This is a genomic window from Streptomyces sp. BBFR2 (genome assembly GCF_044497305.1).
Classification (GTDB): Bacteria; Actinomycetota; Actinomycetes; order Streptomycetales; family Streptomycetaceae; genus Streptomyces.
On record NZ_CP172415.1, the window covers coordinates 6,672,525 to 6,784,412 of the forward strand.

The following is a 111,888-nucleotide window of genomic DNA, read 5'->3' on the forward strand; positions in this document are numbered from 1 at the left end:
GCAGGCGAAGGTGCCCGGCCGTGTACGGCTTCACCCCAAGGGGCCGCCGCCCCGGGGCGCGCCCGCGAAGTCCCGTCGTCCGCCCGGAGGACGGGACTTCGCGGACGCGCCCCGGCGGCCCGGCCCCGTCGTGCTCGGGTCCTCCGCTCCTGCCGGTGCGTCCGCGTCGACCTGACGTCCGAGGCGGCGGCAGGATTCGGCGTCCGCCCGGACCGCCCCGCCGCTGCGGCGGGGGCTTGTCGTCGAGGGGATCGTCACGCATCGGACGCCCGGATTCCGCGCTGAAATGACGAAGTGTGACATTGGTCACAAGTGTGCCAAATGGTGCTTTCGGGGCATCGGGTATGCGGCGCCCGGACCGCTCGCGCGCCCCGGACCAGCGGGAAGAGGTCCGCTCGCGGCACGGTCCGCCCCGGCGCCCCGCAACGTGACACCCCCGCGAGGGCCGGGAACGGGGTGGGCCGTACGGGTGAGCCCGTACGGGGGAGCGCCGTCGCGGCCGGCCGGACCGTCCGCCCGCGACGGTGTGGCATGGCGCGCCGCGGCCCGGCCGTCAGGGGAGAGCGGCCGGGCCGGGAGCCGGCCGCGCGGGCCGGAGGTGCGTGGGGGCCTCCGTACGCGTCCGCCCGGAGGCGTACGGGCCGTGCCCCTCAGGCGCGCGAGGTCAGGAGCTCAGCTCCCACAGCGCGTGGGCGATGGCGTCGGTGTGGTTGTCCAGCGCGGTGTCGTCGATGTTCTTCGCCGTGTCGCAGGACTCGTGGTAGCAGGCGTCGAACGCCTTGCCCGCCTCGCCGCCCCACGCCTTGGCCTGCGCGTCGGTCTTGATGTAGTCGGCGCCGGAGAACAGACCGCCGACGGGGACCCCGGCGTCCTGGAACGGCGCGTGGTCGGAGCGGCCGTCGCCCTCGGTCTCCTTCTCGGTGGCGATGTTCTTGCTCGCGAACCAGTCCTTGAAGACCTTCTCCAGCCGCGCGTCGTCGTCGTAGACGAAGTAGCCCGGGTTGGGCGAGCCGATCATGTCGAAGTTGAGGTACGAGTCGAGCTTGGCGGTGTCGGCGCCGAGCGAGTCGACGTAGTGGGAGGAGCCGATCATGCCGTCCTCCTCATCGCCCCACCAGCCGAACCGCAGGTGCTTGGTGGGCTTGAGGTCGGCCTTGGCGACCGCGAGCGCGACCTCCAGGATGCCCGCCGAGCCGGAGCCGTTGTCGTTGATGCCGGGGCCCGCGGGGACGGAGTCGAGGTGGGCGCCGGACATCACGGTCTTGCTCTCGTCGCCGCCGGGCCAGTCGGCGATGAGGTTGTACCCCTTCGCGCCGCCGCTGGTGAACTCCTGGACCTTCGTGGTGAACCCGGCGGCGTCCAGCTTGCCCTTCACATAGTCGACCGACTGCTGGTACCCGGCGGTGCCGTGGGCGCGGGTGCCGTTGTTGGCGTCGGCTATGGACTGGAACTTGGCGAGGTCGGCCTTGATGTCCGCCACCGGGATGTCGGGTGCGGCGGCCGGTGCGGTCGCCTGGGCGCCGGCCGCGACGCCGAGCAGGGCGACGACGGCGGCACAGGCGCCGGTGGCGAGGGTGAGACGGCGGGTACGGGCGGTGCGAGTCACGGTGTGGCTCCGATACTGGTGTGGGGGGTGGTGCGGAGCGTTTGACGCGCACATGAGGATCGTGAGCGATCACCGCCCCGTCAAGAGCGGATACCGGACAGTGGTGTTCGTCCAGCGGAGGTGGCCCGGATTGCCCGGTGCATCCAATTCGCGGCACCCGGGATGCCCTGTCCGATCGGTCCGGCGACCGTTCCGGGATGTGGAATTCGCCACCGTATTCAAGGCGCCGGAAATTCCCGGACGGGAAATCCGGAAGGGAAATTCGGTCGCCGGCCGGTAACTCCCGGTAAGGGAGGTGTCGCCTCTTCGGCCCTGAGAAGGGTTCCGCAGGTGACCAGGCGTGTAACGCCACGGAAATGCGTCCGAACTAACCTCTGCGCGAGGGGGTGTTGATGACCTCCTGCGGGGAGGCGGTTTGCTCTCCCTTTAGTCGCTGTGTGATACATCTACCTATACGGGCGTGTCCACGCCTGTGACCTGGGCGAACGCGTACCCGGGCAGGAAGTCTGTGAGGTGGAACGTATGCAACTGACTCCGCATGAGCAGGAACGTCTGATGATTCATGTGGCGGCAGACGTGGCTGAAAAACGCCGGGCCCGGGGGCTGAAGCTCAACCATCCGGAATCCATTGCGCTGCTCACCGCCCACATCCTCGAAGGGGCCCGGGACGGCCGGACCGTCGCCGAGCTGATGTCCTCCGGACGCCAGGTGCTCAGCCGCGACGACGTCATGGACGGCGTCCCGGAAATGATTCATGACGTGCAGGTCGAGGCCACCTTCCCCGACGGCACCAAGCTCGTCACCGTTCACGAACCCATCAACTGACCGCGGGAGAACAGAAGATGATCCCGGGACAGATCCTCTACGCCGACGAGCCGGTACGCCTCAACGAAGGCCGCCCCCTCACGCGCATGACCGTCCTCAACTCCGCCGACCGCCCCGTGCAGGTCGGCTCCCACTACCACTTCGCCGAGGCCAACCCGGGCCTGGCGTTCGACCGCGCGGCCGCGCACGGCCTGCGGCTCAACGTCGCGGCGGGCTCCGCCGTACGTTTCGAGCCCGGCATCCCCACCGAGGTCGAGCTGGTCCCCCTCGCGGGCAAGCGGATCGTCGCCGGGCTGCGCGGTGAGACCGGAGGCACTCTCGATGGCTGAGCTTTCCCGCCAGGACTACGCCGACCTCTTCGGCCCGACGGCCGGCGACCGTATCCGCCTCGCCGACACCGACCTGGTCATCGAGATCGAGGAGGACCGCAGCGGCGGTCCCGGGCGCGCCGGTGACGAGGCCGTTTTCGGCGGCGGCAAGGTCATCCGCGAGTCGATGGGGCAGTCCCGCGTCACCCGCGCCGAGGGCGCCCCCGACACCGTCATCACCGGCGTCGTCGTCCTCGACCACTGGGGCATCGTCAAGGCGGACGTCGGCATCCGCGACGGCCGGATCACCGGGCTCGGCAAGGCGGGCAACCCCGAGACGATGGACGGTGTCCACCCCGACCTCGTCATCGGCCCGGAGACCGAGATCATCGCCGGCAACGGCAAGATCCTCACCGCCGGTGCCATCGACACCCACGTCCACTTCATCTGCCCCCAGCAGGTGGACGAGGCCCTCGCCTCCGGCGTCACCACCCTCGTCGGCGGCGGCACCGGCCCCGCCGAGGGCAGCAAGGCCACCACCATCACCCCCGGCGCCTGGCACATCTCCCGGCTCCTGGAGTCGATGGACCACCTCCCCGTCAACATCGGTCTGCTGGGCAAGGGCAACACCATGTCCGCCGACTCGATGCGCGACCAGCTCCGCGCCGGAGTCCTCGGCTTCAAGATCCACGAGGACTGGGGCGCCACCCCCGCCGTCCTCGACGCCTGCCTGAACATCTGCGAGGAGAGCGGCGCCCAGCTCGCGATCCACACGGACACCCTGAACGAGGCCGGTTTCCTCGGCGACACCATCGCGGCCATCGCCGGGCGCTCCATCCACGCCTTCCACGTCGAGGGTGCGGGCGGCGGTCACGCCCCCGACATGATCGCCATGGTCTCCGAGCCGAACGTGCTGCCCGCGTCGACCAACCCGACCCGGCCGCACACCGTCAACACCGTCGAGGAACACCTCGACATGCTGATGGTCTGTCACCACCTGAACCCGGCGGTCCCCGAGGACCTCGCGTTCGCCGAGTCCCGCATCCGGCCCTCGACCATCGCCGCCGAGGACATCCTGCACGACCTCGGCGCCATCTCGATCATGTCCTCGGACGCCCAGGCCATGGGCCGCATCGGCGAGGTCGTCATGCGCACCTGGCAGACCGCGCACGTGATGAAGAAGCGCCGCGGCCTCCTCACCGGCGACAGCGCCGCGGACAACACCCGCGCCCGCCGGTACGTCGCGAAATACACCATCAACCCGGCCGCCGCCCAGGGCATCGATCACGTCATCGGCTCCGTCGAGGACGGCAAGCTCGCCGACCTCGTGCTGTGGGACCCGGCGTTCTTCGGCGTCAAGCCGCTGCTCGTCATCAAGGGCGGCCAGATCGCGTACGCGCAGGTCGGCGACGCCAACGCCTCCATCCCCACCCCGCAGCCGATCCTGCCGCGCCCCATGTTCGGCGCCATCGGCAAGGCCCCGGGCAGCAACTCCGTCAACTTCGTCTCCGCGCAGGCGGTCGAGGACGGCATCGCCGAACGGCTCCCGCTGGGCAAGGCGTACGAGCCGATCCGCAGCACCCGGTCCGTCACCAAGGCGTCGATGCGCAACAACGACGCGCTGCCGCGGGTCCATGTGGAGCCGGACACCTTCACGGTGACCATCGACGACGAGGTGGTCGAGCCCGCCCCCGCCGCCGAACTGCCCATGGCCCAGCGGTACTTCCTCTTCTGATGCGGCGCAGGTGATGTTTCCTATGAACGGTAGGCGTCTTGGGGGCCGGGGATGAGCCGGGCCGCTCTCATGGTGCTGGCTGATGGCCGGTTTCCTGCTGGGGGGCATGCGCATTCCGGTGGGGCGGAGGCGGCGGTCGCGGCCGGGCGTGTCACGGATGCCGCTTCTTTGGAGGTGTTCTGCCGGGGGCGGTTGCATACCGCGGGTCTGGTTGCGGCGGGGCTCGCGGCGGCTGCCGCGGCCGGTGGTGATCCGTTGGCGCTCGACGACGCGGCGGATGCGCGTACTCCGGTTCCGGCGTTGCGGAGTGCGGCGCGTCGGTTGGGGCGGCAGATGATGCGGGCGGCGCGGGCGGCGTGGCCGTCGGTGGAGCTGGCCGCGTTGGCGGCGGCGCGTCCGCGTGGTGCGCATCAGCCGGTGGTGCTGGGCGTCGCCGCCCGTTCGGCGGGGCTGGCGTCGCTGGATGCCGCGTATGCCGCTGTGTACGAGAGTGTCAGCGGTCCGGCGACGGCGGTGGTCCGGTTGCTGAGCCTGGATCCGTTCGACGCGACCGCCGTCCTCGCCCGTCTGGCTCCCGAGGTGGACCGGGTGGCCGCCACTGCTGTCGCCGCTGCCCGGCGCGTTCCGGGGGAAGGTGTCGATGTCCTGCCGGCCGCGTCCGCGCCGTTGCTGGATCTCACCGCCGAGCAGCACGCGGCCTGGCCGGTCCGTCTCTTCGCTTCCTGACCCGCCGCCGGGAGCCCGTGTTCCCGGCGGCCCCGGGCGCCTCGCGCGCCCGCACGACTTACGGAGTTTGTATGCATCTCGATCACGAGCTCGATGAGATCTTCCCGCACCGTCACAGCTACAGCGCCGCGGCGCCGGTCCGCCCCGATGGTTCCCGCCGTGCGTTGCGGATCGGTCTGGGTGGCCCGGTCGGCACCGGCAAGACCGCCACCGTCGCCGCCCTGTGCCGCGCGTTGCGCGACGAACTCTCCCTCGCTGTCGTCACCAATGACATCTATACGCGTGAGGACGCGGAGTTCCTGCTGCGTGAGGCGGTCCTGCCCGCCGAGCGGATCAAGGCGGTGGAGACGGGTGCGTGCCCGCACACCGCGATCCGCGACGACATCTCCGCCAACCTCGAAGCCGTCGAGGATCTGGAGGACGAGGTCGGGCCGCTGGATTTGATCCTGGTCGAGTCCGGTGGCGACAACCTCACCGCGACGTTCTCCAAGGGTCTGGTCGATGCGCAGATCTTCGTGATCGATGTGGCGGGTGGTGATGACATTCCCCGCAAGGGCGGTCCCGGTGTCACCACCGCTGACCTGCTGATCGTCAATAAGACCGACCTCGCTCCGTATGTCGGGGTGGATCTGGAGGGTATGGCCCGCGATGCCAAGGCGCAGCGTGGGGAGCTGCCGGTGGTGTTCACCAACGTCAAGTCCGACGGTGGTGTCACCCCCGTCGCCGCCTGGGTCCGCGACCGCCTCACCGCCTGGACCACGAGCGCCGCCGCATGACCACCGCGCCCACCACGATCACCCGGCCGTCCGGCGACCTCACCACGGCCGCCGGACTGCGGGCCACCGCCCGCATCGTCGCCCGCGCCGACGCGCACGGCACCACCCGGCTGCCCGTCCTGGACGGTTCCGGGCCGTTCGCGCTGCGCCGGCTCGGCCTCCCGGGGCCGCGGGCCCGCGTCTGCATGGTGGGCGCGATGAGCGCCCCGCTCGGCGGGGACCGGCTGGCCGTCGAGGCCACCGCCGAGGACGGGGCGTCACTCCATCTGACCGCGGCCGCCGCCACCGTCGCGCTGCCCGGCCGCACCGGCGACGCCGCCACCTACGACGTCCGGCTGACCGTCGGCGACGGCGCCCGCCTCGACTGGCTGCCCGAACCGCTGATCTGCGCCGAGGGCAGCGACCTGTGGATGACCACCACCATCGACCTCGCCCCCACCGCCCGCCTCGTCCTGCGCGAGGAACAGGTCCTGGGCCGCGCCGGGGAACGCACCGGCCGCCTCCACAGCCGTCTGACACTCCGCCGCGCCGGCCACACCCTGCTCGACCAGGAGACCGCCTACGGCCCCGGCGTACCCGGCTGGGACACCTCCGCCGTCCTCGGCGGCCACCGCGCGATCGGTCAACTCCTGTTCGTGACACCGGAGTTGGCGGAGGAAGGGCAACAGGTCCGCCTGCTGGGCGGCGCCGCGCCGGAGCGCCTGGACCCGGCCGCCGGGCAGGGCGTGCTGACACCGCTGACCGGCCCCGCCCTCCTCGCCACCGCCGTCGCCCCCGACGCCCTGCGGCTGCGCGCCGTCCTCGACGAGGCGGCCGGGAACCTGCCGGGCTGAGAGCGCGTCAGCCCCGCCCGCCCCGCGGCGCCCGGACGGCGGACGCGGGGCGTGCGGGGCCGGACGGCGGGCCCGCCGCTCACACCTCCAGGACCTCCTCGACCCGGGCGAGCCGGTGCCGGGCCAGCGCGAGATTGGCGCGCTTGCGGTCGAGCACCAGATACAGGAAGAGCCCGGCGCCGTGGCGCCCGGTCACCGGCCGGAGCAGGTGGTACTGCGAGGTGAGCGTGATCAGCATGTCCTCGATGGAGCCCTGGAGGTCGAGCATCTCCATCGTGCGCAGCTTCGCGCGGACGAGGTCGGTGTTCCCCGCCGCCGCGACCTCCATATCGAGTGTGTTGCCGCCGCCGAGCGCCGCCAGCGTCATCCCGCTGGTGTGATCGACGAGGGCGATGCCGATGACGCCTTCGATGGTCGACATCGCATCGGCGAGCGCGGTTTCCATGGATGCCATAACGGTGCACACCTTTCTGGGTACGGATTGCGGCGAGCGCGGAACGCGGGATACGGGGCGCGGCGCCGGCGGAGCGACGACCGGTGGGCGCGCGGCGGCAGGGGGCTCAGGACGGGTCCGGGGCGGGCGCCTCGTCCACCAGCGCGCCGATGCGCTCCGCGGCCTGCCGGGCCTGGAGGTGCAGCCGCCCGACGTTGATCTCCGGGCCGCCCACGGTGGTCAGCACCGCCCGCGCCCCCGCCGCGTACGCCGCGACGTAGCCGTGGGTGCCGCGGGTGAGGGTCTCCTCGAAGGCGCCCTGACCGGTCGCCTCGGTGAGACGCTTGGCGACGCCGATGGCCGCCGCGGTGAGCGCGGCGAGGGCGTCCGGTTCGATGTTCCGCAGATCGTGGGCGATGACCATGCCGTCCGCGCTGGCCACCATGCCGCCGCGGAGATGGCGCACCTGGTCCCGCAGCGCGTGCAGTTCGTCCCGCACTCTGGGCTGGATCGTCATCAGTCTCCTCTTCTCGGCGCGCCGTGCGAGGGCGCGTCTCATGGGTCGTCACCACGGATCACAAGTTCTCCTCCAGTGCCGTACGCAGGCGGGTGAGGAGCGTGACGTCGGGATCGGCGGTCTCCGGGAGCCCGGGCGGCAGCGCCGGTGCCCCGGCGGGCTGCGGATCCCGCTCCCGCGCCTCCTCCAGACACACCCCCGGACGCCGCCGGGGCAGCCCGCCCGGCGCCCCGCCGTCGTCCGCGGCGGAGTGCGCCGGACGCTCCGCGTCCCGCTCCCGCCCCGCCGCACGCGACGACGGCCCGCCGCTCCGCCCGCCCGCGGGGGTACGGGTCGGCAGCCCGCCCTCCCGGCCCCCGGCCGCCGGACGCGACGGCGGCGAGGGCGCGGCACCCGGTCGCTTCTCCGTCCCGCTCCGCTCCCGCCCGGCCGTGCCGGAACGCTTCTCCCCGCCGCGGGGACGCCCGGCCCCGCCCGGCCGCGTCCCGCCGCCGCGGCTTGCGGACCGTCCGCCGGACGCCTCCGGTCCCGTGTCGCGGGCCGCTCCCGCACCTTCCGTCCCACCGGCCGCCGCGCCACCGGCCGCCGCGCCACCGGCCGTCTTCCTGCCGCCGGACGCCGCCGTGCCCCGGCCTGCCTTCCGGCCGCCCGCCGCTCCGGTCGTCCCCGTCCCGCCGCCCGTCTTCCGGCCACTCGCCGCCGCCGCGCTCGTGGACGCCGCCGGGCCGGCCGTCTCCGTCCCGTCGTCCGCCGCCGGGCCGGTGACGCCCGCGCCGCCGCCGGTCCGGGTGCCGCCCGTCTCCGCCGCGCCTTCCGGCAGCGCGACCAGCCCGCCCGCGGCCAGCCGCCGTACCTCCAGCAGTGTCCAGAACACCGAATGCCCCAGCGTCCGGGCGAGATCGGCGGGGGTGCGCCGGCCGTCGGCCGCGCCCAGCAGCAGCCGCGCCCGCCAGCCGGGGCCGTCCTCACGCCGGGCGTCCGGGGCGAGGACGACCGGTGCGCCGTCCACCGCCGCCCACGTCCGCCAGGCGTCCAACTGCGCCCGGCGGACGGCGACCGCCCGCAGCAGCGCGGCGACGCCCACCTGCCGTACGGCCGCGGGGCAGTGCTCCGCGCCGGGCGTGAACGACGTGCCCTCCGCCGGGAGCGGCAGCACCAGGAACGCCGCGTCCAGCAGCAGCGTCAGATGACGGATCTGCCGGAGCGCCAGACTCTCCGGGGTGGTGTCCCCGGCATCCGGCCCCGGCGCGCGACCGTCCCCGGAGGCTCCGCGGGCCGCCCGGCCCTGCCGCGTACGGCGTGGTCGGCCGCCCTCGCGGGCCGGGCCGCCGGGTGCGGCGGTCCCGGGCAGGTCGTCGCACTCCACCCAGGAGACCGCACCGTCTCGGAGACGGATGCGGCCACCGGGAAAGCGGAGTGCTCCGGTGGCCCGTTCGGCGGCGAGTCGCGCGAGCGGGCCGTCCGGTCCGGTCGGGGGAGTGGCGGCGGAGTGGCCCATGGCGTTCCCCTAGCGTGTCCGGTCGAGCGGTACCGGGGCCGAGCACGGCCCCGCGCACCGGTGGTGCCGGGGCCGCGGACGTGTCGCGGCGGCGCGGGCGGGCCCGCGGTCAGCCCGGCACGAGCCCGGCCGCCAGATCGTGCAGCCGCCTGCGTGCGACGGCCAGATTGGCCCGCTCCCGGTCCAGGTACAGGTACAGGTACGTCTGACTGTCGAAGGCGGTGTGGACGAAGCGGATGAGGTGATAGCCCCCGGCGGCGGTGAGGATCAGGTCTTCCAGACCCGGTCGCGCCCCGTCGGCGCCGGAGTCGAAGGTGGCGCTGCGCTGGACCGCCTGGACGACCTCGGCGGTGTCCGCGGCGGCGGCGTCGTGGTCGTTCCGGGGCGCCCGGCCCGCCGTGCCGAGGGACAGCCCGCTGGTCCAGTCGATCAGCCCGGCGCCGAGAACGCCGGGGATACCCATCGCCTCGGACAACACCTGATCGATACCCGGCACGCGGAACTCCTTCTCGGTCACGGGACGGAGGCGAAACGCCGACAGCTCTCCCCGCGCGGCTGGCACGGAGGAGAGCCCGCTTGAAGGCTACTCACCGTGCGTGTCCCGGCACAGAGCCGGAACGTACATGACGGACGATTGACGCGTTCTGGTCCATGTGCAGCGCCCCGGACGCCCACCGGTTCGCCACGTGCCCTGCCAACCGGGAGCTGAACAGCCCTTTCTCCCCGGCGGGTTGGTGCTCCGCCGCTCCGGAAATGCGTCCGGAGCGCCGCGAAACGCGGTGGCCACGGCGACTTCCGGCCGTGCTGACACCGTCTCGGCCACCACTGTCCGTAACGGCAGGGAAAGGAGGGCGACGGGGCGGCGGATGTGACGTGAGGGATCTCGGTCGCGACTCCTCCACCCTCCCCACCATTCCTACGGATTGATAAAGAAATGATGTTCGAATCTTTTCAAGAGGGGGCGAAGGGCGACAGGATCCCCTCGTACACCGCTGTGATCAGCCGCTACGCGCGGCACGCCCTCAGGGGGAACCACCACGTGAGAAGAACAGCAGCACTCGGCGCCGCCGGCACCCTGGTGACCGGCGCGCTCCTCGCCGGAGCGATCTCCGCCACGCCCGCCACCGCCGGTGAGCGCCGCCCCGCCGCCTCGGCCGAGGACCGCGGTGTGCGGGCCGCCGCCGCCCGCGCCGCGGCCCAGGGCATCGACTGGCAGGACTGCCCCGCCGACTGGGGTCTGAAGGCCCCGGTCCAGTGCGGATACGTCACCGTCCCCGTGGACTACGCCCGTCCCGGCGGCCGCACCATCAAGATCGCCGTCGACCGGGTCCGCAACACCGGCGGCAAGGAGGCGCGGCAGGGCGCCCTCGTCTACAACCCGGGCGGCCCCGGCGGCTCCGGTATGCGCTTCCCCACCCGCGTCACCGGCGGCAACCCGCTGTGGAAGAAGACCTCCGCGGCCTACGACTTCGTCGGCTTCGACCCGCGCGGTGTCGGCCACTCCGCCGCCATCTCCTGCGTCGACCCGCAGGAGTTCGTCAGCGCCCCCAAGGCCGACCCGGTGCCCCGGAACGAGGCCGACAAGCGCGCCCAGCGCAAGCTCGCCAAGGCGTACGCGGACGGCTGCGCCGCCCGCAGCGGCGACCTCCTGCCGTACCTGACGACGCCCAACACCGCCCGCGACCTGGACGTCATCCGCGCCGCGCTCGGCGAGAAGAAGCTCAACTACCTCGGCGTCTCCTACGGCACCTACCTCGGCGCCGTCTACGGCACGCTCTTCCCGGGCCACGTCCGCCGCATGATCGTCGACAGCGTCGTCAACCCCGCGCGCGAGAAGGTCTGGTACCAGGCCAACCTCGACCAGGACGTCGCCTTCGAGACCCGCTGGGGCGACTGGAAGAAGTGGGTCGCGAAGCACGACGCGACGTACCACATCGGCGACACCCCCGAGAAGGTCCAGGCGGAGTGGGAGAAGCTGCGCGCGAGCGCGGCGAAGAAGCCCGTCGGCGGCCTCGTCGGCCCCGCCGAGCTGACCGGCTTCTTCCAGCAGGCGCCCTACTACGACTCGATGTGGGCGCCCGCCGCCGAGGTGTGGAGCGCCTACCGCGCCGGTGACGCGAAGCCGCTGATCGAGAACGCCGGTCCGAACCTGGACGACAAGGCCGGCAACATCGCGTCCGAGAACAGCAACGCGGTCTACACCGCCGTCGAGTGCGCCGACGCCAAGTGGCCCACCAACTGGCGCACCTGGGACCGTGACAACACCCGCGTCCACGCCAAGGCCCCCTTCATGACCTGGGCGAACGCCTGGATGAACCTGCCGTGCGCGACCTGGTCCGCCAAGCAGCAGCGCCCCGTCGAGGTCAAGAGCGGCAAGGGCCTGCCGCCGGTGCTGATCGTCCAGAGCGCCCGCGACGCCGCCACTCCGTACGACGGCGCGGTCGAGCTGCACAAGCGGTTCGCCGGTTCACGGCTGATCACCGAGCGGGACGCCGGTTCGCACGGCGTCACCGGTCTGACCAACCCCTGCATCAACGACCGGGTGGACGCCTACCTGCTGCACGGCACGACCGACGCCCGGGACGTGACGTGCGCGCCGCACGCCACCCCGGAGCCGGCGAAGAAGAGCGTCAAGGCCGCCGCCATGGGCGCGAGCGACCTGCCCGGCGCTCCCTGACCTGCGCGGTCCCGCGGCGCGGGCGTCCCGGATCTCTCCGGGGCGCCCGCGCCCGTGTGTTGAGGCTCCGCCCCGTCCCTCCGCAAGCCCGGGGAACCGGTTTCAGAGAGCGGTTGCACTAGCATCGGACGCCGGACCGCGCGCCCGCGCGGCGGACGGCCGACGCGCGGCCGGAAGGAGGCAGCGGATGGTGACACTCGCGGATGTGGCGCGGGTGGCCGGGGTCTCCAAGGCCACCGCCTCGCGCGCGCTGACCCGCCCGGAGATGGTCACGGACGCCACCCGCGAGAGGGTCCGGGACGCCGCGGCGAGCCTCGGCTTCCAGCCCAACCGCAGCGCCCGCGCGCTGACCACCGGCCGCACCGGTCTGATCGGCCTGATCGTGCCGACGCTGGCCAACCCCTTCTTCTCCCCGCTGGTCCTGGGCGCGCAGCGGGCCGCCGAGGAGGCCGACGCCCACCTCCTCATCAGCGTCTCCGAGGCCGACGCCGACCGGGAGGCGGCGCTCGCCGCGCGCCTGGGCGAACAGGCCGACGGCGTCGTCATGGTGGCGCCCGTCGGCACCGACGCCGCGCTGCGCGAGCACGCCAGGCACCGGCCGCTGATCCTCGTCGACCGCCGGGCGGGCCGGCTGCCCGCCGTCGTCCTCGACGCCGAGGAGGGCGCCACCCGCCTCGCCGACCACCTGCTGGAGCTGGGCCACCGCGACCTCGCGTACGTCTCCGGGCCGCCCGGCTCCTGGTCGGACACCCACCGCCGGGCGGCACTGGCCGAACGGACCGCGGCCGCCGGGGCCCGCCTGCACGTCCTGGGGCCGCTGCCGCCCACCTTCGACGCGGGCATCGCCGCCGCGGCCGAACTGCCCGGCGACGCCACGGCGGTGCTCGTCTACAACAGCTATCTCACCCTCGGCCTGCTGCACGGGCTGCGCGCCGCGGGCCGCCGCGTCCCGGACGACCTGAGCGTGGCGGCCGGCGACGACCTCACCGCCTTCACCGCCACCGACCCGCCCGTCACCGCGCTGGCGCTCCCGGTGGCGGAGGCGGGCGCGACGGCCGTCCGCCGCCTGGTCGAGCTGTGCGCCGGCACGGGCCCGCGCACCACCACCCGCCTGGCGCCCCGGCTGGAGGTCCGCGCGTCGACGGCGCCGCCGGGACGGCGCTGAGGCCCGCGCGGACACCTCCCGCGCGGGCCCCTTCCGCGGACCGCCCTACGCCGGGCTCGTCCAGTAGCTGGCGGCGCCCGGCCGCCGGCGGCGGGCGAGCGGGTCGTGCACGATCCTCAGCACCAGCCCGGCGGGGGTCACCAGCAGGGCGTAGACGAGGAGAAGCAGCAGTTTGCGCATGGGGTGAAGTCCTTTCGCGGGCGTGGTCCGGTCAGTCCAGCGGGATCGACTCGCGCCAGTCGTGCTCCTCCTCCCAGCGCGGCTGATCGTCCTTCTCCAGCAGGAAGTTGCCGAGGACCAGCACGTCGATATGGGTGCGCATGAAGCAGGTGTAAGCCTCCTCGGGGGTGTTGACGATCGGTTCGCCGCGGACGTTGAACGAGGTGTTGATCAGGACCGGGCAGCCGGTCTCCTCCTTGAAGGCGGTCAGCAGCCGGTGGTACGGGGCGTTGGCCTCCTCCGTCACCGTCTGGACGCGGGCCGAGCAGTCGACGTGGGTGACGGCCGGGATCGTGGAGCGGAGGGTTTTGAGGCGGTCGAGACCGGTGGCGCCGTCCGCCTCGGCCACCAGGCGCTGCGTCTCGGCGATCTGGCCGACCACCAGCATGTACGGGCTCTCCTGGCGCAGCGCGAAGTAGTCCTTGGCGTCCTCGGCGAGGACCGAGGGGGCGAACGGCCGGAACGACTCCCGGAACTTGATCTTGAGGTTCATCGCGGACTGCATCCCGGGATCGCGCGGGTCCCCGAGGATGGAGCGGGCACCCAGCGCCCGCGGCCCGAACTCCGTCCGGCCCTGGAACCAGCCGACGACCGCGCCCTCGGCGAGCCGCTTCGCCACCGCCCCGGCGACGGGCGGGAGGCGGCCGCGGCCGGTGACCGGCGGAATGTGGTGTGTCCGGAAAACGCGTCATCCGAAGGCGCAGAGAAGGGACGCCGCCGGTGGGCGGCACGGAGCTGAGCCGAGCGGAACGGCGCCGGGCCGCGCGGAACGGCGCCGGGCCACCCACCGGGCGTACGGGTCCGTGGCGGTACGGGTCTGTGGCGGTACGGGCGTGCCCGCCGGTGTCCGCCCCTCCCGGGGCGGCGCGTTTCCCGGCCCGTACGCTCATGGCGGATCTTGACCGGCGACCGGGGGGCCGGGCCGGACGCCCCGCTCCCCGTGGCGGGAGCCCGTTCCGCCCGCCCGCCGCGGTTCCTGTCGCTCCATCCGGAAAAACACCGCCCGGCCCCGCGCCGGGGTGATCTTCTGGAGACCTTCACCCGGACCGGGGCTGCGCACCGGCGGCAGCCCGAGGAAGGAACACCCCATGCCCCAGAAGCAGTTGCAGATCCCCACCCCGGACGGCACCGCCGACGCCTTCGCCGCCTTCCCCGACGGCGGCGGGAGCCACCCCGGAGTGCTGCTCCACCCCGACGCCTTCGGCGTGCGGCCCGTCCTGCGCGAGATGGCGCGGGAACTGGCCGGTCACGGCTACTACGTCCTCGTCCCCAACTTCTACTACCGCACCCGCCCGGCGCCGGTGTTCGAGCTTCCCGACCACATCGACGAGGAGTCGCGGCCCGCGCTCTTCGGCCGCATCATGCCGCTGATCGAGGAGTACACCACCGACCGCGCGCTGCGTGACGCCGACGCCTACCTGCGGTTCCTCGCCGAACAGCCCGAGGTCTCCGCCGGGCCCGTCGCCGCGATCGGCTACTGCTTCGGCGCCATCCTGGCGATGCGCACCGCGACGGCCCACCCCGACCGGGTCGCCGCCGTCGCCGGGTTCCACCCCGGCCCGCTGGTCACCGACGAGCCCGACAGCCCGCACCGCCTGGTGCCCGAACTGACCGCGCGGGTCCACATCGGTCTCGCCGAGGGCGACCTCTCCCCGGAGGGCATCGAGGAGCTGAACCGCGCCCTGGACGCCGCGGGCGTCAGCCACACCACCGAGATCTACCCGGACGCCCTCCACGGCTTCACCATGTCCGACACCGCGGCCTTCGCCCCCGCCGCGTACCAGCGCCACTGGGACCGCCTGCTGCCGCTCCTCGACGGCGCGCTGCACAAGGGCTGACGAGGAGACGTACGGCCGCGGCGCCCGCGAGGGACGGCCCGGCGCTCCGCCCGCCCCCGCCGGGGGACCCGCGGTGCGACCGGGACCGGTCCGCGCGGGCGCCGCGGCCGTTCCTCCTCACCGGCAGGGGGCGGCGCGGCGGTCTCCCCTGGTCAGGGGCGCGGACGCGTCCCGTGGCCGCGCCGGTCGTCGAGGCGGAGGGTCAGCTCCGGCCAGTGCGCGGACCACCGGGCCGCCTCCGCCTCGGTCGGTGACCACCGCGGTCCCAGGTCCGCGTCCGGCAGGAAGTGAACCCGGGTCCCGGTGGTGCCGTCGCCCGCGACGGGTTCCAGCCCGGTCACCGGCACTCCGTACGCGTAGCGCCGCCGCCAGGCGCCGTTGGCGCGGCGGTTGGTGTGCGTCAGCCACGGGCACAGCGCCGCGACGACGGACATCCCCCGGCGCGGCTTCCCGTCCGGCAGGCGTTCCGCCGCGGGGGAGCGGAAGAAGCGGAGGTCCTCCGTGGACATGACCGGCTTCTGAACGGCCCGCCCGTCCTCGTCGAACCGGGTGTCGGTGCCCCGCCCGTCGTCCGCCACCGCGACGGAACCGTCCGGGTACAGGGTGACCACGCACCGCCCGCCGCCCCGGTCCGCCGCCTCGTCGGCGGCGTGGGCGAGCACTTCGAGGACGAGGTGGACCGGCCCGCCCGGAGCGAACTCGGCGGGCCTGCGGCGGATGAGCGCGAGATGCGCCTCGTCCACGGCGGCGGCCCAGTCATGGGTGGTGTTGGTCCAGGATTCCCTCGGTTCGCCCATCGGCCAAGTATGCGGCGGCGGGGCGGACCGTGGCCCCGCCCGGGCCTTCCCCCGGCGTCCCCCGCATGGCATGCTGTCTGCAACCGGTCTCTGCAACCGGTTTCACGGCACTCGGCAGCAGCCGGGGAGAGACTTCCCGGAGCTGCCCCGTCCTCCTCCGAGGTGTTCATGCCCCCTACCGACGCACGCGGCGCCGGACCCACGGCCCCGGCCACGGGGCCCGAGGCGCCCGCCTCCCGCCTGGAGCGGCTCTTCCGGCTCCGGGAGCGCGGCAGTACACCGCGGACGGAGGCGCTGGCCGGACTGTCGATGTTCGTGGCGGCCGCCTACGCGGCGGTCGTCGTGCCCAGCCAGCTCGCCAAGGCCGGAATCCCGCACGGCGCGGCCACCACCGCCGTCCTGATCGCGATCGTCCTGGCGACGCTGGCGATGGGCCTCGTCGCCAACCTCCCCTTCGTCGTCGCCCCGGGGCTCGGCGGCGTCGCCCTGCTCGCCGTCACCATCGTCGGCCAGGACAAGGTCCCCTGGGACGCCGCACTCGGCATGGTCCTCTGGTCCGGCGTCGCCTTCCTGCTGCTGACCGCGCTCGGCATCCGCGACCTCATCACCCGCATGATGCCGCTGAACCTCAAGCACGCCATCAGCGGCGGCCTCGGCCTCTACATCGCGCTGATCGGCTTCCGCGACAGCGGGCTGGTCAAGGCCCGCCCGGACAGCGCCGCGCTCACCGTCGGCGATCTCGCCGCCCCGGCCGGACTGCTGGCGCTCGCCGGACTCGTGCTGCTCACCGCCCTCGCCACCCGCAAGGTCCCCGGCGCGTTCCTGATCACCATGGCCGCGGTCACCCTCGCCGGCATCCCGCTCGGCGTGACCCACCTGCCCGACCACCTCTTCGCCCTGCCGTCGAGCCCCGGCCCGGCCGTCTTCCACATCGACGTGTTCGGCGCCCTCAAGCCCGAGTACTTCCCGTACATCTTCGCCTTCTTCGTCTCCGAGTTCTTCTCGATGACCGGCACCCTGCTCGCCGTCGCGGGCCGCGCCGGACTCACCGACGCGGACGGCAACCTCCCCGGCGTCCGCAAGCCCTTCTACGTCGACTCCGGCGCCGTCATCGGCGGCGCGGCCCTCGGCGCGCCCAGCATGACCGCCTACCTGGAGTCCTCGGCGGGCGCCGACAGCGGCGCCCGTACCGGCCTCGCCTCTCTCTGGGCGGCGCTCGGCTTCGCCGCGCTGCTGCTGGTCACCCCGTTCGCCACGCTCATCCCGTCGGCGGCCACCGCCCCGGTGCTGATGTACGTCGGACTGACCATGCTCGGCGCCCTGCGCAAGATCGACTTCACCGATCCGACCGACGCCGTCCCCGCCGCCCTCACCGTCGCGACCACGCTCTTCTTCGGCAACTTCGGCACCGGCATCGCCGTCGGCCTGACCTCCCACGTCCTGGTCAAGGCCGCCGCCGGACGCTTCCGCGAGATCCCGTGGGGCCTGTGGATCGTCCTGATCCCGCTCGGCTACTACTTCTTCACGCTCGCCACCTGACACCCGCGCCCACACGCTTTCCGTACGAGGAGACGCACCCATGACCTCCCCCCGCCCGCACGACCTGAGGATCAGCGGCGGCCAGGTGGTGTCCAGCTTCACCGGCGAACGGTTCGCCGCCGACGTCCTGGTCCGTTCCGACCTGATCAGCGGCGTCCTGCCGCCCGGCACCCCCGCCGACGCCCACGAGCACCTCGACGCCACCGGTCTGCTGATCGCGCCCGGCTTCGTCGACGCGCACATGCACATCGAGAGCTCGTTCCTCACCCCGCAGACCTTCGCCGCCCTCACCCTGGCCCGCGGCACCACCACCGTCCTCGCCGACCCCCACGAGATCGTCAACGTCGCCGGCGCCGCCGCCATGCGCTGGATGATCGACGCGGGCGCCACCACCGCCCAGACCCAGCTCTGGGGCGTCCCCTCCTGCGTCCCCGCCCTGGAGGGGCTGGAGCACGCCGGGGCGAGCCTGAGCGCCGACGACATCGACACGATGCTCGGCTGGCCCGGCGTCATCGCCCTCGGCGAGGTCATGGACTACCGCGCCGTCGTCGGCGGCGACCCGCGGATGCGCGACGTGGTCGGCGCCGCCCGCCGCCGCGGCATGATCCTCGACGGCCACTGCCCCAACCTCAGCGGCGCCGACCTCAGCGCCTACCTCGCCACCGGCGTCGACTCCGACCACACCAAGAACCGCACCGAGGTCGTCCTGGAGAAGGCCCGCCTGGGCATGCTGATGATGCTCCAGGAGAAGTGCCTGCTCCCCGAGGTCGCCCAGGCGCTCCTCGCACTCCCGCAGCTCCCGCCGTTCTGCCTGGTCACCGACGACCTCGCGGCCGACCACATCCTCGCCCACGGCCACCTCGACCACATCGCCCGCGTCGCCGTCCGCGCCGGCTTCCCCGCCGAGGCGGTCCTGCGCGCCCTGACCTGGAACCCGGCCCAGCGCCTGCGCCTGTACGACCGCGGCGTGGTCGCCCCGGGCAAGCGCGCCGACCTCGTCCTCCTCCGTGGCGAACTGGCCGCCTTCGACCCGGCGCTCGTCCTCGCCGGCGGCCGCGTCGTCGCCCGCGACGCCGTCGCCGTACCGGAGACGGCCGCCCCCACCGCCTCCGCCGACGCATCCGGCGCCCTCACCGGCACCGTCCACGTCGAACCGCAGGACGCCGACGGCTTCCGCTGGCACACCGACCTCCCCGACGGCACCCACCGCTTCCGCGCCCTGCGCCTCAACCCCCGCGACACCTACACCGAGGAGGACGCGCTCGACCTGCCGGTCCGCGACGGCGAGGTGCGATGGGAGGGCCGCGCCACCGTCGTCCGGGTCCGCAACCGCTACGGGCGCGCCGGACGCGTCTTCGCACCCCTGCTGGGCCGCACCCTCACCGACGGCGCCCTGGCCACCACGTACGCCCACGACAGCCACAACCTCGTCACCATCGGCACCTCCCGCGCCGCGATGGCCGCCGCCGCGCGGGACGTCGTCGCCACCGGCGGCGGGGTGGCCGTCGCCCACGGCGACCGGGTGGTGGCGAGCCTGCCGCTGCCGGTCGGCGGCGTGATGTCGCCCGCGCCCGCCGAGGAGACGGTCCGCCGCTCACAGGCGGTCCGCGACGCCCTCGACGCATGGGGCTGGGACCACCTCAACCCCTTCATGAGCGTCTCCACCCTCACCCTCGCCGTCTCCCCGAGCCTGAAGATCACCGACCGGTCGCTGGTGGACGTGGTCCGCCGCGCACCCGTCGGCCCGCTCGCCGACGGCGTCTGACGGGCCGCCGCGCACCCGGGCGCCGTTGGGGCGACCACACGGCGAGCCCGCTTGCCGGACCGGCCCGCGCGCGGTGCGCTGAGGCGGATACCGGCGCGCCCGGCCACCACGCCAGGCCGGGCGCGCCCGGTGTCGCCCACCCCCACGAGCGCCAGGAGATGCCCCATGTCCGTCAGCCGACGCCGCCGAGCGGCCCGCGCCGCAGCGGTCACCGCCGCCGCCCTCGTCACCGCGGTGACCTTCACCCCGGCCACCCCCGCCGACGCCGCCACACCCCAGGAGGACCGCGGCGTCTTCCTCACCGTCTCCGACACCGCCCACACCTGGATCCGCGGCGTCCTGCTGCGCTGCCCCGACGGCCGCGACCACCACCCCCGGCACGACGCCGCCTGCGCCGCGCTGACCTGGGCCCGCGGCGACCTCGACGCGCTGCGCGGCACACCACACGCCTGCACCAAGCAGTACGCCCCGGTGACGGTCACCGCCGAGGGGGAGTGGCGCGGACTGCGCATCGACTGGCAGCGGACCTTCGCCAACGCCTGCACCATGGACGCCGCCACCGGCCCGCTGTTCCGCTTCTGACCGCCGACGCCCTCAGTAGCGCTGGGACACCACCATCGCCGCGGTCACCAGCGCCACCACCACCCAGGTGAGCCAGACCCACGGATCACCGCCCAGCGCCGCGCTGTACGCGGTCGCCACCACCAGACCGGCCACGGTGAGCCCGGTCATCGTCCTCGTGGATCCGCTCATCGGCGTACCTCCTCACGCGGGCCGCGCCACAAAGGCGGCGGGCCGCGGCCCGGGACCATCGTCCCCGGCCGCGGCCCGTACCGCCATCCGTCCCCGTCAGCGCCCGCGCGCGTTGAGCGACGCCAGATACGCGTTGTAGTCCGCCAGGTCCTGGTCACCGTTGCGGTCCGCCGCCCGGTCCGACCGCTGCGACTGCCGCTCCTCGGACCGGTACCACTGGTAGACCAGCGCGATCAGCACCACCACCGACGGGATCTCGCTGAACGCCCACGCGATACCGCCGGCCGCCATCTGGTCCGACAGCGCGTCGATGCCCAGCGAGGCCGGCGGGTGCAGATACGTGTCCACCATCGGCTCGGTGCCCATCATCAGCGCGATACCGAAGAACGCGTGGAACGGCATGCCCGCGAACAGCTCCAGCATCCGCATCACGTAGCCGGGCCGGTGCGGCCCCGGGTCCACGCCCATGATCGGCCAGAAGAACACCAGGCCCACCGCCAGGAAGTGCGCCATCATCCCGATGTGCCCCACCCGCGACTCCATCAGGAAGTCGAAGAGCGGCGAGAAGTACAGCGCGTACAGGCTCGCGATGAACAGCGGGATGGTGAACGCCGGATGCGAGATGATCCGCACGTACCGGCTGTGCAACAGCGCCACCAGCAGCTCCCGCGGGCCCTTGCGGCCCCGCCCGGCGGCCGGCAGCGCGCGCAGCGCCAGCGTCACCGGCGCCCCGAGCAGCAGCAGGATCGGCGACAGCATGGAGATCACCATGTGCTGCACCATGTGCACGCTGAACATGACCATGCCGTAGTCGTTGAGCTCGGTGCACATCACCAGCGCGATCGTCAGCACACCGATCACCCAGGCGACGGTCCGTCCCACCGGCCACGCGTCACCGCGCCGCCGCAGCCGCGCCACCGCCCAGCCGTACAGCACCAGCGCCGCCAGGCACCCGACGAGAAAGAACGGATCACCGCCGAACTCCATCCCCCGCCCCAGCGTGAACGGCGGCAGATCCATCGTCATGCCGTGCCCGCTGTGATCCATCCGCTCGCTCCTGATTCGTACCGATACTCCGGCGACCAGACTAGAACCGCCCCCGGTGCCTGCCTCGGCCGGGGGCGGTTCGCACGGCGCGCCTCACACCGGGGCGCGGCCGCCTCTCACAGCACGCACTCGGCCTCGTCGTAGCGGTCGCCCGGCACCGTCTTCAGCGTCTCGACCGCCTCCGCCAGCGGCACCAGCGTGATGTCCGTGCCGCGCAGCGCCGTCATCATCCCGAAGTCCCCGCGGTGCGCCGCCTCCACCGCGTGCCACCCGAAGCGGGTCGCCAGCACCCGGTCGTACGCGGTCGGCGTCCCGCCGCGCTGCACATGCCCGAGGATCACCGGGCGGGCCTCCTTGCCGAGCCGGTGCTCCAACTCCCGCGCGAGCTGCCGCGCCACCCCGGCGAACCGCTCATGCCCGTACATGTCGGTGTCACCGACCTCGAACCGCATCGACCCCTCACGCGGCTTCGCGCCCTCGGCCGCCACCACGATCGCGAACTTCTTGCCCGCCGCGAACCGCTCGCCGACCCGCGCCGTCAGCTCCTCGATGTCGAACGGCCGCTCCGGCACCACGATCGCGTGCGCGCCCGCCGCCATCCCCGAGTGCAGCGCGATCCACCCGGTGTGCCGCCCCATCACCTCGACGATCAGCACCCGCTGATGCGATTCGGCGGTCGTCTTGAGCCGGTCCAGCGCCTCCGTCGCCACGCCCACCGCGGTGTCGAAGCCGAACGTCACATCGGTGACCGCGATGTCGTTGTCGATGGTCTTCGGTACGCCGACGATCGGCAGCCCGGCGTCCGACAGCAGCCGCGCCGCCTTCAGCGTGCCCTCGCCGCCGATCGGGATGATCGCGTCCAGACCCAGGTCCGCGACGTGCCCGCGGGCCCGCTCGACGCCGTCGCGCAGATGCGCCGGCTGCACGCGGGACGAGCCGAGGATGGTGCCGCCCAGCGCCAGGATGCCGCCGACGGCATCGAGATCGAGCTTGCGGTAATCGCACTCCAGCAGACCGCGCCAGCCGTCGTGGAAACCGATGACCTCATCGCCGTGGTCGGCCGTGGCACGGTGGACGACGGAGCGGATGACGGCGTTCAGACCGGGGCAGTCGCCACCGGAGGTGAGTACACCAATACGCATGCCAGAAACCCTCTGCAACGTAGAGCGGGGAGGCCCGGACCCCGTCGTCCGGTGGGGATGGCGTTCACCCTACAAGCGCGGGGCCCGCACGCACACGTACGCCCGCGGTGCGGGACCGCGGGCGTACGGGGAGGGAGCGCGGCCGCGTGGGGGACGCCCCGCGCGGCGGCCGTCAGGTGGTCGCGGTCGCGGCGGCGATCCGCTCCTGGCGCAGCGCCTCGTACCACCGGTCGTCGGCCGGGGGCAGGGCGTTGACGTCCAGCGCCAGCTTCAGCAGCAGGTCCGCGATGTGCGGGTTGCGCGCCATCACCGGGCCGTGCATGTAGGTGCCGAAGACGGTGTCCTGCCAGGCGCCCTCGAAGCCGTCGCCGACGCCGTTGCCGTTGCCGAACCGGACCTTCGCGAACGGGCGGGCCGTCGGCCCCAGGTGCGTGACGCCCTGGTGGTTCTCGAAACCGGTCAGCGGCGGGAGGTTGAGCTGCGGGTCGATGTCGGCGAGGACGTCACCGACGCACCGCTCCGCCTCGCCGCGGGTGCTCACCACGTCGAGGAGGCCCAGGCCCTGCTGCTGCTTGTCCTGGTCGTTGATGAACTCGTGGCCGAGGATCTGGTACCCGGCGCAGACCGAGAAGACGATCGCGCCGTTGGAGACCGCGCGGTTCAGCCCGCCGTCGCGCAGCAGCCGCTCGGCCGCCAGCCGCTGCGGCCGGTCCTCGCCGCCGCCGATCAGGTAGATGTCACCGGAGGTGGGGATCGGCTGGTCGGACCGTACGTCGAGGCGCTGCACGTCCAGGCCGCGCTGCCGGGCCCGGCGCTCCACGACCAGTGCGTTGCCCTGGTCGCCGTAGGTGCTCAGCAGGTCCGGGTAGACCCACACCAGCCGCAGGCTGTTGTCGCTCATTCTCGCTCGTCCTTGTCGTTCCATCGCCATCAGTTGCCCACGCGCCGGCGCAGGTCCTGGAAGGCCGTGTAGTTGGCGATGACCTCGATCCGGCCGGGCGGCGCCATCCGCACCGCCTGGTCGAGGCTGTCGCAGACCTCGAAGTCGAGCCCCGCGACCTCCAGGCGGACCGCGAGGTCCAGCTTCCGGTCGCCCAGGACGAACAGCGGGTGTCCGGCGAGGCGGGTGTAGTCGACGTCCCACAGCCAGGAGGTGTCGGTGCCGTCGGCGCCCCGGGCGTTGACGGACATGATCACCGGGGTGGGCGGCGGGTCGATCAGCGAGAACGTCTCCAGCCAGCCGGCCGGGTTCTTCGCCAGCAGCAGCCGCAGCTCCCGCTCCATGAACGACACCACGTCGTACCGGCCCGCGACCGCCTGCACGCTGTACATCCGCTCCAGGGCCACCTGCGGGGGCACGCCGAAGGCGGCGGCCACCGCGGCGGACGTCGTGGCGTTCGCCTTGTTCGCGCGGCCGGGCAGCTGGAGCTTGATCGGCCAGGCGCTGCCGTGCGGGTCGAGGACGTAGTCGCCCGACAGGGCCCAGCTCGGCGTGGGGCGGCGGAAACCGCACTCACCGCAGAACCAGTCGTCGTCGGGGCGCTGCATCACACCACCGCAGGAGGGGCACGACCAGGCGTCGTCCTTCCACTCCTGACCGGCGGCGACCCACACCACGTTCGCCGAGGACGAGGCCGCCCAGACGATCAGCGGGTCGTCGGCGTTGGCGATGATCAGCGCCTTGGAGCCGGAGAGGCCCTCACGCCAGTGCTCGGCCAGCATGCGGGTCTCCGCCGCCCGGTCGAGCTGGTCACGCGAGAGGTTCAGCAGCGCTATGGCCTTGGGCGTGACGTCCCGCGCCACCCCGGCGAGGTACTTCTCGTCGACCTCGATCACGCCGAACTTGGCGTCCGAACCGCCCGCCAGCGCGGAGGTGATCCCCGCCGGCATGTTGGCGCCCAGCGCGTTGGAGACCACCGGGCCGCCGGCCCGCAGCGCCTCGGCGATCAGCCGGGTCGTGGTGGTCTTGCCGTTGGTCGCGGACACCAGCACGACGTCCAGATGACGCGCCAGCCGGGCCAGCAGGTCGGGGTCGAGCTTGAGCGCCACCCGGCCGCCGATCACCGATCCGCTGCCGCGGCCCGCCGCGCGCGATACCGCCGCCGCGGCTCTGCCCGCCGTCACGGCCAGCTTGGCCCGTGGCGACAGCGGCTCCGTGTTGCCTGCCATCGTCCTTGATCCTCCTTGCATCCGGCGCCCGCCTGCCCTCCGGGCTGCCGGTGGAACGCCTCCCCCGCGGCCGACGGCCGGCCGGGGGCTCCGGTCGGGGATCAGCCTATCGAGATCCGGGCCCGTGCCCGAACCCCGCCACCCCTGCGGCGTCACCCTGCGCAGGGGGAACCGTACGCTGTTCCCCATGCCGTCCCGCACCATCCCCGGCCGCACCGGGCACCCGCGTCCCCTCCGCCTCCTCGGCGACTCGGTCCTCGCGGCCCCCTGCCGGGAGGTCACGTCCTTCGACGGCGAGCTGGCCCGGCTGATCGAGGACATGTTCGCGACGATGTACGCGGCCCGGGGCGTGGGCCTGGCCGCCAACCAGATCGGCGTCCCGCTGCGGGTCTTCGTCTACGACTGCCCCGACGACGAGGACCGCCGCCACCTCGGACACATCGTCAACCCGCGTCCGGCCCGGATGGACGGGCCGGTGCTCCGCGGCCCCGAGGGCTGTCTGTCGCTGCCCGGTATCGAGGCGGGCACCCCGCGCCACGACGAGGCGGTGGTCGAGGGCGTCGACCGCACCGGCGCACCGGTCCGGATCGAGGGCACCGGCTTCTTCGCCCGCTGCCTCCAGCACGAGTGCGATCACCTGGAGGGCGGTCTCTACGTGGACCGGCTCACCGGGCTGCGCCGCCGCCGCGCGCTGCGCGCCGCGGCGCGTGCCCCGTGGGCGAAGGAGGCGGCGGCCGGCCGCTGAGCGCGCGTTACGCGAAACCCCGGTCCCCGGGCGGACGACGGGACGCCCCCTGCGTTCGTCGTCACCGAGCGCGTTCGGCTCCGGTCTCCGGGCGGACGGGGGGCGCCGCGGGCTCCGTCAGAAGCCGGGCCCGTCCGGCCGGTCCTCGATGGCGGCGAGCTGGCCCCACAGCAGATCCGTCAGATGGGTCACCAACTGCTGCCGTGAGCAGGGGCGTTCGCGCAGCCACCAGTCGCCGGCGGCGTGCATCATGCCGACGATGCCGTGGCCCCAGACGCGGGCCTTCTCCTCGCCCGCCGGGCCGAGCGCGAGGCGTTCGCTGATCACCTCCGCCAGCTCCTCGCCGAGGCGGCGCAGCAGCGGGGCGGAGTGCCGTCCGACGTCGAACCCGGAGTCGGCGGGGGTCGCTCCGTCGGCCGGGTGCATCAGGAAGCGGTAGACCTGCGGGCGGGTCTCGATGGCGAGGAGATAGGTGTCGAGGGTGGCCTCGACCCGTTCGCGGCGCGGTACCGGGGAGGCCAGCGCCGCCCGGAGCCCGGCCAGCAGGCCGTCGGTGTGGCGCACCGCGAGGGCGCGGTAGAGGCCGCCCTTGTCGCCGAAGTGGCGGTAGAGGATCGGTTTGGTGATTCCGGCCTCGGCGGCGATGGCGTTCATCGACGCCTCCGGGCCGTCGCGCAGGACGATCCGCTCGGCCGCCTCCAGCAGCTCGCGCCGCCGGTCCGCGGTCGTCTGCCGCCGGCCGTCCCGCTCGGTGCTCTCCATGGTCCAGCTCCCCGCCCTTGTGTATCCGTGGTGCTCGCGCAACGTAACACCCGTGCCGCGCGGTGCCTGCCGCCAGCGGGGGAGTTGACACGTTTACTCACGGGTAACAGACTCCTGTTACCGTAAGTAACGCCTGGATGGGGCGCGTACCGCTGGAGGGGACATGGCCGAGTTCATCATGGAGCTGAACGACGAGCAGAAGGAGGTCCGGGACTGGATCCACGGCTTCGCCGCGGACGTCATACGTCCCGCGGCCGCCGAGTGGGACGAGCGTGAGCAGACGCCCTGGCCGGTCATCCAGGAGGCCGCCAAGATCGGCATCTACTCGCTCGACTTCTACGCCCAGCAGTACTTCGACCCCACCGGCCTCGGCATCCCCATGGCGATGGAGGAGCTGTTCTGGGGCGACGCCGGCATCGCCCTGTCGATCGTCGGCACCGGTCTCGCCGCCGTCGGCGTCCTCGCCAACGGCACCGAGGAGCAGATCGGCACCTGGATCCCCCAGATGTACGGCACCCCGGACGACGTCAAGGTCGCCGCCTTCTGCTCCTCCGAGCCCGACGCCGGCTCCGACGTCGCCTCGATGCGCACCCGCGCCGTCTACGACGAGGCCAAGGACGAATGGGTCCTGAACGGCACCAAGACCTGGGCGACCAACGGCGGTATCGCGGGTGTCCATGTCGTCGTCGCCGCCGTCGACCCGGAGCTGGGCTCCAAGGGGCACGCCTCCTTCATCGTGCCGCCGAACACCCCGGGCCTGTCCCAGGGGCAGAAGTTCCTCAAGCACGGCATCCGCGCCTCGCACACCGCCGAGGTCGTCCTGGACGGCGTCCGCGTCCCCGGTAGCTGCCTGCTGGGCGGCAAGGAGAAGCTGGACGAGCGCCTCGCCCGCGCCCGCGAGCGGGCGAAGGGCGGCGGTGAGCGGGTGAAGAACGCCGCGATGGCCACCTTCGAGGCGTCCCGCCCGGCTGTCGGCGCGATGGCCGTCGGCACCGCCCGCGCCGCGTACGAGGAGGCCCTGGAGTACGCGAGGACCCGGGAGCAGTTCGGCCGCCCGATCATCGACAACCAGGGCGTCGCCTTCCAGCTCGCCGACATGCGCACCTCCGTCGACGCGGCCCGGCTGCTGGTGTGGCGGGCCTCGTGGATGGCGGTCAACGGCAAGCCGTTCACGGCCGCCGAGGGGTCGCAGTCGAAGCTGTTCGCCAGCGAGACCGCCAAGAAGGTCACCGCCCAGGCCATCCAGATCCTCGGCGGCAACGGCTTCACCCGGGAGTACCCGGTCGAGCGGATGCACCGTGACGCCGCGATCTACACGATCTTCGAGGGCACCAGCGAGATCCAGCGCCTGGTGATCGCCCGGACGCTCTCCGGGATGCCCATCCGCTGACCCCCGAGGGGCGCGCCGCCACGGCCGCGCGCCCCGTACGGACTCCGGACCGCCGGTACCCCTGACACCCGGGGCCGGCGGTTTCCGCAGGTCCGGGCGGCCTACGCCAGCGCCTCGGCCGTCGCCCGCGCGAACGCCTCCGGGGCGTCCAGCATCATGTTGTGCCCGCACCCGGGCAGGCCCACGACCGTGACGCCCGCCGCGGTCAGCCCGTCCGCGCCGGGGAACGGCCCGTCGTCGGTCGGGTACAGGAGCGTCCGGGGGACGGTCAGGGCGCACAGCGTCTCCCGGACGGAGGGCGTGGAGCCGCGGACCAGCTCCACGGCGCTGCGGTGCAGCGCGTCCCGCCCGGCCAGCCGCATGGTGGCCCACCATTCGCTGCCCGCCGCGGCGGCGGTCTCCGCGTCACCGGCCGCGAACTCCCCGGCCGTCCGCGCCGCGATCCCGCGGCTGCCGCCCGCGCCCCGCTCCGGCTCCAGCGCGTCGAGATTGGGGTCGACCAGCACCAGCCGCGACACCAGCCGCGGATGGCGCGCCGCGAGCAGTACGGCGACGGTGCCGCCCATGCTGTGCGCCACCACCTGCGCGCCTTCCACCTCCGCCGCCTCCAGCGCCGCCGCCACCGCGTCGGCGTGCGCCTCCATCGTGTACGCGAACGCCGCCGGCCGGTCGCTGATACCGAAGCCGAGCAGATCGAGCAGGAGCGCCCGTGCGCCGGTGAGCAGCGGGTGCGCGGCGGTGGCGCTCCAGTAGACGGGGGAGGAGGCGCCGAGCCCGTGCAGGTAGAGGCGGGCGGGCCGCTCCGTCCCGTCGTCCGGGTGCTCGATCCAGCGGATGCGGTCGCCTGCGGGGGTCACAGCGGCATGGCGCACGGGCGGTACTCCTGATCTCGGCGGGTCCGGGCGGGTCGCCCGGCGGCCGTCCTCCGGCCGGGCGTGACGGTACCCGCCACCCGAAACGGGTTCGCGGCAGGGGTGCCGGTGTTCTGAACTCCCTTTCCAGGTAGGGGAGTTGAGGCGCGGGGGTGAGGTCGCGGCGGATGGCCGCGCCGACCGGGGCGGGCGCCGTCACCACGGGATCTCTTGACGGGTGCGGGGCCGCGCTCTACTTTCCTTCCATAAAGCAAAACATTAATTCCATGATGCGGAATTAAAGAGTTCCGGCTCCGGGCCGGACCACGCCCCTGACAAGGCCGACGCAGGAGTACGCGATGCCTCGAATGACAGCCGCCCGCGCCGCGGTGGAGATCCTCAAGCGGGAGGGCATCTCCCACGCCTTCGGAGTGCCGGGCGCGGCGATCAACCCCTTCTACGCGGCGCTCAAGGCCGCCGGCGGGATCGACCACACGCTCGCCCGCCACGTCGAGGGCGCCTCGCACATGGCCGAGGGGTACACCCGCACCCACCCCGGCAACATCGGCGTCTGTATCGGCACCTCGGGCCCGGCCGGCACCGACATGATCACCGGCCTGTACTCCGCGACCGGCGACTCGATCCCGATCCTCTGCATCACCGGCCAGGCACCGGTCGCGGTGATGCGGAAGGAGGACTTCCAGGCCGTCGACATCGCCGCCATCGCCGGGCCCGTCACCAAGGCGGCGACCACCGTCACCGAGGCCGCGCAGCTCCCCGGCGTCTTCCAGCAGGCGTTCCACCTGATGCGCTCCGGACGGCCCGGCCCGGTCCTCATCGACCTGCCGATCGACGTCCAACTGACGGAGATCGACTTCGACCCGGAGACCTACGAGCCGCTCCCCGCCTTCAAGCCGGCCGCGACCCGCGCCCAGATCGAGAAGGCGCTCACCCTCCTCAACGCCTCCGAACGCCCGCTGATCGTCGCCGGCGGCGGCGTCATCAACGCCGACGCGGCCGACCTGCTGGTCGAGTTCGCCGAACTGACCGGCACCCCCGTCATCCCGACCCTGATGGGCTGGGGCGTCCTCCCCGACGACCACGAGCTGAACGCCGGCATGGTCGGCCTGCAGACCTCGCACCGCTACGGCAACGCCACCTTCCTGGAGTCGGACTTCGTCCTCGGCATCGGCAACCGCTGGGCCAACCGCCACACCGGCGGGCTGGACCTCTACACCCGGGGCCGGAAATTCGTCCACGTCGACATCGAGCCCACCCAGATCGGCAAGATCTTCGCTCCGGACTACGGCATCGCCTCCGACGCCAGGGCCGCCCTGGAACTCTTCGTCGAGGTCGCCGAGGAGCTGAAGGCCGCGGGCAGGCTGCCCGACCGCGGCGCGTGGGCCGCGGCCACCCAGGAGCGCAAGGCGCAGCTCCAGCGCCGCACCCACTTCGACAACGTCCCGATCAAGCCGCAGCGCGTCTACCAGGAGATGAACAAGGCGTTCGGGCCCGACACCCGCTACGTCACCACCATCGGCCTCTCGCAGATCGCGGGCGCGCAGATGCTGCACGTCTACAAGCCGCGCCACTGGATCAACTGCGGCCAGGCCGGACCGCTCGGCTGGACCATCCCCGCCGCCCTCGGCGTGGCCACCGCCGACCCGGACACCCCGGTGGTCGCGCTCTCCGGCGACTACGACTTCCAGTTCATGATCGAGGAGTTGGCGGTCGGCGCCCAGCACCGCATCCCGTACGTCCACGTCCTGGTGAACAACGCCTACCTGGGGCTGATCCGTCAGGCGCAGCGCAACTTCGACATCAACTTCCAGGTCAACCTGGAGTTCGAGAACATCAACACCCCCGAGCTGGGCGTCTACGGCGTCGACCACGTCAAGGTCGCCGAGGGCCTGGGCTGCAAGGCGATCCGGGTGACCGAGCCGGAGCAGTTGCTGCCCGCGTTCGAGGAGGCGAAGAAGCTCGCCGCCGAGTACCGCGTCCCGGTGGTCGTCGAGGCGATCCTGGAGCGGATCACCAACATCTCGATGGCCGGAGCCGAGATCGACAAGGTCAACGAGTGGGAGGAGTTGGCCACCGAGCCCGGCCACGCCCCCACGGCGATCAAGCCCCTGAAGGTCTGACGCCCCTGGGCCCCTCTCCGCGCCGCCCCCTCCCGTACGCGCCGCCTCCTCCGTACGGGCCGGCCCCGTCCTGGAGCGCGACCGCAGCCGCGCCGCCCTCCTCCGGCACCTCCCGTACGGGTACGGGGCGTCGGCCGGGCGCTTGCCCGGCCGACGCCCTCGGGGTCGGACCTCACCCGGCGGCCGGGCGAAGACGTCGCCGGTCCGGCCCGTACGGATGCCGGGGCGCCGGGCGCGGCCCGCACCCGCGAGGGCCGGGCCCCTACGGGTGCGGGCCTCGCGCAGATGCCCGCCGCGGTGCACCGGGCGCCGCCATGAGCCGGGCCTGCGGTTCCGTACGGCGCGCGCCGGGTGTCCGGGGATGGCGTGACGACCGTCACCCCTACCGACCGGAACACCACTGTCCGGTTCACCGTTCAACTGGATGCGGGTCCCGGAGGGACAGTGTCCCCGGGCCTCACCTTCCGCCTGTGGGGACGATCGTCCGGCTGAAGCCCCACAGTGCCTTTCGCCGAGAGGCGACCGCCTCCGGGGCCCGCACCTCAGCCGCCCCGGCCGGCTCCCCCCGTCCGGCCGGGGCTTCCCGCTTCCCCGCTCCGTCCCGTACGGGACACGGGCGGGCGGCGGTCCGACATGCGAGGCCGCGGACCCCGTCGCAGTCTGGAGGCATGACCGAGCACCCGCCCGTCATCGTGCATCCGCCGTCGCCCTCCGGGGGGCGCCGTGTCACCGTGCACGGCCAGATCGTGGGTCTGGCCCACGGCCGCGGCGATGTCGCCGAGTTCCTCCGAAGAGCGGGGCTCGGCGAACCGGCCGAGGACATCACACTCGACGACCCGAACCTCGTCGAATGGCGCGGCGGCGACCTGAACGACTGGCCGCTGCCACCGGCCTGACCGGCTCCGCGCCCGGCCCGATCGGTTCCGTTTCCGGCCTTACCGGCCTTACCGGCTCCGCGTCCGGTTCGATCGGTTCCGTTTCCGGCCCGGCCGGCTCCGCGTCCGGTTCGGTCAGCTCCGTTTCCGGCCCGGCTGGCTCCGCGTCCGCTTCCATCGGTTCCGTTTCCGCCCGACCGCCTTGCCTCCTGGCGTGCCCGCCCGCCTGACCTCGCCCTGCACCCGGCGTCCGGGCCCGGCCCGAGCCGCCGGACCGCCCGGCCGGGGCCGGCACGGGCCTCGGCCACCGCGCCCCGGCCCGTCCCGCCCACGGTCTCCGACCTCGCCCTCCGGGCCCCGGCGGCCCCGAGAGCCATGTCCGATTTCCGCCAGCGAGAGCCTTCGCCGTACCGCACAGTGGAGCGTGCACGACGGAGAATCTCAGGAACGGACAGCCTCATGACCCACTACGCCACGTACGACAGCCCGCTGGGCGAGATCCTCCTCGTGGGCGAGGAGTCGGCGACGGCGGTCGGCGGCACCGCGCTGACCGCACTGTCCCTGCCCGGCCAGAAGGGCGGCGCCACCGTCCAGGACGGCTGGGCCCACGACCCCGCGGCCTTCACCGAGGTCACCCGCCAACTCCGTGCCTACTTCGCGGGCGAACTCACCGTCTTCACCCTCGAACTCGCCACCCCCGGAACGGAGTTCCGCAGGCGCGTCTGGCAGGCCCTCGACGCCATCCCGTACGGCACGACCACCAGCTACGGCGAACTGACCGCCGAGATCGGCGCCGCGCCGGGCGCCGTCCGCGCCCTGGGGAGCGCCATCGGCGCCAACCCGGTCCTCATCGTCCGGCCCTGCCACCGGGTGATCGGCGCCGACGGTTCCCTCTCCGGCTACGCCGCCGGCCCCGAACGCAAGGAGCGGCTGCTCCGCCTGGAGCACGCCCTGCCCCGCACCGTCTGACCACCGGCGCGCCCCGCCCGTCGCCGGGGCGCACCCCCGCACCACGACTGCTCGGCGGGCAGTTCCGGCACGGCGTCAGCACGGTACGGTCCGGCCGCCGCCACTCCCTCGGCATCGTCTTCCGCGACGCCCGACCCGTGACGGACGGTAGCCGCGTGTGCGGGGTCGGGTGACGGGCCCGATCCCGGTGATCGCCCGCTGACGGAGCGTCGTGTCGCGCCCCCGTACCGCTCGCGGCCAACTCGTTGTCAGTGGTGTGGTGTTGACTGGTAACCGTGGTCGGACGAACCGCGCTCCTGGCGGTACGGAATCCGTCCGGCCGCCGGTGAGCCGGGTCCGTGCCCGGCCGCGCCGCCGGCCGTCCGGCCGGACCAGCAGCCAAAACGCCATCGGGGGAGGGCTGATGACGGGGAGAAACCTGACAGCGGTCGGGTCAGTGACGGAGATCACCCGCGGATCGCGGGGCGGACGGGATCATGTCGGAATACGGTCACGGCATACAACGTTCGGTATGCATGTACCTGGTCCCCCACCCGGGGATCCGGTGTCCTGACCTCGCCCCACCGAAGCCACGCCACCGCACCAACACCCTTGTCCCGCACGGACGTTGCCCGCCGCGCGCGGTGACGCCCCGTCACCGCCGCTCCCGGCGTACGCTGCCGGTCCCGGGCCGCTCGGCCCGTGGAACCGCCGCCCGCCGGACGGCGTGAGACATCGTGTGCACCCCGGTCCGTCCCATGGGCACGGCCACATCCGCGGCGCCACTCGCCGCGTTCGAGATTGACCCGGACCGTCCGACCGCATCCGGCCGGACGGACCTGATCCGTATCCGTTCCACTCCGCCCGGAGGCCCCAGGCATGACCCAGACGACGACGGAACAGCCACCTCGGAGCGCGCCGCCCATGGCCGCGTTCCCGGTGCCCGACCCCGGGAAGGAGCGGAGAACCGGCGGCATAGTCCCCGTTCTCGCCTTCTGCGGTATCGCCGTCGCGGTGATGCAGACCCTGCTCGTGCCGGTCATCAAGGACCTGCCCACGCTGCTGCACACAGCGCCCAGCAACGCCACCTGGGTGATGACCGCCACCCTGCTCTCCGCCGCCGTCGCCACGCCCATCATGGGGCGCCTCGGTGACCTCTCCGGTAAGCGCCGGATGCTCCTCGCCAGCCTCGCCGTCATGGTCCTCGGCTCGCTGATCTGCGGCTTCACCGACAACCTCATCGTCATGATCGTCGGCCGGGCGCTCCAGGGCTTCGCGATGGGCGCCATCCCGCTCGGCATCGGCATCATGCGCGACGAACTCCCCAAGGAACGCCTCGGCTCGGCGATGGCCCTGATGAGTTCGTCGGTCGGCGTCGGCGGTGGCCTCGCCCTGCCCGTCGCCGCCCTCGTGGCCCAGAACACCGACTGGCACGCCCTGTTCTTCCTCTCCGCCGGGCTCGGCTCCCTGGCGATGCTGCTGACCCTGCTCGTCGTCCCCGAGAGCGCCGTCCGGGCGCCCGGACGCTTCGACCTGCTCGGCGCCCTCGGGCTCTCCGCCGGCCTGATCGCGTTACTCCTCCCGATCACCAAGGGCAGTGACTGGGGCTGGGGTTCGCCCACCACCCTCGGACTGTTCGGCCTCGCCGCGCTGATCCTCGCGCTGTGGGGCGTGATGGAACTCCGCCGCGCCGCCCCCCTCATCGACCTGCGCACCAGCGCCCGCCGCGAGGTCCTCCTCGCCAACCTGACGTCCATCACCGTCGGTGTCGCGTTCTACGCCATCTCGCTGGTGCTGCCCCAGGTGCTCCAGCTCCCGAAGTCCACCGGCTACGGCCTCGGTCAGTCGATGCTGGTCGCCGGATTGTGCGTCGCGCCGCTCGGCCTGACGATGATGATGATCGCCCCGGTCTACGCCCGTCTCGCCGCCCGTTACGGCCCGAAGGTCACGCTGCTGCTGGGCATGGTGATCATGGGCATCGGCTACGGCGCCGGCATCGGCCTGATGAACGCCCCCTGGCAGACGATCATCATCGCCGTGGTGGTGGGCGCCGGTATCGGCCTGGCCTACTCCTCACTGCCCACCTTGATCATCGGCGCGGTCGACCCGTCGGAGACCGGCGCCGCCAACGGCCTCAACACCCTGATGCGGTCGATCGGCACCTCCATGTCGAGCGCCGTCATCGGCATGGTCCTGGCCCGTATGTCCACCGCCCACGGGCCGGTCTCCTACCCGACGATGGCCGGCTTCCGGGTCTCCTTCATGATCGCCACGGGTGCGGTGCTCCTCGGCGTCCTCTTCGCCGCCTTCCTGCCCTCCCAGCGCCACGTCGCCCGCCCCGCCGGGGGCGGCGGCGAGACGGCCGGTATGCGCGGCGCGGTCCACACCGCCTCCGGTGCGCCGGTGGCGGGGGCGAACGTCACCCTCATAGACCGGCGCGGCCGCCAGGCGGACGCCACCACCGACGCCGGGGGCCACTTCGCCCTCCCGGACCCGAACCCGGACCCGGCGCGCCGCGCCCGCCGGGGGCGGCACCGCCGTCACTGACACCGACGGTGCGCGTCCGGCCGCACCGCCACCGGCCCGGACGCACCGCCGCCTCCGGCGGCCTGACCGCAGGGCACCCGAACCGCGGCGCCCGGTCGCTCGCCCGCACCTCCCGCACCGCCTTCGCCGCGGGCAGTCCCCCGCTCCTCGCCGTGGATCTCGTCCGGCCGCCCCGGGACGGGACCGGCTGGGGCGGGGCGGCGGCCCGGGGAGAGGAAGCCGTGCGGGGAGCCCGCCGCTCCCGGAGCCGGGCTCTCATGAGCCGGTCCCGGGAGCGGCGGGCGCCCGTCGTCCTGCCGGGCACGCCCCCCTCCCGGCGCCGTCACACGGGTGCGGGCGGACCTCACGGCTCCGCCCGCACCCGGCCCAGGCGGTCCCGTCCTGGGCCGGGCCCGCCGCACCTCACCCCGGGCCCGCCTCGCTCCGGGTGTACCTCACCCCGGCTCACTTCAGGTCGATCCGGAAGACCTTGTCCGAACCGGCGCCGCCGTCACCGTTGTTGTCGGCGTTGGTCGTCGTCAGCCACAGCGCCTTCTTGCCGGGGACGGTCTCGACGGTGCGCAGCCGCCCGTAGTCCTTGGTGTAGTACGCCTCGGGGGTACCGGCGGTGGTGCCGTCGACGGGGATGCGCCAGAGCCGCTGGCCGCGCAGCGCCGCCATGTAGATCGCGCCGTCCGCGTAGGCGACGGCGCTGGGGGAGGCCTCCTTCACCGGCCACTGGCGCTTGGGGCTGGTCATCCCGCTCTCCGAGCAGTTGCCCTCGCAGACCGGCCAGCCGTAGTTCTTGCCCGGCTCGATGAGGTTCAGCTCGTCGTACTTGGCGTTGCCGAACTCCGCCTCCCACAGGCGGCCCTGGGCGTCCCAGGTGAGGCCCTGCGGATTGCGGTGGCCCATGGAGTAGACGAGGGTGCCGAACGGGTTGCCCGGCGCGGGTTTGCCGTCGGGCGTCATCCGCAGGATCTTGCCGTTGAGGGACTTCTTGTCCTGCGCCAGATCGGGCGTCTGGGCCTCGCCCGTGGTGGCGTAGAGGAAGCCGTCGGGACCGAACTTGACGCGTCCGCCGTTGTGGTACGTGTTCTTCTTGATCCCCTTGACCAGCACGGTGTAGTCGCTGAGCTTGCCGTCCTGGTAGGTGAGGCGGGCGATGCGGTTGCCCTCCTTGGCGGTGTGCATCACGAAGACATGGTGGTCGCTCTCCCACTTCGGCGACACCGCGATGCTCAGCAGACCGCCCTCACCACCGGTGGTCACCACCTCGGGAACCTTGCCGACCTGCTTCTTCTTGCCGTCCTGGGTGAGGGTGAAGACCTTGAAGGTGTCCCGCTCCGTCAGCAGCGCGCTCCCGTCGGGAAGCCAGCTCAGCCCCCAGGGGATGGACCAGCCCTCCGATACGGTCGCGGGCTTGCCGGGAGCGGAATCGGCCACGGCCGCGGGGCTGTTGGCGCCCGCCGGGCCCGCCGCCGCCGGTCCGGCCGTACCGGCGGCGAGCAGCAGTGCGACGGCCGCGGCGGACGCACCGAGACCGGTGAGGGAGAGACGGTGGGGGAGGAAGGGGCTGCGCTTGCGCATGGGGGGCCTCCGGTCAGGAAGGTGCGGCAGGACATACCCGGGTGAGCGGGACGAGGACGAGGACGCGGTACGGAGCGGTGTACGGGCGGTTCGGCCGGTGCGCGCCAGTACCCGCCGGGCGGGGGAGACCGCTCGTCCGGCGGGCGCCGCCGGTCACCGACCGGGGTGGCCCGCGTTCGCCACCGGCGCGAGGACCGGTGAACGGGAGGACCGGCGGCCACCGGCGGTCGGCCCCGCAAAGGCGGCGACCACCGACGAAGGCGACCACCGCCGACGGCGAACACCGACGAAGGCGGGCACCGGCCACGGTGACCGTGCCTACCGCCGACGGCGGCCACCGGCCACGAGGGCCGTCGGCCGACGCCCTCGCCCTCCGCGGCCACCACGGTCGCGGCGGCTGCCGAGGGCACGACGGACACCGGCCCCGAGGCACGCCGTCCACCGCGGTCGAGCGCGGACGCCGCCGCCGACCCCGTCCGGGCGCGGGATCGGCGGGCGGGCCGAAGAGCTGATAGGAAAGTTTCCTGTTTGTTGAGCCGGGAACCTACTGCGGGCCCCGGGCACCGTCAAGACACCCGGCAGGGGACGGGAAGGCGCACACCGCGCCCGCAACGCCGCACGATGCGCCCGCCGGGCCCGGGAACTGCCGCCCCATCAGGCACGTTCCCCGCGGGTCACGTGCTGGAGCGCACCTGCCCGCGCGCCGGCTCGGGCCCGCACCCGCACCCGCCTCCGGCCCCGGCCCCGGCCCTGCTCGCGAGCCGCCCCGCGCCCCAGAATGCGGCAACTCGCCCCGCGCGACCGCTCGTCGCCGTGTCGCCGTCCTCTCCCGGAAACGGCGCAGCCGGCCGGTGGACGTGGCCTTGGCGCCGACGGATTCACCGTCGGCCGGAATCCGGATCACGGCTCCGCGGTGCTTTCCCGAAAGGCCGCCCCACCAGGCGCGTTGTCCGGCGGGAGGGGAGCGCGGTCGGCGTTCCGCGGGGAGATGGACCGGACCAATGGCGTCCCGCCCCATTGACTCCGGCACGCGTCGGCGGTGATTCTGCGGTGCGGTACGGAGCGTCACGGCGTGGCGGTGCACCGGGCATGCGCCGGTCGGCCGGGGCGGTGCCGTACCGAAGGCGGAACGCCGCAACTCTCCTGTTCGGGCGGGGGAGTCGGCGAGCTCCGGGCGTCGGTGCCGTGGCCGGTGCGGGCGGCGTCCGGGACGTGCCGCCGCCGTGTCCGAAACTCTCCGTTCCCCCACGATCTGCCAGCGAAGGGCGGACCCCATGACCAGCCAGACCGTACGGACCCCGCAGACGACGGACACCCCGTCCACCCCGGCCCCGCAGTCCGCGCCCCGTCCGCACGGCGTCGCCGCCCGGCCCGCGACCACCTGGGCCACCCCCGGCTACACCGTGATCGACACCGCGCTCGAAGTCACCGCGTACCGCCTCGCCGACCGCTGACCCCACCGACCGGGAACCGCCGCTGACCGGCCCGGACACCGCGCACCCCGGCGGGTGTGCCCCGGAGCCGGACAGCGGCCGCACCCACCGGCGCCGCGACGCGTGCCCCGGCCCGGCCGGGCACGCGCCCACCCGGAACGCCACCCCCCACGCCACTCTCACCCCCCACCAACCCCGCGCACCGCCGCCCGCGCATCCCGGCGCGCGGCGCCCCGTCCGGGCGCCCGCCGCAGGAGCGCCGCCGCGGCGGAAGGGACGGAGATCGCGCCATGAACGGCCCACAGGGAGACCCGACCCCCGACCACTGCGTACCTCCGGCGGCCCGGGCCTCCTTCGAGGAGCGCCTGCGCACCGTCGCCCGCGAGCACTACCACGACCGTCATCCCTTCAACATCCGCATGCACGAAGGGGAGTTGACGCCGGACGAGCTGCGCCGCTGGATCCGTAACCGCTTCCACTACCAGCGGCACATCCCCGTCAAGGACGCCCTGATCACCGCCAAGCTCGGCACGCCCGAACTGCGCCGTATGTGGCTGCGGCGGATCCGCGACCACGACGGCGACCGCGAGGGCGAGGGCGGTATCGAGCGCTGGCTGCGGCTCGGCGAGGCCGCCGGGATCGACCGCGCCGTTCTGCTGGACGAGTCGGGGGTGCTGCCCGGGGTCCGCCTCGCCGTCGAGGGCTATGTGAACTTCTGCCGGCTGCGCTCCCCGCTGGAGGCGGTCGCCGCCTCCCTCACCGAACTCTCCGCCCCGGACATCATGCGCACCCGCATCGGCGCCTTCGAGCGCCACTACCCCTGGATCGAGCGGGACGGCCTGACCTACTTCCACGACCGGCAGGACCAGGGCAGCCGCGACAGCAAGGAAGCCCTCGCCCTCGTCCTCGACGGCGCCCGGACCGAGGCGGACCAGGACCGCGCCGTCGCCGCCCTCACCTTCAAGTGCGAGGTGCTCTGGTCGCTCCTCGACGCCGTCGAACGCGGGGGCCGCCCGGCCGCCGGCGGACCCGGAGCGCGGGCATGACCACCTGGCGTCCGGGCCCCGCCCCCGGCGTCCTCCTCCGCGCCGACCCGGTCCGCGGCGTAGACCTGCTGCTCCTGCCCGAACGTGTCGTGGTGCTGGAAGGTTCGGCGGGTGAGGTGCTGCGGCTCTGCGACGGCACCCGCGACGTCCCGCGCATCGTCCGGGAGCTGAGCGCCCGTCACCCCGAGGCGCCGGTCGCCGACGAGGTGCCCGCCTTCCTCGACCGCGTACGCGAGGAGGGCTGGCTGCGATGACCACGCCGCACCCCCCGGAGGCCGCACCGCCCGCCTCCGGCGCCGGACCCGCGCCGGGCCCCGGCCCCCACGCCCCCGGCCACGCCACCCCGGAAGGCGCCGCCCGGCCCACCCGTGCGGATACGGGCCCGGCGCCCGCCGCCCACGAGACGTCCGCCCCCGTACCGCCGCCGCCCTGGGCGCTCCTCGCCGAGCTGACCCACGGCTGCCCCCTGCACTGCACCTACTGCTCCAACCCCCTCGAACTCACCCGGCGCAGCGCGGAGTTGACGCTCACCGAGTGGCAGGGCGTCTTCCGGCAGGCCGCCGGCCTCGGCGTCGTCAGCACCCACCTCTCCGGCGGCGAACCCCTGCTCCGCCCCGACCTCACGGAGATCGTCGCCGCGGCCGACGGGGCGGGCATCCACACCCAGTTGATCACCAGCGGCATCGGCCTGACCCGGGAGCGGCTGGCCGCCCTCACCGACGCCGGACTGCGCAGCGTCCAGCTCTCCGTCCAGCACGCCGACGCGGCGGCCGGGGACCGGATCGCCGGACGGCGCCGCGCCCACGCCGCGAAGGAACGCGCCGCCGCCGTCGTCACCGACGCCGGACTGCCGCTGGGCCTCAACGTCGTCCTGCACCGCCACAACCTCGCCGCCCTCGACGCGCTCATCGGCCTCGCCCCCGCATGGGGCGCCGGACGCATCGAACTCGCCAACACCCAGTTCTACGGCTGGGCCCTCCTCAACCGGGCCGAACTGCTGCCCACGCGCGCGCAACTGGCCGAGGCGGAGGCGACCGTACGCCGCCGCCGGCAGGAGCTGGACGGCCGGGTCGAGGTGATCTGGGTCGTTCCCGACCACTTCGACGGCACCGCCAAACCCTGCATGGGCGGCTGGGGCGCCGTCTCCCTCACCGTCACCCCCGACGGCACCGTCCTGCCCTGCCCGGCGGCCGCCGCCCTCCCCGGGCTCGACCCGCCCGGCGTCCGCGACCGTCCGCTGCGCTGGATCTGGGAACGCTCCCCGGCCTTCGCCCGCTACCGCGGCACCGACTGGATGCGCGAGCCCTGCCGCAGTTGCGCCCTGCGCGAGCGGGACTTCGGCGGTTGCCGCTGCCAGGCGTACGCCCTCACCGGGGACGCCGCCGCCACCGACCCGGCGTGCCGCCACTCCCCGCACCACACCCTCGTCCGCGACCTGGTGGACGCACCCGCGCCCCCCACCACCGCGCTGGGCCGCCCCCGCCGGCCCGGCCGCCCGTCCCCGTCCCGCGAAGTGGAGACCTCCTGATGGACCGCGCCACACCCCCCACCCGCCGCCGTGCCCTGGTCGGCGCCGTGGCCGCGACGCTCCTGGCCACCGCCGCCACGGCGGGCGCCGCCGGCACCTCCGCCGCCGCGCCGCCCGCGCACACCCCGAAGGCCGCCCCGCCCATGGCCGCCGCGCCCTACGAGTACCTCGGCTGGGGCGACCCGCAGCCGCCTGCCGAGGTGATGAAGGCGACCGGCGTCAAGTGGTTCACCCTCGCCTTCATCCTCTCCGACGGCGGCTGCAACCCCGCCTGGGACGGCGAGCGGCCGCTGACCGGCGGCAGCGACGCCAAGGCCATCGAGACGATCCGCGCGGGCGGCGGCGACGTCGTCATCTCCGCCGGCGGCTGGAGCGGCAACAAGCTCGGCGAGAAGTGCACCAGCGCCGACGCCCTGGCCGGCGCCTACCAGAAGGTCATCGACGCGTACCACCTCAAGGCCCTCGACATCGACATCGAGGACACCGAGATGAGCGACGCCACCGTCCGCCAGCGCGTCGTCGACGCCCTGAAGAAGGTCAAGGACGTCAACAAGGGGCTCGTCACCTACGTCACCATGGGCACCACGCCCGAGGGCCCGACCGACGACGGCAAGGACCTCATCCGCCGCGGCGCGAAGGCGGGGCTGGACAACGACGGCTGGGTGATCATGCCGTTCGACTTCGGCAGCCACAGCGGCACCATGGGTGAGGCCACCGTCAGCGCCCTCGACGGTCTCGCCGCCGACGTCAAGGCCGCCTACGGCTACAGCGACGACGACGCCTACCGCAAGATCGGTGTCTCCTCGATGAACGGCCACACCGACGAGGCCGACGAGAACGTCACCCTCGACGACTTCAAGACCATCCTCGACTACGCCCGCACCCACCACCTCGCCCGCTTCGCCTACTGGGCCGTCAACCGCGACCGCCCCTGCGGCTCCGGCGGCAGCGACGGCGACAGTTGCAGCGGCGTGGACCAGGAGCCCTACGCCTACACCAAGATCGTGGCGCAGTACGAGGGATGACGGGCCGGACGTGACGGGCCTGATGTGACGGGTCGGATGTGACGGACCGGACAGGAGAGTGCGGCGGCCCCCGGAACACCGGGGGCCGCCGCACTCCGCGAACCGTCATCTAGCTGACGCGGCGTCAGGATTGCCGCCGGTCACGCCGCCTCGACGACCTCCGCGCGCACCGCGTGCGTCCAGGTCTCCAGCAGCGTCGCGTACTCCGTCATGTCCTGCGCCGTCCAGGTCCAACTGGGCCGGGCGCACACGAAACGGCGGATCGCGTCGTTGGCCTCGGAGGCAGGGGCGAGGGCGCCCGAAAGGGCGGAAGGAGTAGGGGACATGGCAGACATGCTAGGGGCAGCCACTGACAATGCCTCACCCCGTGCACGGCCCTCCTCGCCGCCCGGAGCCCTGCCATCCGCCCCTGATTCCCCCTCAACTCCCCGCTGACCAGCGCAAACAGCACAACGTTCGCCACCGCCCCGCTGGCTGCGTGTGTCCCTTCCCACACGCTCAGCGATCACCGCGGACCCCGCCGGCCTCATCCCGCCGACTCCGCCGCGTGCGGGGAGAGCACCCCGGCGCCGATCAGCACGAACAGCACGACGCCCAGAACGATGCGGTAGACCACGAACGGCAGGAAGCTCTTCGTGCTGATGAACTTCATGAACCACGCGATCACCGCGTAGCCCACGGCGAACGCGACGACGGTGGCGAGCAGGGTCGGCCCCCACGCGACGTTCCCCTCGCCCGCGTCCTTCAGCTCGTAGAGACCGGAGGCGAGGACGGCGGGGACGGCCAGCAGGAAGGAGTAGCGGGCGGCGGACTCGCGGGTGTAGCCCATCAGCAGACCGCCGCTGATCGTGGCGCCGGAGCGGGAGACGCCCGGGATCAGCGCCATCGCCTGGCAGACGCCGTAGACCAGACCGTCGCGGACGCTCAGCTCGGTGAGGTCCTTGCGGCGGGCGGCCGCGCGGTGGCGTCCGCCGTGCTCCGCGCGCGCCGCCCGCCGGTCGGCGAAGCCCAGGACGAGACCCAGCACGATCAAGGTGGTGGCGATCAGCCGCAGATCGCGGAACGGGCCCTCGATCGCGTCCTTCAGCGTCAGCCCCAGCACACCGATCGGCACCGAGCCGACGATCACCAGCCAGCCCGTCCGCGCGTCCAGATCCCCGCGCATCCGCCGGTCGGACAGCGAGCGCGCCCACGCCGACACGATGCGCGCGATGTCCGAGCGGAAGTACAGCAGCACCGCGGCTTCGGTGCCGATCTGGGTGATGGCGGTGAACGCCGCGCCCGGATCGTGCCAGCCGGCGAACGCGGCGGTCAGCCGCAGATGCGCGCTGGAGGAGATCGGCAGGAACTCGGTCAGCCCTTGGACGAGTCCGAGGACGAAGGAAGCGAACCAGCTCATGGGGCGGCAATCCCGGGATGAGGCCGCCCGCCCCCGCGCGCCGCCGGGCGTCGGGGAAGCGGCACGGCACGGCGGACGGCGAAGGTGATCATGCGGCGGCCCGGGCACCGTAACGACGGAAGGTGTACGGCGGACCACGCCCGGACGGCCACCGGGTGACCCCGGATCAGCCGCCCTGCAGCGCCGCCCGCTTGCGCCAGGCCACGGCCGCCGCCCCGACCCCGCTCACCACGATGAACGCCGTCGCGGCCAGGAACGCCGGGGAGGTGGGGGCGGTCGCCCGCGCCCCCGCGACGGTGTACGCGACGGTGTTGGGGACGCTGCCGACCGCGGTGGCCAGCAAGAACGGCGCCCACCGCATCCGGGAGACCGCGGCGCAGTAGTTGGTCCCGGAGAACGGCAGCCCCGGCAGCAGCCGGATCACCAGCATGGAGCGGAAGCCGCGCTCGCTGAGCTGCCGGTCGGCGGCGGTCAGCCACCGGGCCCGCAGCATCCGCCGCAGCGCGTCCTGGCCCAGCAGCCGCCCCAGCCCGAAGGCGAACCCGGCGCCCAGGACCGTCCCGGCGAGCGCGGCGGCGCTTCCGGAACCGCTGCCGAACACCGCGCCCGCCGCGAGGTTGAGGACCGGCCGCGGGACGAACGCCGTGGTGCACACGCCGTACGCCACCGCGTAGACCGCCACCGTGCCGGGCCCCGCCGGCCATCCGGACGACTCCCTGGTCAGCAGCCGCTGCGGCTGCCACACCACCATCGCCGCCGCCGCGCAGACCAGCACCACCACCAGCAGCGCCAGCCGGCACCAGGGGGAGCGCAGGACACGCGCGGCGGGACGGTCCAAGGGCGCGGCGGGTTCGAACACGTCGGGAGCGTAACCGACGGACGCGGCGCGCACCGGGCGCGTGCCGGGCCGCGCGACGGGGGCCGCCCGGCCCGGCGCGGGCCCGGTGCGCTCCCCGCCCGGTGCGCTCCCCGCCCGGGACGGGCGCCCGGCGCGTCCCGCCCCGCCCGGCACAATGGGACGGTGGACGCACCTTCCGAGCCGATACCGGTCATCCGTGACGTGGACGGCGGCACCGCCCGACTCCTGCCCGACGTGGACCGGCCCCGGGCCCGGCTGCTGACCGTCGACGGCGCCCCGCAGTCGTACGTGGACCCCGACGACCCCGGGCACCTGGAGTTCGAGTACGTCCGCCGCCTCGCGCACGTCCTGGACGAGATCGCCCCGCCGGGGGAGCCGCTCGACGTGCTGCACCTCGGCGGCGGCGCGATGACCCTGCCGCGCTACGCCGCGGCCACCCGCCCCGGCTCCCGCCAGCACGTCGTCGAGGCCGACCGGGGGCTGCTCGCCCTCGTCGCCGACGAACTGCCGCTCCCCGCCGGCAGCGGCATCACCGTCCACGCCGACGATGCCCGCCGGGCGCTGGAGGCGGCGCCCGCCGGCTCGGCGGACCTCGTCATCGGCGATGTCTTCGGCGGCTCGCGGGTCCCCGCGCACCTCACCACCGTCAGCTACGCCCGCGCGGTGGCCCGGGTGCTGCGCCCCGGCGGGGTGTACGCGGCGAACGTCGCCGACGGCGCGCCGTTCACCTTCCTGCGCGGCCAGCTCGCGGGCGCCGCCGCGGTCTGGCCGGAGACGGCGCTGATCGCCGAACCGTCCGTGCTCCGCGGCCGCCGCTTCGGCAACACCGTCCTGGTCGCGTCCGCCGCCCCGCTGCCGCTGGCCGCGCTGACCCGCCGCGCGGCCGGTGACGCCTTCCCCGCCCGGGTGACGCACGGCGCCGCCCTGCACCGGCTGACCGGCGACGCCGCCCCGGTCCAGGACGCCGACGCGGTCGCCTCGCCCGAGCCGCCCGAGGGCGCGTTCAGCATCGGCTGACCCGGCCGGGCGGCGCGCCGCCTCAGCCGGCCGCCGGGCCCTCCGCCACCGGCGGCACCACGTCCGGCGCGCCGCCGCCCACCTCGTCCGGTGCCCGCCGGGCCAGCCGCCGTACGTCCGGGACGGCCAGCACCGCAGCGGTGAGCACCACCACCACACCGGCGCACCCCCACAGCGCGGCGCGCAGGCCGACGGCGTCCTGTACGGGCCCGGCGAGCGCGGTGGCGAGCGGGACCCCGGCGAGCGAGCCCAGCCAGTCGTACGAGGAGACCCGGGAGAACTTCTCCTCCGGGATCTCCTGGTGCAGCGCCGTCATCCACGCCACCGAGAACACCTCGACGGACACGCCCGTCAGGCCCATCACCACGGTCAGCCACCCGGCGGACAGCGGCACCGCCAGCGCCGCCGACGGCAGGGCGAGCGGGAAGACGCAGAGCGAACCGGTCAGCAGCGGGCGGCGCGGCCGGTAGCGGGTCATCAGCAGCGCCCCGGCCACGGTGCCCGCGCCGAACGCGCCGAGCGCCACGCCCCAGGGCCCCGGCCCGCCCAGGCGCGCCTGGGCGATCAGCGGCCCGTAGACCGCCTCCGCCGCCACGATCACCGCGTTGACCAGGGAGAACTGCATCACCACCGACCACAGCCAGGGCCGGGAGACCACCTCGCGCCAGCCGTCGCGCAGCGCGCGCACCATGCCCTCGCCGCCCGTGCGCGGCGGCACCCCGCTCACGTCGAGGAAGGCGCGCAGCGCCCCGGCGCAGGCGAAGGCCGCGGCGTCGGCGGCGAGCACCCAGCCCGGGCCGACGGCCGCGATCAGCGCGCCGCCGAGCGCGGCGCCGCCGATGTTCGCGCCGTTCATGCCCATCCGGAACACCGCGAACGCCCGCCCGGAGTGCTCCCCGGAGACGCTGGCGAGCACCATGCCCTCCGAGGCGGGAGCGAAGAACGCCTGCCCGGTGCCGCCCAGCGCCGCGAGCGCCGCCATCTGCCACAACCGCGGCTCGCCGGTCAGCACCAGCAGCGCGAAGGCGCCCTGGGAGAGCGCGCTGAGGGCGTTGGCCGCGACCATCACCCGGTGTCGCGGCAGCCGGTCCGCGAGCGCCCCGCCGACCAGGACCAGCGCGATCAGCGGGACGGTACGGGCGGCGGCGACCAGCCCCACGTCGGTCGCGGAGCCGCCCGCCCCCAGCACGGCGAACGCGGTGGCGATCAGTGCGCCGGAGTGGCCGAGTCCGGAGATGACGGCGGCGGCCGTGAGGATCGTGTAGTTCCGCCCCGCCCAGGCGGGCCGTCCCGCTCTCACCGCCGCCCCGCCACCGTGGCGGCCGGGTGTACGGGGCGGGGGCCCGGGGTGCGGGGCGGGCCGGGTCTCCCGGGCCGCTGCGGAGGGGGCGTCGTCATGGGCATCCACGATAGGCGGCCGCCGCTACGGCTCAGGTCAGGGCCTTCCCCGCCAAGCTACTCGCAGGTAACATGCCGCTCATGTCTTCCGAGTCCCTGCCGTCCATCGGCGAGATGATGGCGGCCTCCGTGCCGATGGTCCGTACCCTCAACCTCGAATTCACCGAGACCACGGCCGAGCGCGCCGTCGTCCGCCTGCCCGACCAGCCCGCCTTCCACAACCACGTCGCCGGTCCGCACGCCGGGGCGATGTTCACCCTCGCCGAGTCCGCGAGCGGCGCGATCGTCATGACCGCCTTCGGCTCCGAGCTGCACCGCGCGGTGCCGCTCGCCGTCGGCGCCGAGATCGGTTACAAGAAGCTCGCCAAGGGGCCCGTCACCGCCACCGCGCAGCTCGGCCGCCCCGCCGCCGAGGTGATCGCCGACCTCGACGCCGGACAGCGCCCCGAATTCCCCGTGAACGTCACGCTCACCCGCGAGGACGGCGCGGTGACGGGCGAGATGTCCATCGTCTGGACCCTCCGCCCGAACGGCTGAGACCGGCCGGCCGCGGGGTGCGCGGGGCCGGGCCGCCCGCCCCGCGCGCCGGTGTTCCTCCGCGCGTCCGCGCCACCGCCTCCGTACGGCCGGTTCGAGTACGCTTCCCGGGCGCGCTCATCCGGCGCGCCGGGGGAATCGGACGCACCGGCTTCGGTGACACCGGGCAGCGGCCCACGGGGGCCCGACACCACGCGGAGGAAGCGGCTTTGCATATCCAGGAGTGGCTGGCGACGGTTCCGGCCATCAGTGTGTATCTCCTGGTCGGAGTGGTCATCGGGGTGGAGAGCCTGGGCATTCCGCTGCCGGGTGAGATCGTCCTCGTCAGTGCGGCGATCCTGTCGGCTACCCAGGACCACATCGACCCGTTCGTCCTGGGCGCCTGCGCGTCGGCCGGCGCGATCATCGGTGACTCCATCGGCTATCTCATCGGCCGCAAGGGCGGCCAGCCGCTGCTGGACTGGGCGGGGCGGAAGTTCCCCAAGCACTTCGGGCCCGACCATGTGGCGATGGCCGAGGAGAAGTTCGACAAGTGGGGTATGTGGGCGGTCTTCATCGGCCGGTTCATCGCCCTGCTGCGGATCTTCGCCGGTCCGCTGTCCGGCGTGCTGAAGATGCCGTACTGGAAGTTCCTCATCGCCAACGTCCTGGGCGGCATCGTCTGGGCGGGCGGCACCACCGCCCTCCTCTACAGCGTCGGCGTCGTCGCCGAGCCGTGGCTCAAGCGGTTCTCCTACTGGGGACTGGCCGCCGCCGTGCTCTTCGGTATCGGCTCGTTCCTCCTCATGAAGCAGCGGGCGAAGAAGGCCGCCGCCGCGCGCGAGGCGGCCAGGGCGGAGGAAGAGGCGGCGGTCGGCGCGAACGCCGACTGACCCCTTTGCGTACACAGCGTTCCGGCCCGGTGGCAGTCGCCACCGGGCCGGTGCCGTTTCAGCGGGTGAACCAGATGTCGGGCCCGCCCTCCCGCCACTCGCAGACCCCCGCGTCGTCCCAGATCAGCTCCGTCGCGGGGAACCCGGCGCGGCGCAGGAACGCGGCGATGTCGCCCGGCCGCCGGGCCCGTCCGATGTCCTGCCCGTGGAGCGTGACGCGACGGCCGCCCGAACAGGGCGGGTGCACGATGACGGGTGCGCGGTCCATGGCCCCAGCCTGCCCGCCACCGCCCTTGATCGCATGCCGGGGGTGCGGGCCGCGTCACCGTGGGTGAGGGCGGCGGCCGCTCCGGAGCGGGTCCGCTTTCCCGTGGACGCCGCCCCGCACCGCTCAGACGACGATGACCCGCCGCCCCCGTGTGTGACCGGCCCGGCTGTCGATGTGCGCCGCCGCGGCCTCGGCGAGCGGGTACGCCTTCTCGACCGGGATGTGCAGCGCGCCCCGCGCGAGCAGGGCGACGGTCTCGGCGAGCGCGTCCGGCACGCTCCCGGCCGTACCGGAGAACCGGACGCCGAACCGCGGTGCGTCCAGATCCGCGATGGTGAGCACCTTTTGCGGGTCCCCGGTCAGCTCGATCAGCTCGCGGAGCACGCCCGCCCCGGCCAGATCGAGCGCCGCGTCGACCCGGCCGAGCTGCCGCACCCGCCCGGCCCAGCCCTCGCCGTACGTCGTGGCGAGGGCGCCCAGGCGGCGCAGGTAGTCCTGGTTCGCGGCCCCGGCGGTGCCGATCACCGCGATCCCGCGGTCACGGGCGATCTGCAGCACCGCCGAGCCGACGCCGCCGGCCGCGCCGCTGACCAGCAGCGTCTGCCCGGGGGCCACCCCGACCTCGCGGAGCAGCCGCAGCGCCGTCTCCATCACGGACGGATACCCGGCCGCCTCCTCGAACGTCAGCTCCTCGGGCATCCGGGCCCAGGCCGTCAGTACGGCGTACTCGGCGTAGGTGTTCTCCCCTTCGCCGAACACCCGGTCGCCGACCGCGACCCCGGTGACGCCCGCGCCGACCTCGTCCACCACCCCGGCGGCGTCCAGCCCGACCCCGGAGGGCAGCGCGACGGGATGGGCCTTGAGGGACTGGCCCTCACGGAGCCGCCAGTCGACGGGGTTCACCCCCGCCGCCCGCACGGCGATACGTATCCGGCCGGGGCCCGCGTGGGGCTCCTCGGCGTCTTCGAGGCGCAGCACGTCCGGCCCGCCGAACTCGGCAAAACTCACTCTCTTCATGCGACCGAACATAACACTAACCGTTAGTGTTTTGGAACGGTTACGGATTCGCATTTGGTAGCGTCACCGCATGAACGAGCCGTCCGGACGCCGCGAACGCAAGAAGGCCGCCACCCGGCAGAAGATCGCCGACGCCGCCCTCCGCCTCTTCCTGGAGCGCGGATACGACGCGGTGGGTATCCGCGAGGTGGCCGCCGAGGCCGACGTCGCCGTCACCACGCTCTTCTCCCACTTCGCCTCGAAAGAGGCCCTGGTCTTCGAGCAGGACCAGGGCTTCGAGCGGCGCCTGACCGGCGCGGTCTCCGGTCGCGCGCCGCACGGCTCGCCACTGCCCGCACTGCGCCGCGAGGTCCACGAGCTGGTACGCCACTGCACCGCGGACGGCGCCGCCCCGGTGTGGCGCATGATCGCCGCCTCACCGGCCCTGCGGGAGTACGAGGAGTCGATGCGGCTGCGCCACGCGGAATCGCTGGCCGACGCCCTCGCCGCCGATCCGGACCTGGCCCTGACCGCGACGGCCTGCCGGGCGCTCGCGCGGTTCGTCATCGACGCCTACGCGGTGGCGCGCGAGGCGGCCGATCCGCAGGCCGCGGTGGACGAGATCTTCCGGATGATCGGGGCGGCCTGGGAAGCCGCCTGACGGACCGCCGGACCCGTCGCCTACTGTGCACCCGGCGCGATCCGCACGGACGAAGGAGAACAGCAATGGCGCAGGGCGCACTCATCGCGGCCGTGGGCACCACCGCACCGGTCGTCGACCCGGCGGCGTTCACCGCCCCGACCTCGGTCGTGCTCGGCGAGGTGACGCTCGCCGAGCGGGCGAGCGTCTGGTACCAGACCGTGCTGCGCGCCGACTGCGGCCCGATCACCGTCGGCGCCGGGAGCAATATCCAGGACAACTGCACCGTCCATGTCGACCCCGGCTTCCCGGTGACCGTCGGCAGCGGCGTCTCGGTCGGCCACAACGCCGTCCTGCACGGCTGCACCATCGAGGACGACGTCCTTGTCGGCATGGGCGCCACCGTCCTCAACGGCGCGTACATCGGCGCCGGTTCGCTGATCGCCGCACAGGCGCTCGTCCCCCAGGGCATGGTCGTCCCGCCCGGCTCGCTGGTCGCAGGCGTCCCCGCCAAGGTCAAGCGGGAGCTGACGGACGAGGAACGCGCGGGTATCAAGCTGAACGCCGCCGTCTACCAGGACCTCGCGGCCACCCACGCCGCTTCGTTCAGCGGCTGAGCGGTACGGCCCGGACCGCGGGGCGTACGGCGGCGGGCTGGGGCGAAGATCACAGGGGCGGGCCCGGCCGGGGGCCCGGCGCGCTGAGTACGGTGTGCGAGTGGTGTCGAACAAGAACGTGTTCTCCTCCCTCGCCGCCTGGCGGCGCCGGGCCGCCTCGCGCGCGCTGCACCGCGGCACCCGCTGGGTGAGCCGGGCGGGAGCGGTCACCGCCGAGCGCCCCGGCCCGTACCGCTTCCGCGCCATCGGCACCGGCACCCGCCTCGCCTTCCCGCAGGGCACCGTCTTCGGCGACCCCTGGATAGCCCTGGGCGAGCACTGCATCATCGCCCAGGACGTCACCCTGACCGCCGGGATGATGCCCGACCTCGACCTGGGGCCCGACCCGATCCTCACCCTCGGCAACGGCGTCGTCCTCGGACGTGGCAGCCATGTCATCGCCGACGTCCCCCTCACCATCGGCGACGACTGCTTCTTCGGCCCGGGCGTCTACCTCACCACCACCAACCACAGCTACGACGACCCCGAGGTGCCCGTCGGCAAACAGTGGCCCCGCAGCGCCCCGGTCAGCATCGGGCCGGGAAGCTGGATCGGGACCGGCGCGGTCATCCTGCCCGGCGCCCGGCTCGGCCGGAACGCGGTCGTCGCGGCGGGCGCGGTGGTCCGCGGCGAGGTCCCCGACCACGCCGTTGTCGCCGGCGCTCCCGCCCGCGTCGTCCGCCGCTGGGAGGCCGGGACCGGCTGGCAGCCGCCGCTGCGCACCCCCGCGCCGGTACCGGTCCCCGAGGGCGTCACCCCCGAACAACTGGTGGCGCTCTCCGCCCTGGAGCCCGCGTCCGCCCCGGAGGACGGGGACGCACCGGACGGCCGGCCCGGCCCCACCGGGTGACCGCACGCGGCGCGCCCCCGCGCGGCGCCCGGGGTCCGCCGCGTGTGCCACCCCGGTGGGCTGAACTGCACTCACCGAGGGCCTTCGCCCTGGCATCCGCCACGTGCCCCCGTACCGGTGGGCCCCGGCTCCGGTGTCCCGCGCCCGCCGCTCACACCGGACGCCCGGCCCGGCGCGGGGTGAACCGGGCCACCGCCCGCGCGCTGAGACGTGCCGTCAGGTGCGGGCCGGCGGCTGTTAGCTTGGCGCCATGCCCGTGCCCATGGATGCTTTCAGTGATGTCCGGCCCGCCGTCGCATGCCTGGACCTGCTCGCCGCGCCCGTCGCCGCCGCCCTGCGGAGCTGGAACGGCTCGGTGCCGGTGGAGGAGATCCGCTACGTCGACACCGACCCGGCCATCGCCGACACCGCCGTTCTCGTCGCCCACCACGGCGAGTGGCTGCTGGAGCAGTCCGCGAACTGCGTGGTCGTCGCCGCGAAGCGCGGCGGGGCCACCACCCTCGCCGCCTGCCTGGTGCTCTCCCACACCCGCGTCGACGTCAACGGCGCCGTACGCCGCCAACTCGGTGCCCGTAAGGCGTCGTTCGCCCCCATGGGCACCGCCGTCGGCGACAGCGGGATGGAGTACGGCGGGATCACCCCCGTCGGGCTGCCCGCCGACTGGCCGCTGCTCGTCGACGCCGCCGTCGCCGATACGCCGTACGCGCTGATCGGCAGCGGCAGCCGCCGGGGCAAGCTCATCGTCCCCGGCAAGGCGCTGGCCGAACTCCCGCACGCCACCGTCCTCGAAGGACTGGCGACCGCCTGATCCGGCTCAGCCGCCGGACCGCCACGACCGCAGATCCACCGAGAGCGCCGTGGAGTGCGCCGCGAACCCCAGGCTGCGATAAAGGGGCTCGGCGGCGTCGGTGGCGTGCAGATCGACCCGGCTGACGCCCAGCTCCGCGAACCGGCCCAGCAACGCCTCCGTCACCGCCCGCGCGTAACCGCGCCCCCGGTACCGCTCGTCCGTGCAGACGCTGAAGACGAAGCCGAACCGGCCCGTGGGATGCCCGGGCGCCGGAAGCCGCTCCTCGACCGTGCCGACCGCGCACGCCGCCAGATGCGGCGCCTGCGCCCCGCACACGCCGTCGACGACGTACGCGACGAACGCCTCGGGGGAGTCGGCCAACCGGCGCCGGGCCATGGCCCGCGCATCGCGCTCCCAGGGACCGGGCGCGTCCCGCCCGGTCATCGCGGCGAACATCGACCGGCGCAGCCGCACCAACTCGGCGGCGTCCCCGGGCACGGCGACACGCGGTGTACTCATGCCCGGACGCTACCGCCCCACGGGTACGGCGCCGCCACCGGACCCCGCGCCCTCAGCCCAGGTGCGGTATCTCGATCGCCGGGCAGCGGTTCATCACCATCGCGACCCCGTGGCCGCGGACCCGCTCCCACGCCGCCTCGTCCACGACGCCGAGCTGGAACCACACGCCCTTCGCGCCGATGGCCACCGCCTCGTCCGCGACCGCGCCGGCCCGTTCGGAGGCCACGAACACGTCCACCACATCGACCGGGAACGGGATCGCCGACAGCGACGGATAACCCCGCTCGCCGTGGACCGTCTCCGCCCGTGGATGCACCGGCACGATCCGCTTGCCGAACTGCTGGAGCGCCGCGGCGACGCCGTACGCCGCCCGCGACCTGTTCTCCGACAGGCCCACCACCGCCCAGGTGTCGCCCAGCTCCGTCAGCATGCTGCGGATCACCGCAGGATCGCCGTACATGCGCCGCCTCCCCGTCTTCCGTCCGTGCGTACGGGAACCGCGCCCGGACGGCGGGTTCCGTACCGGCAACACCCGCCGGGCGTCCGCGATTCCCGCACGGGAGCGGGACGCCCCGCCCGAAGGGGAAGACGGGCGGGGCGGGTTCGTGGGAGGCGGGCCGTCAGACGGTGCCGCCGCGGGCCCCGCTGCTCGCCATGGACGCCGCGACGGCGGCGGTCCGCGCCGGTTTCGGCAGACCGCCGCGCTCACCCGCCTCACCGTCCCGCACCGGCTCCGCGCCGCCCGCGCCCGTACCGGGCCGTCCGATCTCCACCGTGACCCGGCCCGGCGTGTGCTCCGCGAGCGCCGCCCGTACCGTGTCCGGCTCCACCAGCATGCTCACCGCGCCCGTCGGATTGACGTACAGCGCGTGCCCGGCGGGCAGCAGCTCCAGCAGGTCCGCCACCGGGCGCCGGTCGACGAGCACCCGGCCCACCGGCTCCAGATGGTCCTCCGAGGTGTAGACGGGCACCACCGGCGTGCCCTCCGGCGACGCCGCGGGCAGCGGGGCGCCCGCCGCCGTCACCAGGAACGACACCTCGGCCGCCGCCAGTGCCCGCGCCACCTCCGGCACCGGCCCGTACCCCGTCGCCGCCAGTTGTACCGCCTGGTCGACCGGGTCCGTCGGCTCCGCCCAGTCCAGCATCTGCGGGGACGGCCGGTACTCCGGGTTGTCCCGCCAGTCCTCGATCTCGCCGTCCGGCCCCGAGCGCCACTGGCCGATCACCGCCCACAGCGGCGGCGGGCCCTCGCCCGTCCACGTCAGGTCCACCATGGCCAGCCAGTGATCCGGCGCCTCGCGGGCCGCCTCGACCACCTCCGGCGGCGGCTCGGGCATCGCCTCGCCCGTCACGGGCGCGCCCGCCGCCAGCGTCGTGTGTGTGTTGTCGTCCATGAAGCCTCCGCCGACCCGCCGTACGGTTCCTGGGTGCGCGAGCGGGCCCCGCGCACGAGGCCGTCGCCCCGGTCACAGTGCCCACGGGCGGCGCCCGCGTCCGCCCGACGCACCGCAACACCCGCCCGGATACGCCGCCTGGACGCGCCCCGGGCCCCCGGACGGCGGACACCGTGCCCGTACCCCCGTGCGACAGCCGGTGGCCTCGCCCGCCGGACCGCCGCATAGGCTGGGGCGATGCAGGAGCAGTACCGGACCCTCGCCCACGCCGGGGTGCACGAGATCGAGATCAACAAGTCCCGTTTCCTCTGCGCCCTCGCGCCCGTCGCGACCGAGGCCGAGGCGCAGGACTTCATCGCGGCCGTCCGCAAGGAGCACCCCACCGCCCGTCACCACTGCTACGCGTACGTCCTCGGTGCCGACGGCGGCGTCCAGAAGGCCAGCGACGACGGCGAACCGGGCGGCACCGCCGGCGTCCCGATGCTCCAGATGCTGCTGCGCCGCGAGATGCGGTACGTCGTCGCCGTCGTCACCCGCTACTTCGGCGGTGTCAAGCTCGGCGCCGGCGGCCTGATCCGCGCCTACGGCGGCGCCGTAGGCGAGGCCCTCGACACCCTCGGCACGGTCGTCCGCCGCCGCTACCGCCTCGCCACCGTCACCGTCGACCACCAGCGGGCCGGAAAACTGGAGAACGATCTGCGGGCCACCGGCCGCGCGGTGCGCGAGGTCATCTACGGCGCCGAGGTCCGCATCGGGATCGGCCTGCCCGAGGCGGAGGTCGAGGCGTTCGGCGCGTGGCTGGCGGACACCACCGCCGGGAGCGCCGTCCTGGAGCTGGGCGGCGAGGCGTACGGCGAGGCGTGAGACGGACGGCACGCCCCGGGCGGCCGGGCGCACCGCGCGCGCCTGGGAGGATGGCCGGGTGACAGCGGACCGGCGAGGCCGCCTCGGGGCGGCCGGTGAGGGAGTGACGATGCGGGCGGGAGCGGCGTGGTGAGACTGCTGCACACCTCCGACTGGCACCTGGGGCGCTCCTTCCACCGCGTGAGCCTGCTCCCCGCCCAGCGCGTCTACCTCGACCATCTCGTCGAGACCGTCACCGCCCGGGACGTCGACGCCGTCCTCGTCGCCGGTGACATCTACGACCGGGCGGTGCCGCCGCTCGCCGCCGTCGAGCTGTTCGACACCGCGCTGCACCGCCTCGCCGCGCTCGGCGTCCCCACGATCATGATCTCCGGCAACCACGACTCCGCCCGCCGTCTCGGCGTCGGCGCCGGACTGATGGAGCGCGGCGGCGTCCACCTGCGCACCGACCCCGAGCGCTGCGGTGAGCCGGTCCTGCTCGACGACGCCGACGGCCCGGTCGCCTTCTACGGCCTGCCCTACCTCGAACCGGCCCTCGTCCGCGACCGCCTCGGCGCCGGGCGCGCGGCCCACACGGAGGTGCTGGGCGCCGCGATGGACCGGGTCCGCGCCGACCTCGCCGCCCGGCCCGCCGGCACCCGCTCCGTCGTCCTGGCACACGCCTTCGTCACCGGCGGCGAGGTCAGCGACAGCGAGCGGGACCTCACCGTCGGCGGCGTGGCGTCGGTGCCCGCCGCGGTCTTCGACGGCGTCGACTACGTCGCACTGGGCCATCTGCACGGCTGCCAGGCGCTGACCGACCGGGTCCGCTACTCCGGCTCCCCGCTCGCGTACTCCTTCTCCGAGGCGACGCACCGCAAATCGTCCTGGCTGATCGACCTCGGCGCGGACGGCGCGGTCACGGCGGAGCGGATCGACGCGCCCGTACCGCGCCCGCTGGCCCGGCTGCGCGGCCGTCTGGAGACGCTGCTGGAGGATCCGGCGCTGGAGCGCCACACGGAGCACTGGGTGGAGGCGACGCTCACCGATCCGGTGCGCCCGGCGGAGCCGATGGCCCGCCTGACGGAGCGGTTCGGGCACATCCTCGCCCTCGACTTCGACCCCGACGAGCGCCCGGCGGACGCGTTCGCCTCGTACGCGCAGCGGCTGCGGGGCCGCGGGGACCAGGAGGTCGCCGAGGACTTCGTGGCCCATGTGCGCGGCGGCCGGGCGGCGGACGACGAGGAGCGGGCGGTGCTGCGCGAGGCGTTCGAAGAGGTACGGCTGGCCGAGGCGGCGGAAGAGGTGGCGCCGTGAGGCTGCACCGGTTGACGGTGACCGCGTTCGGACCGTTCGGCGGGGCGCAGACCGTCGACTTCGACCGGCTCTCGCGCGACGGCCTGTTCCTGCTGCACGGCCCCACCGGCGCGGGCAAGACGTCCGTCCTGGACGCCGTGTGCTTCGCGCTGTACGGCTCCGTCCCCGGCGCCCGGCAGGCGGGGCAGGCGCTGCGCAGCGATCTCGCCGACCCCTCGGTTCCGACCGAGGTGGTTCTCGAACTGACCGTCGCCGGACGCCGGTTGGAGCTGACCCGGCTGCCCGAACAGCTCCGCCCGAAGAAGCGCGGTACGGGCACGACGCGGGAGAAGGCGCAGAGCCGGCTGCGGGAGTACGTGCCCGGGCCCGGCGAGGGCGGCCGGTGGAAGGCGCTCAGCCGCTCGCACCAGGAGATCGGCGAGGAGATCGGCGGGCTGCTCGGCCTGAACAAGGAGCAGTTCTGCCAGGTGGTGCTGTTGCCGCAGGGCGACTTCGCGCGGTTCCTGCGGGCCGACGCGGAGTCCCGGGCGCGGCTGCTGGGCCGCCTCTTCGACACCCGCCGCTTCGCCGCCGTCGAGGACCGGCTCACCCTCCGGCGGAAGACCGCGGCCGAACGGGTCCGCGGCGGCGACGAACGGCTGCTGGCGCTCGCACACCGCGCAGCGGAGGCGGCCGGCGACTGCCCGGACCTGGCGGCGCTGCCCCCGCTGCCGTCCGGCACCGTCCCGGCCGCCCGGAAACCGGGCACCACGGCCCGCCGGACCGCACCGGAGACGGCCGCGGGCGCCCCCGGCGTCGGCGAGCCCGGGTTCGCCGCGTCCGTCCTCGTCCGGCTCGCGGTGGCGCGGGCCGCGGCGCGGGAGCGGCTGACCGTGGCCGGCTGCGCCGAACGGTCCGCCGAGGCGGCGGAGCGGGCGGCCACCGCGGTGTGGGAGGAGGCGCAGGAACGCGACCGGGTACGGCGCCGCCGTGACGCGGCCCGGGAGCGCGCCGCCCGGCTGGCCGCGACGGCGGATGAGGACGGCCGCGACCGGGAGCGGCTGGCGGCGGCCGGCCGGGCCGCCGAGGTGGCCCCGGTGCTGGCGTGGTGCGCGACGGCCCGGCGGGAGGCCGAGGACGCCGCCGCCACGGAGCGCTCCCGCCGCGCCGCGCTGCCCGCCCCCCTCGCCGGGGCCGCACCGGAGGAACTCGCCGCACGGGAACACACCGAGCGCGCCCAGCTCGGCACCCTGGCCGCGGCCCGCCGCGCGGAGGAGCGCGTCGCCGCGCTGACCGCCGAGCGGGAGGCGGCCGAGCGGGCGGGCGCCGCCGACGAGGACACCGTCGCGGAGTGCGCCGACTGGCTCGGCGGCTGGGAGACGCGGCGCCGGGCCCTCCAGGAGCGGGTGGAGCGGGCCCAGGAGGCCGTGGGCCGCGCGGAGGCGCTGGAGGCGGCGGTGGCCACGGCCCGTGAGCGCGCGGCGGCCGCCCGCCACCGCGACGAGCTGACGGCCCGGCTGACGCGGCTGCGGGCCCTGGCGCTGACCGCGCGGGAAGACTCCGCGGCGGCGCACGAACGCTGGCTGGAGCTGAAGGACGCCCGGCTGCGGGGCGTCGCCGCCGAACTGGCCGCCGCGCTGAGCGACGGCGCCCCGTGCGCCGTGTGCGGCGCGACGCGGCACCCGGACCCCGCCCGCCCGGGGGAGGGACACGTCGGCCGGGCCGAGGAGGAGGCCGCGCTCACCGCGTACCGCGAGCGCGAGGAGGCGTACCGCACGGCGGAGGGCCGGGTGCGGGAGGCGGCCGGTGAACTCTCCGCCGCCACCACCGCCGCCGGGGAGGCCCCGGCGGCCGAGCGCGCCGCCCACGCCGAGGAGTTGGCCGCCGAGTACGCCGAGGTGCGCGCGGTGGCGGCCGGGGTGCGGCCCGCGCGCGAGGCGCTGGCGGCCGCCGAGCGGGAGGCGGAGCGGCGGCGCACGGCACGGCAGGACGCCGAGCGCCGGATCGCGGCCCGCCTCTCCCGGCGCGAGGCGCTGGAGGCGGAGCGGGCGGCGCTGCGCGAGGAGGTGGCGCTCGCCCGCGGGGAGTGCGCGAGCGTGGCGGAGCGGGCCGCGCGCGGTGAGCGGCGCGCGGCGGCCCTGGCCGCCGTCGTGGAGGCGGCGGGCGCCGCCCGCACGGCGGAGCGGCGGCTGGGGGAGGCCGAGGAGGCGCTGGCCACGGCCGTCGCGGCGGCCGGTTTCCCGGACGCGGCCGCGGCGCGGGCCGCGCAGCTGGCGGAGCCGGCCCGGCGGGAGCTGGCCGAACGGGTCCGGCACCGGGAGGCGGAAGCCGCGGCCGTGGCGGCGGAGCTGGCCGGGGCCGAGGCGGCGGCCGCCGCCGTCGAGACGGACGCGGAGGTGGACGCGGCGGACGCGTACCGCGCCGTGGAGGTGGCCGCACGGCGGCTGCGCGCGGCCGCCGCCGCCCGGACCGGCGCCGCGGAACGCTGCGCGGCGCTGGACCGGCTCTCGCAGCGGGCGGCGACCGAGGCCCGCGCGCTCGCCCCGCTGTACGCTGAGTTCGGCGTGGTGGGCGGCATCGCCTCGCTCGTGGCGGGCACCTCCGGCGAGAACGTCCGCCGGATGCGGCTGGAGTCGTACGTGCTCGCCGCCCGCCTGGAGCAGGTCGCGGTGGTGGCGGGGGAGCGGTTGCGGCGGATGTCGGGCGGCCGCTACACCCTGGTGCACTCGGACGCGCGCAGCGCCGGGGTGCGCCGCTCCGGTCTGGGGCTGCGGGTGATCGACGCGTGGACGGGCCGGGAGCGGGACACATCGAGCCTGTCGGGCGGGGAGACGTTCTACGCCTCGCTCGCCCTGGCGCTGGGCCTGGCCGATGTGGTGACGGACGAGGCGGGCGGCACCCGCCTGGACACCCTCTTCATCGACGAGGGCTTCGGCAGCCTCGACGAACAGAGCCTGGACGAGGTGCTGGACGTCCTCGACGGGCTGCGCGAACGCGACCGCAGCGTGGGCATCGTCAGCCATGTCGCGGATCTCAAGGGCCGTATCCCGGCACAGTTGGAGGTCGTCAAGGACCGGTCGGGGTCGGCGGTGCGGCACCGGGGCGTGGCCGGGTAGCGGCCGGCCGCCGGGGGCCGGGCCCCGGGGCGTTCGCAGGCCGGGCCGGTGTGCGGACTCCCGAGGCGGGCCGGGCCGTTCGCTCCCCCTCGTCACCGGCCGGGCCCCGCCGTCAGCGGGGGAGCAGGTCGCGCCGGTACCAGGCGCCCGGCTCCCCGCCGATGTCGGCCGGGTCCGCCGGGCCGGCCGGGTGGAAACCGGCCTTGAGCAGCACCCGCCGGGACGCGGCGTTCGCGTGGGCGGCGGCCGCCCTCAGGGTGCGCAGCCCGTACCGTTCCGCCGCGAGCAGGCACAGTGCGCGGACGGTCGCGGTCGCCACACCGCGCCCGGCGACGTGTTCCGCGACCCGGTAGCCGAGCGTCGCGGTGCCGTCGGCGAGATCCATCAGGTTGAACCGGCCGAGCACCGCACCGTTTTCGGCGACGAGGACGTGGAAGACGCAGACGCTCGCCTCCTGTTCGGCGATCAGGGCGTCGAACCGGTCGGTGAAGTGGTCGAAGTAGGCGTCGCCGCGGTCGGTGACCGCGGCGGCGAAGTAGGCGCGGTTCGCCCGCTCGAACGCGAGGACCGCCGGGGCATGGCTGCGGTGCAGCCGCATCAGCTCGGGCACCGGGCGACCCTACCCGCGGGGCGCGCCGCTCCGCCGCCCGCGTCGGCTTCCCGGGTGCGCGGGCGTGTTCGTCCGCTCCGTTCGTGGGGAGGTTCCCCGGCGATCGGCAAGGGCCCCGCGTCCGCGGGGCGGCGCGCGGTGCGTGCTGTGAGATGGGGAGGGCGTCGATGAGGGTGAAGGTGCTCGGGACCGCCGCGGGCGGCGGGTTCCCGCAGTGGAACTGCGGATGCGCGCTGTGCGCCCGGTGCCGCCGCGGGGAGTTGCCGCCGCGGTTCCACGACTCCGTGGCCGTCAGCGGCGACGGCCGCGACTGGTGGCTGCTGAACGCCTCACCGGACATCCGGGTGCAGTGGGAGGCGGCGTCCGTACTGGCCGCGGGGCCGGGGCCGCGCGACACCCCGGTGCGCGGCGTGCTGCTGACCGATGCGGAGGTCGACCACACCCTCGGGCTGGCGGTGCTGCGCGGCGGGGCGGATCTGACGGTGTACGCCGCGTCGCCCGTCCACGAGGCGCTCACCACGGCACTGCCGCTGCGGGGCCTGCTGGACCGTTACGCGCCCTGGCGGTGGCAGGACACCGGCGCCGCGACCGTACCCGGGGCGGGGGCCACGGGGTGCGCCGCCTCCGCCGCCTTCCCGCTCTCCGGCGGCCTCACCGTCACCTTTCACCCGGTCGGTACGAAGGCGCCCAAGTACGTCGCGGCGCCCGCCCCCGGGCTCCCCTGGGTGAGCGCCCTGCGGATCGAGGACCCGGCGACCGGCGGCGCCCTGCTCCACGCGCCTTGCCTCGCGACCTGGCCCGACGGGTTCGACGCCCTTCTCGCGTCGGTGACCTGCGCCTTCATCGACGGGACGTTCTTCAGCGCCGAGGAGTTGGGGCAGGCGGTCCGCTCCCCGGACGCGGGGCAGTCCCTGATGGGCCATCTGCCGGCCGGCGGCCCCGGCGGCACCCTCGCCCGCCTCGCCCGCCATCCGGGCCTGCGCCGCCTCTACACCCACTTCAACAACACCAACCCGCTCCTGGACCCGTCCTCCGCCGCCGCCGAGGAGGTGCGGCGCGCGGGCGTGGAGATCCCGGCGGACGGCATGGAGCTGACGGTGTGACGGCCGCGGGGCCGGAGCGGACACGGGCGGTCCGCCCCGGCCCCGCGACACCCGCGTCAGGCGGAGAACGGCGGGCGGTCACCGGCCCACGGAGCGGCCTCCTCCAACTGGGACGCCAGCCGGAACAGCACGTCCTCCCGGCCGTGGGCCGCGATGAGCTGCACCCCGATCGGCAGGCCCTCGGCGTTGCGGTACAGGGGCAGCGAGACGGCGGGCTGGCCGGTGAGGTTGAACGGCATGGTGCAGGCGATGCCCTCGGCGACGCCCGCCACCAGCTCCATCGGCTCCCGCGCGGTCGGCGCCAGTTCGCCCAGCGGCAGCGGCGGCCTGGCGGACGTCGGCATGAGGAGCACATCGACCTCGTTCTCCCACAGGGCGGCGGCCTCGCGCGACCACTCCTGCCACGTCTGCACACCGGAGAGCCACTGCGCCGCCGTGACCGCGCCGCCCGCCTCCGCGAGCGCCGCGTTCATCGGCTCCAGGTCGCCGGGGGTGAGCTGTTCGCCGAGCCGCCGCGACCACTGCTCCAGCTCCCAGGCGAGGACGGCGGCGAACACGGTCGGCAGCGTCTCGAAGAGGGCCGGGGCGTCCAGGGCGGGCGCTGCGGTGGGGGCGACGCGGTGGCCCAGCGTGCCGAGCAGCCGCGCGGTGTGTTCGACCGCCGCCACGCAGTCCGCGTGCGCCGGTCCGCCGCCGCCCGGCGTCGCCGTACGGAAGCCGACGCGCAGCGCGCCCGGGTCGGCGCCGACCTCCTCGCGGAAGGGCCGGAGCGGGGGCGGGGCGGTGTACGGGTCGCCGGGCGCCGCGCCCGCGGTGGCGTCCAGCACCGCCGCGCAGTCGCGGACCGACCGGGTCAGGACGTGCTCATGCGTCACCGGCCCCCAGAACTCGCCGAACCGCGGCCCCAGCGAGGTGCGGCCACGGGTGGGCTTGAGCCCGACGAGTCCGCAGGCGCCCGCGGGTATCCGGATCGACCCGGCCATGTCGTTGCCGTGCGCCACGGGAACCATGCCCGAGGCGACCGCCGCCGCCGAACCGCCGCTCGAACCGCCGGGGGAGCGGGTCAGGTCCCACGGATTACGGGTCGGGCCGTGCGCCAGCGGCTCCGTCGTCACGCTGGTGGCCAGCTCCGGGACGTTGGTCCGGCCGCAGATGACGAAGCCGGCGGACCGGAACCGCGTGGTCAGCGTCGAGTCCTCGGTGGCGCGCCAGTCGCGGTCGCGCAGCGCGCGCATCCCGCTGTGCACGGGGTCGCCTGCGGAGTGGCCCAGGGTGTCCTTCAGCAGCATGGGGACACCGCGGAACGGGCCGTCCGGCAGCGCGGCCGAGCCCGCCGCGGCGCGCGCCTTCTCGAAGAGCGGGGTGATCACCGCGTTGAGCTTGCCGTCGAGCCGTTCGATCCGGGCGATCGCCGCCTCGACCAGCTCCGTCGGCGACAGCACGCCGCGGCGGACCAGGTCGGCCTGTGCCGTCGCGTCCAGCCATGCGAGTTCGTCGTCCGGGATCGGTGTCCCGTCCGGTGTCCGTCCGTCGTCCGTGGCCTGATGATCAGTCATCTCTGCCTCTTCTCTCGCGGTCGTGCCGCCGCGCCCGCGTGGCCGCGGGCGCGGTGCCGCCCACGGTAGAGGCGTGGCGGCCGCACCCGCCGCGCCGTACGCGCGCGGTGGCGCGCCTCGCGGCGGTGCCCGCGTGCCGCCTGCCGCGGCGCGGGCGGTCCTGGCGTGGTCCGGCGGCCTTTCCGGGGCCCGGGAAAAGGGAGTGCGTTCCGGTGGGCGCGGGGCGCGGAGTGTCGAGTGATACGGCCGCGAAGAATTCCCGGAGAAGAATATAAGAATATTCTCGGAGCGCTCTCCGGGGCGCATTCGGCGGGCTGCGGCGCGCCATTACCGGAGTCAGGGTAATTCTTTATCCCCGCCCCGCGATGCGCCGCTCGGTTCACGCCAGCCGGATGCGCCGTCGGGCCCGCCGCCGAGTGCGACCCCCTCGGCGCGTTGCCGCAATTGCCCTCTTTATCCCCTCCCGGGGTGCCCGATAAATAGCATTTACATGCTTTGCGTGCAGGGATCGTGAAGGTGTGCGCCCCGATCGTGCCGCCCTGTGGAGAGCCGGGAGACCCGCAGGTGGCGAACGCCCTCCGGAGAAATGCGCGGGACCCGGCGGCGGATATTCCGATACGGAATGCTGATTCCTCGCCGTGCGTCGCGGACCGGTTTCCTTTGTGGCCTGCACACGGCTGGTTCGGGGGAGAGGGAGAGTTCTACGTTCTTCAACGATCCCATCGGTGGGGACGGGAAAAGGGGGAGCTGTGCGGAAGGAAGAACGAGCGGCGCGCGAACGGCGCCGGTCACCCGGATCTCCGGGCCCCGGCGCACACCGGTGAGCCCCCGGGGCGCACGGACCGGCGCCCCGCCCGGCCCCGGAGCCGGGCGGTGACCCGCGCGCCACCGGAGCACACCACCCCCCGGAACGCCGCCGTGACCACCGCCCTCCGGCCCGCCCGCCACCGCACCCCGTCCGCGCCTGCGGGCACGACGCGTTCAAGGAGTTCACGTGGGGAGAGAAGAACCGGCCGGAACCACCCCCGGCCACCCGGCCACCACCACCCCGGCGACCGCCCCGACGGCCACCACGGACACCACCGCCCCGACGGCCACCACCGGGCCGCCCCCGCCCCCCGGCGACGGGCCCGCCGCCGTAGCCCTGCTGGAGACGGTGTACGCCGCCATCCTCGCCGAGCTCCTGCACACCGAACGGGTGCCCGCCGACAGCCACTTCTTCGCCGACCTCGGCGCCGACTCCCTGGTCATGGCCCACTTCTGCGCCCGCGTCAGAAAACGCGGCGAACTGCCCGCCGTCTCGATGAAGGACATCTACCGGCACCCGACCGTCGCCGCCCTCGCCGCGGCCCGCGCCGGCACCGCCCCTGACGCCCCCGCCGAAACCGGCCCCCCGGCCCCGCCCGAGGAACCCGCCGCCCCACCGCCGGCCCACCCCACCGCACGCTATGTCGCCTGCGGCGCGGCCCAACTGGCCTTCTTCCTCGGCTACTCCTGGCTCATCGCCTCCGCCACCACCCACGGCTACACCTGGGTCGCCGACGCCCCGTCACCCCTGGCCCGCTACGGCCGGGCGGTCGCCTTCGGCGCCGCCGAGTTCACCGGCCTGAGCGCCTTCCCCGTCCTGGTCAAATGGCTGCTCATCGGGCGCTGGACGGCCCGCGAGTTCCCCGTCTGGGGCACCACCTATCTGCGCTTTTGGACCGTCAAGGTCCTGGTGCACGCCAACCCCGTACTGCTCTTCGTCGGCAGCCCGCTGCACACGCTCTACCTGCGGGCGCTCGGCGCGAAGATCGGACGCCACGTCACGATCCTCTCCCGCTCCCTCCCCGTCTGCACCGACCTGCTCACCATCGGCGCCGGCTCGGTGATCCGCAAGGACTCCTTCTTCCTCTGCTACCGGGCCCACGCCGGACGCATCCGCACCGGACCCGTCACCCTCGGCCGGGACACCTTCGTCGGCGAACGCACCGTCCTGGACATCGACACCGCGATGGGCGACGGCGCCCAACTCGGCCACACCTCCACCCTCCGCCGCGGCGACACCGTCCCCGCCGGACAGCGCTGGCACGGCTCCCCGGCCCGTCCCACCGACGTCAACTACGTCCGCGTCGCGCCCAGGCCCTGCGGCACCCTGCGCCGGGCCGCCTTCGGCGCCGCGGACCTCGCCAGGACCCTGCTCGTCGGCATCCCGCTGACCCTCTCGCTGCTCTCCCTGCTGTGGACCGGGCTACCGGTCATCGGCGGCCACGGCGACCTCGACGAACAACCGCCGGCCTCCGCCGTCTTCCACCTCAACGCCCTGCTGCTCTCCGGAGCGCTCTTCTTCGGCGCCGTCACCCTGGGCCTGGCCGTGCTCCTCACCGTCCCGCGCCTGCTGCGCCGCGCGATCACCCCCGGCACCGTCCATCCGCTGTACGGCCTGCGCTACGGCACCCACCGCGCCCTCGTCCGCCTGACCAACGTCAAATTCTTCATCCAGCTCTTCGGCGACAGCAGCTACATCGTCCCCTACCTGCGAGGACTGGGGTACGACCTGTCCCGCGTCGAACAGACCGGCTCCAACTTCGGCTGCTTCGTCCAGCACGACTCGCCGTTCCTCAGCTCCGTCGGCAGCGGCACGATGATCGCCGACGGCCTCTCCCTCATGAACGCCGAGTACTCCGGCTCGTCCTTCCGCCTCACCCGCACCGCGATCGGCCGCCGCAACTTCCTCGGCAACTACATCGCCTACCCCGCGGGCGGCCGCACCGGCGACAACTGCCTCCTGGCGACCAAGGCGATGGTCCCGCTCGACGGCGAGATCCGCACCGGCGTCGGACTCCTGGGCTCACCCAGCTTCGAGATCCCCCGCACCGTCGAACGCGACGCCCGCTTCGACCATCTGCGCACCGGCGACACCTTCCGCGACCGCCTCGCCGCGAAGAACCGCTACAACCTCCGCACCATCGCCCTGTTCCTCCTCATCCGCTGGGCCCACTTCCACGGCCTCCTCCTGCTGGCCCTGGTCACCACCGGCGGCGACGACCTGACCGGCACCCTGCTGGAGTCGGTGTTCCTGGTCGCCGCCATGGCGTACACCGCCCTCTACTACGCGCTCGTCGAGCGGTGCCTGACCCGCTTCCGCCCGCTGCGCCCCGAGGTCAGCTCCATCTACGACCGGAACTTCTGGCACCAAGAACGCCTGTGGAAGGTGCCCGAGACCCACTTCAACGCGCTCAACGGCACCCCGTTCAAAAGCCTGCTGTGGCGGCTGCTCGGCGTCCGGACCGGCCGCCGGATCTTCGACGACGGCTGCATCCTCACCGAACGGACCCTCACCGCCATCGGCGACGACTGCACCCTGAACGCCGGCAGCAAGATCCAGTGCCACTCCCAGGAGGACGGCACCTACAAGTGTGACCACACCGTCCTCGCCGCCGGCTGCACCCTCGGCGTCGGCGCCCTCGTCCACTACGGCGTGACGATGGGGACCGGCGCGGTGCTCGGCGCCGACTCCTTCCTGATGAAGGGCGAGGACGTCCCCGCGCACGCCCACTGGGCGGGCAACCCGGCAGCCCCCGCGGACCCCGACCGCCACCCGTCGCCCCCGCCACCGCCCCGCCCCCGCGACCCCGGCGCCACCGCCCCCGCACCCGCCCCGCGCTGACCCGCCGTCGGCCCACCCCCCCCGTACGCCCCGCGGCTTCGCCGTGCCCGCACCGCACGGCAGGAAGGGAACCCCATGACGCGACCGACCGGCACCGACCAGGAGTACTGGCGCACCGTCCTCACCGGCGCGGGCTTCACCGCCGTCCCCCGATGGGCCCCCGAACCCGTCCCCGGCATCGCCACCCACGACCTGACGCTCCCCGACGACCTCATGGCACAGCTCGACCGCTGGGGCGGCGAACACGGCGTCCCCCGGGAGGCGATCTGGCTCGCCGCGCACACCCGGGTGCTCGCCGCCCTCTCCGGGGAACGCGAGGTCACCACCGGCTGCACCACCGCCGCCCCCGGCCCCGCCCTGCCCTGCCGCCTCTCCGCCACCCCCGTCACCTGGCGCGAACTGGCCCAGGAAGCCGCCCGCGCCCTCACCGACACCGCCGCCCACCGCCACTGCTCGGTACCCCGCCTCGCCGCCCGACTCGGCCTGGACACCGTCCTGTTCGAGGCCGAACTCGATCCGTACGGCCACGGCGGCGACCCGCTCGGCACCAGCGTGCTGCGGCTCTCGGTGCTCCGCCACGGCACCGGCGCCCGGCTGCGGACCCGCCACCGCACCGACGCGCTGGACGCGGAGAGCGCCGCCCGGATCGCCGGCTACCACCGCACCGCCCTCACCCACTTCGCCGCCGACCCCGACGCCCCGTACGGCCGCGTCAGCCTGCTCTCCGAAGCCGAACGCCGCTTCCAGCTCGACGAATTGGCCGGGCCCCACCGCCCGCTGCCCGACCGCCGCTTCCACGAACTCTTCGAGGAACGCGCCCGCGCCCACCCGGACACCGTCGCCGCCACCTGCGGCGACCGCCACCTCACCTACCGGGAACTCAACGCCCGCGCCAACCGCCTCGCCCACGCCCTCCTGGCCCAGGGCCTGACCCGCGAAGCCGTCGTCGCCGTCGTCACCGAACGCACCCTCGACTGGATGGCCGCCGTCCTCGCCGTGTTCAAGGCGGGCGGCGTCTACCTCCCCGTCGAACCGCACTTCCCGCCCGACCGCATCGCCGCCATGCTCACCCGCGCCGGCTGCCGCCTCGCCCTGACCGAACCCGGCGCCACCACCACCTTCGACCGGGCCCGCGCCCTCCTGCCCGACCTTTGCGCCCTCGGCATCGACACCGCCCTCGCCGCCGGCCACCCCACCCACGACCCCGGCGTACGGGTCGCCGCCGGCCAGCTCGCCTACCTCTACTTCACCAGCGGCTCCACCGGCGAACCCAAGGGCGCGCTGTGCGAACACGCCGGCTTCCTCAACCACCTCTACGCCAAGATCGCCGACCTGGGCATCGCCGAGGGCGCCGTCGTCGCGCAGACCGCGCCCCAGTGCTTCGACATCTCCCTGTGGCAACTGGTCGCCGCCCTCCTCACCGGCGGCCGCACCCACCTCGTCGAACAGCCGGTGATCCTCGACGTGGCCCGCTTCGTCGACACCCTCGCCACCGCCCGCGTCACCGTCCTCCAGGTCGTCCCCTCCTACCTCGAAGCCGTCCTCACCCACCTGGAACGCACCCCCCGCCTCCTCCCGGACCTGCGCTGTGTCTCGGCCACCGGCGAAGCGCTCAAGAAGGGCCTGGTCCAACGCTGGTTCGCCGCCCACCCCGGCGTCCGCCTCGTCAACGCCTACGGACTGACCGAGACCTCCGACGACACCAACCACGAGGTGATGGACCGCGCCCCCGACGGCGACCGCGTCCCGCTCGGCCGCTGCGTCCCCAACGCCCGCGTCTACGTCACCGACGAGCACCTGGAGCCGGTCCCGCTCGGCGCCCCCGGCCAGATCGTCTTCTCCGGCGTCTGCGTCGGCCGCGGCTACGTCAACGACCCCGAACGCACCCGCCTCGCCTTCGGCGACGACCCGCACCGCCCCGGCGAACGCCTCTACCAGGGCGGCGACATCGGCCGGTGGTTGCCGGGCGGGAAGCTGGAGTTCCTCGGCCGCCGCGACGCCCAGGTCAAGATCCGCGGCTTCCGCATCGAGATCGGCGAGATCGAGAACGCGCTGCTGCGGGTGGACGGCGTCCACGACGGCGCGGTCGTGGTGAGCGGCGACGGCCACCACCTCGTCGCCTTCTACAGCGGCCCGCGCCCCCTGGACCCCGGCACCCTGCGCACCCGGCTGAGCCGGTCACTGCCCGCGTACATGGTGCCGACCGCCTTCCACTGGCACGCCCGGCTGCCGCTCACCGCCAACGGCAAGACCGACAAGCGGACCCTGGCCGCACTCGCCGACCGCCCCGCCTCCGGGGCGGAACGGCACCGTCCCCCGCACACCCCCGCCGAACGGCGACTGGCCCGCGCCTGGGCCACGGCCCTGGGCGTCCCCGAGGACACCGTCGGCCGCCATGACCACTTCTTCGACGGCGGCGGCACCTCACTCACAGCGGTGAGACTCGTGATCGCCCTCGACCGGGCCGTCTCCCTCAAGGACGTCATCCACCGCCCCGTCCTCGCCGACCTGGCCACCCTCCTCGACGACGAACGCGCCCCTGACCTGCGGTGACGCGGCGTCTCCCGCGTGCCCGGCGGGGGGAGGGCTACCCAGCCGGGCGACCGCGACCGGCCCCGCCACGACCGCACGCCGATCCCGGCGCCGACCGCACGACGGCCCCGCCCGCAGAAGCGACAACTCCGGCCGGGCCGGTACCCGCACCGCGGACCCGCGCCGCCGGGCCCCCACACCCCGCCCGGGAAACCACGGATCCTCCGCGGAATCAAACCGTCCACGGACACCACGCATCCACCGGACCCACACCACCCGTAGGACCCACGAAAACACGAAACACGGAAGAGGTCCCATGGCATCGCCCCCCTCACCGCCCCTGCCCGCCCCCCTCCTGCCGTCCGGCCGCCCACCGCTCCTGACCGTCGAGCCCGGCGGCGACCCGGCGCACTGGGCGGCCCGGCACCGCGCCGCCCTGCGCGCCCTCGTCACCGACCACGGCGCCCTCCTCGTCCGCGGCCTCGGCCTGCGCGACGCCGCCACCACCACCGCCGTCCTCACCGCCCTCGCCGACGACCTGATGGCCGAGACCGAGAGCTTCGCCCCCCGCTCACCCCGCGGCACCGGCACGTACACCACCACCCCGTGGCCCCCCAACCAGCAGATGTGCGCCCACCACGAACTCAGCTACACCACCGAGTTCCCCGGCCTGCTGCTCTTCGCCTGCCTCACCGCGCCCGACGACGGCGGGGCGACGACGGTGGCCGACGCGGGCGCCGTCCTCGACGCACTGCCCCGCCGGCTGGTCCGGCGCTTCACCCGCCAGGGCTGGCTGCTCACCCGCACCTACAACGGCGAGATCGGCGCCTCCGTGACCGAAGCCTTCGGCACCGACGACCGCGCCGCCGTCGCCCGCCACTGCCACACCCACGCCATCGCCCACCGCTGGCAGCCCGACGGCACCCTGACCACCCGTCAGCGCCGCAGCGCCGTCGTCCGGCACCCGGTCACCGGCCGCCGCTGCTGGTTCAACCAGATCGCCTTCCTCAACGAATGGACGCTCGACCCCGGCATCCGGGAATACCTCATCGACAGCTACGGCCCCGACGGACTGCCGTTCAACACCCGCTACGGCAACGGCGACCCGCTCGAACCCGGGACCGTCGAGCTGCTCAACGACGTCTACCGCGCCCACACCCGCCACACCGCGTGGCGCTCCGGAGACCTGCTGCTCGTCGACAACATCCGCACCGCACACGGCCGGGAACCCTTCCACGGCCCCCGCGAAATCCTGGTCGCCCTGGCCGACCGGGTGTCCCTGACCGACTGCTCGCCCACCATCGAGGTGACCGCCGTATGACCGTCAACCCGCTCACCGACCGTCCCACCGCCCCCGCACCGTCGTTCGCGGTGATCCCCGGCAGCCAGGTCCAGCGCGCCCTGACCGGCCGGGCACCCGAGATCGTCGGCCTCGTCGAAGCCACCTACCGCCTGCACGGCGACGGCCACTCGGTCAACCCGCCCTCGTATTTCCTGAAGTTCCCCGACCGTCCCACGTCCCGCATCATCGCGCTGCCCGCCTCGCTCGGCGGCGGTGCGCCGGTCGACGGGATGAAGTGGATCTCCAGCTTCCCCGCCAACGTCGGCGCCGGCATCCCCCGCGCCTCCGCGGTGCTGATCCTCAACGACCACGTCACCGGTTATCCGTTCGCCTGCCTGGAGAGTTCCATCATCAGCGCCACCAGGACGGCGGCGTCGGCCGCGCTCGCCGCCGACCGGCTCAGCCGCGGCCGCCCCCGCCCCCGCCGCATCGGCTTCTTCGGCACCGGACTGATCGCCCGCTACATCCACACCTTCCTCGCGGAGACCGGCTGGGAGTTCGACCACACCGGTGTCCACGACCTCTCCGCCGACAGCGCGGCCGGATTCCGCCTCTACCTGGAACAGTCCGGCGCCGGCCCGGTCACCGTCCACCCCGCCGCCGAGGACCTCATCCGCACCAGCGATCTCGTCGTCTTCGCCACCGTCGCCGGAAAGCCGCACGTCGACGACGCGGCGTGGTTCGCCCACCACCCGCTGGTCCTGCACATCTCGCTGCGCGACCTCGCCCCCGAAATCCTCCTCACCGCCGCCAACGTCGTCGACGACATCGACCACTGCCTCAAGGCGGAAACCTCCCCCCACCTGGCCGAACAGCTCACCGGCAACCGCGGCTTCCTCACCGGCACCCTCGACGACGTCATCGCCGGCCGGGTCACCGTCCCCGCCGACCGCACCGTGATCTTCTCCCCCTTCGGCCTGGGCGTCCTCGACCTCGCGGTCGGCCGGTACGTCTACGACGAGGTGGCCCGCGCCGGCGAACTCCACCGTGTCGACGACTTCTTCCACGAACTCCGCCGCCATGGCTGACCGGCCCGCAGCGCCGCGGCCGAGGAGGGCAGCGGCATGACGATCATCACTGGGCCCGCGGAGTTCAACGCCGAGGACCTCTACGTCGACCTGCGGCCGATCGTGCGCCACCCCCTCTTCCTCAAATGCGAGGGCTTCAACTTCGCCGGCTCCATCAAACTCAAGGCCGCCGCCGCGATGGTCGAGGCGGCCGAACGCGACGGCACCCTCAAACCCGGCTCCGTCCTCGTCGAATCCTCCTCCGGCAACCTCGGCGCCGCCCTCGGCATCATCGCCGCCGGCAAGGGCTACGGATTCCTCTGCGTGACCGACGCCCGCTGCAACCTCTCGGTCCGCCGGTTCATCGAGGCGATGGGCGGCCGCGTCCACATCATCGCGGAACCCGCGGCCGACGGCGGCCTGCTCGGCGCACGGCTGGCCCACGTCACGGCGTTGTGCGCCGCCGACGACCGGTACGTCTGGCTCAACCAGTACACCAACGCCCACAACTGGAAGGCCCACTACCGCACCACCGCACCCGGCATCGCCCACCACTTCCCGCGCCTGGACGTCCTGTTCGTCGGCGCCGGCACCACCGGCACCCTGATGGGCTGCGCCCGCTACTTCCGCGAACGCCACCCGGCGGTGCAGATCGTCGCCGTGGACAGCGCCGGTTCGGTCACCTTCGGCGGCGAACCCGGCCGCCGCATGATCCCCGGCCTGGGCGCCGGCGTCCGCCCCGCCCTCCTCGACGAGGACTACGTGGACGAGGTGATCCACGTCGAGGAGACCGACACCGTCCGCACCTGCCACCGCCTGGCCCGCCGCGGCTTCCTCTTCGGCGGCTCCACCGGCACCGTCGTCAGCGGCGCCACCACCTGGCTCACCCACCACGGCAACCCCCGCCTCACCGCCGTGGCAATAGCCCCTGACCTGGGCGAACGCTATCTGGACACCATCTACCGGACCAACTGGCTGCACGCCCTCTACGGCGAGGACGTCCTCGGCCCCGACCCGCTCACGCCGGACCTCGAATCGGCCTGACCTCACCCCGGACGGCCCCGCCCGGCCCCGGGAAGCCACCCCGGGCCCGGCGGCGCCCGCCCCGCCTCACACCTTCCGCGCCAGCCCCCCGACGATGAGCTGCTCCCAGACCGTCAGCCCGGCCTCCGCCGCCCCGGCGTGGAGCGGGTCCGGCGCCGCCTTCGGACGCCACAGCGAACTGGGCACGATCCCCGGCTCCAGGATCTCCAGGTCACCGAAGAGCGCGCGGATCTCCTCGTCGGTGCGCCACCGGCCCCGCCCGAACGTCGACTGGAGCACCGCCTCCGCCTCCGTGGTCTGCGGATTGCCGCCGCTGCGGAAGTGCGAGACGAAGAAGTAACTGCCCGACGGCACCTGCTCCTGCCAGTAACGGACGAGGGAGCGCGGGTCCTCGTCATCGTTGATGTGGTGCAGGATCGCGCTGAGCACCACCGCCACCGGCCGGCCGAAGTCGATCAGCTCCACCGTGTCCGGGTGCTCCCGGACGCTTTGCGGATCGCGGACGTCCGCCTGGAGAACCCGGGTGTGCGGGTTGTCCTCCAGCAGCGCCCGGCCGTGGGCCAGGACGATCGGATCGTTGTCGACGTAGACCACCCGCGCGCCGGGGCGGTGCCGCTGCGCGACCTGATGGACGTTGTCCGCGGTCGGCAGCCCGCTGCCCATGTCGATGAACTGGTCGATCCCGGCGAGCGCCATCTCCCGCACGGCCCGCACCAGGTTCTGCCGGTTGGCGTGTGCGATGGCCACCGAGCCCGGCATGTCGTGCTTGAACGTATCTCCTACGGCACGGTCGACGACGTAGTTGTCCTTGCCGCCCAGCAGATAGTCGTAGACCCGGGCGATGCTCGGCTTCGACTGATCCACGCCGGAAAAGCCCTCGGTCATCACAACTGCCTTCCTGCCGACGGAAAATGCCTGGTGGTCATGGTAGAAGCAGCCGAACCGGCCGGTAGGCGAGGGGCGCGCCTCCGCCCCGGCGGAGCACCCGCCCGCCCTCGGCCGCTGCCGCGCGGCCGGCCCCGGCGCCCCGCACCGGCCCCTCCCGTCCACCCGCCCGGCCCGCCGACGGCCCCCGGCTCCCGAACGGACGTAGCGGTAACCGGAGCTGTGTCGGAACGGTTTCGTCCCGTTTCTGGGCTTGTGCCGTGCGCGGCCCCAGGCGTCCCCCGGATCGGCGCCGGAGGGATGGTGTCAGCCGGTTACTGTGAAATTACGCTGCGCTGTCCACGCGCGGCGGGGGAGGAAATCTGTGTCTTCGCTCTGCGGCCCCGAACACGCTCCGGTCGGCGACGTGGGTACGGCGCTTCTGATGATCGACTCCCGGCTCAAGTCGATCTACGACAGAACGGACGAGGACGATCCCGAACAGCGCGCCCTGAACGACCGGTTGGCCGCCTCCATGGGCCCCGACGGCGCCGATGAGGTGCTGGACGGCGCCTGCACGCTCATCTACATGTACATGCAGTGGCTGCGCAGAGCCCACGAGGAACACGACAAGGACGTCATCGAGTACGTGGTGCCCCACCTCGTGGCGACGATGCGGATGATGACCAGGAGCATCCGCCCCGAGGCCATCCCCACCATGTCCGGCCTCCTCGTCGCCGCGGCGCTCGACCTCAGCCCCAACCTGTGGCGCAAACAGTACGGCTACTGGACCGAGGCGGAGATGAACCCCCTGGAGGCCACCGCCTTCCTCCTCGCCGAGTACATCAACCGCATCACCGACGACCGCACCTTCGCCACCCGCCTCATCACCGACGCACTGACCCGCGCGGACGAGGAATGACGGACCGGGAGCGGCGCCTTCGGGACACCGCCCGCCTCGCACGGAGACGGGAGATGACTCCAGGGGCGCCTTTCCGCCGTGGGGGCCGGCCCCGCCCGTACCGGCGGCCTCGGGGGAGGGCCACCGGTACGAGGAGCGTCAGTGGCGGTACGGCCGCGACCGGGGCCGGCGCCAGGGCCAGGAGCGGGTCGACTCGCTCATCGCCAGCCGGGCACCACTATGGAACCGGCCATCACGAGGTCCGCGCGAAGCCTCCGCAAGTGCTGCCTTGCCTCGGCCGCTTGCTGACCCCTCAGCTCAGGTCGCCAGCCTGCCGCTCTTCCCGGCTCGGTGACGGGTCTGCAGTGACGGCCTTGAGGTCCGGTGCCTCTGCGAGTGCTTCCGTACGTCCTTGAGGCTCGTCCGGTTCGTGGCTTCCGTAGCCCAGAAGCCGCAGCAGTGGGCCGGTCATCATGGTGGTCACGAGGGCGACGATCGTGAGGATGCCTGCGAGGGACCGATCGATGATCTGTGTCTGGTATCCGATCTGGATGACCACGAGCTCGGTGAGACCTCGCGAGTTGAGCAGGACACCCAGAGCGATTGCGGGGCGCCATTGCGCTCCTGTGACGCGTGCGCACAGTGTTGGCCCAATGATCTTGGCGCCTACTGCGGCCACCAGGAGCACGGCGAGTGTGGCCAGTGTTGGCCCATCCCATACCAGCGTGCTGAGGTCTGTGGTGAGACCGAAGGTGAAGAAGAAGAAGGGCAGCAGTACGGTCTTGGGCACGGCGGTCAGCCGATCCGCCACCGCAGTCGCTCCCGTGTGGGTCGCCGGCCAGGCAAGGCCCATGAGCAGTCCACCGATGAGCTGGTGAATCCCGACCGCCGCAGTGAGGGCAGAGGCAGCCAGGACACCTACTGCCAGCAGGACTGTGGCGGTGCTCCCCGCTGGCGGACCACTGCTGTTGTGGCCTGTTTCGGTCCAGCGTGCCAATGCGCGGCGCAGCGGGACGAGGAAGAACGCGACGATGAGCGCAGCCAGCAGGCCGTTGACCAGTAGCTGGCTCGCATCGCCTCCGTTGACGAGGGTGAGGATCGCGGCCAGAACGAGCCAGCTACCACCGTCCCCTACCGCTGCGGCGAACAGGCTCAGCTGTCCGGGCAACGTGTAGGTCAGTCGCAGGTCGAACAGGATGCGCGCGAGGACCGGGAAGGCTGTGATGCTGAGGGCGCATCCCAGGAAGAGGACGAAGGCAAGCGGGTGTCCGGCGTCTCCGCCGTAGCGGCCGAACAGAGGCAGGGCGACTGCCGCACCGGCGGCGAAGGGCACCAATAGCGAGGCCTGGCTGACCAACAGTGCTTGCCTGGCCGCGCCCTTCAGCCGCACGCCGGCGAGTTCGCGGCCGACGCCGAACATGAAGAGGACGAGCCCGAGTTGGGACAGCCCGCCCAGCATGGGCAGTACAGCCGGGGGGAACAGCCAGGCGGCGGCACCGGGAGCTGCGTGGCCTAAAAGCGAGGGGCCGACGGCCAGACCCGCGCAGATCTCGCCGATGACGGGCGGCTGTCCCAGCCGGCGTGCGAGCAGACCACCACAGAGGGCAGCCGCCAGCACGACCGCTGCGCTGACCAGGAAGTGGCCGGTGGTGTCGAGTCCGTGGGAGACCGGGCTGTGGGACGTTCTGGGGCTGCCACCGACGGCAGCGCGGGCTGCCACGAAAGCGACTGCGGCGATAGGCAGAATCGTCGTTCCGGCAACGGCGAAGATGAGCGCCCTGCCGGTTGGTGCTGCCCTGTTACGGGAAAGCGGAAACATGGCTTCAGGCTCCCATCGGAGAGTATGCCGTTTCTGTTCGGCGCCTCGGGCGAATGATTACTCACGGCTACCGCCAAGTTGTCCGGCGGTCAAACTAGGCACACTCCCGGTCACCGCGGCGGGTGTTTGATTACGGTGTGGTGTAGATCACATTTGATTGATCTACTTTCGATCCGAAGCGTGCGGATGTAACGATGTGATCGAAAGTTGACGCGAGCGGAACCTTCCTGCCGGGTAACGACGCTCACTGGAGAACTGTGTCAGAGTTGAATCGGCCCGATTCGCCTAACCCGCATTCCGACGTCACATTGACGAGCTTATTCCTCGCCATCACGCAACGTTTCCCAGACCATGTCGCCGTGCGCGTAAATGACGACGCGATCTCCTATGCGGATCTGCAGAACTGGTCCTTAAGAATTGCCGATCACCTTCGCGATCACGGTGTTTCACGCGGTGCCAGAGTCGCCCTCCGGCTCCCCGCGGGCATGACAGCGATAGCGGCACTGCTGGGAATTCTTCGAGTCGGAGCCGCATACGTTCCGCTCGATGTGAGAAATCCCCCGGCCCGCAACACCTTCATCGTTGCCGACAGTCAGGCGGCTGCTCTCATCGGCGATATTGAAGGTCTGGAGGAGTTCGCCGGTCCGATCCTCACGGAGGCTGCTGCTACAGCGCTGCGCACGGCCTCAAATCTTCCGGATCGAGAAATTCCAGATGCCGTTTTCCCGGAAAAGGAAGATACGGCTTATATCATCTACACTTCCGGCACCACTGGTAAGCCTAAAGGGGTTCCAGTTCGCCATGCGAGCGCGGTGGCGCTCTTCGATGCGACGCGGAAGCTGTTTGACTTCTCCAGCTCCGATCGCTGGCTCCTCTTCCACTCCATGGCTTTTGATTTCTCCGTGTGGGAAATATGGGGGGCTCTCACGACCGGGGCGGAACTCGTGGTCCTTCCCTACTGGACTGCACGAGTTCCGGCGGAGACGGCACGGTTCGTCCGCGACAACGGCATCACCGTGCTGAACCAGACACCCACTGCCTTCGGCGCCTTGGCCTCGGCCACCCACGAAGCAGGCATCAACCTCCCGGATCTTCGGTATGTGATCTTCGGAGGGGAAAAATTCACGCCCTCCTTGGTGCAGTCCTGGGCCAAGGAACACGGGCTTGAGAAACCTTGTCTCGTCAACATGTACGGAATAACCGAAACAACCGTGCATGCAACGTTCCACCAGTTGGTCCCGGAAGACCTCCTGTCCGATGAATCAGTGATCGGAAACCCGCTGCCCGGGTTCTCCTACAAGGTGGTTGCAGAGGACGGGAGCGAGGTTGCCCCTGGCGAGACGGGAGAACTCCTGCTCGCAGGTCCGCAGGTAAGCCACGGATACCTCAACCGACCTGAACTCACCGCGCAGCGGTTCACCTTGGAGACGAATGAGGAAGGCCGGCCGGAAGAACGCCGCTTCTACCATTCCGGCGACCTGGTCGCCAGCCGGCCCGACGGCTCTCTGGTCTATCACGGCCGAGCAGACCTGCAGGTCAAGCTTCGCGGACACAGGATTGAACTGAGCGACGTGGAGAGTGCGGTGCGCTCGAACCCGAACATCGCGGACGCGGTGGTGTGGGTCCGGGAATACGGCCCCACAGACAGCAGGCTGGTGTGCGCCTATACCGTCACCGCTGACAGGACGAGCGAAATCACCACTCGAGGCATACGAGAGTTCATTCGGTCGGCGCTACCGTCGTACATGCACCCCTCCCGGTATCTGGAACTACCCGACATCCCCCTGACCATCAACGGGAAAGCCGACCGGGCTGCAGTGGCCCGCGTCTTCGAAGAAAGGCAGCAAAGCAATGTCTGACGGCTTGCGTGCAGCTACATCGCCGGTCAATCTCGAAGAAATCCGGCAGGACACCCTGGAGTGGGTCTCCGAACTCCTCGAAGAGCCCGCAAAATCCGAGGACAACTTCCTCGACTTGGGCGGTCATTCCATGCTGGCCTTGCAGTTGAGTGGACGCGCCAAGGAAAAGTATGGCGCCGAGTACGACATCAAGACTCTTTTCGAGGCCACGCTGGAAAAGGCCGCGGCCGATCTGGCCTCGCGCGCAGCCACGGCGTAATTCACCGCCCGCCGAGACGTCCGACCCCGACCCAGCATCAGTGCAGCGAACCGAAGGGCGAGACATACATGAGCACCAGTGAGCAGACCGACTTCCGCCTCAGCGCAGAGGAGGTCTCGAAGTTTGAGAACGACGGCTTCATCGGCCCCATCAAAATCTACGAGCCGGAGGAGATGGACGAGCGCTGGAATGCCATCCGCCGTCAACTGCCGGACCGCTCGCGTGCCATTTACCCCGACGACGCGCTGGGCGCCGTCACCAACATCTCCAACTATGACCGGCACCTCGATGTCGACCTGCTGTCGCAGCACATCATGAACGAGCGCATCGTCGACCGCGTGGCCTCTCTGCTGGGCCCCGACGTTCTGTGCTGGCGTACCGAGTTCTTCCCGAAGTACCCGGGCGACGAGGGAACGGACTGGCACCAGGCATCCACCTTCGCCAATGCCAGCAAGAAGCCCCAGATCGCCTGGCCCTCGATCGACGGGCAGCCGGCCTTCGGCGGCACCATCACCGTTTGGACGGCCTTCACCGACTCCACGCTGGAGAACGGGTGCCTTCAGCTCATGCCGGGCACGCACAAGCACATGAACTACGACGAGTCTCTGCCCATGGACTACAACCCTGACGCGATCAACGACCGCGACAAGGATGGCATCAAGCGAGGCTTCTTCGGCTACGACTACCGCCAGTTGCAAAAGGACCCCGACTGGAAGCCTGACGAGTCGCAGGCCTTCCCGCTGGTCATGAAGAAGGGCGAATGCGTCATCTTCTGGTCCACGCTGATGCACGCCTCTCTCCCTCACACGGGGAGCAACAAGGACTACCGCATGGGATTCGCCGCGCGGTACGTCCCCACCCAGGTACACGTCTACCCGGGAACCGAGAGCGTCGCCGAATACGGGGGCGGTATTCCCCTCGACAAGTACGGAGCTGTCGTCGTCAGCGGCGAGGACACCTACGGAGTGAACAGGATCGCGACCGAGAGCCAGACCGGTTTCAGGTTCGTCCCCCGTCGCTTCTGAGGGTCTGTGATATTGCTGGGGCGGACCGCTCGCCGAGCCGTCCCAGCAAGATCAACTGACGTACCAGGAGGCCTCGTTGCAACGCCACATCTACCTCGAAGACACCTACAGCTTCACCGCCACCACCCAGGTGATCGACGCGGGACACAGCGACCTCGGCCACTGGATCACCCTTGCGGACAACGTCTTCCACCCGCAGGGCGGCGGACAGCCCAGCGACGCGGGAACCGTCGACGGAACCCCCACCCGGCCCTTCAAAGCCCCCGACACCTCCGAACACATCGTGCGCCTGACCTGCGAGAATCCACTCGGGGTCGGCGCCACCGTCACCAGCGCTGTCGACGCGCAAGCACGCCGCCGCCACGCTGCCCTGCACACCTGCGGTCACGTGGTCGACGGATTCGTACGCAACCTCGGCTTCAAGCACCGCGTCAGCAACCACTTCCCGGGCCAGGCACGCATCGAGTTCGACGCCGGTGCCGACAAGCCCGACCTCGAACACCTCGCCGCCACGGTGGAAGAGCAGACACGGCAAGCCATCGAGGCCTCACGAAAGGTCTACGCCACCGAACGGGACGGCCTGCGCATCATCGGCATCGACGGACTGCACGAAGACCCGTGCGGCGGCACCCACGTCGACTCTCTCAGCCGGCTCACCGGGTTCGCCGTGCGTTCGGTCAAGGTCAAGGGCGGCGTCCTGAAGGTGGGGTACGTCGTTGAGCACGCCTGAGCCCACCATCGCCTCCGCCGTCGAGGCCCCGCAGGCAACACCAGCTCAGGACAAGAAGCCGCGCACCTGGCTGACCGACATCGGTGTCCTGGGGGTCGCAGTCGTCTGGGGCTCCACCTACGTGGCGATGCAGTGGTCGGGACAGTTCATCTCCGTCCCCGCCTTCCTCTTCCTGCGATTCGCGATGGGCGCCCTTGTCATCACCTTGCTCTCCGCGCGTATCTGGCGGCAAGTGACGCGCGCGGAACTCTCACTCGGAGTCCTCTTCGGAGTCCTTCTTTTCGCGATCCTGTTCCTCGAGACGCTGGGCGTGCGCTACACCCTGGCCTCGAACGCCGGGTTCCTCATCTCCCTGTCCGTGATGCTGGTCCCGCTGATCGAGAAGATCTTTCTGCGCGCGCAGGTGGCACCGAGCATCTACCCCTTAACCCTGGTCAGCCTCATCGGCTGCGCGCTGCTGACACTCCAGGACGGGTTCTCCGTCCGCAGCGGAGACCTGATCATCCTGGCGGCCGCCTTCATCCGGGCAGCCCAGATCGTTCTCTTCGGAACCCGGTCCAAGGGACGCGAGATCTCGCTGATCCGGGTGACGAGCATCGAGCTGTGGGTCGTCGCCGCAGGCGGCCTCCTGCTCGCGCTCATCCACCCTGCCCGGTCCTGGCATCAGGTCGCACATCTACCGGGCGACGCGTGGCTGGTCATCGCCTACCTCGGCGTCGCCGGCACCGCATTCGCGTTCCTCACGCAACTCCACGCCGCTCGGGTGTCCAGCCCCACCCGCGTGGGCCTGGTCCTGTCCACCGAGCCCTTCTTCGCAGCCGTGTTCGCCGTGATCCTCCTCAGCGAACACCTGGGTCCGTCCCAGTTGGCAGGAGGCGCGCTGGTGCTGGGCTCGGCATACGCAGGCCGCTGGATCGACGCCCGCCGTCGGGGATCCAACCCCTAGCCACAGGAGAAGGTATGAGTCGAATCCCGCTCGTCATGCTGCACCATTCGGGCGGGACCGCCCAAGTCTTCGAGCCGCTCATCCGCGCCCTCCCCGGAACGTTGGAAGCATTCCCGTTCGAACTGCCTGGACGCGGGCGCCGTTGGCGCGAGAAACCCCTGCACACCGCCGACGCCGCCGTCGACGACCTCGCCGCCCAGATGAAAGACGCGGGCATCGACGGAGAATTCGCGATCTTCGGCCACAGCATGGGCGCTTACCTGGGGCTGGCCCTCGCCGCCAGGCTGGAACAGGACTCAGGCGGCTCACGATGCCGGGCCCTGTTCGCCTCGGCGAACGCCGGTCCGCTGCAGGCCAAGCCCCTGTTCGCAGGCGATCCGCTCACCGCGGACGACGAGGAAGTCCTCAGCACCGCCATACGGTTCGGGGGCCTGCCGGCCCCGGTGCTGGAACACGAACAGCTCCGCAGCCACGCCATCCGCCTCCTGCGCGAAGACTTCGCAGTCTGCGACTCCTACGTGCGCACGCTGCGGCGGACAACGACCGAGAGTCCCATCGTGGTCTGCTGCGGAGCCGGCGACATCTTCTCCGATACGCAGCTCGACGCCTGGCGTCTGAGTACGGCGGCGGAGACCGAACTCGTCCGGTTCGACGGGGGCCACTTCTACCTCCTGGAGGAACCCCGGGAAGTAGCCCAAGCCATCACGGCACACCTACGGACACGAGCGGGAAGCACCTCGGTCCGGCACGAGTAGCCGGCACGCCTGCTGTGGCACCTCGGAGGACGTTCGCGTTTCACATCCGCTGGTTGTCATGATGCGCGCCTGCCGGGATTGGCCGCAGGCAGGCGATACAGGCGGTATACGTCCACTGGACGCGGCGCCGCCGGGCTGGGCAAGACCCTGGCGGATGGTGAGATCGCCCGGGTCTTCCTGGAGCGCGGCGCCGCCCCCGTCCTGGCCGTTCGCCTCGCTTCCCTGATCCCCATGCGGAAGCGGTATCTGGCGGAGTGGGGCTGCGCTGCGGCACCTTCAGCGCCACCCGCGCCCGCAATCGCTCCCCGGCAGCCCGGCGCCCGACCATCGACCTGACCGACCCCGCGCGCTGGCGGACGTGGAGCACGCCTGGATGGTGCGTCACCTGGGCGAGCGAATGCTGCTCCGTCAGGTGACCGGCAAGAACGCCACCGCCGCCCGGACGACCGTCGATCCCGTCCCGCCGCGCACCGCCCCGACCAGGGACATCCGGGCACCCTTGCCGGCCGAGGTCCGGTCCTCACGGTTGATACGGCCGACCGTGTCCCGGTAGCGGCGGGGGAGGAACGTGGCCATGGTGCCGGCAGCGTCTGCTCGGCCTCCCGCGACATCAGCGGCCGCAGCCGCGAGGCGAGCCAGGTGACCGTGATCCCCAACAGCGCACGCACTCCGGACGCGCCCGACGGCAGGACCACCGACGGCAGGTTCGTTCCCGATACACCGACCCTTGCCCCACGGGAACCGCCCCCGGCGGCGCCGTGGCCGAAACGCCGAGAGTCCTGTTCCGGCCGTCGCCCGGCGGGGGCGAACAGGGAAGCCACCGGCGGTCCGGCCCGCGCCGCACCGGCTTCCCGGCGGCCGTGCCGCGCCCCCCAACCGTGCGTTGACGGCCGGTCACCGCCCCTCCGCCCCCTTCCCGCACCCCGTTCCCCTTGGAACACTCTGCTCATCCGTCCCACCCCGCACCGCCCGAGCGCGGCGCACACCCCCACACCAAGAGGTCCAGGACCATGCCAGAGTTCAACCGCCGCAGATTCCTCCAGATAGCCGGCGCGACCGCGGGGCTGACCGCCCTGTCGGGCAGCATCGCCCGCGCGGCCTCCATACCGGCCCGCCGGGCCACCGGTTCCCTCAAGGACGTCGAGCACATCGTCGTCCTGATGCAGGAGAACAGGTCGTTCGACCACTACTTCGGCACGCTGAAGGGCGTACGGGGCTTCGGCGACCCCCGCCCCGTGACGCTGCCGAGCGGCAAATCCGTCTGGCACCAGTCCGACGGCACCAAGGATCTGCTGCCCTACCACCCGGACGCCGAGAACCTCGGCATGCAGTTCATCGCGGGCCTCAACCACGACTGGGCCGGCGGCCACCAGGCATGGAACGACGGCCGGTACGACCGGTGGATCGCCGCCAAGGGCACCGGAACGATGGCCCACCTCACCCGGAAGGACATCCCCTTCCACCACGCCCTCGCCGACGCCTTCACCATCTGCGACGCGTACCACTGCTCGATGATCGGAGCCACCGACCCCAACCGCTACTACCTCTTCTCCGGCCACGCCGGGAACGACGGCAAGGGCGGCGGCCCCGTCCTCGGCAACGAGGAAGCCGGATACGACTGGACGACCTACCCCGAACGCCTCGAACAGGCCGGAATCTCCTGGAAGTTCTACCAGGACATCGGCGACGGCCTGAACGCCGACGGCGGCTGGGGCTGGATCGACGACGCCTACCGCGGCAACTACGGCGACAACTCCCTCCTCTACTTCAACGCGTACCGCAACGCCCGCCCCGGCGACGCCCTCCACGAAAAGGCCCGCACCGGCACCGACGCCAAGAACGGCGACGGCTACTTCGACCGTCTCAGGGCCGACGTCCAGGCCGGCACCCTCCCGCAGGTCTCCTGGATCGCCGCCCCCGAAGCCTTCAGCGAACATCCCAACTGGCCCGCGAACTACGGCGCCTGGTACGTCTCACAGGTCCTCGACGCCCTCACCGCCAACCCGGACGTATGGAGCCGTACCGCGCTGTTCCTCACCTACGACGAGAACGACGGCTACTTCGACCACGTCCTCCCGCCGTTCCCGCCCGCCTCGGCCGACCAGGGCGCCTCGACCGTCGACACCGCCCTTGACCACTTCCCCGGCAACGCCACCTACGCCGCCGGCCCCTACGGACTGGGCCAGCGCGTCCCCATGCTCGTCATCTCCCCCTGGAGCACCGGCGGCTACGTCTGCTCCGAGGTCTTCGACCACACCTCCGTCATCCGCTTCATGGAGCGCCGCTTCGGCGTCGAAGAACCCCACATCTCACCCTGGCGACGCGCCATCTGCGGCGACCTGACCTCCGCCTTCGACTTCAGCCTCCAGGACACCGCCCCCGCCGCCCTGCCCGGCACCGGCGCGTACGAGCCGCCGGACAAGGACCGCCACGACAGCTACGTGCCCAAGCCACCCGCCACCCCGGCCCTCCCCGTGCAGGAACCCGGCTCCCGCCCCGCCCGCCCACTGCCGTACGCGCCGCTGGTCGACGGAAGCGCCGCCCCCGGCACCGGCAAGTACACCCTCACCTTCGGCGCCGGCGACACCGCGGGAGCCTGCTTCACCGTCACCGCCGGCAACCGCACCGACGGCCCCTGGACCTACACCACCCACGCCGGGAAGCAACTCTCCGACACCTGGAACACCGCCTACTCCCACGGCGCCTACGACCTCTCCGTCTTCGGCCCCAACGGCTTCCTCCGCACCTTCAAGGGCACCGGCTCCACCACCGGCCCCGAGGTCACCGCCCGCCACGACGCCCCCACCGGCAACCTCACCCTGACCTTCACCAACCCCGGCCCCGCCGACTGCCGCCTCACCCTCACCAACGCCTACGACGACACCACCGCGACCGTCACGGTCCCCGCGGGCGGCAACACCCGGCACACCGCGGACCTCCGCGCCATGGAACGCTGGTACGACCTGACCCTCACCTCCGAATCCGACCCCTCCTTCCTGCGCCGCCTCGCCGGCCACGTGGAGAACGGCACACCGGGCGTCAGCGACCCGGCGATCATCACCGGCTGACGGACGGGGGCGGGGCGGGGGAGCGGAGACCGGCCGGGCCGGGAAATCGTTGACGCGATTCCGGCCCGGCCCCGCTCCGCCCGGCGCGAGAAGAATTCAGGACTGTCCGGAAAAGAAGAAGGTCTCGTGTGCGACCGGGTTTTCCGTTCGCACACGAGACCTTCCCGAATATTCCCTCGGGCCGAATATTTCTCAGAACTGTTGCGTCATACTCCAGCCGTAGTTCGTGACTTGACGCAAGGTGGCGCCGGTCTGCGGGGCGCGGCCTGAGGGTGGCGGCGGGCTACCGAAGTCCGGGCTCGCGCCCCCTACGATCTGGCAGGATCCGCTTGTGAGCCGATCCATGGTGACTTTGCGCGAGATCACGCTCAACGACTGGCAAGCAGTGCATTCCTGGGCCGGCCTTGCGGAGGCTTGTCGCTACCAGTCCTGGGGGCCGAACACCGAGGACCAGACGCGCGCGTTCGTGCACACCGCCGTCGAAGCCTGGTCGCACGCCGATCAGCAGAGATTCGTCTACATCGCTCGCTTCGAGAACGAACTCGTCGGCATGGGTGAGCTGCGCATTCGTAGCCGTCGCCATCGTCAGGGCGAAATCGCCTACACCGTGCACCCGAGGGCCTGGGGACGCGGCGTGGGCACGGCGATCGGACGAGAGCTTCTGTCGTGCGGGTTCGGGGAACTGGGACTCCACCGGATCTACGCGACCTGTGACCCCCGCAATCTCGCGTCGTCCCGGTTGCTGGGCAAGCTCGGCATGACGTACGAGGGGCGGCATCGGCACGCCGCCTTGATCCGGGACGGCTGGCGGGACTCCGAGATATTCAGCATCCTCGAATCGGAATGGCGGCCGGGCCCCAGCGAGGGATTGTGATCTTGCCGGTGGGGGCCGGTGCGGGTGACGGGCGCGGCCACCGTTGATCATCGGAGTGTGAAGGCAAACGATCATGCGGCGGCCGCAGGTCGCAGCGGAGACCTGCCCGCTGGCAGGGGCATTCGAGGGCCTGAGGGACCGGATATCGGGACGGTTCGCGCGGGTCGAACCCGTCGTCAGGTCCGGCAGTTGGCGCTCGGTCTGCTGTCGGGAGCACCAAGCCCGTCGCTACGCGTCCTGGCCCCGCCGGCCCACCCTCGCCATGCTCCCCCACGCCTTCCTCCAGTCGTCTACGCCGACGAACACGCCCGCCCGCCCCCCGCACCACTCGCGACGCCGCCACCAGGCCCGATCTCAGGCCGGCCACTACCGACGACAAACCGCGCAGCCATGAAAATCACGAACTACGCCTGGAGCGGTAAGAGTTGCCGACCGGCCTCAGTCGACCGGATTACGGATGGCTTCGATCAGGCTTCCGAGGCTGTCCGCCCCGTGCCCCTGCGCCACCCTGCGCTCGATGAGCGCCTGGATCGGCAGGAACACCTCCGGGCTGATGCCCTGCGTCACGCTGGCTTCCACCAGATGCGCGATCGCCGCCCGGTTGACGTCCAGGCTGGAGATCTCGGTCGGGTACGCGCCCCTGTCGGCCTCCTCCGCCTTGCCCGGCATGCTCGGCAGGGCCACATGCTCGACCCACGCCGTCGCGTACGGCAGGAAGTCCTTCGCGGCCACCTGTTCCGTCCCGACCAGCGCCAGCGCGTGGAGATACCCGGCCAGCGTCGACCACAGGATGCCCAGCAGCGCCACGTCGTAGATCATCGGGACGCCGGTGTCCGTCCCCAGGTGGGTGGCCCGGCCGCCGAGCGCCCGGAGGGTCTCCTCATGCCGGTCGAACAGGGACTTCTCCCCGCCGTAGAAGATCAGCGCATGGGGGAGGCCGATCATCGGCGGGATGGCCATGATGGCTCCGCCCAGGTACGCGATGCCCCGCTCGGCCGCCCATGCCTGGGTCTCGCGGGCCTCGGCCGGGGTGCCCGACGTGAGGTTCACCAGCGTCTTGCCCCGGAGGTCGTCCTCGGCCTCGGTGAGCACGGTGTGCACGGCCTCGTAGGTGGACAGGCACACGATCACCACATCGCTCGCCGCCACCGCGGCGGAGACCGAATCCGCCCGTAACGCTCCCCGGCCGACCAGTTCGTCCGCCTTGGCCGCCGAGCGGTTCCACACGGTGGTGGCGTGGCCCTTCCCGAGGAAAGCACCTGCCAGTGCCCGGCCCATCATGCCCAGCCCGATGACGCTTACCGATTCCCTGGACTGGTTTTCCATGTCGCCCAATTCATCCTCCTCAAGGATTCCCGCGGCGGTGTGCCACAGGTCGCGGAAACTGCTTTTCCCATGCCGGAGATGCTCCGTACTTCGCGTTCTCCGGGTGTGCCCGCGTAACGCCTTTCAGGCAGGCGGGAGTTCCGTTGAAAAACTACAGGGGTGGGATGTCCCGGTGGGCCCGATCAGAATTTTCCCCGTACCTCGGGATCGGATCCGGGCTCGGGGCCCGCGCAGGGAACCGGGAACATCCGGGAGAGGACGGCGGCCGGGCGCCGCGTCGCGGCGGGCGCGGCGGCTCGCCCGGTCCCCGGACAGTCCACGAGGCCCGTGCCGCCGAAGCACACCGGAACCGCGCCGCCCGTCTCCATGCTCCGCCCCGAACTCATGACCATCACTACTTTGACCACCACACCGATAATTGGCAGCATCAACGCCATGTCGGATCCGGTCGATGACGAACACGAACTCGCCGCGGCGGTGGAAGCGCTCAAAGCCGCCGAGGACCGCGTCACCCGCGCCCTGCGTGCCTACCTCACCCGCGACCCCGTCACCGGCCGCCCCGCCCACGGACGGATCGGACGCGCGGCGCGGATCACCGGCTGGGGCGAACAGCGGGTGAAGGAAACCGTCACCCCGGCCCTCGCCGAACGCCGCCGGGCCAAGCGTGCCGCCACGGAAGAGGTGCAGCGATGAGCGACTTCGACGCGATCGACTCCCTGCTCGCCTCCCTCACCCCCGAGGCCCACCTCCCCGACGCCGCGACCCGCCGCACCCTCCGCGAACAGGCCGGACTGTCGAAAGCGCAGGTGGCCCGCACCCTCGGGGTGAGCCCCTCCACGGTCACCGGCTGGGAATCCGGCCGCGACCCCGCCGGAGCGACCCGCGCGAAGTACGCCTACCTCCTCGACGGCCTCGCCACGAAACTCACCCCGCCCGCCCCCGAACCGGCCGCCCCGCCCGCCCCCGCACCGGACACCCGCTCCCCGGCGGACGAACCGGACGACCACGCCTCCTCCAACCCCGCCTCCCACGGCGACGAAGACACCGGACACGGCGAAGACACCGGACACGGCGAACGCGACGGTCACGGCGAACGCGACGGTCATGACGGACGGGGCGACCACACCGGCGAGGACGGCGACTGCGACGACGTCGAGACCCTGGCCGCGCCCGAACCCTGCGTCCTGTGCGGCCGGCCGGCGGCCCACCACGTGGCCGGCTTCCCGCAGCACCTCGACGCCGCCGACTGTGACCCCGGGCCCGTCACACCGGCCGCGGCCCCCGCCGCCCCGCGACCCGAACCCGCGCCCGAGCCGCGGCGCACCCGCCCCGCGCCCCGCCCCCCACGCGCCTCCGGGCAACAGGACAAGGCTCCGAGGGGCCGCGCCTTCCAGCCGTCATCCGCGCCGACCGACCTCATCGGCCGTACGGTCCAGACCGCACTCGCCCAGCACGACGGGGACGTCGAGGCGGCGACGGCGGCGCTGGTGAAGAAGGCGATCCCGGACGCGATGGCGCTGTTGGACGAAACCCGCAAGGGCGCCCGTTACGACGTGATCGCGCACCCGTGGATGCCGGACATCCTCAAGAAGCAGACATCCCGCGGCCCCGACCAGATCTGGGAAGCGCGCCCCAGATGGACCCGCCGCGCACTCCCGCCGGGCGAGCACCAGGTCACCGCACTCGACATCAACGGCGCGTACCTCTCCGCCCTCAAGACCCACCTGCCGATCGGCCAGTTGGAACACTCCACCGGCTTCCACCACGACCGCCGCCGCGCCGGCGTCCACCTCATCACCCCGCCGCACTGGGCCCACGGAGACACCCTCCCCAACCCCCTCGGACAACGCGACGAACCCGGACCGCTCTGGGTCACCGAACCCACCCTGCGCCTCCTCCAGCGCCTTTCCGGCCCGAAATACGGCCTGTGCGACCCGCCCGAGATCCACGAGTCCTACACCTCGGGCGCCACCGAGAACCTCCTGGAAAAATTCCGCACCACCCTCAAGGACGCCCGCGACACCGCGATCGCCACCGGCGACCCGGTCACCCTTGAATACGTCAAAGCGATGTACGCGAAATTCGTCTCCACCATGGGGGAGTCGAATTACAACCGGGAGCTGTACCGCCCCGACTGGATGCACCTCATCCGCTCCCAGGCTTTCGCCAACCTCTGGATGAAGGCCCTCAAGGCCCACGAAGAGGGCCTGACCGTCGTACGCGCCATGGGCACCGACGAACTCCACGTCATCGGCGACTGGCGCCGCGTCTTCCCCGAAGGCCGCGCGGTCACCGAAGTCAAGGTCAAGGACGTCTACACCGCCGGCACCGCCACGGACACCACGAAGAACACGGCGGAGGGGAAGTAAAGAACACGCAGAACACGGCCGAGGGGGAAAAGAAACAGCGAGGGCGCCCGCAGCAGCTCGTCATAAATCATCCGGCAGAGCGGCTCGGGCGCTGCCTCCCGGTCGGGCAACCTGTCCCAAGGGTGCGTATCAGCCCGTACGCGGCCGGCAGCCACGCGGCTGCGGCCACCCACAACAGGACATGGCCGAGGACGTTCAGCCAGGGGCGCGTGGCGGTGGCCGGAGCGGTGAGGGTGGCCATCGCGGTCATGGCGAGGGGGAAGACGGTGGACCAGCGCCGGACGTCGTACGCCGGACGCGGGCGGACGGCTTCCGCGCACAGGAGCACCGCGTACCAGGCGAGGGCGAGAGTGAGCAGAACGGAGTCCGCCGTCCGCAACGCCGCCGCCGTGCCGTCCGACCACACTCGCGTCGCCACGAGTTGGGAGGCGGCGAGCGTGGAGATCGACAAGGCCCCGCCCGCGACCCAGTGGTCGCCCGCACCGGTCACGATCTGGCGCAGGTCGAACCGGGCCAGCGCGCCCGCGTACAGCACCAGCCCCAGAACGAAGGCCACCAGCGCCGGCCGTGCGAGCCAGTTGCCGACCGCGGGCGTGAGAACGGCGGCGAGTACCACGAGCCCTTGGGTGGCGACGCAGATCAAGAACGCCGAGCCCGGCGCACGCCGTGTCAGGTGCCGCAGGACGGAGCCGAGCAGCCCTGGCCACAGCAGGGCGGCGACCAGCAGCAGCGCCGCGGCGAGCGGGGTCGCGCCCAGGGCCGCGTAGCGCACGCCGAGAACCGTCGTGGCGGCCACGGCGGTGAGGGCGGGCGGGGTACGGGTCTGACTCTTCCAGTGGTCCCGGTGGCGCAGAAGCTGCGCGGTGAAGCTGCCCGCGAGCAGGAGCCACAGCGCGGTGGCCAGTCCGAGCGCGACGGAGGAGAGCGCGGCGAATCCGGTGAGACGCAGCCCGACGGAGAGAGTGCCGGTGGCCATCACCGCCGCCCCGGTCGCTGGAGGCAGGCCGGTCCACCACGCATCGCGCTGCTCTGTCATACGCCCATCACAGCGGGATCACCGCCGCTGTGCCAGTACGCCTCTGATCATGCCCGCCGGGCGATCCCGGCGATTCCCCCTCTTTCCGGAAGCGGCAGCTCGGCGAACACTCGCCCCAACTACCGCTGGAATTAAGGGCGTTGCGGCTCCCGGTTCGTCCGGCGCCTTGTTTTTGCGGCCGAGTCCGGTGCCGCACCGGGTTCGTGGGAACGGCTGCGGCGTCCGCCGGGCGTGGTGAGCCAGGTGCGGACGCCGCAGGATGCTGGGCTTCTGGGGGTGTCGCGGTGGCGACTGTGTTCTTACGCGGGTGCCTTCTGGGTTTCCGGGGCGCCGGCGTCCGTGGAGGCGTGGGCGTCGGGGAACTTCCTGTTGGTCGCCCAGATGATGAGGGCGCAGGCGGCGAAGGCGGCACCGAGGAGGCTGGAGGAGCCCCAGCCGTGGTGGGTGTAGAGGGCGGTGGTCGCCGCCGCACCGAGGGCGGAGCCGAGCGAGTAGAAGAGCATGTAGCCGCCGATGGCGCTGCTGGTGCGATCGGGGTGCGCGCTGGTGAGCAGGTGCTGGTTACTGACGTGCACGGCTTGGACGGCGAAGTCGAGGGCGACGATGCCGATGACGAGGATCCACAGCGCCCAGGGCAGTTGCGCGATGGCGGCCCAGGAGACGATGAGGAGGGTGAGGGCGATGCCGGTGACGGGAATCGCGCGTCCGGCGTCGGCCCAGCGGCCGGCACGTGCGGCGCCGAGTGCGCCGGCGAGTCCGACGAGGCCGAAGAGTCCGATCTGGCTTTCGCCGAGGTGCCAGGGCGCGGCTGCCAGAGGCAGGGACAAGCCGCTCCACAGGGTGCCGAAGGAGGCGAAGAGGAAGAACGCGATGAGCCCACGGCTCAGGAAGAGGCGCTGGCCGAAGAGTTGGCCCAGCGAGCTGAGGGCCTGCCCGTACCCGGCGGCGCGGTGCGTGTGCTCTTCCGGCGGCAGGACGGTCACGACCAGGGCGGCGAGCGCCAGTGACAGGACCGCGAGCACGATGTAGATCCCGCGCCAGCCCCACACTTCGGCGATCGCGCCGGTGATGACCCGCGCACCCAGGATGCCGACCACGACACCTGAGGTGACGATGCCGATGTTCCGTCCGCGCTCGGCGGGCGGCGATACGGAGGCGACGTAGGCGACCACGGTCTGGACGACGACCGCGAACAGTCCCGCCGCCGCGAGCCCCGCGAAGGCCATCCAGGGGGATGACGCCGCCGCTGTCAGGACCATGCCGACGGCGGTGACCGCCAGGTGCACGGCGATGAGCCGGCGCCGGTTGGCGACCACGTCACCGAGCGGCACCAGCAGCAGCAATCCGATCAGGTAGCCGAACTGCGCGGCCGAGACGATCCATCCGGTGAGATCCGGTGGCACGCCGAGATCGCGTCCCATCACCTCCAGAACGGGTTGCGCGGCGTAGACGCTCGCCACCGCGACACCGCAGACCACCGCGAGGAGTAACCGTCGCCACTTGTCCATTGCGCATCATCCATCCAGTAGCAGATTGCAACTGAAATGACCGTACGGCATGCTGGTAGCAGATTGCAACTCTTTACTGGGTGGGGCATGATGGTTTTAAACCGCAACCTGTAGGAGGTCTCATGTCGCGCACCACCCTGCGCGCCTCGAACCCCGACTGGACCGACCCCGACTGTCCCGTTGCCCGCACGCTCGATCTCGTCGGGGACAGATGGAGCCTTCTGATCGTCCGCGACGCGATGGACGGAGCGCGGTCGTTCACCGAGTTCCAGCGGCGGACCGGCATCGCCCGCAACATCCTCAGCGACCGCCTGCGCAAACTCACCGCCCACGGGCTTCTCGCCCAGCGCCCCACCGCCACGGGCCGCCGCCAGGAATACGTGCTCACCGAAGCCGGCCGTGACCTCTTCCCGGCCATCCTCACGCTGCGGCAGTGGGGCGAGCGCCACGCTTTCGGCCCTGACGAGACCCACTCCACCCTCGTTGACCAGCAGGGCGTCCCGGTGCCCGAGATCGCACCGACCGGTGCGGACGGTGCCGTACTCGGCGCTGATACGACCCACGTGCAGAAGCCTGTGTAGTCGCGGGGGAGCGGCGGGGCTGCTCGGCTCTTCCGGGCTTGGGCGGGGCGATGCTGTGCACGCCCATTGGTAGTCGTGGTGCGTATTGCGCCAGTTGTTGGGCGCGTTGGTGTCGGTGCTGGACAGTGCCTCCTGCGTGACGCGGCGTTTGGGGTGGTGCCGTGATGGTGTGCGCCGGGTGGGGCGGATCTCCCGGTGAGTTCTCCGGTTCGAGGACATCGGTCTCACCCGTCGGCGAGCGGATGGTCCGCCTGCTCGCCGCGGCATCTCAGCGTGAGGGGTCGGCTCGGGCCCGGTCGGTCGTCCGCAGCACGGTCAGGTCCTGGCCGTGCTGGGCGGCGCCCCCCCCGAAGGCGGCCGGGGCGCCGATGCGGCGGCGTACCGCCTCGATGACCGCGCGGACCGCACCGGGGCCGTGAAGGCCGAGGCAAAGGACTCGTCGAAGGCCCGCCGGTGGCCCGGACTGCCGGCGGGCCCGGACTACCGGGAGCCCGCCGCAGGGCGCGGCTTGTAGAAGGATTCCTCCAGGTAGGCGGCCTCGTGCGGCTGGTAGGGCTTCTCCAGGTAGGCGGCTTCGTCCTCGTCGAGTTCGACGTCCACCGCGGTGAGCGCGTCGGCCAGATGGGCCGGCTTCGTGACCCCGACGACGGGCGAGGTCACCACCGGGTTGCGCATGACCCAGGCCAGGGCGACCTGGGCCGGGGACAGGCCCCGCCTGCCCGCGATCTCGTGGACGCGCTCGGCCACTGCCCGGTCCTCGTCGCGGTACAGGATCTTGCCGCCCGGATCGGTCTCGGCGCGCGCCGTGGCGGTGCCCCGGGCCCGCGTCAGCCTGCCCCGTGCCAGCGGGCTCCACGGGATCACGCCGATGCCCTGGTCGGCGCAGAGCGGGAGCATCTCCCGCTCCGCTTCCCGGTGGATGAGGTTGTAGTGGTCCTGCATCGACACGAACCGGGTCCAGCCGTTCAGGTCGGCCAGGTACAGGGCCTTGGCGAACTGCCAGGCGTACATGGAAGAGGCTCCGAGGTAGCGGACCTTCCCGGACCTGACCGCGTCGTGCAGCGCCTCGAGGGTTTCCTCGATCGGGGTGTCGTAGTCCCAGCGGTGGATCTGGTACAGGTCGATGTAGTCGGTCCCCAGTCGCTTCAGGGAGGCGTCGAGCTCCGCGAAGATCGCCTTGCGGGACAGCCCGGCGCCGTTCGGGCCGGGGCGCATCCGCATCCAGACCTTGGTGGCGAGAACGACCTCCTCGCGCCGGGCGAAGTCCTTGACCGCCTGGCCGACGATCTCCTCACTGCTTCCGGCGCTGTACCCGTTGGCCGTGTCGAGGAAGTTGACGCCGCCCTCAAGGGCCTGCTTGATGATGTCCCGGCTGGCGTCCGCGCCCAGCGACCAGGGCTCGCCGCCCCGGCCTGGTTCACCGAAGCTCATACAGCCGAGGGTGATGGCGGAGACTTCCAGTCCGGTCTTTCCGAGTTTGATGTACCGCATGCGTCCGAACCTAGGAGTTGGAGTGCGCTCCAACGCAATACGTCTCGGACCGGAATTCGCAAGGCGTGGGGCATGTGTGCCCTGCCAGGTTTCGGCTGTTTCTGTCAGGCGTACCGGAGAACCCTGTGGTAGCGAGTAACCAACTGCCAGTTCTCGGACGAACGCGTGGGGCACTACTTGGTCCCCCGACGGCAAACCGCCCTCGCGGGTCCGTTGCCACGACCTCACCGCTCGATCACATAAGCCCTGAGGGGCGGGAGGGCTTTGGCCTGGGGATCTCGGGAATCGGAGTTTTCGGCAGTCGTGTTGATCGACTGTTTTGGAGACTCGGGGTGCCGGTCGAGTTTCTGACGGGTGAGCAGGTCGCGAAGTACGCGGCGTAACCGCGACCTGGTAAGGACTCCGTCGAGTGCTGATCCTTCCCGGAGAAGCGTAGGGCGCCCGCAGCCATTGGAGCTGGCTGCGGGCGCCCTTTCGACTGCACCGGCCGTTTCGGAGTACTGGCGCATGCGGGACGGGATCGGCCGGCCGACTACCGGAGCGGCCACGGGCGGCCCGGCCCGGCGGGACGTCATCGCGAGATGGCACGGGACATTGTCAGTGGCGAGATGTACCAGGACCAGGATTCCTGGGCGAGACGTACCAGGACCAGGACCAGGACCAGGATCAGGATTCCTGATCAGTCACCAGCGGTTGATGCCCATCGACTTCGCCGCGTCGTGGATGGCCAGCCAGTGGTAGGGCGTCATGCCCGAGCGCTTGAGCGGAGCGTCCCGGTCCTTGTGGCGGAACTCGTCCCGCGAGCAGGCCAGGAGTTGGGTGCCGTAACGGACCGGTACGTTACGCACGCCGTGGGCGAGGTGGGACTTGGCCGCGTTCATGCTGCCTGCGTGCGCCAGGATGTTCCGGGCCTGGTTGTAATGCGCGGCGCTGATCGTGGTCGGGTTCGACGCCGCGCGGGATGCGGGTGCGGCGGCGTTCGCGGGAACGGCCCGGCAAGCCGGCACCGGCGATTGGGCGGGGGCGGCGAGGGCTGAGGGGACGGCTGCTGCGAGGGCTGTGGCCGCTAGTGCGGTGGCCAGTGCGGCGCGGAGAGCATGTTTCATGGCTGCGAGTCCTCACGTCGGTAGGTGATGGCGATACGAGTTCGCGATGACGGGCCGCTGACTACCCGTTCGCCCTCACGAGCACGCCGGGCTTCGTGGAACGGTTCCTTCCGGGTGACCGCACTCTTGCGACTTCGCGCAGTCCGTTGGCCACCAGGTGGTCGAGTTCACTGTCGGTGAGGCGGTCGAGGACGTTGATCCGTCCCGTGGCGTCCCAGACGAAGCGGTCACCGGTGCCGTGCCGGGTGAAGGCGGCCATCTGCTCGGTGATCACGCGGCCCGCACCGAGGAAGAGGTCGTCGACGAAGCGGAACGCGGTCACCCCGTGCTCGTCGTGCAGGGCGTGGAGTTCTTCGATGATCGATTCGGGGCGCCGTACGCGGATCGTCACGTCGGGGTTGGCGCTGACGGCGGCGCCGCAGAAGGTGCAGTTGTAGGGGCACCCGCGGCTGCCGACGATGTTCGCCTCGATCCGCCCGTCCGGCGCGGTGTACGGATCTTGCGGCAGGAAGGCCCGGTTGACCAGGGGCAGGGTGTTGACGTCGAGGGCGAGGAGCGCCGTTGCGGTGCTCTGCCGGGGGATGCCGGCGGCGTGCGTGCCCAGCAAGGGGTCGCGCCACATGACGCCGGGTAACTCGGCGCGGCGCCGTTCGTCTTCCAGCAGGGCGACGACGCGGGGTTCGGCCTCCCCGAGGATGAGGGCGCGGACGTTGGCCATGCGCGGGTCGGCGAGGATGCGGTCGGGCATGGCCTTGGCGTGGTGGCCGCCGGCCATCAGCGCGATCTGCGGGTCCAGGACGGCGGCGATCCGTGCCGACATCGCACCTGCTCGAAGCCCAGCGCGCGGATGAACCGCACCGCGTCGCGGGCCATCGCTTCGATGCTGTCGGGTGTGGAGCCGCCCGACGTACCGACTCCGCGGAGGTCGAAGGTGATGACCCGGCACCGGGCGGCGAGTCCGTCTATGACACGGGGCCCCAGTTGCCCACGGCTGCGGCGAGGCGGTGGAGCAGGAGCAGCGGCACGCCATCTCCTCCGGACCGAACTGCCGGTGGACGAAGCCGACGCCGCGCACGGACACCGAACGAGTCGGTGCCTCCTCCTTGTACGACGACGACGGGGCGGGCGTGGGGAACTGCGTGGCGCGTTCATGGCCAGGTCCTGTGCGGAGGGGGTGCCTGGAAGGCGGAGATCTCTCGTTGCCGGGGCGTACCGGGAGTGCGGTGGGCGCTCTCACCTCATCGCGACGACGACCTTGCCGGCTTTGGCGCGGCCCTTCTCGGCGTACTCCATCGCCTCGCGGGTCTGGTCGAAGGGGAAGACGCGGTCGACGACGGGGCGGATCGCTCCGGTGTCGATGAGCCGGGTGAGTTCGCGCAGTTGTCCGCCGTCGGCCTTCATGAACAGGAAGGAGTAGGTGACGCCCCGGCGCTCGGCGCGGCGCCGGGTCTTCCAGCTCAGCGCGTTCATCGCCTGCCGCAGGATGAGGTTCGCGCCCAGCTCGCGGGCGAAGTCCGCGTCGGGAGGCCCCGCGATACTGATGACCTTTCCGCCGGGTTTGAGGACCCGCAGAGACTTCTCCAGGGTCTCGCCGCCGAGGGTGTCCAGGACGACGTCGTAGCCGTCCAGGACCTCCTCGAAGTCCTGCGTCCGGTAGTCGACGGCGACGTCCGCGCCGAGCTCCTTGACCAGACCGGCGTTGGCCGCGCCGGCGGTGGTGGCCACGTGCGCGCCCAGATGCCTGGCCACCTGGAGGGCGATGGTGCCCACTCCGCCGGAGCCCGCGTGAATCAGGACCTTCTGCCCCGGCCGGACCTGTGCCCGCCCGACCAGCGCCTGCCACGAGGTCAGCGCGACCAGGGGAAGAGAAGCGGCCTCCTCCATGGTGAGCGTGGCCGGTTTGGGCGCCAGGTCGTTCTGGTGGACGGCGATGAGTTCGGCGAAGGCGCCGATGCGGTCCTTGGCGGGCCGGGCGTAGACCTCGTCACCCACGGCGAAGCGGGTGACGTCCGCGCCCACCTCGACCACCACTCCGGCGAGGTCGTTGCCCAGAGCGAGGGGGAGACGGTAGGGCAGGATCGCCTTGAAGGCACCGTCGCGGATCTTGAAGTCCAGCGGGTTGACGCTCGCCGCGCGGACCCGGACCAGGACGTCCTCGGCGCCCACCCGCGGGTCTGGCGTCGCGGTGACGCGACCGCCGTTCCGGTCGCCGTACCGCTCGATCATGTACGCCTTCATCGTCTTCTCCGTTCCCCGTCGTCCGCAGGGGGCGTGGCCACTGTGTGACGGGATTTCTATCGGTACGCGACGTGCTGTGATGCTTGTTTCGTGTTGCCGGAGCCCCGCCCCGCCGAGGCGGGGCGGCCCCACCGGCGCCGCATCCGTCGCTGGATACCGAGCGCAGGTGGGCGATGTGCGCCTCAGGCCGCGTTCGGCGATGCGGCCAGGCTCTGCTTCACGTGCCGGGTGATCTCGTCGGCGAGGATCTCGGGCAGCCCCGCCTCGATGCCGTCCAGGGCCTGCGCGGCGACCTCGGCGGGGTCGGCCTTCTGGTCGTCGGGAACGCTCGCGGCCATGCCGGTGTCCATGTATCCGACGTGCAGCGCCGAGACGGCGATGCCGCGGGGCGCCAGCTCCTCCCGGACCGCGCCGGTCAGTGCCCACGCCGCGGCCTTGGTCGCCGCATAGGCTCCGAGGCCGGCCGGGTGCAGCCAGGACAGGACGGAGAGGACGTTGAGCACGGCACCGCCGCCGCTGGACTCGATGACGGGGGCGAAGGCCCGGGTCACGGCGAGCGGGCCGAAGAAGTTCGTCTCCATCTCCAGGCGGACCGCGTCCGGGTCGCCCGCGATCAGCGGAGTTCCGGTGGAGATGCCCGCGTTGTTCACCAGCAGCGTCGCGTCGGACGCGATGCGCGCCGCGGCCCGGATCGACTCCTCGTCCGTCACGTCGAGCCGCAGCGGGGTGACCCCCGGCAGATCCACCGTCCCGGGGCGCCGGGCCGCCGCGTACACCGTCGCTCCGCGCTCGACGAGCTGCGCGGCCAGATGCCGTCCGAGCCCCCGATTGGCGCCGGTGACCACCGCGACCGCGTCCTTCAGTTCCATGCCCGCTCCCAGAGTTACGGCCGTCGGCGAGCGGCCGACGGCGACAAATTAGATTGCGCTCATAATCTAAACACTCGTCTAGGATAGATGCCAGTCGACATCCATTCGGGAGGTGGCCGATGGGCCGCGTATCGCAGGCGCAGGCCGAGGAGAACCGCCGGCGGGTCGTGGAAACCGCGTCCCGCCTGTTCCGGGAACAGGGCACTCACGCCAGCGTCGCCGACATCATGAAGGCGGCCGGACTGACCCACGGCGGCTTCTACAAGCAGTTCGCCTCCAAAGAGGCGCTCATCGACGAAGCCACCGCCCACGCCTTCGGCGAACTCACCCGGCACCACGAGGACGGGGTCGAGCAGCACGGCGGGCAGCGCGCCGCCGCTCAGCAGGCGCTGATCGGCGCCTATCTCTCGCCCGGACACCGCGACAGCCCGGCGGACGGCTGCCCCGTCGCCGCACTCGTCACCGACATGGCGCGCGAGAACGAAGGCCAGGAGGCCCGCCGGATCTACACCGAAGGCGTCGCCGACTTCGCCGAGTGGCTCACCACCGAGGACCAGGACGGCATCACACGGCTGTGCACCATGCTCGGTGCGCTCGTCCTGGCCCGGGCCACCAACGGCTCCCCGCTCTCCGAGGAGATCCTCACCACCGCGCGCGCGGCACTGACCGGATCCGGCTGATGCGTTCCACGCCGTTGCTCCCCTGCGGCCGCCCGGAGAGAGCCGCACCGAGCGCGCGGAAGGCGCGGGCGTTTCCGGTCGCGGGGGCCGGGACGGCCGGCGTGCGTCAGCGTGTCCTGCGGCTCGGTTCGTCCGCCGGGCGGCCGTCGGCCGTGCCGGGGGACTCGGTCTGTGACTCGGCCTGTGACTCCGTCTGGGACTCGCTCTGGGAATCCGTCTGTGAGAGGGCTGCGAGGAGGCGCAGTTTCTCGTCGCTGTCGCTGTTCCTGTCGGGGTAGTAGAGGACGAGGATGACGTCGTCGAGGGGGAGTTTGTCGCGGTGGAGGCGGAGGTCGCCGACGACGGGGTGGTGGACGGTGGTGGTGCCTCCGTCGAGGGGGCGGACGTCGTGACGGGCCCACAGGGTGCGGAACCGTTGGCTGGACAGGGCGAGTTCGCCGACGAGTTCGACGAAGCGGGGGTTGTCGGTGTCGTCGCCGATGGTGGTGCGCAGGGCGGCGACGAAGTCGGCGGTGGCTCTGTTCCAGTCCTGGTGGAAGGCCTGTTCCTCCGGGTCGAGGAGGAGGGAGCGGAGCCGGTTCAGGCCGGGCCGCAGCCGGGGGGAGAGCGCGAGGGCCAGGGGGTTGGAGGCCAGGACGTCGAACGCGCGCCCTTCGGCGAACGCGGGGATCTGGAGGTGGGCGAGGAGTTCGTGCACCCGCGGCGGTACGTGTTCGGGGCGTTTGCGGCGCGGCGCCGACAGGCGTGCCGTCGCGAGGCCGAGCAGGTAGGTCCGTTCGGTGTCGTCGAGCCGCAGGACGCGTGCGAGGGAGGCGAGGACCTGCGGTGAGGGGTTCGTGTCGCGGCCCCGTTCCAGGCGCAGGTAGTAGTCGGGGCTGATGCCGGCGAGCAGGGCGACTTCCTCGCGGCGCAGGCCGGGGACGCGGCGGGTGCCGCCGGGCGGGAGTCCGGCCTGTTCCGGGGAGACCAGTGCGCGTCGGGCGCGGAGGTAGCTGCCGAGCCGGTTGCCGGATTCCTTGTCCTTCATGCCGCCACCGTAATGCGGTGCGTGTGGCGCGGAGGGGGCCCTGCCAGGACCAGGGAAGAGCGGGGCCCTGCCGCGCCCGGCGGGCTCCGTCAAGACTGCGGGAGCACTGTTCGACAGAGGCGGGGAGCATCACCGTCCGCGCCGGTCCGGGACGCCCGCCGGCGTCTGAACCGAAGGAAGACCTCGTGGATCTCTCCCACCGCACCGTTCTCATCGTCGGCGGCACCTCGGGCATCGGGCGGGAGCTGGCCCGCCGGTTCGCCGCGGCGGGCAGCACCGTGGCCGTCGGCGGCCGCAGCCCGCAGGCGCTCGCGGAACTCGCCGGGGAAGGCTTCGGCACGTTCGGCACCGACGTCACCGACGATGTCTCCGTCGAATCGTTCCGCGATGCCGTGCTCGCCCGGTACCCCGAGCTGGACACCGTGGTGACCATGGCGGGAGTCATGCTCCTGGAGGACCTGCGCGACCCCGCGCACTTCGGGGCGGCGGCAACGACGATCGACACCAACCTGCTCGGCACCATCCGGGTCATCGACGCCTTCACCCCCCACCTGATCCGGCGGGGCGCCGGCACCTTCCTCACCGTCACCTCCGGAATCGCCTTCCTGCCGTTCCCGCCCATGCCCAGCTACGCCGCCTCGAAGGCCGCCGTGCACGCCTACTCGGAGGCGTTGCGCGCCCAACTCCACGGCACCGGCGTCGACGTCGTCGAACTCGTCCCCCCGGCCGTCGCCACCGCAGGCCAGGAAAAGGTCAACCCGCACGCCCTTCCGCTCGACGACTTCGCCACCGAGGCCGTGCGGCTCCTCTCACAGAACCCCACCCCCCACGAGATCCTCGTGAAAAAGGTCCTCACCCACCGCTGGGCCGAACGCGACGGCACCTACGACGCCCTCGTCGCACAGCGCTCCCAGGCGCTGACCACCATGCTTCCCGGACGGGAAGGCTGACGCCGATTTCCGCGGCGGGGCGCAGCGGCAAAACTTTGCCTTCCGCGCCGGAGATGACGGCGCCGACGACGCGCCTGGTGATGCCTTCGGCGTCGGCGGCCCGGACGAGGTCGCTCAGCAGGGCGGCGTCGACGGGGGCGTTCATTTCACGAGGTCCTTGTGGTGTGCGGCGGCCTTGACGACGGGCGCGGCGTACGCGTCGGCGAGGCGGAGGTCCTGGTCGCGGTGTCACACCGGACCGCCTTCGTGCTGATGCCGTAGGTGTGCGGGTCGACCGGCTGCTCGGCCTTGGGCAGGCGGGCGACGACGAGCCGGTAGGAGTCGGTGACGAGTTCCCTGACGAGCGTCTTGCCGATGTCGGCTCCGCCCTCCAGCGTGATCCAGTGCCTCTTGTTCATGTGATAGCCAGGGGTGATGTGGCTGTTGTGCTCTCGCAGAGCGCGCGCCTCGTCCGGGTCCGCCTTGAGGATCACCACAGGACGCCCCGGGACCTCGGTCATCAGCATGAACACCTTGCCGCGCACCTTGAAGACCTCCCAGTCGGGGCCGAAGGGGTGCGCGAGCTCGGCTCCGGGAAGTTCCTCCGCGTGGACGGCCGCGGTCTTGTGCAGGGTTGATCCGTTCATGGGGACTGCTTTCCTCAGGTGGCGACGGACCGCGGCGTCGAAGGGCGCACTGCGCGGTCGGGGTGGCATCTCCCATCCTGTCCCCGAAACCGGCAAAACGGGCCGTAGGCTACGGGCGCGTGAGGGTCGACAGACGACACCCCGGGCAGGGCGGACAGCCAGGACCGACTGCGATTCCGCTGTTCAGCCCCCAGTCCCCGGTCGGTGCCCGTACGGGCTTGAGGTGAGCACCGTCGAGGACTTCTTCGCCCTGCTGCCGCGCCTCGCCAACTCTCCGGACATCACCGCCGTGGACGCGACGGCCGGTGCGAGCCGTGGTGACACCTACGACGGTTCGTGGACGCCCTGGGCAGGGCCGACCCGGCCCGCTGATTTTCCGTTGTCTCACGCGCCCGGTGATGCTGAAGTGAGCGGATGGATCAGGACACAGTGCTGGCGCTCTTCGATCGCGAGATGCGGCAGGGCATCCAGGCCGATGGCCCCGGAGCCCGGGTCGAGCGGACAGAGGGCGTCGTACGCCATGTCGGCGCAGACGCCGACGGCTGGAACGCGGTCGTCTGGTCGGGCCTGAACGAAACCACCGCAGACGCCTCGATCGCGGAACAGGTGGAGTACTTCACCTCCCGCGGGCGCGAGTTCGAGTGGAAGCTGTACGGATATGACCAGCCTGCCGACCTGCCCGGACGGCTGCGGGCAGCGGGTTTCGTACCTGAGCCCGAGGAGACGCTGATGGTCGCCGACATCGAAAACCTGCCCACGAGCGTCGAACCGCCCGAAGGTGTTCGCCTGCTCCCGGTGACCGATGCCGCCGGGGTCGAGCTCGCGGTGGCCGCGCGGGAGCGGGCGTTCGGCGAAGCGGGGCCGCACCACCGGAAACTGTTGCTCAGCCAGTTGGCCGCCGGCTCGCTCACCGCGGTTGTCGCCATGGCCGGTGACGTACCGGTGAGCGCCGCACGGATGGAACTGCACCCGGGTACGTCCTTCGCGAGTCTGTGGGGCGGGGGTACGGCGCCGCAGTGGCGCGGCCGGGGCATCTACCGAGCCCTGGTCGCCTTCCGCACCCGCATCGCAGCCGCACACGGCTACCGCTACCTCCAGGTCGACGCGTCCGACCGAAGCCGCCCGATCCTGCGACGCCTCGGGTTCGTCCCACTGGCCACCACCACCCCGTACGTACGCTGACCTCCCCGGAACGCGACATCGACCGACCGGGCTCCGCACCGCGAGAACCACGGGTCGCCGGTGACCGAGGACCGGCCGGCACGTCAGGAAACCCCATGGCCTGCCTGGCGTGGCCGACGGTGCCCTGCTGCCGCACCCCTTCACCTTCACGCCCTGTTCGCGTCCGGCCGGACGGACGGCCGATCGACATCGACCGGGTGCTGCCGTCGCTCAACAGCCTCCGACGGATACCGGCACGCCGAGGCTGAGCACGGCACGGCACCACCGCTTTTCCCGGAATGCTGTGCTCCTGCTGCCTCAAAAACTGTTCCGGTGGAGTCAGAATTTCAGCCGGGCCTGCGGGCAGATTTATTTTCGCCGCGACCGCAAGGGAAATATTGAGCCTGCTCAAGCCGCTTCGGCGTGCTACTGTCGTTCTCGGTTGCAGTTGTGGTTCCCAGTATTTCAGGTGCTTCGGCCGGCGTTCGCGCCGCTGAAACCTTCCTGGTAATTCCGGTCTTTTCCGGTCGGGGTAATCATCGCGGCGACACGGCTTTCGCACCGTGCGGATGTCGATGCACTGCCCCGAAGGAGAATGACATGAGTTCAGGTACCGTGAAGTGGTTCAACGCGGAAAAGGGCTTCGGCTTCATCGAGCAGGACGGTGGCGGCGCTGACGTGTTCGCCCACTACTCGAACATCGCCGCCCAGGGCTTCCGTGAGCTGATCGAAGGCCAGAAGGTGAACTTCGACATCGCGCAGGGCCAGAAGGGCCCGACGGCCGAGAACATCGTTCTCGCCTGACGCGACTGACACACTTGCAGATGGGGCCCGCATCCTTCGGGGTGCGGGCCCCATCTGCATGCATGGCGCGGCGCAGGCCCCCTCCGGGGCAACTTTGAAGCTGCATTCGCCGCACCCGAAGTGCCCCGAAGGGGCGCAGGAGCGCACCCCGGCCGCCCTGCGGTGAAGCCCCCGGTGACGCATCACCCTCGTGTGACCGCCTTTTCCGCAGGCGCTCGCGCAGACTGCACGCGATCAATTTCTTTTTCGCGTTCCATCCGGCCAATTCATGCGATTCTCCGTGCTTCTCATCGTTGCGGAAAATCCCTTGATGTGTGCCGTATCAAGGGAGGTTCCGTATGAACCGCACAGGCAACCGATTTTCCCGTACTCATGACGGCAACACCGGCTCGGGAAAGAGCGGCCACTTCGGCTCGCCGGGCGCGGGCCGCTCCGGCAGGCCGGTCCGTTCCGGTGGCCGCGGCGTGCGTCCCGCCCGGGCGCAGGCCGAATTCGCTCTCCCCAGGACGATCAGCCCCGCGCTTCCCGCCGTGGAGAGGTTCGAGGATCTCGACATGCCCGGGACGCTCGTGGCCGCGCTCGGCTCGCAAGGCGTGACCGTGCCGTTTCCGATCCAGGCCGCGACGCTTCCGAACTCCCTCGGGGGCCGCGATGTGCTGGGCCGGGGACGCACCGGTTCGGGCAAGACGCTCGCGTTCGGCCTCGCCCTGCTGGCCCGTACCGCCGGGCGGCGCGCCGAGGCAGGGCACCCGCTCGCGCTGGTCCTCGTACCGACCCGCGAGTTGGCGCAGCAGGTCACCGACGCGCTCACCCCCTACGCCCGCGCCGTGCACCTGCGGCTGGCCACGGTCGTCGGCGGGATGCCGGCCGGCCGGCAGACGGCCGCGCTGCGCAACGGCGCCGAGGTCCTCGTCGCCACACCCGGGCGCCTCAAGGACCTGATCGACCGAGGCCACTGCCGGCTGGACCAGGTGGCCGTCACGGTCCTCGACGAAGCCGACCAGATGACCGACATGGGCTTCATGCCGCAGGTCACCGCCCTGCTCGACCAGGTGCGCCCCGGAGGGCAGCGCATGCTGTTCTCCGCCACCTTGGACCGCAATGTCGACCTGCTCGTGCGCCGCTACCTCAGCGATCCCGTGGTGCACTCCGTCGACCCCTCGGCCGGCGCGGTCACGACGATGGAGCACCATGTGCTCCACGTCCACGGCGCCGACAAGCGCGCGGCCACCACCGAGATCGCCGCACGTGACGGCCGCGTGATCCTCTTCCTCGACACCAAACACGCCGTCGACCGCCTGACCGAGCATCTTCTGAGCAGCGGGGTGCGGGCCGCGGCCCTGCACGGCGGGAAGTCGCAGCCGCAGCGCACCCGCACGCTGGCACAGTTCAAAACGGGCCACGTCAGTGTGCTGGTGGCGACCAATGTCGCCGCACGCGGAATCCACGTCGACGACCTCGACCTCGTCGTCAACGTCGATCCGCCGACCGACCATAAGGACTACCTCCACCGCGGTGGCCGCACAGCCCGAGCCGGCCGGTCCGGCAGCGTCGTCACCCTGGTCACCCCCGGCCAGCGCCGGAGCATGACCCGCTTGATGGCAGCGGCCGGCGTCGTCCCGCAGACCACCCAGGTCCGCGCCGGTGAAGAGGCCCTGCACCGCATCACCGGCGCCCAGGCCCCCTCCGGCATCCCCGTCGTCATCGCCGCACCGGCGCCCGAACACCGCCGCAAGCGCGCGGCGGCCTCACGCGGCCGACGCCGCCCCGCTGCGATGACCGGGCGGCCGTCCGCGGGGCCGTCCGCATCCGGTGTGGCGGCCTAGAGCCTTCGTGATCAGGAAGCTGACCCCACTCCGCAGGAGGCACCTCGTGACACCGGTCCGGACGCACCCCCGTCCCGCCAACCCCCACGCAGCCCAGGCGCCGGCCGATGCCGCGCCCCCGGCCGCACCGCAGGTCTGGGACACCATGACCGTCGAGGTGGCCCTCTCCCTCATGACCGCCGCCCGCGCGCCCCACCTGCTCATCTACGACGAGGACGGCCGGCGCACCGGAGGTGTCACCCTGGCCCGCCTCACCGATGTCCGTGACAGCGCCGGCTACACGGACCGGATCCGCCTGCGCGACGTCGCCGACGACTCGGCCCCGGGCGCGCTCACCGCCGCCCGCTGAACGCCCCACCCCGCACGGCCCCGTCCGCTCCTTCCCTGTGAGGCATCATGCGCTGTGTCATCGCCCGCTTCCCGTTCGATCTGACCAAAGACGGCGTGCTGGAATCGATGAAGGGCGTCAAGCCCGAGCCGGTCACCGATGACCTCGTCATCATCGGACGACGCCACTATCCCGCCAAACAGGTCGGACAGGTCATCACCCGCCAGGACCGCCGGGACTTCAGCGCCGTCGAGGTCCTGAGAGCCATGACCCGCCTCGGCTTCACCTGCCGCACGCGCTCCACCGCCGGGCCCGCTCCCGCCGACCCCTACCAGCGGGCTTCCGCCATACTCGGCACGCAACCCGTCCCCCTCGACGAGGGCCAGGCGTGAGCCGAAGCCGAACAGCGCCGTGATGCGTGACGGGGGCATACCGGGCGGGTGTCACCGCCCACCGTGTCCCGGTGGGCGGTGAAGCCGCCGTCGAGTGGCCGGGCCCGGAGCGCCCGCAATTGACGGCGGTCCGGGCCCGGCGGTGTGGCAGGGGGAGCTGTCCGTTACCGGAAGTGAGATCCCGGGTCACGGCGTCGCCCGGCGGATCGCCGCGGGAAACCGTGCCCGCGCCTTCGAGCGCTCCGTCCCGTTCGGCGGTCGCGCGGGCTCAGGCCGAGGGCTCAGGCCGGCCCTGACCGCGGAGCTCTTCGTTGATGCGCTGGGCTTCCTCAAGCTGATCCTCGAGGATGATGATGCGGCAGGCGGACTCGATGGGCGTCCCGGCGTCGACGAGTTCGCGAGCCCGGCCGGCGATACGCAACTGGTAGCGGGAGTAGCGGCGGTGGCCGCCTTCGGACCGCAGTGGGGTGATCAGGCGATGCTCGCCCAACGCGCGCAGGAAGGCCGGTGTGGCACCGAGCATCTCGGCGGCCCGGCCCATGGTGTAGGCGGGATAGTCGTCGTCGTCGAACTTGTCGGCAGGGCGGGTACTGCGAGGGGGCATAGACCTCTTCTTCCGGGGACGCATCGAGGGGCCCGGGCGCCACATGGCGCCCGGGCCCCGAGCTTTCAACACCATCTGCCGGCTGACTGCACCGGCCTTCTTCTTCCGCAGGTCCACCCGCGAGGGCGGGGCTGCGGGGATCGCGGTTGCGTGACCGGGGACCACCTTCCAATCCGGGGTCTGCGGTACCCGGGCGGACATCGTCCCGACCCGGGCGATCCTGATGGCGCTTCTGCTCCTTACCTCTTCGATCAATCTGGCTGGTGACACGGTACTGCTGTGCGGCCCCTCGGGTCGCCCGGCCCGGCGGCCAGCGGAAGAACCCACCACTTCCGGCTCCACCGCTCCGCCGCCGGGCCGCTCCTGCATCAACCTGCTTGCGCGGCAGTTCGTCTCTGCCGCGCCCTTTCCGACTTCCGGGCTACGTAGAGAACGTTAACCCCTGCCGATGCCGATGTCTACTCCCGCCGCTACAGATTTTCTGCAGCGGCGGCCAGCCTGACTCTTCCTCCGTTGCATCCGAAAGGGTTACCCGCCTGGCTCAATTCCTGGGCTGCGGACACAAGCCCGATGCGGCGGCGCACCCTACGGACGGAGGCGTTCTGCGCATGAGTTGAGACGGTGAGGGCCCTCGTAACGCGACAGGATTCGGCCAACCTTGCATTGCCCCTCCGCCCCTGGAGACCTCTCTCAGCGCGACGGGGCCGCCTATGCGTGACCAGGTGAAACGTACGCAACGACTTCCGGGCGGTCGGGGCAGCGACGGCTCCGCACCGGCTGCGGGCCGCGCCGCCCGCCACGCCACCGAGCGCGGCGTGATCGGCCCGGCCAAGAGCGCCGCCCTCGAATACGGCTCCCGTGGTGTCCGGATCCGCGCCGTCTGTCCCGGCGTGATCAGCACCCGATGGCCGACGCCATGGCCGACGGCGGAGAACGCGACCGCGGCCAGGCCGAGGCAGGCCAGGCCATCGACCGGCTCGGCACCGCCGACGAGATCGCCCGGGCCGCGTCCGCGACTGTGGCCGCGTCCGTGGCGGTGCGGTGACGGCGCCGGCTGCGTCACCGGTATCGCCCCGCCCGTCGACGGCGGTGGCGCCACCCGGTAACCGTCCCCCTCCCAGGACCCGTTCTGGTACCAATGAATCCGCGTGAGCCTCCTGGTCGTCAGGAGGCCATCGGGCCATGCCCTCCCGCGCGGGCGCCACCGCTGTGCTGTTGACCCTGTCCACGACGCGAAGGTCTCCCCACATGCTCACCGAATCCGTCCCGCAAGAACCCGCCCCGCAAGAACCCGTCGCCGACGAGACAGCCGCGGAGTCGCGCACAGCGCCGACCCGGCGGACCTTCCTCGCCACCGGTACGGCCGTCGGGACCGCCGTGGTCGCCGGCGGCGTCCTCGGCACCGGCCTGCTGCCCGAGGCCGAAGCGGCAGCCGCACCCGCGGTGCCCGCCGGCCGCGTCACCGTGACGGTCAACGGCACCCGTCACACGGTCACGGTCGACAACCGCACCTCTCTCCTGGATCTGCTGCGCGAGCACCTGGGCCTGACCGGCTCGAAGAAGGGCTGCGACGCCGGTGCCTGCGGGGCCTGCACCGTTCTGGTCGACGGACGCCGGCAGAACGCCTGCCTCACCCTCGCGGTCCGGCTGGAGGGCGCCGAGGTCACCACGATCGAGGGCCTGGCCGACGGCGGCCAACTCCACCCCCTGCAGCAGGCGTTCATCGACCAGGACGCCTTCCAGTGCGGCTACTGCACCTCGGGCCAGATCCTCTCCGGCGTCGCCTGCATCAAGGAGGGCCACACCGGCTCACGGGAGGAGATCGCCGAGTGGATGAGCGGCAACATCTGCCGCTGCGGCTGCTACCCCAAGATCGTGAAAGCCGTCCAGCAGACCGCCGGAAAGAAGTGAGGACCGCCGCCCATGCACCCCTTCACCTACATCCGCGCCGCCGGCACCCGTGAGGCACTGGCCGCCGGACGGCGCGGCGGCCGCTATATCGCCGGGGGCACCACCCTGGTCGACCTGATGCGCGAGACCGTCGAGCGGCCCGAGACGGTGGTCGACATCAGCGGCCTGCCGCTGGACGAGGTCACCGCCACCGAACGCGGCGGCCTGCGCATCGGCGCCCTGGTGACCATGTCCGCGGCGGCCGCCCACCCCAAGGTGCGCACCCTGTTCCCCGTCATCTCCCAGGCGCTGGAGCTGAGCGCCTCGGCGCAGCTACGGAACATGGCCACCATCGGGGGCAACATCATGCAGCGCACCCGCTGCACCTACTTCCGGGACGTGAGCGCCGCCTGCAACAAGCGCGAGCCGGGCTCCGGCTGCGCCGCCCGGGAGGGCTACAACCGCTCCCACGCCATCCTGGGCACGTCGGACGCCTGCGTGGCCACCCACCCTTCCGACGTCGCGGTGGCGTTCGCCGCGCTGGAAGCCCAGGTCCACGTGGTGGGCGGCGACGGGCAGCGGCAGATCCCGTTCGCCGACTTCCTGCTGCGTCCCGGCTCGACCCCGGACAGGGAACAGGCGCTGCGCGAAGGTGAACTGGTCACGGCGGTGGAGATCCCGGGCCTGCCCCGCCCGCTCGCGTCCGGATATCTGAAGGTCCGTGACCGGCAGTCCTACGAGTTCGCCCTGACCTCGGTGGCCGTCGCCCTGCAGGTGCGCGGCGGAGTGATCCGTACGGCCAAGGTCGCGGCCGGCGGCGTGGGCACCGTCCCGTGGAAGCTGCCCGCTGTCGAGCGGCATCTGGTCGGCGAACGCCCCTCCGCGTCCCTGTGGGCAGCCGCCGGTGCGAAGGCGGCGGACGGGGCCCGCCCGCTGGCCCACAACCGGTTCAAGACCGACTTGTTGAAACGGTCCGTCGAACGTCAGTTACGCGTCGTAGGAGGTACGAAGTGAGCCCCCAGCCGCAGGCAGCCGTCGGCGCCCCGCTCTCCCGCGTGGAGGGCCGGCTCAAGGTCACCGGCAAAGCCACTTACGCCGCCGAGCACGACATCGAGGGCGTCGTCCACGCGGTCATCGTCGACGCGAGCATCGGCCGTGGCCGCATCACCTCCATCGACACCGATGACGCCCTGGCCCAGCCGGGCGTGTTGCGGGTGATCCACCACGGCAACGCGCCGAAACTCCCCTACCAGGACAACCCCGCGTCGAACAATCCGCCGGGCGGGCGCAGGCTGCGGGTCTTCCAGGACGACGAGGTCCTCTTCCACGGACAGCCCGTCGCCGTGGTCGTCGCCACCACCCTGGAGGCCGCGCAGCACGGCGCGAGCCTGCTCAAGGTCGCCTACGACGCACAGCAGCCGTCCACCGATCTGACGAAGGCGAAGGCGGGCAAGCCGACGACGTACGCGCGTGGTGACGCGGCGGCGGCCCTGCGCGCGGCGCCCGTACGGATCGACGCGACCTATCGGTTGGCGCGCAACCACCACAACGCGATGGAGCCGCACGCCACCATCGCCCGCTGGAGCGGCAACACACTGACCGTGTGGGACAAGACGCAGTGGGTGATCGGCACGCGGACCGAACTGTCCGCCGTCTTCGGCCTCCCCGCCGACGCCGTGCGGGTGATCTCGCCGTACGTCGGCGGCGGTTTCGGCAGCGGACTGCGCTGCTGGCCGCACACGGTCGTCGCCGCCCTGGCCGCACGGGAAACGCGCCGGCCGGTCAAACTCGTCCTGAAGCGCAGGCAGCAGTTCTTCGGCACCGGCTTCCGCCCCTCGTACGAGTACCGGCTGAAGCTGGGCAGCAGCCGGCAGGGTCGGCTGACGGCGATGGTCCACGAGATGGACGGCGAGACGTCCTCCTACGAGACGTTCACCGAGTCGGTCCTCCGTCCCGGGCAGATGCTCTACAGCACGCCGAACGTCAGCCAGGCGTACCGGACGGTGCCGCTGGATGTGAACACCCCGCTCTACATGCGCGGCCCCGGCTTCGCCTCCGCCTCGTTCGTCATCGAGTCGGCCATGGACGAACTCGCCGCCGAACTGGGCATCGACCCGATCGAGCTGCGCCGCCGCAACGAACCGTCCGAGGACGAGTCGAAGAACCTGCCGTTCTCCACCCGGCGGCTGCGCGAGTGCTACACCACCGGCGCCCGCGCGTTCGGCTGGGACCGGCGCCGGGCCGAGCCGCGCTCGCGCCGCGAGGGTGACTGGCTCATCGGTATGGGCATGGCCGCCGGGGTCTACGACACCGCCCGCAGGGCCGCTCAGGCAGGCGTCCGGCTGAACGCCGATGGCACCGCGGTGGTCGAGGCCGCCACCATCGACATGGGACCGGGCACCTACACCTCCCAGACCCAGGTCGCCGCCGACGCCCTCGGCCTGACCATGCGCACCGTCACCTTCCGCCTCGGCGACTCCCTGTTCCCGCCGAGCCCGCCGCAGGGCGGCTCCATGACCATGGCGAGCGTCGGCTCCGCCGTCCTCGACGGCTGCGACCAGGTCCGCCGCCAGGCCGTCCGACTGGCCGTCGAAGACCGCCGGTCCCCGCTGTACGGGGCGAGGCCCGAGGACGTCGTCGTACGGGGCGGGCGGCTGCACATCAAGGACAACCCGGCGCGGGGCGAGACGTACCAGAGCCTGCTGTCCCGCAACAAGCGTTCCCACCTGGAGGCGGAGGGCTCCTACGCCGGCCCCGGGTCCAAGGAGCGGTACTCCTTCTACGCCTACAACGCCACCTTCGCCGAAGTCGCCGTCGACGCGTCCCTCGGTCTGGTGCGCGTGCGGCGCATGCTCGGCGTGTACGACGCGGGCCGCATCATCAACCCCGAACTCGCCAAGAGCCAGGCGATCGGCGGCATCACCGGCGGCATCGGCACCGCCCTGCTGGAACACACGGTCACCGACCACCGCGACGGCCGGATCGTGAACGCGAACCTGGCCGACTACCTCGTGCCCGTCAACGCCGACGTCCCCGACATCCAGGCCATCTACCTCGACGGCGAAGACCGCGAAGCCGACCCGCTCGGCGTCAAGGGAATCGGCGAAGTCGTCCACGTCGGCGTCGCACCCGCCATCGCCAACGCCGTCCACAACGCCACCGGCCGCCGCGTACGCCAACTGCCCATCACCGCCGAAGCACTCCTGTAACCCGCGCCCCGGCGGTGCACGCGGCAACGTCCGGCAGGCACCAGCCACACGCCGCCTGCCGGACCCGGGCCGCCGCCGTACACCGGACGGCGGCGGCCCGCCTCCGACCGGCCCCCCGATAACGCCCCACCTGCGGTGATACGCCTCGCAACCCAGATCCGGACCAGGGAACTCGGCGCACCGGGGAAACGCGGCGGCGTGCCCGGAGGCCCGTACGTCACCGGGCACGCCGCCGTCCGAGCGCCGCCGCACAGGGGCAGGCGCCAACCTCCAACTCGCCGGCCATGGCGTGGAGGGACCGCTCGAGGACGCCGTGACGCACCTCCGCCGGCGGGGGACAGGAAGGCCGCCCCGGCGGGGGGCGAAGGCTGCCCCGGCGGGGGCGGGAAGCGGGCGGACGGCTCTCGGCAAGTGGCACGGGCGACAGCGCCACGTATTTTCCATAACGCGTGTTGCGTAAATTTGGACGCCTCGATACGGTGCCGCCATCTTCTGGACTCACGACGGGAAGCCGGGATCACCATGTACGACGTTGCAGCGAGCGGGGCCGGCTTCGCCGGCGTGACGTATTCGGCGTTCAGCGGGTGGGCCGACCGGCCCACCGACTTCGCGCCGATGCTGGAAGAGGAGCTCACGTGCGACGTCGCCGTTGTCGGGGGCGGTTACGCGGGCATGGCGGCGGCGCTGCGGCTGGCCGAGCGCGGGGCCGATGTCGTCCTGCTGGAGTCCGGGTTCTGCGGAGGGGGCGGCAGCTCGCGCAACGCCGGGTATCTGTCGAACGCGCTGGCGGGCGACCCTCAGCTTCTGAACACGCTGTACGCCCGCCGCCTGCCGCGTCTCATCCGTTACGCGGACAGGGCGGCTCACTTCACCGAGGATCTGATCGGACGGCTCGCCATCGACTGCGAGTACGAGCCGACGGGTAACGTCATCGCCGCCGTCTCCCCGGGACAGCTCCGGCGCACCCGGCGGAACACCGAGATCCTCCGGGGCGCGGGGGCGGACGTCGAGTTCGTCGAGGGCGGCGCCTTCGGCCTCCCGAAGACGTTCCTCGGCGGCGTCTTCGAGCGGGCCGGTGGGCTGCTGAACCCAGGGAAGTTCGCGCTCGGTCTGCGCGAGGTGCTTCTCGCATCGGGCGTGCGGGTGCACGAGCGGACCGCCGTGCGCGCGATCGAGCCCCACGCCTCGGGAGCCGTCGTCAGCGTGCCCGGCGGCCGCGTCCGCGCCGAGCGGGTCGTCCTGGCCA

Annotated in this window: 103 protein-coding genes and 2 pseudogenes (1 of these 105 cut by a window edge); 63 read left to right on the forward strand and 42 right to left on the reverse strand. The window is 72.5% G+C overall.

Going from position 1 to position 111,888, the window contains the following annotated elements:
* Window positions 1–664: 664 nt before the first annotated feature.
* On the reverse strand, window positions 665–1,606 hold the full coding sequence (locus ACGH2B_RS27540; RefSeq protein ID WP_399095465.1) for a M28 family metallopeptidase: 942 nt from the start codon (window positions 1,604–1,606) through the stop codon (window positions 665–667).
* Window positions 1,607–2,128: 522 nt separating this feature from the next.
* On the opposite strand from ACGH2B_RS27540, the gene ACGH2B_RS27545 reads away from it, so the two are divergent.
* The 6 genes from ACGH2B_RS27545 (at window position 2,129) to ACGH2B_RS27570 (ending at window position 6,809) form a co-directional block, all read left to right on the forward strand.
* A complete protein-coding gene (locus ACGH2B_RS27545) occupies window positions 2,129–2,431 on the forward strand; it encodes an urease subunit gamma (RefSeq protein ID WP_143940408.1) in 303 nt (100 codons plus the stop codon).
* A 17-nt stretch (window positions 2,432–2,448) separates the two neighbouring features.
* Window positions 2,449–2,760, forward strand: coding sequence for an urease subunit beta (locus ACGH2B_RS27550; protein WP_030281360.1), 312 nt, complete (start codon window positions 2,449–2,451; stop codon window positions 2,758–2,760).
* Window positions 2,753–4,474: an urease subunit alpha gene (locus ACGH2B_RS27555; RefSeq protein ID WP_399095469.1), complete on the forward strand. Its 1,722-nt coding sequence runs from the start codon at window positions 2,753–2,755 to the stop codon at window positions 4,472–4,474. The genes ACGH2B_RS27550 and ACGH2B_RS27555 overlap by 8 nt, the downstream gene beginning before the upstream one ends.
* A gap of 51 nt (window positions 4,475–4,525) precedes the next feature.
* On the forward strand, window positions 4,526–5,200 hold the full coding sequence (locus ACGH2B_RS27560) for an urease accessory protein UreF (RefSeq protein ID WP_399095472.1): 675 nt from the start codon (window positions 4,526–4,528) through the stop codon (window positions 5,198–5,200).
* A gap of 71 nt (window positions 5,201–5,271) precedes the next feature.
* Entirely contained in the window at window positions 5,272–5,976 is a 705-nt protein-coding gene (gene ureG / locus ACGH2B_RS27565; RefSeq protein ID WP_399088752.1) for an urease accessory protein UreG, read from the forward strand.
* Window positions 5,973–6,809 (forward strand): urease accessory protein UreD, encoded by an 837-nt coding sequence (locus tag ACGH2B_RS27570; RefSeq protein WP_399095475.1) that lies wholly within the window; start codon window positions 5,973–5,975, stop codon window positions 6,807–6,809. The genes ureG and ACGH2B_RS27570 overlap by 4 nt, the downstream gene beginning before the upstream one ends.
* Window positions 6,810–6,888: 79 nt before the next feature.
* Here the strand turns inward: ACGH2B_RS27570 and ACGH2B_RS27575 are convergent, their stop codons facing one another.
* The 4 genes from ACGH2B_RS27575 to ACGH2B_RS27590 all read right to left on the reverse strand — a co-directional run bounded on the left by ACGH2B_RS27575 (window position 6,889) and on the right by ACGH2B_RS27590 (window position 9,753).
* Window positions 6,889–7,263 (reverse strand): hypothetical protein, encoded by a 375-nt coding sequence (locus tag ACGH2B_RS27575; protein ID WP_399095478.1) that lies wholly within the window; start codon window positions 7,261–7,263, stop codon window positions 6,889–6,891.
* A 106-nt stretch (window positions 7,264–7,369) separates the two neighbouring features.
* Complete coding sequence (locus ACGH2B_RS27580; protein WP_399095481.1) at window positions 7,370–7,759, reverse strand: roadblock/LC7 domain-containing protein; 390 nt, start codon at window positions 7,757–7,759, stop codon at window positions 7,370–7,372.
* A 58-nt stretch (window positions 7,760–7,817) separates the two neighbouring features.
* On the reverse strand, window positions 7,818–9,257 hold the full coding sequence (locus tag ACGH2B_RS27585) for a hypothetical protein (RefSeq protein WP_399095484.1): 1,440 nt from the start codon (window positions 9,255–9,257) through the stop codon (window positions 7,818–7,820).
* A 109-nt stretch (window positions 9,258–9,366) separates the two neighbouring features.
* Window positions 9,367–9,753, reverse strand: a complete 387-nt coding sequence (locus tag ACGH2B_RS27590) for a hypothetical protein (protein WP_399095487.1) — start codon at window positions 9,751–9,753, stop codon at window positions 9,367–9,369.
* 543 nt (window positions 9,754–10,296) lie between these two features.
* On the opposite strand from ACGH2B_RS27590, the gene ACGH2B_RS27595 reads away from it, so the two are divergent.
* Together ACGH2B_RS27595 and ACGH2B_RS27600 are read left to right on the forward strand one after the other, a co-directional pair.
* Window positions 10,297–11,934, forward strand: a complete 1,638-nt coding sequence (locus tag ACGH2B_RS27595) for an alpha/beta hydrolase (RefSeq protein ID WP_399095490.1) — start codon at window positions 10,297–10,299, stop codon at window positions 11,932–11,934.
* 187 nt (window positions 11,935–12,121) lie between these two features.
* Complete coding sequence (locus ACGH2B_RS27600; protein ID WP_399095493.1) at window positions 12,122–13,099, forward strand: LacI family DNA-binding transcriptional regulator; 978 nt, start codon at window positions 12,122–12,124, stop codon at window positions 13,097–13,099.
* Between the two features lie 45 nt (window positions 13,100–13,144).
* On the opposite strand, the gene ACGH2B_RS27605 is transcribed toward ACGH2B_RS27600, so the two are convergent.
* The gene (locus tag ACGH2B_RS27605; RefSeq protein WP_399095496.1) at window positions 13,145–13,279 is read right to left on the reverse strand and encodes a hypothetical protein; all 135 of its coding nucleotides are present in this window, start codon (window positions 13,277–13,279) and stop codon (window positions 13,145–13,147) included.
* Between the two features lie 31 nt (window positions 13,280–13,310).
* Window positions 13,311–13,949: pseudogene (locus ACGH2B_RS27610) on the reverse strand (carbamoyltransferase C-terminal domain-containing protein); the annotation flags it as partial.
* A 457-nt stretch (window positions 13,950–14,406) separates the two neighbouring features.
* Here ACGH2B_RS27610 and ACGH2B_RS27615 point away from each other — a divergent pair.
* A complete protein-coding gene (locus ACGH2B_RS27615) occupies window positions 14,407–15,156 on the forward strand; it encodes a dienelactone hydrolase family protein (RefSeq protein ID WP_399095499.1) in 750 nt (249 codons plus the stop codon).
* A 152-nt stretch (window positions 15,157–15,308) separates the two neighbouring features.
* Here ACGH2B_RS27615 and ACGH2B_RS27620 read toward each other — a convergent pair whose 3' ends face one another.
* Window positions 15,309–15,953 carry an ATP-binding protein gene (locus tag ACGH2B_RS27620; RefSeq protein ID WP_399095502.1) on the reverse strand — a complete coding sequence of 215 codons (645 nt, stop codon included), beginning with the start codon at window positions 15,951–15,953 and terminating at the stop codon, window positions 15,309–15,311.
* A gap of 168 nt (window positions 15,954–16,121) precedes the next feature.
* Here ACGH2B_RS27620 and ACGH2B_RS27625 point away from each other — a divergent pair, with 168 nt between their 5' ends.
* The 3 genes from ACGH2B_RS27625 (at window position 16,122) to ACGH2B_RS27635 (ending at window position 19,839) form a co-directional block, all read left to right on the forward strand.
* Window positions 16,122–17,492: an NCS2 family permease gene (locus tag ACGH2B_RS27625; RefSeq protein ID WP_399095505.1), complete on the forward strand. Its 1,371-nt coding sequence runs from the start codon at window positions 16,122–16,124 to the stop codon at window positions 17,490–17,492.
* A gap of 40 nt (window positions 17,493–17,532) precedes the next feature.
* Window positions 17,533–19,257: an adenine deaminase C-terminal domain-containing protein gene (locus ACGH2B_RS27630; protein WP_399095508.1), complete on the forward strand. Its 1,725-nt coding sequence runs from the start codon at window positions 17,533–17,535 to the stop codon at window positions 19,255–19,257.
* A 165-nt stretch (window positions 19,258–19,422) separates the two neighbouring features.
* A complete protein-coding gene (locus ACGH2B_RS27635; protein WP_399095511.1) occupies window positions 19,423–19,839 on the forward strand; it encodes an SSI family serine proteinase inhibitor in 417 nt (138 codons plus the stop codon).
* A 12-nt stretch (window positions 19,840–19,851) separates the two neighbouring features.
* Here the strand turns inward: ACGH2B_RS27635 and ACGH2B_RS27640 are convergent, their stop codons facing one another.
* The 5 genes from ACGH2B_RS27640 to ACGH2B_RS27660 form a co-directional block, all read right to left on the reverse strand.
* Complete coding sequence (locus ACGH2B_RS27640) at window positions 19,852–20,010, reverse strand: hypothetical protein (RefSeq protein ID WP_399095514.1); 159 nt, start codon at window positions 20,008–20,010, stop codon at window positions 19,852–19,854.
* 96 nt (window positions 20,011–20,106) lie between these two features.
* The gene (locus ACGH2B_RS27645) at window positions 20,107–21,057 is read right to left on the reverse strand and encodes a cytochrome c oxidase assembly protein (protein WP_399095517.1); all 951 of its coding nucleotides are present in this window, start codon (window positions 21,055–21,057) and stop codon (window positions 20,107–20,109) included.
* 116 nt (window positions 21,058–21,173) lie between these two features.
* Window positions 21,174–22,199 carry a 6-phosphofructokinase gene (locus ACGH2B_RS27650; protein WP_399095520.1) on the reverse strand — a complete coding sequence of 342 codons (1,026 nt, stop codon included), beginning with the start codon at window positions 22,197–22,199 and terminating at the stop codon, window positions 21,174–21,176.
* 172 nt (window positions 22,200–22,371) lie between these two features.
* Window positions 22,372–23,100, reverse strand: coding sequence for a type 1 glutamine amidotransferase (locus tag ACGH2B_RS27655; protein ID WP_399095523.1), 729 nt, complete (start codon window positions 23,098–23,100; stop codon window positions 22,372–22,374).
* 29 nt (window positions 23,101–23,129) lie between these two features.
* Window positions 23,130–24,368, reverse strand: coding sequence for a MurT ligase domain-containing protein (locus ACGH2B_RS27660; protein WP_399095526.1), 1,239 nt, complete (start codon window positions 24,366–24,368; stop codon window positions 23,130–23,132).
* A gap of 187 nt (window positions 24,369–24,555) precedes the next feature.
* On the opposite strand from ACGH2B_RS27660, the gene def reads away from it, so the two are divergent.
* Window positions 24,556–25,113 (forward strand): peptide deformylase, encoded by a 558-nt coding sequence (gene def / locus ACGH2B_RS27665; RefSeq protein ID WP_399095529.1) that lies wholly within the window; start codon window positions 24,556–24,558, stop codon window positions 25,111–25,113.
* Between the two features lie 117 nt (window positions 25,114–25,230).
* Here def and ACGH2B_RS27670 read toward each other — a convergent pair whose 3' ends face one another.
* Window positions 25,231–25,875 carry a TetR family transcriptional regulator gene (locus ACGH2B_RS27670; protein WP_399095532.1) on the reverse strand — a complete coding sequence of 215 codons (645 nt, stop codon included), beginning with the start codon at window positions 25,873–25,875 and terminating at the stop codon, window positions 25,231–25,233.
* Window positions 25,876–26,038: 163 nt separating this feature from the next.
* Between ACGH2B_RS27670 and ACGH2B_RS27675 the strand changes: the two genes are divergently transcribed.
* Complete coding sequence (locus ACGH2B_RS27675) at window positions 26,039–27,265, forward strand: acyl-CoA dehydrogenase family protein (protein WP_399095535.1); 1,227 nt, start codon at window positions 26,039–26,041, stop codon at window positions 27,263–27,265.
* Between the two features lie 101 nt (window positions 27,266–27,366).
* On the opposite strand, the gene ACGH2B_RS27680 is transcribed toward ACGH2B_RS27675, so the two are convergent.
* Window positions 27,367–28,137: an alpha/beta fold hydrolase gene (locus ACGH2B_RS27680; RefSeq protein ID WP_399095538.1), complete on the reverse strand. Its 771-nt coding sequence runs from the start codon at window positions 28,135–28,137 to the stop codon at window positions 27,367–27,369.
* Between the two features lie 338 nt (window positions 28,138–28,475).
* Here ACGH2B_RS27680 and gcl point away from each other — a divergent pair, with 338 nt between their 5' ends.
* The 4 genes from gcl (at window position 28,476) to ACGH2B_RS27700 (ending at window position 34,627) form a co-directional block, all read left to right on the forward strand.
* Window positions 28,476–30,257 (forward strand): glyoxylate carboligase, encoded by a 1,782-nt coding sequence (gene gcl, locus ACGH2B_RS27685; protein WP_399095541.1) that lies wholly within the window; start codon window positions 28,476–28,478, stop codon window positions 30,255–30,257.
* A 668-nt stretch (window positions 30,258–30,925) separates the two neighbouring features.
* Window positions 30,926–31,153, forward strand: a complete 228-nt coding sequence (locus tag ACGH2B_RS27690) for a hypothetical protein (protein ID WP_399095544.1) — start codon at window positions 30,926–30,928, stop codon at window positions 31,151–31,153.
* A 438-nt stretch (window positions 31,154–31,591) separates the two neighbouring features.
* The gene (locus ACGH2B_RS27695; protein ID WP_399095547.1) at window positions 31,592–32,101 is read left to right on the forward strand and encodes a methylated-DNA--[protein]-cysteine S-methyltransferase; all 510 of its coding nucleotides are present in this window, start codon (window positions 31,592–31,594) and stop codon (window positions 32,099–32,101) included.
* Between the two features lie 858 nt (window positions 32,102–32,959).
* A complete protein-coding gene (locus ACGH2B_RS27700; RefSeq protein ID WP_399095550.1) occupies window positions 32,960–34,627 on the forward strand; it encodes an MFS transporter in 1,668 nt (555 codons plus the stop codon).
* 444 nt (window positions 34,628–35,071) lie between these two features.
* On the opposite strand, the gene ACGH2B_RS27705 is transcribed toward ACGH2B_RS27700, so the two are convergent.
* Window positions 35,072–36,196 (reverse strand): PQQ-dependent sugar dehydrogenase, encoded by a 1,125-nt coding sequence (locus ACGH2B_RS27705; protein WP_399095553.1) that lies wholly within the window; start codon window positions 36,194–36,196, stop codon window positions 35,072–35,074.
* Window positions 36,197–37,470: 1,274 nt separating this feature from the next.
* On the opposite strand from ACGH2B_RS27705, the gene pqqA reads away from it, so the two are divergent.
* The 5 genes from pqqA (at window position 37,471) to ACGH2B_RS27730 (ending at window position 41,228) form a co-directional block, all read left to right on the forward strand.
* On the forward strand, window positions 37,471–37,650 hold the full coding sequence (pqqA, locus tag ACGH2B_RS27710; protein ID WP_399095556.1) for a pyrroloquinoline quinone precursor peptide PqqA: 180 nt from the start codon (window positions 37,471–37,473) through the stop codon (window positions 37,648–37,650).
* A gap of 269 nt (window positions 37,651–37,919) precedes the next feature.
* Window positions 37,920–38,675 carry a pyrroloquinoline-quinone synthase PqqC gene (gene pqqC / locus ACGH2B_RS27715; RefSeq protein WP_399095559.1) on the forward strand — a complete coding sequence of 252 codons (756 nt, stop codon included), beginning with the start codon at window positions 37,920–37,922 and terminating at the stop codon, window positions 38,673–38,675.
* Window positions 38,672–38,929 (forward strand): pyrroloquinoline quinone biosynthesis peptide chaperone PqqD, encoded by a 258-nt coding sequence (gene pqqD / locus ACGH2B_RS27720; protein WP_399095562.1) that lies wholly within the window; start codon window positions 38,672–38,674, stop codon window positions 38,927–38,929. Before pqqC ends, pqqD begins: the two co-directional genes overlap by 4 nt.
* Window positions 38,926–40,203, forward strand: coding sequence for a pyrroloquinoline quinone biosynthesis protein PqqE (gene pqqE / locus ACGH2B_RS27725; protein WP_399095565.1), 1,278 nt, complete (start codon window positions 38,926–38,928; stop codon window positions 40,201–40,203). Before pqqD ends, pqqE begins: the two co-directional genes overlap by 4 nt.
* A complete protein-coding gene (locus ACGH2B_RS27730) occupies window positions 40,203–41,228 on the forward strand; it encodes a chitinase (RefSeq protein ID WP_399095568.1) in 1,026 nt (341 codons plus the stop codon). Before pqqE ends, ACGH2B_RS27730 begins: the two co-directional genes overlap by 1 nt.
* A 140-nt stretch (window positions 41,229–41,368) precedes the next feature.
* On the opposite strand, the gene ACGH2B_RS27735 is transcribed toward ACGH2B_RS27730, so the two are convergent.
* The 3 genes from ACGH2B_RS27735 to ACGH2B_RS27745 form a co-directional block, all read right to left on the reverse strand.
* Complete coding sequence (locus ACGH2B_RS27735) at window positions 41,369–41,554, reverse strand: hypothetical protein (protein ID WP_399095571.1); 186 nt, start codon at window positions 41,552–41,554, stop codon at window positions 41,369–41,371.
* Between the two features lie 200 nt (window positions 41,555–41,754).
* The gene (locus ACGH2B_RS27740; protein ID WP_399095574.1) at window positions 41,755–42,627 is read right to left on the reverse strand and encodes an undecaprenyl-diphosphate phosphatase; all 873 of its coding nucleotides are present in this window, start codon (window positions 42,625–42,627) and stop codon (window positions 41,755–41,757) included.
* A gap of 166 nt (window positions 42,628–42,793) precedes the next feature.
* Window positions 42,794–43,486, reverse strand: coding sequence for a TVP38/TMEM64 family protein (locus ACGH2B_RS27745; RefSeq protein ID WP_399095577.1), 693 nt, complete (start codon window positions 43,484–43,486; stop codon window positions 42,794–42,796).
* 162 nt (window positions 43,487–43,648) lie between these two features.
* On the opposite strand from ACGH2B_RS27745, the gene ACGH2B_RS27750 reads away from it, so the two are divergent.
* Window positions 43,649–44,503 carry a spermidine synthase gene (locus ACGH2B_RS27750; RefSeq protein WP_399095580.1) on the forward strand — a complete coding sequence of 285 codons (855 nt, stop codon included), beginning with the start codon at window positions 43,649–43,651 and terminating at the stop codon, window positions 44,501–44,503.
* Between the two features lie 22 nt (window positions 44,504–44,525).
* On the opposite strand, the gene ACGH2B_RS27755 is transcribed toward ACGH2B_RS27750, so the two are convergent.
* Window positions 44,526–45,803, reverse strand: a complete 1,278-nt coding sequence (locus tag ACGH2B_RS27755; protein WP_399095583.1) for an MFS transporter — start codon at window positions 45,801–45,803, stop codon at window positions 44,526–44,528.
* 179 nt (window positions 45,804–45,982) lie between these two features.
* Here ACGH2B_RS27755 and ACGH2B_RS27760 point away from each other — a divergent pair, with 179 nt between their 5' ends.
* Window positions 45,983–46,438: a DUF4442 domain-containing protein gene (locus ACGH2B_RS27760; RefSeq protein WP_399095586.1), complete on the forward strand. Its 456-nt coding sequence runs from the start codon at window positions 45,983–45,985 to the stop codon at window positions 46,436–46,438.
* A 209-nt stretch (window positions 46,439–46,647) separates the two neighbouring features.
* Complete coding sequence (locus ACGH2B_RS27765) at window positions 46,648–47,310, forward strand: DedA family protein (protein ID WP_399095589.1); 663 nt, start codon at window positions 46,648–46,650, stop codon at window positions 47,308–47,310.
* A 58-nt stretch (window positions 47,311–47,368) separates the two neighbouring features.
* On the opposite strand, the gene ACGH2B_RS27770 is transcribed toward ACGH2B_RS27765, so the two are convergent.
* Window positions 47,369–47,578 carry a hypothetical protein gene (locus ACGH2B_RS27770; protein WP_399095592.1) on the reverse strand — a complete coding sequence of 70 codons (210 nt, stop codon included), beginning with the start codon at window positions 47,576–47,578 and terminating at the stop codon, window positions 47,369–47,371.
* 123 nt (window positions 47,579–47,701) lie between these two features.
* A complete protein-coding gene (locus tag ACGH2B_RS27775; protein ID WP_399095595.1) occupies window positions 47,702–48,595 on the reverse strand; it encodes an NADP-dependent oxidoreductase in 894 nt (297 codons plus the stop codon).
* A 70-nt stretch (window positions 48,596–48,665) separates the two neighbouring features.
* On the opposite strand from ACGH2B_RS27775, the gene ACGH2B_RS27780 reads away from it, so the two are divergent.
* From ACGH2B_RS27780 to ACGH2B_RS27795, 4 genes are all read left to right on the forward strand, one after another.
* Complete coding sequence (locus ACGH2B_RS27780; protein WP_399095598.1) at window positions 48,666–49,235, forward strand: TetR/AcrR family transcriptional regulator; 570 nt, start codon at window positions 48,666–48,668, stop codon at window positions 49,233–49,235.
* 65 nt (window positions 49,236–49,300) lie between these two features.
* Window positions 49,301–49,831 carry a gamma carbonic anhydrase family protein gene (locus tag ACGH2B_RS27785; RefSeq protein ID WP_399095601.1) on the forward strand — a complete coding sequence of 177 codons (531 nt, stop codon included), beginning with the start codon at window positions 49,301–49,303 and terminating at the stop codon, window positions 49,829–49,831.
* A 94-nt stretch (window positions 49,832–49,925) separates the two neighbouring features.
* Window positions 49,926–50,720, forward strand: a complete 795-nt coding sequence (locus ACGH2B_RS27790; protein ID WP_399095604.1) for an acyltransferase — start codon at window positions 49,926–49,928, stop codon at window positions 50,718–50,720.
* Between the two features lie 262 nt (window positions 50,721–50,982).
* On the forward strand, window positions 50,983–51,528 hold the full coding sequence (locus ACGH2B_RS27795) for a YbaK/EbsC family protein (RefSeq protein WP_399095607.1): 546 nt from the start codon (window positions 50,983–50,985) through the stop codon (window positions 51,526–51,528).
* A gap of 6 nt (window positions 51,529–51,534) precedes the next feature.
* On the opposite strand, the gene ACGH2B_RS27800 is transcribed toward ACGH2B_RS27795, so the two are convergent.
* From ACGH2B_RS27800 to ACGH2B_RS27810, 3 genes are all read right to left on the reverse strand, one after another.
* Window positions 51,535–52,029, reverse strand: coding sequence for a GNAT family N-acetyltransferase (locus tag ACGH2B_RS27800; RefSeq protein ID WP_399095610.1), 495 nt, complete (start codon window positions 52,027–52,029; stop codon window positions 51,535–51,537).
* A gap of 52 nt (window positions 52,030–52,081) precedes the next feature.
* Complete coding sequence (locus ACGH2B_RS27805) at window positions 52,082–52,489, reverse strand: CoA-binding protein (protein ID WP_399095613.1); 408 nt, start codon at window positions 52,487–52,489, stop codon at window positions 52,082–52,084.
* A gap of 160 nt (window positions 52,490–52,649) precedes the next feature.
* Window positions 52,650–53,423, reverse strand: a complete 774-nt coding sequence (locus ACGH2B_RS27810) for a type VII secretion system-associated protein (RefSeq protein ID WP_399095616.1) — start codon at window positions 53,421–53,423, stop codon at window positions 52,650–52,652.
* Window positions 53,424–53,660: 237 nt separating this feature from the next.
* On the opposite strand from ACGH2B_RS27810, the gene ACGH2B_RS27815 reads away from it, so the two are divergent.
* The 3 genes from ACGH2B_RS27815 (at window position 53,661) to ACGH2B_RS27825 (ending at window position 58,678) form a co-directional block, all read left to right on the forward strand.
* Complete coding sequence (locus ACGH2B_RS27815; protein ID WP_399095619.1) at window positions 53,661–54,287, forward strand: YigZ family protein; 627 nt, start codon at window positions 53,661–53,663, stop codon at window positions 54,285–54,287.
* Between the two features lie 129 nt (window positions 54,288–54,416).
* The gene (locus ACGH2B_RS27820; RefSeq protein ID WP_399095622.1) at window positions 54,417–55,583 is read left to right on the forward strand and encodes an exonuclease SbcCD subunit D; all 1,167 of its coding nucleotides are present in this window, start codon (window positions 54,417–54,419) and stop codon (window positions 55,581–55,583) included.
* On the forward strand, window positions 55,580–58,678 hold the full coding sequence (locus tag ACGH2B_RS27825; protein ID WP_399095625.1) for an AAA family ATPase: 3,099 nt from the start codon (window positions 55,580–55,582) through the stop codon (window positions 58,676–58,678). The genes ACGH2B_RS27820 and ACGH2B_RS27825 overlap by 4 nt, the downstream gene beginning before the upstream one ends.
* Window positions 58,679–58,790: 112 nt before the next feature.
* Here ACGH2B_RS27825 and ACGH2B_RS27830 read toward each other — a convergent pair whose 3' ends face one another.
* A complete protein-coding gene (locus ACGH2B_RS27830; protein ID WP_399095628.1) occupies window positions 58,791–59,288 on the reverse strand; it encodes a GNAT family N-acetyltransferase in 498 nt (165 codons plus the stop codon).
* 167 nt (window positions 59,289–59,455) lie between these two features.
* Here ACGH2B_RS27830 and pqqB point away from each other — a divergent pair, with 167 nt between their 5' ends.
* A complete protein-coding gene (gene pqqB / locus ACGH2B_RS27835; RefSeq protein WP_399095631.1) occupies window positions 59,456–60,391 on the forward strand; it encodes a pyrroloquinoline quinone biosynthesis protein PqqB in 936 nt (311 codons plus the stop codon).
* Between the two features lie 56 nt (window positions 60,392–60,447).
* Here the strand turns inward: pqqB and ACGH2B_RS27840 are convergent, their stop codons facing one another.
* Complete coding sequence (locus ACGH2B_RS27840) at window positions 60,448–61,947, reverse strand: amidase (protein WP_399095634.1); 1,500 nt, start codon at window positions 61,945–61,947, stop codon at window positions 60,448–60,450.
* A 994-nt stretch (window positions 61,948–62,941) separates the two neighbouring features.
* Here ACGH2B_RS27840 and ACGH2B_RS27845 point away from each other — a divergent pair.
* The 5 genes from ACGH2B_RS27845 to sbnA all read left to right on the forward strand — a co-directional run bounded on the left by ACGH2B_RS27845 (window position 62,942) and on the right by sbnA (window position 71,521).
* Window positions 62,942–65,596: a Pls/PosA family non-ribosomal peptide synthetase gene (locus tag ACGH2B_RS27845; RefSeq protein ID WP_399095637.1), complete on the forward strand. Its 2,655-nt coding sequence runs from the start codon at window positions 62,942–62,944 to the stop codon at window positions 65,594–65,596.
* A gap of 75 nt (window positions 65,597–65,671) precedes the next feature.
* Window positions 65,672–68,149 (forward strand): amino acid adenylation domain-containing protein, encoded by a 2,478-nt coding sequence (locus ACGH2B_RS27850; protein ID WP_399095640.1) that lies wholly within the window; start codon window positions 65,672–65,674, stop codon window positions 68,147–68,149.
* Window positions 68,150–68,444: 295 nt separating this feature from the next.
* A complete protein-coding gene (locus tag ACGH2B_RS27855) occupies window positions 68,445–69,449 on the forward strand; it encodes a TauD/TfdA family dioxygenase (RefSeq protein WP_399095643.1) in 1,005 nt (334 codons plus the stop codon).
* Complete coding sequence (gene sbnB / locus ACGH2B_RS27860) at window positions 69,446–70,498, forward strand: 2,3-diaminopropionate biosynthesis protein SbnB (protein ID WP_399095646.1); 1,053 nt, start codon at window positions 69,446–69,448, stop codon at window positions 70,496–70,498. The genes ACGH2B_RS27855 and sbnB overlap by 4 nt, the downstream gene beginning before the upstream one ends.
* A 36-nt stretch (window positions 70,499–70,534) precedes the next feature.
* Window positions 70,535–71,521 carry a 2,3-diaminopropionate biosynthesis protein SbnA gene (gene sbnA / locus ACGH2B_RS27865; RefSeq protein WP_399095649.1) on the forward strand — a complete coding sequence of 329 codons (987 nt, stop codon included), beginning with the start codon at window positions 70,535–70,537 and terminating at the stop codon, window positions 71,519–71,521.
* A gap of 66 nt (window positions 71,522–71,587) precedes the next feature.
* On the opposite strand, the gene ACGH2B_RS27870 is transcribed toward sbnA, so the two are convergent.
* Window positions 71,588–72,406, reverse strand: coding sequence for an SAM-dependent methyltransferase (locus tag ACGH2B_RS27870; protein WP_399095652.1), 819 nt, complete (start codon window positions 72,404–72,406; stop codon window positions 71,588–71,590).
* A gap of 364 nt (window positions 72,407–72,770) precedes the next feature.
* Here ACGH2B_RS27870 and ACGH2B_RS27875 point away from each other — a divergent pair, with 364 nt between their 5' ends.
* A complete protein-coding gene (locus ACGH2B_RS27875) occupies window positions 72,771–73,307 on the forward strand; it encodes a hypothetical protein (protein ID WP_399095655.1) in 537 nt (178 codons plus the stop codon).
* A gap of 292 nt (window positions 73,308–73,599) precedes the next feature.
* Here the strand turns inward: ACGH2B_RS27875 and ACGH2B_RS27880 are convergent, their stop codons facing one another.
* The gene (locus ACGH2B_RS27880; protein ID WP_399095658.1) at window positions 73,600–75,105 is read right to left on the reverse strand and encodes a cation:proton antiporter; all 1,506 of its coding nucleotides are present in this window, start codon (window positions 75,103–75,105) and stop codon (window positions 73,600–73,602) included.
* Between the two features lie 257 nt (window positions 75,106–75,362).
* Between ACGH2B_RS27880 and ACGH2B_RS27885 the strand changes: the two genes are divergently transcribed.
* The 6 genes from ACGH2B_RS27885 (at window position 75,363) to ACGH2B_RS27910 (ending at window position 80,679) form a co-directional block, all read left to right on the forward strand.
* The gene (locus ACGH2B_RS27885) at window positions 75,363–76,964 is read left to right on the forward strand and encodes an amino acid adenylation domain-containing protein (RefSeq protein ID WP_399095661.1); all 1,602 of its coding nucleotides are present in this window, start codon (window positions 75,363–75,365) and stop codon (window positions 76,962–76,964) included.
* Window positions 76,957–77,223 carry a phosphopantetheine-binding protein gene (locus tag ACGH2B_RS27890; protein WP_399095664.1) on the forward strand — a complete coding sequence of 89 codons (267 nt, stop codon included), beginning with the start codon at window positions 76,957–76,959 and terminating at the stop codon, window positions 77,221–77,223. The genes ACGH2B_RS27885 and ACGH2B_RS27890 overlap by 8 nt, the downstream gene beginning before the upstream one ends.
* A 68-nt stretch (window positions 77,224–77,291) precedes the next feature.
* The gene (locus tag ACGH2B_RS27895; RefSeq protein WP_399095667.1) at window positions 77,292–78,248 is read left to right on the forward strand and encodes a chlorinating enzyme; all 957 of its coding nucleotides are present in this window, start codon (window positions 77,292–77,294) and stop codon (window positions 78,246–78,248) included.
* A 76-nt stretch (window positions 78,249–78,324) separates the two neighbouring features.
* Complete coding sequence (locus ACGH2B_RS27900; protein ID WP_399095670.1) at window positions 78,325–78,978, forward strand: alanyl-tRNA synthetase; 654 nt, start codon at window positions 78,325–78,327, stop codon at window positions 78,976–78,978.
* Window positions 78,965–79,924: a DMT family transporter gene (locus ACGH2B_RS27905; RefSeq protein ID WP_399095673.1), complete on the forward strand. Its 960-nt coding sequence runs from the start codon at window positions 78,965–78,967 to the stop codon at window positions 79,922–79,924. The genes ACGH2B_RS27900 and ACGH2B_RS27905 overlap by 14 nt, the downstream gene beginning before the upstream one ends.
* 14 nt (window positions 79,925–79,938) lie before the next feature.
* On the forward strand, window positions 79,939–80,679 hold the full coding sequence (locus ACGH2B_RS27910) for a thioesterase II family protein (RefSeq protein WP_399095676.1): 741 nt from the start codon (window positions 79,939–79,941) through the stop codon (window positions 80,677–80,679).
* Window positions 80,680–81,087: 408 nt separating this feature from the next.
* On the opposite strand, the gene ACGH2B_RS27915 is transcribed toward ACGH2B_RS27910, so the two are convergent.
* Complete coding sequence (locus tag ACGH2B_RS27915) at window positions 81,088–81,255, reverse strand: hypothetical protein (protein ID WP_399097415.1); 168 nt, start codon at window positions 81,253–81,255, stop codon at window positions 81,088–81,090.
* A 434-nt stretch (window positions 81,256–81,689) separates the two neighbouring features.
* Here ACGH2B_RS27915 and ACGH2B_RS27920 point away from each other — a divergent pair, with 434 nt between their 5' ends.
* Together ACGH2B_RS27920 and ACGH2B_RS27925 are read left to right on the forward strand one after the other, a co-directional pair.
* Window positions 81,690–83,747, forward strand: a complete 2,058-nt coding sequence (locus ACGH2B_RS27920; RefSeq protein WP_399095679.1) for a phosphocholine-specific phospholipase C — start codon at window positions 81,690–81,692, stop codon at window positions 83,745–83,747.
* Between the two features lie 331 nt (window positions 83,748–84,078).
* Window positions 84,079–84,621, forward strand: a complete 543-nt coding sequence (locus tag ACGH2B_RS27925; RefSeq protein ID WP_399095682.1) for a GNAT family N-acetyltransferase — start codon at window positions 84,079–84,081, stop codon at window positions 84,619–84,621.
* Between the two features lie 438 nt (window positions 84,622–85,059).
* Here the strand turns inward: ACGH2B_RS27925 and ACGH2B_RS27930 are convergent, their stop codons facing one another.
* Window positions 85,060–85,947, reverse strand: a complete 888-nt coding sequence (locus tag ACGH2B_RS27930; protein ID WP_399097383.1) for an NAD(P)-dependent oxidoreductase — start codon at window positions 85,945–85,947, stop codon at window positions 85,060–85,062.
* A 384-nt stretch (window positions 85,948–86,331) separates the two neighbouring features.
* On the opposite strand from ACGH2B_RS27930, the gene ACGH2B_RS27935 reads away from it, so the two are divergent.
* Both ACGH2B_RS27935 and ACGH2B_RS27940 read left to right on the forward strand, forming a co-directional pair.
* Window positions 86,332–86,640, forward strand: a complete 309-nt coding sequence (locus tag ACGH2B_RS27935) for a hypothetical protein (protein WP_399095685.1) — start codon at window positions 86,332–86,334, stop codon at window positions 86,638–86,640.
* The gene (locus ACGH2B_RS27940; protein WP_399095688.1) at window positions 86,637–88,316 is read left to right on the forward strand and encodes a helix-turn-helix domain-containing protein; all 1,680 of its coding nucleotides are present in this window, start codon (window positions 86,637–86,639) and stop codon (window positions 88,314–88,316) included. The genes ACGH2B_RS27935 and ACGH2B_RS27940 overlap by 4 nt, the downstream gene beginning before the upstream one ends.
* Before the next feature lie 67 nt (window positions 88,317–88,383).
* Here the strand turns inward: ACGH2B_RS27940 and ACGH2B_RS27945 are convergent, their stop codons facing one another.
* Both ACGH2B_RS27945 and ACGH2B_RS27950 read right to left on the reverse strand, forming a co-directional pair.
* A complete protein-coding gene (locus tag ACGH2B_RS27945) occupies window positions 88,384–89,352 on the reverse strand; it encodes a tellurite resistance/C4-dicarboxylate transporter family protein (protein ID WP_399095691.1) in 969 nt (322 codons plus the stop codon).
* Between the two features lie 299 nt (window positions 89,353–89,651).
* Window positions 89,652–90,860, reverse strand: coding sequence for an MFS transporter (locus ACGH2B_RS27950; protein ID WP_399095694.1), 1,209 nt, complete (start codon window positions 90,858–90,860; stop codon window positions 89,652–89,654).
* A gap of 122 nt (window positions 90,861–90,982) precedes the next feature.
* Between ACGH2B_RS27950 and ACGH2B_RS27955 the strand changes: the two genes are divergently transcribed.
* Window positions 90,983–91,441 carry a winged helix-turn-helix transcriptional regulator gene (locus tag ACGH2B_RS27955; protein ID WP_399095697.1) on the forward strand — a complete coding sequence of 153 codons (459 nt, stop codon included), beginning with the start codon at window positions 90,983–90,985 and terminating at the stop codon, window positions 91,439–91,441.
* A 480-nt stretch (window positions 91,442–91,921) separates the two neighbouring features.
* Here ACGH2B_RS27955 and ACGH2B_RS27960 read toward each other — a convergent pair whose 3' ends face one another.
* From ACGH2B_RS27960 to ACGH2B_RS27985, 6 genes are all read right to left on the reverse strand, one after another.
* Complete coding sequence (locus ACGH2B_RS27960; protein WP_399095700.1) at window positions 91,922–92,932, reverse strand: aldo/keto reductase; 1,011 nt, start codon at window positions 92,930–92,932, stop codon at window positions 91,922–91,924.
* A gap of 683 nt (window positions 92,933–93,615) precedes the next feature.
* Window positions 93,616–94,038, reverse strand: a complete 423-nt coding sequence (locus tag ACGH2B_RS27965) for a hypothetical protein (RefSeq protein WP_399095703.1) — start codon at window positions 94,036–94,038, stop codon at window positions 93,616–93,618.
* A gap of 61 nt (window positions 94,039–94,099) precedes the next feature.
* Window positions 94,100–94,858, reverse strand: a complete 759-nt coding sequence (locus ACGH2B_RS27970; protein ID WP_399095706.1) for a B12-binding domain-containing radical SAM protein — start codon at window positions 94,856–94,858, stop codon at window positions 94,100–94,102.
* Window positions 94,813–95,190 (reverse strand): alpha/beta fold hydrolase, encoded by a 378-nt coding sequence (locus ACGH2B_RS27975; RefSeq protein ID WP_399095709.1) that lies wholly within the window; start codon window positions 95,188–95,190, stop codon window positions 94,813–94,815. The genes ACGH2B_RS27970 and ACGH2B_RS27975 overlap by 46 nt, the downstream gene beginning before the upstream one ends.
* A gap of 81 nt (window positions 95,191–95,271) precedes the next feature.
* Window positions 95,272–96,276, reverse strand: coding sequence for an NADP-dependent oxidoreductase (locus tag ACGH2B_RS27980; RefSeq protein WP_399095712.1), 1,005 nt, complete (start codon window positions 96,274–96,276; stop codon window positions 95,272–95,274).
* A gap of 182 nt (window positions 96,277–96,458) precedes the next feature.
* Window positions 96,459–97,145 (reverse strand): SDR family oxidoreductase, encoded by a 687-nt coding sequence (locus tag ACGH2B_RS27985; RefSeq protein ID WP_399095715.1) that lies wholly within the window; start codon window positions 97,143–97,145, stop codon window positions 96,459–96,461.
* Window positions 97,146–97,264: 119 nt separating this feature from the next.
* Here ACGH2B_RS27985 and ACGH2B_RS27990 point away from each other — a divergent pair, with 119 nt between their 5' ends.
* A complete protein-coding gene (locus ACGH2B_RS27990) occupies window positions 97,265–97,825 on the forward strand; it encodes a TetR/AcrR family transcriptional regulator (RefSeq protein WP_399095718.1) in 561 nt (186 codons plus the stop codon).
* A 106-nt stretch (window positions 97,826–97,931) separates the two neighbouring features.
* On the opposite strand, the gene ACGH2B_RS27995 is transcribed toward ACGH2B_RS27990, so the two are convergent.
* Window positions 97,932–98,852: a helix-turn-helix domain-containing protein gene (locus ACGH2B_RS27995; protein ID WP_399095721.1), complete on the reverse strand. Its 921-nt coding sequence runs from the start codon at window positions 98,850–98,852 to the stop codon at window positions 97,932–97,934.
* 185 nt (window positions 98,853–99,037) lie between these two features.
* Here ACGH2B_RS27995 and ACGH2B_RS28000 point away from each other — a divergent pair, with 185 nt between their 5' ends.
* Window positions 99,038–99,802, forward strand: a complete 765-nt coding sequence (locus ACGH2B_RS28000; protein ID WP_399095724.1) for an SDR family oxidoreductase — start codon at window positions 99,038–99,040, stop codon at window positions 99,800–99,802.
* Window positions 99,803–100,035: 233 nt separating this feature from the next.
* Here ACGH2B_RS28000 and ACGH2B_RS28005 read toward each other — a convergent pair.
* A pseudogene (locus ACGH2B_RS28005) lies at window positions 100,036–100,428 on the reverse strand (MmcQ/YjbR family DNA-binding protein); the annotation flags it as partial.
* Window positions 100,429–100,842: 414 nt separating this feature from the next.
* Here ACGH2B_RS28005 and ACGH2B_RS28010 point away from each other — a divergent pair.
* The 5 genes from ACGH2B_RS28010 to ACGH2B_RS28030 all read left to right on the forward strand — a co-directional run bounded on the left by ACGH2B_RS28010 (window position 100,843) and on the right by ACGH2B_RS28030 (window position 104,939).
* Window positions 100,843–101,610 (forward strand): GNAT family N-acetyltransferase, encoded by a 768-nt coding sequence (locus ACGH2B_RS28010; RefSeq protein ID WP_399095727.1) that lies wholly within the window; start codon window positions 100,843–100,845, stop codon window positions 101,608–101,610.
* 579 nt (window positions 101,611–102,189) lie between these two features.
* Window positions 102,190–102,393: a cold-shock protein gene (locus tag ACGH2B_RS28015; protein WP_399095730.1), complete on the forward strand. Its 204-nt coding sequence runs from the start codon at window positions 102,190–102,192 to the stop codon at window positions 102,391–102,393.
* Window positions 102,394–102,731: 338 nt separating this feature from the next.
* Window positions 102,732–104,219, forward strand: a complete 1,488-nt coding sequence (locus ACGH2B_RS28020; protein ID WP_399095733.1) for a DEAD/DEAH box helicase — start codon at window positions 102,732–102,734, stop codon at window positions 104,217–104,219.
* A gap of 46 nt (window positions 104,220–104,265) precedes the next feature.
* The gene (locus ACGH2B_RS28025) at window positions 104,266–104,568 is read left to right on the forward strand and encodes a CBS domain-containing protein (RefSeq protein ID WP_399095735.1); all 303 of its coding nucleotides are present in this window, start codon (window positions 104,266–104,268) and stop codon (window positions 104,566–104,568) included.
* 47 nt (window positions 104,569–104,615) lie between these two features.
* On the forward strand, window positions 104,616–104,939 hold the full coding sequence (locus ACGH2B_RS28030) for an SCO5918 family protein (RefSeq protein ID WP_399095738.1): 324 nt from the start codon (window positions 104,616–104,618) through the stop codon (window positions 104,937–104,939).
* A gap of 268 nt (window positions 104,940–105,207) precedes the next feature.
* On the opposite strand, the gene ACGH2B_RS28035 is transcribed toward ACGH2B_RS28030, so the two are convergent.
* Window positions 105,208–105,543 (reverse strand): MerR family transcriptional regulator, encoded by a 336-nt coding sequence (locus ACGH2B_RS28035; RefSeq protein WP_399095741.1) that lies wholly within the window; start codon window positions 105,541–105,543, stop codon window positions 105,208–105,210.
* 904 nt (window positions 105,544–106,447) lie between these two features.
* On the opposite strand from ACGH2B_RS28035, the gene ACGH2B_RS28040 reads away from it, so the two are divergent.
* The 5 genes from ACGH2B_RS28040 to ACGH2B_RS28060 all read left to right on the forward strand — a co-directional run.
* A complete protein-coding gene (locus ACGH2B_RS28040) occupies window positions 106,448–106,588 on the forward strand; it encodes a hypothetical protein (RefSeq protein WP_399095744.1) in 141 nt (46 codons plus the stop codon).
* Between the two features lie 203 nt (window positions 106,589–106,791).
* Window positions 106,792–107,454: a (2Fe-2S)-binding protein gene (locus ACGH2B_RS28045; protein WP_399095747.1), complete on the forward strand. Its 663-nt coding sequence runs from the start codon at window positions 106,792–106,794 to the stop codon at window positions 107,452–107,454.
* A 12-nt stretch (window positions 107,455–107,466) separates the two neighbouring features.
* Window positions 107,467–108,447, forward strand: a complete 981-nt coding sequence (locus ACGH2B_RS28050; protein ID WP_399095750.1) for an FAD binding domain-containing protein — start codon at window positions 107,467–107,469, stop codon at window positions 108,445–108,447.
* On the forward strand, window positions 108,444–110,642 hold the full coding sequence (locus ACGH2B_RS28055; protein ID WP_399095753.1) for a xanthine dehydrogenase family protein molybdopterin-binding subunit: 2,199 nt from the start codon (window positions 108,444–108,446) through the stop codon (window positions 110,640–110,642). Before ACGH2B_RS28050 ends, ACGH2B_RS28055 begins: the two co-directional genes overlap by 4 nt.
* A 522-nt stretch (window positions 110,643–111,164) precedes the next feature.
* A protein-coding gene (locus ACGH2B_RS28060; protein WP_399095755.1) for an NAD(P)/FAD-dependent oxidoreductase crosses the window boundary here: on the forward strand, window positions 111,165–111,888 show its 5' portion. Its footprint extends 611 nt past the window's final position; the window shows 724 of its 1,335 coding nt (coding positions 1–724); its start codon is at window positions 111,165–111,167; the stop codon falls past the right edge of the window.

Coding starts and splice junctions, on each gene's coding strand:
- ACGH2B_RS27545 (WP_143940408.1), top strand. CDS start 2,129: ATGCAACTGACTCCGCATGAGCAGGAACGTCTGATGATTCATGTGGCG.
- ACGH2B_RS27550 (WP_030281360.1), top strand. CDS start 2,449: ATGATCCCGGGACAGATCCTCTACGCCGACGAGCCGGTACGCCTCAAC.
- ACGH2B_RS27555 (WP_399095469.1), top strand. CDS start 2,753: ATGGCTGAGCTTTCCCGCCAGGACTACGCCGACCTCTTCGGCCCGACG.
- ACGH2B_RS27560 (WP_399095472.1), top strand. CDS start 4,526: ATGAGCCGGGCCGCTCTCATGGTGCTGGCTGATGGCCGGTTTCCTGCT.
- ureG (WP_399088752.1), top strand. CDS start 5,272: ATGCATCTCGATCACGAGCTCGATGAGATCTTCCCGCACCGTCACAGC.
- ACGH2B_RS27570 (WP_399095475.1), top strand. CDS start 5,973: ATGACCACCGCGCCCACCACGATCACCCGGCCGTCCGGCGACCTCACC.
- ACGH2B_RS27575 (WP_399095478.1), bottom strand. CDS start 7,263: ATGGCATCCATGGAAACCGCGCTCGCCGATGCGATGTCGACCATCGAA.
- ACGH2B_RS27580 (WP_399095481.1), bottom strand. CDS start 7,759: ATGACGATCCAGCCCAGAGTGCGGGACGAACTGCACGCGCTGCGGGAC.
- ACGH2B_RS27585 (WP_399095484.1), bottom strand. CDS start 9,257: ATGGGCCACTCCGCCGCCACTCCCCCGACCGGACCGGACGGCCCGCTC.
- ACGH2B_RS27600 (WP_399095493.1), top strand. CDS start 12,122: ATGGTGACACTCGCGGATGTGGCGCGGGTGGCCGGGGTCTCCAAGGCC.
- ACGH2B_RS27605 (WP_399095496.1), bottom strand. CDS start 13,279: ATGCGCAAACTGCTGCTTCTCCTCGTCTACGCCCTGCTGGTGACCCCC.
- ACGH2B_RS27615 (WP_399095499.1), top strand. CDS start 14,407: ATGCCCCAGAAGCAGTTGCAGATCCCCACCCCGGACGGCACCGCCGAC.
- ACGH2B_RS27620 (WP_399095502.1), bottom strand. CDS start 15,953: ATGGGCGAACCGAGGGAATCCTGGACCAACACCACCCATGACTGGGCC.
- ACGH2B_RS27625 (WP_399095505.1), top strand. CDS start 16,122: ATGCCCCCTACCGACGCACGCGGCGCCGGACCCACGGCCCCGGCCACG.
- ACGH2B_RS27630 (WP_399095508.1), top strand. CDS start 17,533: ATGACCTCCCCCCGCCCGCACGACCTGAGGATCAGCGGCGGCCAGGTG.
- ACGH2B_RS27635 (WP_399095511.1), top strand. CDS start 19,423: ATGTCCGTCAGCCGACGCCGCCGAGCGGCCCGCGCCGCAGCGGTCACC.
- ACGH2B_RS27640 (WP_399095514.1), bottom strand. CDS start 20,010: ATGAGCGGATCCACGAGGACGATGACCGGGCTCACCGTGGCCGGTCTG.
- ACGH2B_RS27645 (WP_399095517.1), bottom strand. CDS start 21,057: ATGGATCACAGCGGGCACGGCATGACGATGGATCTGCCGCCGTTCACG.
- ACGH2B_RS27650 (WP_399095520.1), bottom strand. CDS start 22,199: ATGCGTATTGGTGTACTCACCTCCGGTGGCGACTGCCCCGGTCTGAAC.
- ACGH2B_RS27655 (WP_399095523.1), bottom strand. CDS start 23,100: ATGAGCGACAACAGCCTGCGGCTGGTGTGGGTCTACCCGGACCTGCTG.
- ACGH2B_RS27660 (WP_399095526.1), bottom strand. CDS start 24,368: ATGGCAGGCAACACGGAGCCGCTGTCGCCACGGGCCAAGCTGGCCGTG.
- def (WP_399095529.1), top strand. CDS start 24,556: ATGCCGTCCCGCACCATCCCCGGCCGCACCGGGCACCCGCGTCCCCTC.
- ACGH2B_RS27670 (WP_399095532.1), bottom strand. CDS start 25,875: ATGGAGAGCACCGAGCGGGACGGCCGGCGGCAGACGACCGCGGACCGG.
- ACGH2B_RS27675 (WP_399095535.1), top strand. CDS start 26,039: ATGGCCGAGTTCATCATGGAGCTGAACGACGAGCAGAAGGAGGTCCGG.
- gcl (WP_399095541.1), top strand. CDS start 28,476: ATGCCTCGAATGACAGCCGCCCGCGCCGCGGTGGAGATCCTCAAGCGG.
- ACGH2B_RS27690 (WP_399095544.1), top strand. CDS start 30,926: ATGACCGAGCACCCGCCCGTCATCGTGCATCCGCCGTCGCCCTCCGGG.
- ACGH2B_RS27695 (WP_399095547.1), top strand. CDS start 31,592: ATGACCCACTACGCCACGTACGACAGCCCGCTGGGCGAGATCCTCCTC.
- ACGH2B_RS27700 (WP_399095550.1), top strand. CDS start 32,960: ATGACCCAGACGACGACGGAACAGCCACCTCGGAGCGCGCCGCCCATG.
- ACGH2B_RS27705 (WP_399095553.1), bottom strand. CDS start 36,196: ATGCGCAAGCGCAGCCCCTTCCTCCCCCACCGTCTCTCCCTCACCGGT.
- pqqA (WP_399095556.1), top strand. CDS start 37,471: ATGACCAGCCAGACCGTACGGACCCCGCAGACGACGGACACCCCGTCC.
- pqqC (WP_399095559.1), top strand. CDS start 37,920: ATGAACGGCCCACAGGGAGACCCGACCCCCGACCACTGCGTACCTCCG.
- pqqD (WP_399095562.1), top strand. CDS start 38,672: ATGACCACCTGGCGTCCGGGCCCCGCCCCCGGCGTCCTCCTCCGCGCC.
- pqqE (WP_399095565.1), top strand. CDS start 38,926: ATGACCACGCCGCACCCCCCGGAGGCCGCACCGCCCGCCTCCGGCGCC.
- ACGH2B_RS27730 (WP_399095568.1), top strand. CDS start 40,203: ATGGACCGCGCCACACCCCCCACCCGCCGCCGTGCCCTGGTCGGCGCC.
- ACGH2B_RS27735 (WP_399095571.1), bottom strand. CDS start 41,554: ATGTCCCCTACTCCTTCCGCCCTTTCGGGCGCCCTCGCCCCTGCCTCC.
- ACGH2B_RS27740 (WP_399095574.1), bottom strand. CDS start 42,627: ATGAGCTGGTTCGCTTCCTTCGTCCTCGGACTCGTCCAAGGGCTGACC.
- ACGH2B_RS27760 (WP_399095586.1), top strand. CDS start 45,983: ATGTCTTCCGAGTCCCTGCCGTCCATCGGCGAGATGATGGCGGCCTCC.
- ACGH2B_RS27770 (WP_399095592.1), bottom strand. CDS start 47,578: ATGGACCGCGCACCCGTCATCGTGCACCCGCCCTGTTCGGGCGGCCGT.
- ACGH2B_RS27775 (WP_399095595.1), bottom strand. CDS start 48,595: ATGAAGAGAGTGAGTTTTGCCGAGTTCGGCGGGCCGGACGTGCTGCGC.
- ACGH2B_RS27780 (WP_399095598.1), top strand. CDS start 48,666: ATGAACGAGCCGTCCGGACGCCGCGAACGCAAGAAGGCCGCCACCCGG.
- ACGH2B_RS27785 (WP_399095601.1), top strand. CDS start 49,301: ATGGCGCAGGGCGCACTCATCGCGGCCGTGGGCACCACCGCACCGGTC.
- ACGH2B_RS27795 (WP_399095607.1), top strand. CDS start 50,983: ATGGATGCTTTCAGTGATGTCCGGCCCGCCGTCGCATGCCTGGACCTG.
- ACGH2B_RS27800 (WP_399095610.1), bottom strand. CDS start 52,029: ATGAGTACACCGCGTGTCGCCGTGCCCGGGGACGCCGCCGAGTTGGTG.
- ACGH2B_RS27805 (WP_399095613.1), bottom strand. CDS start 52,489: ATGTACGGCGATCCTGCGGTGATCCGCAGCATGCTGACGGAGCTGGGC.
- ACGH2B_RS27810 (WP_399095616.1), bottom strand. CDS start 53,423: ATGGACGACAACACACACACGACGCTGGCGGCGGGCGCGCCCGTGACG.
- ACGH2B_RS27815 (WP_399095619.1), top strand. CDS start 53,661: ATGCAGGAGCAGTACCGGACCCTCGCCCACGCCGGGGTGCACGAGATC.
- pqqB (WP_399095631.1), top strand. CDS start 59,456: ATGAGGGTGAAGGTGCTCGGGACCGCCGCGGGCGGCGGGTTCCCGCAG.
- ACGH2B_RS27840 (WP_399095634.1), bottom strand. CDS start 61,947: ATGACTGATCATCAGGCCACGGACGACGGACGGACACCGGACGGGACA.
- ACGH2B_RS27850 (WP_399095640.1), top strand. CDS start 65,672: ATGACGCGACCGACCGGCACCGACCAGGAGTACTGGCGCACCGTCCTC.
- ACGH2B_RS27855 (WP_399095643.1), top strand. CDS start 68,445: ATGGCATCGCCCCCCTCACCGCCCCTGCCCGCCCCCCTCCTGCCGTCC.
- sbnB (WP_399095646.1), top strand. CDS start 69,446: ATGACCGTCAACCCGCTCACCGACCGTCCCACCGCCCCCGCACCGTCG.
- sbnA (WP_399095649.1), top strand. CDS start 70,535: ATGACGATCATCACTGGGCCCGCGGAGTTCAACGCCGAGGACCTCTAC.
- ACGH2B_RS27870 (WP_399095652.1), bottom strand. CDS start 72,406: ATGACCGAGGGCTTTTCCGGCGTGGATCAGTCGAAGCCGAGCATCGCC.
- ACGH2B_RS27880 (WP_399095658.1), bottom strand. CDS start 75,105: ATGTTTCCGCTTTCCCGTAACAGGGCAGCACCAACCGGCAGGGCGCTC.
- ACGH2B_RS27890 (WP_399095664.1), top strand. CDS start 76,957: ATGTCTGACGGCTTGCGTGCAGCTACATCGCCGGTCAATCTCGAAGAA.
- ACGH2B_RS27895 (WP_399095667.1), top strand. CDS start 77,292: ATGAGCACCAGTGAGCAGACCGACTTCCGCCTCAGCGCAGAGGAGGTC.
- ACGH2B_RS27910 (WP_399095676.1), top strand. CDS start 79,939: ATGAGTCGAATCCCGCTCGTCATGCTGCACCATTCGGGCGGGACCGCC.
- ACGH2B_RS27915 (WP_399097415.1), bottom strand. CDS start 81,255: ATGGCCACGTTCCTCCCCCGCCGCTACCGGGACACGGTCGGCCGTATC.
- ACGH2B_RS27920 (WP_399095679.1), top strand. CDS start 81,690: ATGCCAGAGTTCAACCGCCGCAGATTCCTCCAGATAGCCGGCGCGACC.
- ACGH2B_RS27930 (WP_399097383.1), bottom strand. CDS start 85,947: ATGGAAAACCAGTCCAGGGAATCGGTAAGCGTCATCGGGCTGGGCATG.
- ACGH2B_RS27935 (WP_399095685.1), top strand. CDS start 86,332: ATGACCATCACTACTTTGACCACCACACCGATAATTGGCAGCATCAAC.
- ACGH2B_RS27940 (WP_399095688.1), top strand. CDS start 86,637: ATGAGCGACTTCGACGCGATCGACTCCCTGCTCGCCTCCCTCACCCCC.
- ACGH2B_RS27945 (WP_399095691.1), bottom strand. CDS start 89,352: ATGACAGAGCAGCGCGATGCGTGGTGGACCGGCCTGCCTCCAGCGACC.
- ACGH2B_RS27950 (WP_399095694.1), bottom strand. CDS start 90,860: ATGGACAAGTGGCGACGGTTACTCCTCGCGGTGGTCTGCGGTGTCGCG.
- ACGH2B_RS27955 (WP_399095697.1), top strand. CDS start 90,983: ATGTCGCGCACCACCCTGCGCGCCTCGAACCCCGACTGGACCGACCCC.
- ACGH2B_RS27960 (WP_399095700.1), bottom strand. CDS start 92,932: ATGCGGTACATCAAACTCGGAAAGACCGGACTGGAAGTCTCCGCCATC.
- ACGH2B_RS27965 (WP_399095703.1), bottom strand. CDS start 94,038: ATGAAACATGCTCTCCGCGCCGCACTGGCCACCGCACTAGCGGCCACA.
- ACGH2B_RS27970 (WP_399095706.1), bottom strand. CDS start 94,858: ATGTCGGCACGGATCGCCGCCGTCCTGGACCCGCAGATCGCGCTGATG.
- ACGH2B_RS27975 (WP_399095709.1), bottom strand. CDS start 95,190: ATGAACGCGCCACGCAGTTCCCCACGCCCGCCCCGTCGTCGTCGTACA.
- ACGH2B_RS27980 (WP_399095712.1), bottom strand. CDS start 96,276: ATGAAGGCGTACATGATCGAGCGGTACGGCGACCGGAACGGCGGTCGC.
- ACGH2B_RS27985 (WP_399095715.1), bottom strand. CDS start 97,145: ATGGAACTGAAGGACGCGGTCGCGGTGGTCACCGGCGCCAATCGGGGG.
- ACGH2B_RS27990 (WP_399095718.1), top strand. CDS start 97,265: ATGGGCCGCGTATCGCAGGCGCAGGCCGAGGAGAACCGCCGGCGGGTC.
- ACGH2B_RS27995 (WP_399095721.1), bottom strand. CDS start 98,852: ATGAAGGACAAGGAATCCGGCAACCGGCTCGGCAGCTACCTCCGCGCC.
- ACGH2B_RS28010 (WP_399095727.1), top strand. CDS start 100,843: ATGGATCAGGACACAGTGCTGGCGCTCTTCGATCGCGAGATGCGGCAG.
- ACGH2B_RS28015 (WP_399095730.1), top strand. CDS start 102,190: ATGAGTTCAGGTACCGTGAAGTGGTTCAACGCGGAAAAGGGCTTCGGC.
- ACGH2B_RS28020 (WP_399095733.1), top strand. CDS start 102,732: ATGAACCGCACAGGCAACCGATTTTCCCGTACTCATGACGGCAACACC.
- ACGH2B_RS28030 (WP_399095738.1), top strand. CDS start 104,616: ATGCGCTGTGTCATCGCCCGCTTCCCGTTCGATCTGACCAAAGACGGC.
- ACGH2B_RS28035 (WP_399095741.1), bottom strand. CDS start 105,543: ATGCCCCCTCGCAGTACCCGCCCTGCCGACAAGTTCGACGACGACGAC.
- ACGH2B_RS28040 (WP_399095744.1), top strand. CDS start 106,448: ATGGCCGACGCCATGGCCGACGGCGGAGAACGCGACCGCGGCCAGGCC.
- ACGH2B_RS28045 (WP_399095747.1), top strand. CDS start 106,792: ATGCTCACCGAATCCGTCCCGCAAGAACCCGCCCCGCAAGAACCCGTC.
- ACGH2B_RS28050 (WP_399095750.1), top strand. CDS start 107,467: ATGCACCCCTTCACCTACATCCGCGCCGCCGGCACCCGTGAGGCACTG.